Here is an 81,353-nt window from a genome sequence, read left to right as displayed (position 1 = left end):
TACGTCTTACTCACAAGCCAAGACCGGGCTTATGTCGTAAGTCTAGGTTATGCTTGAGGCTTTCCCGCTCCAGTTCGCGCTCTGGCTTTATATTGGTGCTTTGATTCGTTTTTCATATGCCGTTAACCATTCTTGTGTGATGGGTTCAATTTTTGTTGTTTTATCTGGGCCGGGATGGGCGATTAAGATTTTAGCGGCTTCGGTTTCGGTGGCGACGCTAAATGTAAATTCAACATTGGTGGCCACGCCCCATTGTCCTTGAGCGTTCATGGCTACGACTGAAATTTCACGCACTCGGCCGTAACGGCGTTTTAATTTTGCTTCAAAATCATAAACGGCTTGATCACAAGCGGCTTGCGGGCTGAGGCCAGTTCCCATTAATCGGACAATTTCATAGGATACACAGCCTTTCATAATATCTTCGCCTAGGCCAGTTGCGGCGGCACCACCAATCGGGCTATCCACATAAAAACCTGAACCGGATACTGGAGAATCACCCACACGACCGGCTTTTTTCATAAATAAGCCTGATGTCGAGGTGGCAGCCGCCATGGAACCACTGGTCGCTAACGTCACTGCGCCCACAGTATCGTGGCCATCATAAGGATTTAAGCTTTGGTTAGATAATTCTTTTAATCGTTTTTGCCAGCGTGCTTTTGCGCGATCCGTCAGCATGTTCGTCATTTCAAAGCCATTTAACGTTGCATATTTTGTTGCCCCGTCACCAACTCTAAAGTTGTTATAAGTTTCATGGCTCAACGCTCGCGCAACGGAAACGGCATGCATCACATTATGAATGCCACCCACAGCACCTTGGGCTAAAGTATCGCCATCCATAAAAGCTGCGTCCATTTCAACAACGCCTTCTTCATTCGGTAGACCGCCGTATCCTACTGATTTGTAGTAGGGATACGCTTCAACAACATTGATCAAACTTTCAACGGCATCTCCAGCAGTGCCGTTTTTTTGTAATGCCTCACTTGCTTTAAGTACGCCATCATGTGCCATACGCCATGTTGCTATTGTGCCCCACATATTTTCTCATCCCTTCATTTTCTAGTTTGCCATCGCTTCAATCGCTGCCATATAAATGGCCATCATCTGTTTTAAATCTGCTTTATTCAGCCACTCGTCTTGTTTATGTGCAATGCCTTTTTGACCAGGAAAAGAAGGTCCAAATGCGACAATATTCGGCATTACTCGTGCATAAGTGGCGCCAGTTGTTGTCACTGGTGTACCGTCAAGACCAGTTATTTCAGTATAAATTCTGGACAGCGTTTTAATAAACGGTGCCTCTGGTGATTTTCGGACACCTGGTATACTGCGAATGATCTCTAACGTACTACGCTCTGGTAAAACTTGTTGCAGTTGTTGGGTAATTTGCGTTTCTTGAATCGTTATTGGATACCGTATGGCCAATTCCAAAGCAAAACCTGTAGCCGTTTTTTGCCACAAATAAGGTGTCATAATAAGGCGTCCTGAGGCGTCATCTTCATAATTAAGCCCTAACCCTTCACCATAATGTTGATTTGCCAATCGGGTCTTTAACCATTGTGCATACATTAACAATTCAGATGGGCCTTGCTGATACGCTAGTAAGTCAGCTGCTAAAACAGTAATCGCATTAATACCCAATTGAGGCGCATTCGTAGGTGTCTGCCGGCCTTTAGCTTCAAAATACTGATCATCTACACTAACGGCTAAGCAATCAGGCACGTGATCTTTAGCTTGATCGCCTACAAAATCGCTAATCCGTGCTAATGTTGCCGGTGTGAGTTTCGTAGTGATTCGATAGTTCACGATACCCCGTTCACCATAAACTACCGGGAACTTACAATCCGGTGTAAAACCAAAAAGTGGTGGTCTTTCTTGCTGCAAATATAAAGCGACATCTTGACTGCCACTCTCTTCATTTGAACCAAAAATTAAGCGTACTGTTTGTTTTAAAGTAATGCCGGCCTCTTTTAAAAGTTTCATGCCGAATAAACAAGCCATGATAGCGCCTTTGTTATCCAAAATACCTCGGCCATAGTAGCGCTCCGCCTGTTCGCTTAAGCTAAATGGTGGAAAATGCCAGCCTTTTCCAGCGGCGACCACATCCAAATGGCCAACGATACCTATATAATTTTGATCATCTGGCCCCCATTGAACATAGGCCATGGCATCGTTAACAATCTCTGTTTTAAAGCCATAAGCTTGTCCCAATGCTGTAACTGCTGTCAACGCCCGCTTTGGTTCAACACCAAATGGTGCCCCAGGTTCAGCTGGGCCTTGAACACTGGCAATTTTTAACATTCGATCCAAATCTTTTAAAAATAATGGCCATTGTTGATCAATTAACGCTGTCATTTCAGTTTGGTTCATTGCAAAACATCCCCTTATTGTTTAAAACGCGTTAATGTGGATCTAAAGGTATATTTATCTGCTCGGTAATAAGATGTATCGTAAAAAATTGGTTTGGCGTCCGCTGTATAAGTAACCGAATTAACTTTCATCAACGGTTCTCCAACTTTCAAGTTTAACAATTCAGCCATTTTTTCATTCACCAAAGTGGCTTCAATAGCTTCATGAGAATAGGCAATTTCTACCTTTTTCTCCAACAGCGCAAATAAAGAGCCTTCAAAGTCAGCTTTTTCGTAGTCCTCCACATATTCATGACAAATCGTAATATATTCGATCGTCATAGGGTCTTCATTCCAAAAACGCCGCCGAATCAATAAATCAACTTCTGGTTTTAACCGCGTTTTTAAAGCTAAGGCATCGGAGATTTTATCAGAAACATCCGTTAATGGCTCAAATTGCAGTACTTCTGTTCGACTAGTTCGGCCATAAGCTTTTGCGGCTTCGGTGAATCCTTGTAAACCCATACGGCCACTTTCAACTTTACCGACACCAGACATCACATAGGTGCCCTTCCCCGGTGATTTGACTAATAATTGTTGTTTAATTAACAAATCAATCGCTTTACGAATAGTTAAACGACTGACTTCAAATTCTTTAGCTAAATCGTATTCAGAAGGCAATTTTTGTGCGGTGGAATAAACTTCCCGTCGAATTCGATCAGTTAGTTGTGCTGCGACTTCTTCAAATTTTGCAGTTGCCATTTTACATACTTCCTTTATGTCACTTACGTTTTAAAGTCCATTGCTGATAGAGCCCATCCATTAATGCAATCAGCCGATAGCCGATTTCTGGATATTGATCGGTTGCCAAGTTGGCCAAAGACACCCGAACACACCAAGTATCACTGCCAAAAGGGCTCGTTTTTAAAAGTAGTAAGCTTTTTTTCTGAGCTAATAATATTAAAAATTCGGTGATCGTCCATTGCTGCTGTAAATAATTCGCAAAATTCGCGCCATAGCGTTTTTTTGCCCAGGCATGCAAATCAATATCACAATAATAGGCTGTATCACGACTGGACAATGGCTGACTTAACCCTAAAACCGCGAATAACTGCTGTTCTCGCTCATGGCAAATCGCCATCACTTCATCTTGATAAGCCTGTCCTTCATCCATCATACCGTATAACGCAAATAATGCGATCATAACTTGTTGTACCGTGGATAAGCCCGCCGCATGATTTAAGACGATCGATCGTGAATCCGCTACCAACCGATCAATAAAACGAATTGTATCCGATGTCGTGGCAATGGATGCATAGCGCTTAGCCACATAATTTGCTGAGGATGTTGGCAGTGCTTGAATTAATTGGTCAAAAATATTCGTTTGGGCCACAGCAATAACCCCTACCCGCCAGCCAGTAGCGCCAAAATATTTCGAAAAAGAATACAGACAAATCGTATTTTTCGGCAATGCACTGAACAATGACTGAAATTTTGGAACGAACGTCCCATAAACATCATCTGTCAGCAGCATTAACGTAGGCCGTTTTGTCTGAACCAGCTTTTGAATTTGCGCAATATTTTCAGCACTCATGGCATTAGCCGTTGGATTACTAGGATTGACAATAAAGGCCGCTTTAATTGTAGGATCTTTTAATTTATCAATCTCAGTTTCTGGGTAAAGATAACTTGTCTGGTCATTCTGGATAATTTGCTTTGCCTGAATTTTGACAATTTCAAAATCATACTGCGGTAAATCCGGAATTTCTAAGTAAGGTGCAAAAGTTGGTAAAAACAAAGCAATTCGGTCCCCGGTCTGCAACAGCTGCGTCTGCAACAAGGTCTCAAACAAATAACAGATGCCTGCTGTCCCGCCTTCCACCGGAAAAACATCCATAGCAACCGCTTGCTGGTTGAATAAAAACTGCGTTAAATAAGCTTTGAGTGGGGCTTCACTTAATGTCAAACAACGAACTGGATTAGGATAATTGTCACCAATAATTGCATCACAAGCTTCATTTAGCCATTGATCCGCCGACATCCCCAATGGTGAAGCTGGGTCAGTCAACAGCCACCGTAAGCATTGCGCCCCACGGCACGGATGAGCTTCCAAAAAGGCTAAAAAACGAACCGTACGGTCATGAAGCGGTTTCAACTGTGTTCCCGTCAAAGTACCGCCTGCATAGAGTGTCTCTTGGACCGAAAATTGCCCCAATAAGAAAAAGGCCTCTCTAGGTGTTGGCGCAGTCCAATTTGGATTCCCTCGGCCAGCATTTAAAACCGGAATTCCCGGCTGCTGTGTCACAATGCGTTCTAAATATAAAACAAGTTCAAAAGGACTTAGCGCTTCAAACGATGATTCTGTCATTAAGCTCACCTTCTCAACAATATATATCACATGGTATATACTATATTGTCTTTAAATTAATTGCAACTGTTTTCATTTGATTATATCAGAATTTATTATTTTGAAAACTAAATTATAACGCTTTAAATAGCGGATATAAGAATTGAATAAATTTGAGAGAACTTTCTTAAAAGGACTTGCATAAGTTTCGAAGTGCGTATATCATAATATCTGTATTATACGGTATTGACTGATTAGTATATACTATATTAACAAAGCCTAATATTTAAAAATCAATGTTCTTTGATGTCCTGATTAATTGAGGTTTCAATTAAAATGAAAGCCCTACCGGAACAATTAGTCAGCGCAACACCCTAAGGCAGCGTGATGGTTGACAATCATCAACACCGAAATCATTATCTGTTTAGATTTTTTATTTTAGTAAGGGAGTGTAAATATGTCATCTACTGATTCAAACGTTAAGAATACTAGGTTACTAACGTTGGGGATTTTATCTATCTCATTCCTAATGTCTGTAAGTAATGCCGTCTCCGGTACTATTCCATTAATGGAGAAATTCTTCTCCAACGTCTCTCAAGCAAATATTGAACTATTAATTGTTATTCCCACTGGTGGGGTGCTTTTAGGTACCGTAATTAGTGGGGCCGTTTCTAACAAACTCGGTAAAAAATATACCGTTATGGCCGGGTTAGCGATTTCCTTGATTTTTGGTATTATTCCTGCTTTCTTTTACAACTACGCCTCTATCTTTGTCTCTCGGGCCATGTTTGGGGTAGGTATGGGGGTTTTTACACCACTTAGCGTTTCCTACATAACCGATTTGTTCCCTGAAGAAAAACGTAACCGTTTATTGGGTTGGCGGAACTCCATTGGGGCTATTGGGGATTCCATTATGCTTTTCATTGCTGGCTTCTTGATTAATGTCAGCTGGCATACAACTTATCTTGTGTTCTTATTCTTATTGGTACCAATCATTTTAGTAGGACTTTTCGTACCTAAACGGCTAGATAATATCGTTGCGGACGGCGATAACAAAGAGGCGGATATTTCTAATGAAGATATTAAACCAAGCACGAATATCCAAGTTATTAAATTGGCCGGTATTTTCTTATTCGTCTGCTTATTCTACTCCGCAATTTCACTAAAACTTGCCAGCTATATCGTGAACCATCATATTGGTTCTGCAGCTCAAGTAACGCGGATTTTTAGCTTTTTAGTATTATGTTCAATTTTCTCAGGGATCCTTTTTGAAAAATTGGCTAAAATTTTTGGTAAATATACCGTTGCGATTTTTGATATCGCTACAGCCATTGCCTTGATTATTATGCCATTTACAACCTCTATTCCGGTAATTTTAGTCTTAGTTCTTGTCTGCGGCTTTTGTAACGGGGTCATCAATCCGGCTTTAACCGCCCGAATGGTGGCTTATTCACCTAAAGGGTCGATGAACTTAACCACTTCAATCATTATTATCGGGATCAATATTGGGTTCTTAGTTGCCCCTTATTTCTTCCAAGCTTTTGGTGCTTTAGTACACACTTCTGATCCTGCCATGATGATCTTTTATTCTGGGCTCTTCTATGTGCTTTTAGCCTTGTTTGATGTCTTCACTGTTAAAAAAGACAAACTTTCAATTTAATTTTATGGAGGTAATGGTATTATGACTGATAATGTAACTTGGTTTAAACAGGCCAAATATGGCATGATGATTCATTGGGGCCTTTATTCCTTACTGGCCGGTGAATATGATGGTCGTTCTTCTAGTAATTATGCGGAGTGGATTCAATCTAAACTGCAAATTCCTAATAAGGATTATGAAAAACTAGCGACCATTTTTAATCCTATCTATTTTGATGCAACTAAAATTGTCGATTTAGCCAAGGCTTGCGGTATGCAATATTTAGTCGTTACAACGAAGCATCACGACGGCTTTGCCATGTACCATTCACATGTGGATCCTTATAATGTTTACGATGCAACCCCTTTCCACCGGGATGTGATCGGTGAACTAGCCCAAGCTTGTCATCAAGCTGGCTTAAAATTTGGTTTATATTATTCACAAGATTTGGACTGGCATGAACCAAATGGTGGCGGTTATTTATCTAATGATATTGAAACTGCCGGAACAACTTGGGATAACAGCTGGGACTTCACTGGCAAAAAAGATTTTGATGAATGCTTTGAAAATAAAATCATGCCTCAAATTGAAGAAATCATGACAAATTACGGTGACATCGCAACGGCTTGGTTTGATGTCCCAATGACTTTATCTGAAGCACAAAGTCAACGCATTTATGACACCGTAAAAAAACTACAACCAGACTGCTTAATTAACTCTCGGTTGGGCAATGGTAAATATGATTATGTTTCATTGGGCGATAATGAGATTCCTGAACAAAAAGATGATGGGACTAACGCTGATACGGTGGATTACAACGCTATTGAAGGTTTCAAGCCATCCCCATTAGGCTTATATGAAACAGCCGGGACGATTAATGACTCTTGGGGCTTTTCTTACCATGACCAAAACTGGAAAACACCAGAAATGATTTATAAATATAAAAAGCATTTAAACGATTTCGGTATCAACTATCTGTTAAATATTGGCTTAGACGGCTTAGGTCGAGTGCCAATGCAGGCAGAACAAAACTTAAAGGCGGCCCAAGCTCTAGAAAACAACTAGCTGACTTAGCTGAAGGTAGGTAAAAAATGACTTATTTAGCAATTGATATTGGTGGGACTACAATTAAATCTGGTTGCGTCACTGCTGACGGTACTGTTTTTGATACGCACGAATGCGCCACACCACGCCAAGATCGAGCTGTCTTCATCGCTACCTTAAAAAATCTAATTCAACCTTACCAAGCAACGATTCAAGGTGTGGGCCTTTCATTACCCGGCACGATTGATCCAAAAAAAGGCCTAGTTTTAGCTTGTGCGACCTTACCTTTTTTGGAAAACGTTGCTTTAGAAACACTGCTTCATGAAACATTGTCTATCGATTTACCAATTGTTTTGGATAATGATGGTAATGCGGCCGCCTTAGCTGAAAAATGGTGCGGTCATTTACAATCGATCCAAAATGGTGCGATGATTGTTTTAGGCACTGGTGTCGGCTGTTGTCTCTTTATCAATGATGCTTTGTATTATGGCAGTCATTTCATTGGCGGTGAGGCGAGTTTCATGGTCACCGATTTGTCTCAAAAAGATGCCCGCGCACAAACTGCTGCTGGGTTATCCGTGGTCACTATGGTAGAAACCATCGCGGATACTTTGCATTTAGCGGGTGACAACCTTGGCCAGCAAGTCTTTCAGGCTTTGGAAAACCAAGTACCTGAAGCTTGGCAGTACTTCAGGCCATTTACCAGGGGTGTTGGTGCGTTAATTTATAATTTACAAACCGCATTAGATTTGCAGCGGATTGTTATTGGCGGTGGCATTAGCGTGCAGCCACTTTTAATCCAACAGCTGCAACGTGAATTTGAGACCTTCCATCAAGTAACCAATCTGGCGCAACGCACCATTCATACACCGGAAATTATGGCAGCACACTTTCATAATCAAGCTAACTTAATTGGTGCAATCTATCCTTTGATTAATAACCACTCTAAATAATGACCATTCTATGTTCTATATAATGTATGCAGTCAGACCTGAGACTAATCTTTTGGCCTGGCTGTTTTTTGTTTGGCGTAAGTTTAGCTTTTAAGTAACCATCGTTTATGGTGTTAATCTAGGTGCATTGTAAAAATCGTAACTTTGTTGCTCTGGGCTAAACACGTTCCCAAAGACTAATTTCTGCGCCTAGTTACGTCTTACTCACAAGCCAAGACCGGGCTTATGTCGTAAGTCTAGGTTATGCTTGAGGCTTTCCCGCTCCAGTTCGCGCTCTGGCTCTTAAACGCGCTCACCAACACTGATTTCTACATATAACTACGCCTTGTTGACAGTCGCCAGCGACTGCCTGCCAAGTCTAGGTTATATTGCGAAATCACCCGTGTTGATTCGCGCTCTCATTTAATCGAACTTTTATTTCGTTAATTGATTATTAGTTCGTAATTTTTTCAATAAATGGCGTGGTAAGCGCATTCTAAATTGCGTTTGATCGGTATTTTTGGTATGCTAATTGCGTTCATTTATAACAACTTTATTCACTGAAAGTGAGGCAGTGCATTGAATGCAAAAGGAAAATTCTGAACCTACCTTAAACCGCTCTCTTGGTTTTTGGTCTGCATTATCGTTAGTTGTTGGGACTGTCATTGGTTCCGGTATCTTTTTTAAACAATCATCCGTGCTCGATAGTGCTGGTTCGACAGCTAACGCTTTGTTAGCTTGGTTCTTAGGCGGTTTGATCACGCTAACCGCTGGTTTAACTATCGCTGAAGTCGGCGCACAAATGCCACATACTGGCGGTTTGTATGTGTACATGGAAAAAATCTATGGTAAAATTTGGGGCTTTTTATCCGGCTGGATGCAAATTGCGGTTTATGGCCCAGCCATCATTGCTTCCATTGCCGCCTACTTAGGTATTTTACTTGTTGGCTTTTTTGATTTAAGCAGCCGCTGGCAAGCACCATTAGCGATCGGCGTTATTGCGCTGATTGGTCTTCTGAATGCTTTTGAAAACCGTTGGGGTGCGGCTTTTCAGATCATTACAACCTTAGGCAAACTTTTACCGATTATTGCTATTATCATTTTTGGATTATTCTTTGGTGACCAAAACGCCTTTGGTCAGACGTTGCATTCTGTTAGTCAGTCCACTGGCAACTTTGGTGTCGCTGTTTTAGCAACATTATTTGCCTACGATGGTTGGATTTTAGTAGCCAACTTAGGGGGCGAGATTAAAAATCCACAAAAATTATTACCACAAGCCATTATTTTTGGAATTTCCTTAGTCTTAATTGCCTATACGCTAGTCAGCTATGGTGTTTTACACTTTTTACCCGCAGAAAAAATTCATCAGCTAGGCCAACAAACGACGGTGTACTTCGCAAATGCAGCCTTTGGTAAAATCGGTGGCCGTTTGTTAAATATCGGGATTATCGTTTCAATGGTCGGTTGTTTGAATGGTAAGATTATGACTTTCCCCCGGATCATCTATGCGATGGCTGAACAAAAACAATTACCATTCTCTAAACAGTTTAGCTATTTGACCCGTAACTCCCACGAACCAGTTGTGGCTACTGTGGCAATTTTAGTTTATGCCAGCATCATGATTTTATTTTTTAATCCTGATCGGCTTTCAGATCTATGTATTTTCACAGTTTATTGCTTTTATGTGGCCGCTTTTATTGGCGTTTTTATTCTTCGCAAACGCAATAAAGATCAATTACGGCCATTTTCAACACCTGGTTTTCCAGTGACACCATTAGTTGCAATTTTAGGCGCCTTATTTGTGATTGTTAGTGAAATTGGTTCAGATTTACCTGGCGTTATTTTGTCCTTAGTCATTGTGGCCGTGGGTGTGCCACTTTACTTCTACAAATTACGGCAGAACCGCCAATAAATCTAGTGACTTAAAATTGTTAATCTACCTAAAAATTTAGGTCAGCCACCAATTGTATACGACACAACCTTCAGCTAAACTGTAGACAAAACACAACAGTTTTAGATTTGGAGGTTTTTTTGATGAAACAACTAATATTAGCTGGACGAGAAGTTCCGGCAATTGGCATTGGTACTTGGCATATGGGTAGTAATCCTCAAACCTATGCCCAAGAATTAGCAGCAATTCAAGCCGGAATTCATGCCGGCGCAAAAGTCATCGATACTGCTGAAATGTATGGTTCTGGCGATTCTGAAGCCCTTGTCGGCGCAGCAATTGCCCCTTTTGAACGCAAGGATCTTTTCTTGATTTCAAAGGTGCTCCCTAACAATGCGTCCAAAAAAAGAATGGCCCAAAGTTTAGATGCCAGCTTACAACGCTTAAAAACCGATTATTTGGATCTTTATCTTTACCATTGGCGCGGCGGAGTCCCATTAGCCGAAACAGTCGCTGAATTGCAACGGCTGCAGACCACTGGTAAAATCAAAAATTGGGGTGTTTCAAATTTTGATACCGCTGATATGAAAGAACTTTGGCAGTTATCCCAAGGTTCAAATGCCAGCGCCAATGAAGATTTATATAATTTAGGCAGTCGAGGAATCGAATATGACCTCTTACCTTGGCAAAAAGCCCATAATTGCCCATTAATTGCGTATAGTCCTGTGGGGGCCGGCGACAGTTATAATGGCACCCAAGTCAGCAACACCTCTGAAGTTTTGGAAGTGGCCAAACGCCATCATGTCACTGCACATCAGGTGATGTTGGCCTGGGTGATTAGAAATGAACAAGTTTTAGCCATTCCACAAACAAGTAATCCTGAACATATGCAAGCAAATATCGCTGCTGGTGAACTCGAACTAGACGAAGCTGATTTAGCCTTATTAGATCAAGCTTTCCCAGCACCAACACGTAAACAACCATTAGCAATTTTATAGAAAATTAAAAAGTATAAGATATACGTAAAATAATTACGGTATATCTTATACTTTTTAATTAGTTATAATACAATATCATATTTTTAATCTTACCCAATTTTTAGAGCAACCTCAATAGGTTGATTTTTTCTCTTTTTTCTCAAAAGATTGTAAAATCATTGCGACTCCGATAACTAAAATCGGTAAAAATAAATTATTGGAACGACTCCAAACAACATCAGCGATTAAAACAGCAATACCTAAAATAAACAGGACCCATGAATCAATTCTTGGTTTTATTCTCATTGTGATCGACACCTTTTTTTATAATTGCGACAAGGACAGCCTTTAATACATTTTAATAATACAGATTACACCTAAATTGTAATCTATAATTTTAACGTTATCAATCCTTTAATAATAATGATTTAAAATATTTATATAAATCTTGTTGAACTGGGGGTATGATAAATAACAGTTAATTATCTGGAGGAATTTTATATGGGCAGTCTACGCGCATTTCGTGACTTCAACCGGGACTTTTGGTTATACTTTTGGAAGTATGGCCAAGTTGTCATTTTAGTCCAATTGATTAGTAATTTAATTTTAGCACCTGCTTTAGGTTGGTTGACCAATACGGTTTTGGATCTAGGCAATGTGAATTATCTTTCCTACACCAATTTGCCAGAACTGATCTTACACAAGCCGTTAGTAATTTTAGCGTTATTGGTAATTTTAGTCTTAATTTTACTGTTAGTTTTTGGCCAATTTGCACTCTTATTAGTCAGTTTTCAAGCGATCAAATCTCGAGCGAATTTACGTTGGCGCGATTATTTCAAAACCGTGCTGCATAAGACTTATGCCCTACCGTTTAAAGCATTTGGCTTTTTCCTATTATATTTTCTGTTGATCATCCCTTTTGGCACCCTTGGGCTATCGTCTAATTTATTAGATAAGGTTAAAATCCCAGAATTTATTTTAGAATGGCTGGTTACAGATCATCTCCCATTGGCTATTTTAGTTTTTGCCCTTTATGCCTTGGCTTTTTATTACGGCTTGCGCTGGCTGTTTGTCATCCCTTTGATGATTTTTGAACATAAGTCTATCCGAGCCGCTATGAAACGCAGCTGGGCCATCACCAGACGGAAATTATTATATTATTTAGGTATCTTTTTAGCCGCCGCAATTGTAGCCGCTATTTTCTCTCAGCTGTCCTTTGGGGTAATTTTAGGCCTGCAGTGGCTTTTTGATCACGTCACCTTCTTAAAATTGCCGATGGCGATCTTAAATTTATCGTTAGTCCAATTATTTAATTATATTATCAGTATTTATATGACGGCAATCAGTGCTTTAATTATTTTGAGTCAAACCCGTGCCACTTACCAGTACAGCCGGCAAGTACATCGCACCCACAAATGGTTTTGGATTACCTTAGCAACCGTTACTATAGCCGGCTTTATCAGCTACAGCGTGGCCTATTTCCAAAATTGGTTGATTGAAAAACCCGCTACGATTTCGCATCGGGGCGTTGATAATGGTAACGGTGTTCAAAATTCAATTACCGCGTTAAAGAAAACGGCGAAACTAAAACCAACTTACATTGAGATGGATGTCCAAGAAACTAAAGATCATCAATTTGTGGTGTTACACGATAACACCCTCAATAAATTGGCTGGTATCAATAAAAAACCTAGCCAGATGACGTTAAAACAACTGACTGGTACAAAGATACATGAAAACGGTCAAACGGCATCTATCGCCAGTTTTGACGACTATTTAAAGACGGCGAATGCACTGGACCAAAAACTATTAGTCGAATTTAAAGATGTTCGTGGCAATCGTGCTAATTTTGTCAAACGCTTTGCTCAAAAATACAATCGACAACTAATTCAAAATAAAGCCATGATTCACTCCTTAAGTTATAACTACATTGAACAGAGCAAAAAATATATGCCCCATATCCCCGCCAGCTATATTCTGTCCTTTAATTTATCCGGTGTGCCTAAAAGCAATGCCGATGCATTTACGATGGAATATACAACGCTAAACGGTACTTTTGTTGACGCGGTGCACTTACAGCACAAGAAGGTTTACGCTTGGACCGTCAACGACACAACTGAGATGTCTCAGATGATCTTTTTAGATGTGGATGGCATTATCACCGATGACTTGACCGGTTTAAAACAAGAAATTCAAACCAATTTCCACAAAAATACGTATGCCGGTCGAATTTTAAATTACTATACACAAATGCAAGCACCCTTTTAATATAGAAAAGCGACCTGACTTTAAAGTACAAAAGTCAGATCGCTTTTTTAATGCCTTGGTTCTGATGTACATGCCTACAGCGCTTAAAAACGTGTAGGCAGCATTTTCACACGGTTGTCATTGCCAGCAGTATTACTGCTGTAACCTCATTGTCAGCGATTACAAAATCACCGATAAATTACATTCCATAAATATTATCCGTAAAGGCCAAAATTTCATCTTTACGATGGGATACAATAATGACTTGTGTTTGAGTTTGACTCAAAACTTCACGGGTTAATTGCATCGTTTTTTGCCTTAAATCATCATCTAGCCCGGTAAAGGGTTCATCTAGTAGTAATAATTTAGGCTGTTGCACCAATGCGCGGCAAAGGGCGACTCTTTGTCGCTGCCCGCCGGATAAACGCGTAACCATTTGATCCATTAAAGGGGTCAAACCTAAAGTAGTGACTAATTGTTGGGCCACTGCCTCAGACACACCGCCGTAAGTTTTGCCAACTTTTGTACGCCGGTAAAAGTCAATATTTTGTTTTGTTGTCATATTTGGGAACAAAGCTAAACTTTGAAACATAAAGCCAATATGCCGCTGTTCTGGGGGCAGCGAGATATTAGCTGCCGTGTCAAGCCAGACTTGTTCGTCAAATTCAATGATGCCTGCATCCGGTTGTGCTAAGCCAGCGATAATTCGCAAAATCGTGGTTTTACCACAACCGGATGAGCCCATTAGACCATAAAACTGTTGATCCATTGTCATTTTGAAATGTAGCGGTTCTTTGTTGATCATCTTTTGAATGTCAATTTTTAACATATTATTGCCTCACTTCTTTAGTGCGATAGTTCAAAAATTGAATGAACAATAAGGCAATGATGCCGATTAAAACATCTAAAAGACTTAACACAATAGCCGTGTGATTGTCACCGCCTTGAATGGCGAAATAAATGGCGGTGGCAATGGTATCTGTTTTGCCTTGGATGTAGCCAGCTACCATCAATGATGCACCGAATTCCCCTAACCCCCGGCAAAACGTTAGTAATAATCCGACAATAATGCCGCTGTAAGCGTTGGGCAAAATAATCCAACGTAAAATTTCGTAGGGTGTGGCACCCATGACTTTAGCAGCCTCGGATAAGGTGGGGTCAACGGATAAAATAGCAGCTTTAATTGACTGGTACATTATTGGTAACACTACAATAATGGTCGCAATAACTGCACCGGTCAAGGTAAAGATCACAGAATAATCTGCGAATAATGCTAGGAACCGTCCTATAATACCATATTTACCAAATAATTGCAGTAAAAATAGTCCTACAACTGTCGGTGGTAACACTAACGGCAGTAAAAATAGACTTTCTACAAACCAGTTTAATTTAATCGGATGCCGAATCAATAAATAGACAATTGGCAGACAAATTAAAAAGGTTAACGTCGTCGCAATAATGGCAATAATTAAAGAATGGACGATTGGTGTTATTAACATGGCTCACAGTCCTTACTTCACCATTGAGAAGCCAGCTGCTTTAAATTTCTTGACAGCTGGTTTTGTCTTCAAGTATTTATTGAAGTCTTTAACAGCTTTTAATTTTTTCTTATTTGTTGTTGTCGCACCGACATAATAACGAATTGGGGTATGAGATTTTTCAGAGACTTTTTTAATCACTCGAACATCATCACTGATTTTAGCATCGGTCATATAAACAAAACCAACTTGCGCATTCCCAGCGGCAACATAAGCCAGAACTTGGCGGACATCATTGGCATAAACATATTTGTCTTGCAATGTATCCGTTAACTTATAATAGTCTAGAGTTTCTGTAGCATAGCGACCAGCAGGTACTGCTTTTGGTTCGCCTAAAGCAATTTTTTCAGCGGCGTTCAATTGCGCTGCCAAATCCCCAGTTAACTTATCTTGTTGTTTACTTTGAACTAAAACTAAAGAATTCCCTAATAAGGCAAACGTACTCTTCGCTTTTTTGGCGTCTGTCAAAGCCGTCATATCTGCTTTACTAGCTGTTAACACGCCATCAATTGGTGCCCCACTCAAAACTTTTTGTTTGATTTGTCCGGAACCTGCAAAGTCTAATTCAATTTTAGTCTTTGGATGTTTCTTCTGATAATCCTTAGAAATACTGGTTAATACATCTTTCAAACTCGCTGCGGCCGAATAATGTACGGTTACTTTACTGGCTGCTTGTGCTGGCTGCGCCCCCAATAAAGTGGGTAAACTTAGTAGTAACCCAAAAATTATAGCAACGCTAAGCCAAAGTTTCTTTTTCATGTTTCATCCTCCTTTGTTGTGATTCCAATATACCATATAGTTTTTTATATGAAAACCCTTACAGTAAAAAAGCTAAAAAAAATTCTGTTTGCCTTCAATTTAATATTATGATGCCCTGATAAATAGATTAGAAAATCCCGTATAGACTGATATATCATCTGTCTAGTGGTTCATATTTATGAATGTGAATCTATGAGCTTAAGCCGACAACGACAATATTTTTCTGAAAACACCATTTTATTTGTGTGCTAGTTTCAAAAAAAACTTACGAAAAATATTTTTTTATGGTAGTGTAATCAATTGTCGAAATAAAAATTTGATGAAGGAGTGTTTTAATTTAAATATGGAAAGTACAATGGATAAAATGACAACTCAAAAGAAGGCTGTACCGGAAACGGCTGCTTTTCCCATAAAACGACCAATGTTAGCAATGATGGGGATGCTAATTGGCGGTTTCGTGGGAATGCTCAGCGAAACTTCTTTAAATATTGCTCTACCGAGTTTGATGACCCAATTAAATATCGGTGTGGGGACGGCACAATGGCTTGTTACCGGCTATATGTTAGTAATTGGTATTGTTTTGCCTCTCTCCAGTTTATTAAGTCGCTGGCTTTCAACGCGAACTTTAATTATCTTTGCCCTTATTGATTTTATGGTGGGTGCTGCAATTTCTGCCTTAGCTAGTACTTTTTCGATCTTATTAATTGGTCGAATGATTCAAGGTATTGCGACAGGTTTAATTTTGCCTTTAATGTTCACGGTAGCCACTTTAATTTTCCCACCGCATAAATTAGGTAGTGCCATGGGGATGATTTCATTAGTCATCATGTTTGCCCCAGCGATCGGGCCAACGCTTGCCGGAATTATCATCGGTGCGTTATCTTGGCAATGGTTATTCTGGGCTTTTATCCCTTTCTTATTATTAGGTCTGATTTTTGCAGTTAAATATTTACCGAATGTTGGTAAATTATCTAAACCAAAAGTTGATTTATTCTCTATTCTATTATCAACATTAGGCTTTGGCGGTTTAGTCACTGGGGTTAGCTTAGCAAGTGATCACGGTTGGACTTCCCCACTTGTCTTAAGTATTTTAGTTGTTGCTTTGATTATTTTAGCGGTTTATATCCGCCGACAATTAAATTACCAAACACCAATCTTGAATTTCAAGGTTTTTCAACGGCGGAATTTTGCTATGGGTTCTGTTTTAGTCATGTTAGATTTTGGTATTATTTTATCTTCAATGTATTTATTACCAATGTTTTGGCAAAAAGGTTTAGCCATTCCAGTTGCCTTAACAGGGATCGTTATGCTGCCCGGAGGCGTTGTCAATGCTGTCTTTTCAGCAATCGCTGGTCGTTTCTATGACCGTATTGGCGCTAAAAAATTAGCCGTTTCCGGTTTTACAATTGCTTTAATTGGGATTATCATGCTGCTATTTACAACAAAAAATACCGCAATGGGCTATGTCATTACAGCACATATCGTAATGATGATCGGAGTTCCACTAGCTATGTCCCCAGTTCAAACGTTTGGCCTAAATGCGTTAGATCCGATGACAGCTAGTGATGGCAGTACGATTATGAATACGTTCCAACAGATTATTGGTGCCGTTTCAACGGCCGTTGCTACCAGTCTTTTAGCGATTGGTCAAAGTACAAGTACAGCGGCGGCTAACTCCCAAACTGCCTTTACAAATGGTGTTCATCTAGGTTTAATTTTCCCATTAATTTTGACAATTGCTGCTTTAATTATTACGTTATTTATTAAAGAAGAGCGTCACAACGCTTAAAAAAATGCTGACTTATCACAATTTTGTGACTGGTCAGCATTTTTTAATTTCATTTTGAATTGAATTCTAACAAATAATTAGTATTTTCCATTATAATTAGCTTAATATGCAGAGAACCGGGGGTTTTTTTATGAAAGATACTATTTTAATCGTTGAAGATGAATTAAGCTTATCCAGCTATTTGACAAAAGAGCTGCAGTTTGAAGATTTCCAAGTGGTCGTGGCTCAAGACGGCTTAGCAGCGATGACTTTATATAACGAACACCAAAACGATTTATTATTAATTTTATTAGACTGGATGTTACCCAAATTAGATGGTATGGAAGTTTTACGGCGAATTCGTAAACACGATCAAGTCCCTGTAATCATTATGACGGCTCGAGATTATGTCGGTGACAAAGTAGCCGGCTTAGATAATGGCGCTGATGACTATATTACAAAGCCATTTGAAATCGAAGAATTATTAGCTCGAATCCGGGTCATTCAACGTCGTGCAGCCCAATTGGTAGATCCAGATCAGACGTATCAGATTGAAAATTTAATATTAAATACAAAATCTCATCAAGTAACTCGGAACGGTAACGTGGTGCAGCTTACCCGCCGAGAATACGATTTGTTATTATTCTTCCTCCAACATGTCGGCCAAGTTTTTACCCGGGATGAATTGTTAGATAACGTTTGGGGCGAAGACTTCCTCGGTCAGCAAAATGTGGTGGATGTCTATGTCGGTTACTTACGGGGCAAAATTGATTTAAAAAATGAACAGCCTTTAATTCAGACCATCCGAGGTGTGGGCTATGCCATTGAGGCGGTCGCTAATGGCTGAAACAAAACCGGCACCATCTTATGAAAAAGTAATTAATCAAGCGATCCGGCGGCTTGTTATTAGCATCACTTTAGCGATCAGTATCATTATTTTGATCTTTGTGGCCGCCCAGCAATCCGTCAACACTGCCCGAGAAGCACAAGGCTTGATGATGAGTTTGAATCGGGCTAATGTTAACAGCATCCCCAACTTCATTCAGTGGAATAACCAAGCCAATCGGCATACAAAACAAAATACGTTTATTCGGGTAAAAACAAAAGATAAGTCGGTCACCGCAGCTTCCTTCAAACGGGATCGGGTCATTATGACCACCCCTTCTTCAAAGAAATTTTTAGCTAGTAAGAACTATCATATTTATTTTTTAAAAAATGTTGTTTATATTCCGAACTACGGGTTATTTTTGTACTACACCCAAAAAAATAGTAAAACCGCCTATCAGCTCTGGGTCAGTTTGAATAATACGATTAAAAATTTATTGATTCTTTTAGTTCTAACTATTTTTGCAATTTTTATTACCGTTAGTTTTGGCAGTCTTTGGGCCAGACGCCTTGCGCAACGGCTCAGTGCACCGACTCTAAGTTTAGCCAATGAAGCTAAAAAATCTAGTCAGAATTTAGAACAACAACAGCCCAATTTATCAGTCCCGGATAGTCCGCTAGAAATTCATGAGTTGGGTACCGCCTTTAACGGCTTACTATCCGCTCAAAATCAGCGTTTGCTTCGAGAACGGCAATTTATCTCAGATGCCTCCCACGAATTACGGACACCGATTGCGGCAATTCGCGGCAATATTGGTTTGATCAAACGCCGTGGTGAAGCCCACCCAGAAGTTATCCCGGAATCGTTAGATTTTATTGACGCTGAATCATTGCGGATGCAAGAATTAATTGAAAATTTATTACACTTGTCCCGAGCAGATAAGGCTAAAATTGACTTTAAACCTCTAAATTTAACAGCTTTGATCCAACGGCTCAGTCAGCACTACCAACCTATGATCCCGCAGCCATTACAATTAGAATTAGCCGCAGATGTTATTGTTTCTGGTAATGATGACATTTTGCAGCAAATTCTAGTGGCCCTATTGGACAATGCCCGTAAGTACACACCAGAAGATCAGCCAATTACACTAGGTTTAACTCAGACTAAAACAGCCGTTGAAATAACCGTTGCCGACTTAGGGGATGGTATTCCAGATGACCAGAAGAGCGCTATTTTTCAGCGATTCTATCGGGTAGATCAATCTCATTCAGCCACTATTAAAGGCAGCGGTTTAGGCTTAGCCATTGTGGCTCAACTGGTGAAATTAAGTCAGGGCACGATTACTGTTTTAGATAACCAGCCCACTGGCAGTATTTTTAAAATAACGTTGCCAAAAACCGATTGACGCTTTAAATCTCTAGAAACTGAAATAAACGCTAACTTGGACGAGCACTAATATTAATGCCGATAAACAAAAAACCAGGTCAAAAATTTTGACTTGGTTTTTTTTGTTTATCTTTTTTGGAATGTACGCCCAAATTTCCTGTTGGTTTACCCTCTAATTCTTGTATTCTGGGCGCCACTTCATTGCTGCAACGGCCTGTTCAGCACTGGCGATAGGTTCTTTATTTAATTTTTGATCCAGAATACTCTGGGCAACGACTTGGGCTAGTGTTTGTGAGAATTCTGTAATCTTGGAGACCGGCGGCAAAACAGAAGCTCCAGGTTTTGAGGTATCCACGATCCCCCCTAAGGCATGGCACGCAGCGGATAAAGTCGCTTCATTTAAGACTTTTGCTGTGGCGGCGATCAAGCCAAAACCTAATCCCGGATACATTAAGGCATTGTTACCTTGGCCAATTTGATAGGTCACGCCTTTATAAGTTACATCGGCTGCCGGAATGCCGGTGGCTACTAAAGCTTTACCATCTGTCCATTTGATTAAATCTTCAGCTTTGGCCTCTGCCAATTTTGTTGGATTAGACAATGGAAAAATAATTGGCCGTGGGGTGTGGGCCGCCATTTCTTTTACAATACTTTCCGTAAATGCCCCTGGCTGTGTGGATGTGCCAATAAGAATTGTCGGTTGAATGGTCTTCACAATGGTGGCCAAATCCGTCAATGCATCCGCATTTTGAAATTCACTGCGTTTACGGACAAAAGGCTTTTGTGCTGGCGTTAAGCCGTCAGTATCTTCAAACAATAGGCCTTGTTTGTCCACGGCGTAAAATCGTTGTTTGGCTTGGGCTTCTGTGAGGCCTGCTTGCTTTAATTCATCCATAATTTGATTGGCAATCCCCATGCCAGCGGTGCCTGCCCCAAAAGATAAAATTCTTTGATCTGTAATTGATTCTTTAGAAATATTCAAAGCGCCTAAAATACCGGCTAAAACGACCATCCCCGTGCCTTGAATATCATCATTGAACGTCGCAATTTTTGTTTTATATTTGTCCAAAATCGCTTGGGCATTAGCACGGCCAAAGTCTTCCCAATGTAATAATGCCTCTGGAAATAGCTTTTGCTGAGCCGTCACAAACCGATCAATCACAGCCTCATATTGGGGCCCGTAGATTCGTTGATGTCGATTACCTAGATACAACGGATCTGCTAGTAATTTTTGATTATTTGTACCGGCATCAATACTTACAGGCAATACTTGCGCGGGATCAATCCCTGCGGCGGCTGTATAGACCATCAATTTTCCGATGGCAATATCCACACCGTTAACACCCCAATCACCCATGCCTAAAATACCCTCGGCATCTGTTACGACCACCAAGCGGATATCTCGACCGCCAGCAGCATTTTCCAAACTGGCTTCAATAGCTTCTGGGTCATCCACTGAAATAAAAGCTGCATTTTGCGGTGCTAAAAAGAGTTCATTATATTGCTCAATCGACTCTGCTACCACGGGATCGTAGACAATCGGCATAAATTCTACCACGTGGTCCGCCATCAAATGATAAAATAACGTGCGATTTTCATTAAACAAATTCATCAAAAAAATTCTTTTCTCTAAATCTGTCGTCTTACTTTGAAACTGCCCGTAGGCTTGCGTTGTCTGTTCAGTAATTGTCTGTACCTTACTAGGCAGCATCCCTACTAAGCCTAACGCCTGTCTTTCTTCATTTGTAAATGCGGTCCCTTTATTTAAAAAAGGATTATTTAAAATCGATTCTGATTGTGCCATCTCAATGCCTCCAGCTATTCTTTAATCTAAAACTTAAGTACCTCGCCTAAAATACGGCTGCCAATTTATATTATAACCTATCCTAAAAATGATTATTTATAAAGCTTGTATAATTAAAAACCATCAGTTATAATGTAATAGCGTACTAGTACACTGTTAAGGAGGTTCACTCATGGAATTTAACGACAAAATCCCCATCTATTATCAAATCAAACAATATATTTACACCGAAATCATTATTTCACATTTGAGCCCTGGCGATAAATTACCTGCTGTTCGGCAATTGGCACTGGATTTAACAGTTAACGTCAATACGATTCAACGTGCCCTAAGTGAATTAATTGACGAAGGCGTTTTGGAATCTAAACGGGGTAAAGGCAATTTTGTAACTGAAGATGAGACTATTTTAATGAAACTAAGGGAAAAAGTTATTGAAACCCAGCTTCAGCATGTCTATGATCGTCTGGCGGAATTACAGCTCTCACCGGAAGAAATGATCACCGCGTTACAAAACTATATTGCCAAAAGAAAGGACGATAATCATGACTAATTTAGTAACTTTGTCCAATGTGACTTATAAACGAAATCTCAAAATAATCATTGATCACTTGAATCTACAGCTGCCTCAAAATAATATCATTGGCCTGTTAGGTGCAAACGGCGCTGGTAAAACAACTTTAATGCGCTTAATTAGTGGCGTTGTTCCCAATTATAAAGGTACTATTCGGATAGGCACTGCAACAACGAATACAGCTAGAAAGCAAGTGGCCAGCTTCAGCCAAATATTAACCGGCGTTCAACCCAATGCCCGGTTAACGGAAATTGCTAATTATTGTGACACTTTATATTCAGATTTCTCCATTGATGTTTTTGAAAAAATTATCGCGAGTCTAGATCTAGACGGCACTGAGAAATTGAGCGCACTCTCCAAGGGGAACCGTATGAAATGTGTTCTCGCGGTTACACTTGCTCGGCGTGTATCACTTTATTTATTGGATGAACCTTTTGACGGCATTGATAGTATGACGCGTAAACGGCTCATCAAAAGTATGCTGACCTGGAAACCTGATAATGCCACCATTTTGATTTCTGACCATCATGTGGAAGATATCGCAAATATTTTAGATCAAGTTGTGATTTTAAAACATCAAATGGTAATTTCTCAAAAATCCGCTGAAGAAATTCGAGAAAAAGACGGGTTGAGTATTGAAACTTACTATGAAAACATCTACGAAGGGGGCGTTGATCATGACCAGTCTCATGACAACCTTTAAAACATTCTTACGGCCGCGCTTTAAGACAACTTCTGCTTTTTTAATCGCGACATTTGTGGCCACAATTATTTCTTTGATCATCATCGTTTGGAATACCCATAGCTTCAAAAATACAAATATCAGTAACTTTATATTGATGTACGCTGCAATCGGCGGTCTAGCACTATTTATAAAATTAGCTCAAAACATTGAAATCGTTTGGACCCATAACTATTATCGGCTCATCCCTATTTCCGAAACCAAACTTTACCTTAGCAATTTTTTAGCAACGCTTGTCTGTCTCATTTATTATTCCGGCGTCCAAGTAATTCTATTTCTCCTTTGGGAACTTATTTTACCAACGGCGCAACTACAAATTAGTTTATTCTCGTTACCTTGGCTGCGCCTACTGCCACCAGCAATTGTTTCTGTTCTATTATGTTTATTCTGGTGGGTTTTTATCAGCTTAATTCATATGGCAACTAATGCCACAGCTGCCTTTTTGCCCAACACACGCGTCCGCTTAGTACGCTGGTTGATTTATCTTGTTTTTATTATCATTTTCAGTATCCTTATCAGCCAATTCAATCGCTTAATCCAATTTTTCTTCGGCAATCCAGATAATGCCAGCTTTTTAATGTTATTCACCGGCCTGTCACTATTAATTGTCATTATTTCAGCAATTAATATTTATTTACTCAAGCGCTGGGTAGAAACAACCGCTTAAGCACTTAAGTCCCCCACCCTTTTAAGTAATTTATTTTACTTTGAAGGGTTTTTTTATGTCTGAAATAATTCTTAGCCACCAATGCTCTAAGAAATTCTTATATTTCCCTTATCAAAACCCGGTAGTTTGTCTTGACCTTTCCTTGTAGACTAACCATATTCAATTCGAAAGGACTTGGTAAGCAATGTCAAACTTAACCGAGCAATTACAACAGCAACTTATGACCGGTGCTACCCGGTCTTTGATGCAAGATGCTCAAGGCCATTGGTATAACGGCAACTCCTTGAATCTAGAAAAACAAACTTGGGTCAATTATTGGAAAACACAAGGTATTGGTCATAATGACATTGTCTTGATCGCTTTGAAAAATTCTGTTACTTATAGTCTTGTGACCCAAAGCCTTTGGGATATTGGTGCCATCGTCCAACCGGTGAATCCCGCAACAACTGAGATTCAACTAAGCCAACTTGAAGCAAAATATAATTATGCTGCTTTAATTTTAGAAACAGAAACTGAAATCTTAACAAATTTAAAAAATACGTTTGCGCCACGGCCAAAACTAACCACACTTCACGAACCTGAAGTTCAAATCTACTTACGACGCATTCATGAAACCCACCCGGCCAAACAGCCTCTTAATCAGCAAATCGCTTTGATTATGCATACTTCCGGAACGACCGGCCAACCTAAAAGAGTTGGTCTAACCCATCAGCAACTTTTAGCAAACGCTGAAAATATCGTGACAAGCCAATATTTAACGGCTCAAGATCACACTTTAGTGGTAATGCCGCTCTTTCATATTAATGCTCTAGTCATTTCTAATCTGGCCACGCGCCTTTCTAAGGGCCAATTGCTTTTTCGACCGAAGTTTAGTGCCCATACTTTTTGGCACGATGTGGTTGAAAATCAAATTACTTGGGTTTCTTTAACCCCGGCTATCATCGAAATTCTATTGGCCCGACCAGAACAGCCAGCACCGAATCAACTTCGGTTTTTACGGACAGCCTCTGCCCCCTTATTACCAAGCACGCATGCAGCCTTTACAAAACGCTTCGCCGTCCCGTTAGTTGAAAGTTATGGCATGACGGAAGCAGCCAGTCAAATTACCCAAAATCCACTGAAAGCCCAAAAATTAAACTCTGTTGGTCGCGTTTTTGGCCCAGAACTCAAAATTTTAGACCAGCATCATCAACCGGTTCCAGCCAATCACATCGGTGAGATTGCGGTCAAAGGCACAACTGTCATCAATCATTACCTAGATCCTCAGCCCGAAACATTTCAAGACGGCTGGCTGCTCACTGGCGATTTAGGTCAGTTAGACAAGGATGGTTACTTATTCATGGCTGGCCGCCGAAAAGAAATGATTATCCGTGGCGGTGAAAATATTAATCCATTAGCTGTTGAAGATTGTCTTACGATTTTGCCCTTCATTAAAGAAATGGCCGTCGTCGGCCTGCCCGATCCAATTTACGGTGAAGCTGTCACCGCTGTCATTGTCCCCAATGAGCCTACGGAGGATCATCGTTACCAGCTGACTTTATTGGAAAATTTGGCCGCTACGCAATTATTACCGGTAGAACGGCCGACAAATTATATTTTTAGTACCGACTTACCGCGAAACGCTACCGGTAAAATTCAACGTACTTTATTGGCACAAGAAATCCAACATCATCAACTAAAGGAGGCTTAACGGATGCAAAAAGCTGCTGTCCTAAGTCCAATTAAAACCAAACGAAGACCTATCCAAATTTCATGGCAAAAAGTACTCCCTTTTGTCATTCCCAGTCTGATTATTATCATCTGGCAAGTCAGTAGTAATCTAGGCTGGCTGTCCAGTTCGGTATTACCCTCACCTTGGGCCGTTTTACAAGATGGTATAACCTTAACGTTATCCGGCGAACTACCTAAGAACTTAAGTATTAGCCTTTATCGAGCCACTGTTGGCCTTTTGATCGGTGGTAGCATCGGTTTTATCTTAGGCTTCATCAATGGTCTGTCCCGAAAATGCCGTTTGTTATTTGATTCTTCAATTCAAATGTTTCGTAATATTCCCCACTTAGCCTTAATTCCGCTAATTATTATTTGGTTAGGGATTGGTGAGTCTGCCAAAATTTCATTGGTTGCTATTGGTACAATGTTTCCGGTTTATATCAATACTTTCCATGGTATTCGTTCTGTGGATAAGGAATTCATTGAAATGGGGCAATCGTATGAACTCAGTCGTACCCAGATGTTTCGTAAAATTATTTTTCCAGCAGCGCTACCGCAAATTTTAGTAGGTATTCGCTATGCATTAGGGGTTATGTGGACAACCTTAATCGTTGCCGAAACTATCTCTGCCAGTTCTGGTATTGGTTATATGGCCAATAATGCTGAGGATTTCGTTGATATGGAAACCGTTATTTTATGTATTGTTGTCTACGCTGTACTAGGTAAAATCTCAGATCTTGTCGCAAAAGGCTTTGAAAGTCTGCTGTTAGATTGGCAGACCACTGGAAGGAGTAAAGTACAATGACCGATCAAACAAATGTTATGATTAATATTCAAAATATCCATAAACAATACGCCCAACTTACCGCTCTAAATCAAGTCAATTTAACCGTAGAACAAGGTGAATTCTTAGCTTTAGTAGGTATGAGCGGCGGTGGTAAAAGTACTTTATTACGGTTAATTGCCGGGTTAGAGCAACCTACCAGCGGCAGTATTAAAATTAACCAAGTCCCTACTAACGACAGTGATTCCTTAGTCCGAGTCATGTTCCAAGAAGATCGGCTATTACCTTGGATGACTGTTTTAGAAAACTTATCGTTTAAATCTAAAAAATCAGCCGAACGGCAGCGGGCTTTAAACTTGTTAGAATTAGTTGAACTTAAAGACTATGCCGATCATTATCCCAACCAACTTTCCGGTGGCCAAAAACAGCGTGTCGCTTTAGCGAGAGCGTTAATGACGGCGCCTAAAATTCTACTCTTGGACGAACCTTTAGGGGCGTTAGATGCGCTAACACGACGAAAAATGCAAGATTTGATTTTAAATATTTGTGAGAAACAAAAACTCACCACAATTTTAGTGACCCATGATGTGGATGAAGCTGCTAGAATGGCCGATCGCATTGTTGTCATGAAACAGGCCACGAATTTTTATGAAACGATTGGTCCTAAAGACCGCCGTAATCCTGGTCAAGTCGGCTTAGTAGCCGATCGCGTTTTAAGTGCCATCTTAGATGAAGCACCCGTTCGCCAATTTCAAACAGCCTAACTTAAACCTTTGGCCAAACAGCTCAGTGATTAAGCTGTTTGGTCAAAGGTTTTTTGTCAAAAAAATAAGCCCGACGACAAGGCTGTTTATATATGCCATAATGTTATCAAAGACAAAATTGTAACTCTAAATAAAAGAAGTGATTGTAATGCTTGTACTAGGCTCTATCAAGTTGACAATTGAAATAATATAAAATTCTGTTTGCTTAAACGGCTTTATCCCATTATTTTTATTTGTCCAGCTTTTGAAGTATCTAAAAATAACTGTTATTTTATTCTCTATAATCATTGTATCCTCTCTGTAAGCGTGCTATGTTCTATAAATATAAATGTCTTTTATTGCATTCGCCAAGGAGGGATTTTTTTGCCAAATAACTGGAATACGATTCAGTCTAAAGTCGTTTATGATTTAAAACGTGCCCGACATCGACTATGGTTAAATGTTGCGGCTTATCTTGTTTTATTTATAATCGAGTATGTTTTAGCAAATATTGGTCATTCCAATGTTTTACGGGCGGATGCGTTTAATAATTTATCTGGTATTTTAGGCACTGGCTTATTGATTACTGGATTAATTATTGCCGCTAGAACCCATGATGAAGATTTATTTGGTGCCCCAATTTCTGAAGCAGAGCAGCGCTCTTTAGGCCCACGAATCCAGCAGTCTCGCTTTCGTTTCGAGACAGTTTACACATTGGTTTCTGGTCTAATCATGGCCGCTATCGCCATTGATATCATTTATAAAGGCATTATTTCTTTAAGTCATCAGGCGAGTGCCAAAACGCCAACGCCAATCACCGGTATTGGTGCGGCTATTTCGGGCATTATTTTGCTAGGTTTATATTTTTATAACAAATACAGCAGTGTTAAATTAAATAATGCTACCTTAAGCGCGGCCGCAAAGGATATTTTAGGAGATACTTTGACCAGTTTTGCAACAACTATTTCTATTTTTGGTAGTATTTTATTCCAACTCAAATGGCTAGATGGTGTGGCAAGTATGCTGATCGGCCTATATATTTTGAATTCTGGCATTACAATTTTTCGTGAAAGCAGTTTAAAATTAGTGGATTACTTTGATCCCAACTTAGAAGCCGCCTACCAACAAGCGCTGATTCAAGTAGCCGGTGTTAAAGATATTATTTTTCTAAAAGCACACTACGATGGTAGTTTGATCATGCTAGACGTGACCGTTGTTGTCGATTCCAACATGACTGCTCAAGAGATCTATCAATTAACCAACAATATTAATGATCTCATGCAAGCCAAGTTCGGTGTTACCCAAACAGATGTTATGATCCATCCAGATCAAATTGTATTTTCTAAATAAGGGCATAGTTCACCATAAAAAAGCTGCTTTTCCTTTCAATTGCAGCAAAGCTTCTACAAAGAAGTAATCAGAGTAAATCAAAGGCACTTCATAAGTAGCTGGACGATGATAAGCCTCGGTACCACCCCCGATAATACCATCTTCGTCAAAGCTCCAATCTGCATACTTCTTTTCTACAGCTACTAAGATATCTTTAGAAATTTTCTTAAAATACTGCCGTTTTCTTTCTGGACACCACTTAGCAATTTCTAGTAAACCACAGGCTGCAATTAAGCCAGCACTTGTATCATGTAATTCGGGTACAATGGGGGCCCGAAAATCAACAACGGGTATAAAATTAGTCTTACGAATCTCAGAAATGAAATAGTCAGCAATTAATTGAGCCATTTTTAAATAAGTCGGATTTTTAGTATGTCTATAAGCTAATGCAAAGCCATAAATACCCCAAGCATTGCCTCGGCTCCAAGCAGAATTGGGTTGTACCCCTTGACCCGCAAGTTGTTCAATGAATTCGCCAGTATTCTCATTAAAACTAGCAATATGTCCAACTGAACCATCTTCTCTAACTAAATACTTTGCCACGGTATTCGCATGTTGAGAGGCAATTTTTTCAAACCTAGGATCTTTTGTCTCAGCACTTGCCCAATAAAGCAGCTGAATATTCATCATGCTATCGATAATTACCCAACCGGGATGGTCATTCCACGCCACAAGAAAATGACCATCAATATTATAACGTCCTGCTAGTAAATTGGCTGCATGGATTCCGGTACGATAAGCTTGTGTATTCTTTGTTAATTTATAATGGGCAACTGATGTCAGAAGCCAGATGAATCCTACATCATGATGGATATCTTTAAATTCATACAAGGCACGATCTAATCTTTTCTCTTGTATGATAGCACTTTCTTTAAAATTTTTTTCTTTAGTATAATTAAAAAGCTGCCATAAAATGCCGCTCCAGAAACCGTTGGTCCACCAATCAATCCCTCTTTCAGTCATTACATCTGTGTACCGTCCATCGTATGGTATATAAGGTGTCCCTCCTTTTAAGTGTTCATTTTCAACTTTTATTTTTTGTATTGCTTTATCTAGATACATATCAACCCAATCTGTCATGGTTACACCCCCATTATGTTACCATCTTAAGCTAATTTAACACATATAAAAAGAATATCTGACAAACAACAAAAATCGAGTAGGAGGTAGCTAAGCTACCGACCTCTCACACCACCATACGTACGGATCCGTATGCGGTCTGGGATATGCCCCATTAGAATCTACACCTAAAGTGAAACCCAGAAATTTGAGTCTGAGTGGGGAACCCACTCGGCTCTTATCTTGGTTGACTGTGACCTTTAGGTCATGCTCTAGAAATTTTGTGATATTTTCTAGAACGCGATAGCCTGCTCGTTTACTTTTGACATAGATATTACAGTCATCTGCATATCTTACAAAGGCGTGTCCTCGTTGAGTGAGTAGGTTAATTCATTCAGGTATATATTGGCTAGAAGTGGAGAAAGGTTACCGCCTTGAGGCGTATCTTTCTCAGGCATTTCAAATAAGCTTCCATGCTGGGCGCTCCTAGAACTAAGGCTAGATCAAAAATTATCATTTGACCTAGCCTTAGTTAAATTATTAAGTTAACTCTATTTTACACTTCTAATAGCTGAAATTAAGAATCCCCCAACAACTTCCATAACAACGGAGAATATAAAGATTGACTGATAACCTAGCTCTGTCACAATTATAGATGCTATTAAGGCACCTAACATTTGTGCACCAGTTACACCTAAATTAATTAAACCCAAATCTTTGCCGGCTGTCTCTGCTGAAGGTAGCACATCTAAGTTTAAAGCACCATCGACAGAATTATAAATCCCCGTTCCCATAGCCGCTAAAACACCATAAACATACATCGTCCAAGGATTAGCATCAAATAAAGGGAACAACGCTGCAATCCCTAAAAGATACGTTGCAATTGAAACCGGTAGCTTTACACGTTTTAATTTATCAGCTAATATACCTGACACCAATGCAAAAATTAAACCAATAAATAACATAATAGATGAGAACACCGAAATTGCTGCACCGGCAGATTTATCATTCATCGACATATAATCTGTAAAAATATAAAGTAAATATGTAGTAATAATTGTATGCCCTAGAACCATGAAAAACTTGCCAAATAGTGCTAAATAGTAATCTCTAGCGCCTTTAGTTGGTAAAGAAAAATGCTCTATGGCGTTTTGTTTATTCATTGTCACTTTCGGTTCATCCAAATTAGATTTCTCTTGAGCTAGCAAAATATGAACGATCATCAAGACAACCGCAATTGCAGCCATGACATAAAGTCCAAAACGCACATCTCCTAAGAACTGAGCCGCCAAAATAGCAAATAACTGCGGTACGATGGTTCCCCCAACACCATAGAATGTCGATATCGTTCCACGCCACCTAGGTGCAATTCTATCCGAAATTTGAGCGTATATCGTAGCAGCAACCGCATTCTCCGCCCCTGCTGTAATTACCCAAATACCTATAATAACCACAACGGATTTGACATTTGCAATCGCAATTAAAGAAATTGCAGTTACAATAGTCCCCATAATAATGTACGGTTTACGCTTGCCTAACCGAGTTCGAGTAACATCTGATAATGCCCCGAATAATAAATTAGTTATTGCTGCTGTTAAAGAAGAGACCATAGCTAAGATCCCAACAGCCCAGACTTTATGGGCTGAATCAATTTGACTAAATAGTTGCGGAATCAGTGTACTTCTGGTAGATGCAACTGGTCCAATCCATACAGCTGGAGACATAAACATAGCAATTGCAAATGCCTTAGGTAACTTAGGTTGTTGTTCATCTTTAATCTTTGCATTAATCTTAGGTTGAATTTTTAAGTTTCTTCGTTCTGAATTATCTAAATTTTGACTTTCAGCCATTTTTCTAACTTCCTTTCAAAAGAACTTACTTAAGATTCAAATAAAGTTCCGCTTCATCTAATGATATTTTCACTTTATGTTCTTGCAAATCAACAACTGGCTTTTTCAACCACTTTTTACTGGCATATGCTATATCTTGATGTGCATAAATACCTGTAATTAAATAATGAGTCCCCGATGTAAAAGTCGTTAGTCGACCAGGCAATGAAACTACTTCTGGTGTTATCAAGTTTGTGTTAGGGAAACCTTGTATCGTAGCATCCACCTGCTGTTCCTTGGATGGTGTCAAATCTACAATTCCTGTAAATCCAGCGGATCCTTTAAAGTAACTTTCTTGTAAGTCACTAACTATTTCACCAGGATTATCTGGATTATTTTCCAAAGCAAAACCGGTTTCGTAGACAACCGATGTACACTTTAGAGTCAATCTATGCACTCGAATTTGCCATCCTTCGATCGAGGTTAACCATGTTCTGATATTCATTGCATCATTAATTAGCCATGTAGAACCAATAACATTATCACTTTGAGTTACATCGTAAACATTATTTCGAGTATAAAACATCCCTGGTTCTGTGATATTCTGCCCACCTCTACTGGCTACCATTGTAGTATCTTTAGTTTGAATGCCTAACATCGAGTCCATAACAGCCTCTTCTTTTAATTGATTATTCCGAGGTATAGAAAAACCAAATTGACTAGAATAAGCAAATTTAAAATACTTTTCATTTGTCAGAGCATGGTAATTAGGTCCAGGTTGCCCCGCGTTCAGAAAAAACGTATGTCCGTTATCATGTATTGCCAACAAGTTGGGCGCTGATAACAACTTAGTATGTGTTACTTCTGGATAGGGTATTTCTTCTACTTGCCAATACTTATGATCATCTGGCAAAGCCAACAACAGAAATATTTTATTAGCCCAATAAGGTGACACAGGACTATTGTAAGGCTCAGTCATTGATAACTGTGCATAGCCATAGCCTAGAGTTAATAAATTTGAACTATCAAAAATCGGTTTATCAAACCAGTATCGAATATTACGGTTGATAATTCCTTTCATTAAATTAATTTTTTCTGGCCAAATATCTCCGTAGACCATTGCAGCCCAGAAAGCCACTACAGCATAACGATAAGTTAAGCTACGCCCAAAAGGTACATTGGTACCATCTTCTGCAAAAAAATGAATATATTGTTTAGCAAATTGCTTTGCACGTTGTTTAAATACCGCACTCATAGGATCATCTGGAACTAAAATACTGTATAAAATACCGTAGTATTGAAATGCAAATGGCGTATAGTAATCCATTCGCCCTCTAGCACTATCTTGATACCAACCATCCTTACGGTAACAATGCTCAATTTTTTCCATAGCACTTTTAGCATCGTTAGTATTTACAGTTACACCTAACTTCTTCAAAACTTGATAAACTAATATTTTGAAAAATTGCCAGTTTCCGTCTGAACATTGATGTTCAAAAATTTGTTTCAGCCATGTTGTAATTTGATGCTGTTCTTTTGCCGTATACTGTTTCCATAAATAATGGTTATGGTGTAGTAACGTAAAAGCGATCGCTGGCATTTCAACCATTCGCTGATCTCGATCGTGTAAATCTCCCCAATAATCTGAGCTCTGGGGATCTGTACCAGCTAAAATCCCTCTTTTAATTTCCATTAACCAATCATTACCTAATTGTTCAATACATGGTCCGGCACCCCACAACATTCTGGAAAAGCCTTCCATACCTGCAATTCTATTTCCATAGCCAACACCAGTAGTACCAAAAAATATTCTTGAATAACCATTATAGTGTTGTCGCAATGGTGTATTTATCCGTTTAAATAAACTGAAATAATCTTCTTTAGTGCTTAATTGCAAGTTCTTCAAGTGTCTCATCCTCCTGCGAATAAATTTTTAAATCTAAGTTTAGAAATCTTAATAATGCTTCTAAATAAAAAGCATCCCCATAAATTATTGGTACTTCCCGATCACTCTCCCGATGATACTTAGCAGAACCACAAGTTAATAATTCATCATCTTTTAAACTGAAATCACAATATCTTTGCGTTAAAGCCTTAAACATTTTAAACGCAGCATTCTTATACAGTGCCTGCTGTCGTAATGGTAAATATCTAACTAATTCCAACAATCCACAAATTGCAATAGCTGTCGCAGTTGTATCGTAATATACCGGCGTACTGGGTGCTCGAAAATCTATGAGTGAAACATCATCAGTCGTAGATACATTTGCAATGAAGTAATTAGCCACTAGTTTTGCTTGATTCAAAAACTGAACATCTTTGACATTTTTATAGGCTAAGACCAGGCCATAAATTGCCCAGGCCTGTCCTCTAGCCCAAGAAGAGTCACTGCTGTATCCTTGTCCACCCAAATTCTGTTCAAATTGCCCTGTTTGTGGGTCAAAAACAGCAATATGATTAACGGAACCATCCGCGCGTAACAATGCTTTTGTCGCAGTATAGGCATGTGCTGTTGCAATCTTTTCAAATTTTGAATCTCCCGTTTGTGCACTTGCCCAATACAGCAGTGGTAAATTCATAAAACAATCTACAATAACTTGTCCTTTTTTCTCTATGCCGTTCCAAGCTAACAAATATTTTCCTATCGGATTATAACGTTTCGCTAAAATATCTGCAGCCGTCAAGGCTCTTTTTTTCGCTACCACATTTCCAGTTAGATGATAATCAGTCACTGCAGCATTTAACCAGATAAAGCCTACATCATGGTCCAATGTGCTGGGATTTTTGAAAGTAATCTCTAACTTCTCTTCAATACACCTTGCTGTTTTTAAATATGCTGATTTTTTAGTAGCTGCGTACATCTGCCAAAGAATGCCCGGCCAAAAACCATTGGTCCACCAATTTAACTTATTACTGCCCATATCGATATATTTATGATTTTTAGAAATATAGGGTAACGAACTACCTATCCGTTTTTGAGTTATAGCTAATTTTGATTGCACACGTTGCCAAGTTTCTTGTAGTAATATCTCTGCTTCCTCATTTAATTGATAATGCATCGATACACCTCCGTCATATACTTTAATCAAATTTGTAAACGTTTTCTTTGATTGCCATCATCGTACCATCGATATTCAATATTAATTGTTCGTAATAAACTAATTTATGGTACAATTTTAGATAAAATAATTCATCTGTACATAAAAAGATACAATTATTATCTATTAGCGTACATAATGATAGAGGAGCGCAGTACTTTGGCAAGTATATTTAATTTTTCATATTTGAAAATAGATGCTATCCTAACAGTCAATGAACAAACCTATACCATTGGTACCAGTCATGAATATCAAAAGCCTCAGACTTACTTGTTACTTTACGTGCAAACGGGCCAAATACTCTTAAATGCTAAAGTTAGTTATATTCTTAATCCTAATGAATTAATCATCCTTCCCACAGATGAACCAATCACTTTCACCTCAGCCGTCCCTGACACTTCAGCACTACATATTATTTTTCAATCCAATACAGTACCTCTAAATCGTTTATGTAATCGAACTTTTTTTATAGAAAATCAAGATGAGTTAGTAAATATTAAAAATGAATATAAAAAAATCACCATTCTCCGACGTCGAAAGCCTGAAATTACTTACGACAAAGAGATTGGTGAATTCTTCATGATTTCTTGTACTAAACTATACACAAGTATCACACAGTTACTACTGACACTTGGTGAACTAGAGCTTAAAACACGCTTACCTCGTACTGTAAATATAAAATCAGATAAACCAGATATAATACCAGATAAAGCAATAATTACACACCAGCTAGAATCTGCAAAAACAGCTTCAAATTCTATTTACAAAAACTTACTCGTTAATCAAATTATCGCCTATATGAAAATCAATCTGAATAAAAAATTAACTATTGAATCAATTTCAAAAGAATTTCTAATCGGTAGTTCTAATCTTAAAAAAATATTTAAGCAAGAAACTGGTGCAAGTATTATTAGCTACTTCAGAACTTTAAAAATGAAGACTGCACAGTCGTGGGTTCAAGAACACAAACTACCCTACACAGACATCTCTAATAAACTAGGCTTCAGTTCAGTCCATCACTTTTCTAGTGCGTTTAAAACCTATACCGGTTTATCGCCTACACAATACTACCATAGCGTTCATTTTGATAAGTAAACTTATCGAATACTATTTTGGCCATAAACTTCAATTTGGCTTAAGGCCGGAAAAACAGAAACATCGTTATTCTTTTGTAAATTACCTAATTTCAACCAGATGATATTCTTGACTGGAAAATCAAAAGTCTGAAAGTCCAAAGATTTAACTGTTGTTAACCGCAGCTTACTATTATCAGAAAAAGTTATGGTCACCGCTGTCCAAAAACTGTCATGGGGATAGTCACCTCTGAATAAAAGCTTAATCCGATCTATATGTACCAATCGGCCAAAATCTAAAGTTAATTCTGCATTTTTTTGCTGATTGATCCCCCAAGATTGAAAAGGATAAATACCATGTGCCAAATTGGCTAGTTTTCCATCAATCACGTTTCTAGCAAAAAATACAGCTTCTCCTCTAGTCTCCACATTTGCCGAAACGTGGGGATAAGCGCCGTTTACTTCAGACTGATCATGTGTATTTAACGCTAAGTTTTGATAACGATCAATATCCTCTGGCATTGCCTTTCGAGCAACCAAATAATGTCTTTTTGAACAAAAGGCTGTATCAACTTGACCCGAGCGTTCCTTATTTGAAAAAGGAATCTTATAAATCCATTCTGTAGTTTTCAGATAGATTAGACTTGGTGCTAAAGTTTCGTCTAATTGAACCCACAAGTACTGATTAGGTTTTTCTATTTTAATTGAAATAAAATCTCCGGCTTGCCAAACCATATTATCAATCCCCAATGTTACTAGATTATTTCCAGTTACTTTGTAATCAATAGTTGGTCGATTGGAAAAAAATGAGCCAGATTTTACTTGTCCTTGTCTATTTAATAGCTGTAATGTAATTAACATAATTATCTGCTCCCTCAATTCAAATTGTTTCAAACTATACACCAATCAACAATTAATGACCAGATAATTAATATAACTCAACTCGATATGACCCATATATTCTTATTTTTATAATTTTATAAATTCTAATTTCAATAAATATTCTTTTCTAAATGAATAATCGGCACCTCACCAGAATAGTGTATATCATAGTCGGGTACATAACCTAATTTTTGATAAAATCCCACTGCTGTATCTAAACTTGTGATAATAATTTTATGATAGCCTCTTTCTGAAATCCACGATTCTGCAGCTTGAATTAATGCCCGACCATAACCTTTGTTTTGAAATTTCTCTAAGGTAGAAACCCGTTCAATTTTGGCGAAATCTTCATTCTCAAAATTCACTCGCAATGTACTAACCGGATCTTCCCCTTCCTTTAACAAAATATAGTGATAGTGATGATTAAACTTTTCATCAAATTCGCCTGCTAGTGTTACAGGAATCCCATGAATTTTTGTTTGCCGGCGAATGAAATAAACATCGGCTAACTGCCAGACTTCGGCAACCCTATAAATTTCAGTCATTAAATCACGCCCCTTTCAGACTATGCTTAAATCGACTCAGAAATAGTGCTGTACGCTCTTTTTCAGGATAATTGAATAATTTATCTGGTGTTCCAGTTTCGACAATGCCCCCATTGTCAAAAAATACCACTCGGGTTGCGACATCTTTAATAAATGCCAATTCGTGTGAAACGATAATTACGGTTTGATTTTTATTATTTAGAATTACTTTCTTAATCGTATTTAATACTTCAGCGACCAATTCCGTATCTAGCGCTGATGTAGGTTCATCTAACAATAATACCCCGGATTCCATTGCCAATCCTCGTGCAATACCGACACGTTGTTGTTGTCCACCGGATAGTTGTTGCGGATAATAATTTAACCGGTTCTCCAAATCCACCGCTTGTAAATAATGCGTTGCTTTTTTCTCAGCTTCATTACGATCTAGCTTTTTTACAGTAATTAAACCTTCCATTACATTTTCCAGAACTGTTTTCTGCTGAAACAGATTAAACTGCTGAAAAACCATACTGGTTTGTTGCCGAAATAAATGTGCTTGCTTTTTAGAATCTTTTTTGACATCGTATACTGACTTATCAATCGTGATTAAGCCTTGATCAGGTTCTTCTAATAAGTTGAGGCAGCGCAGTAATGTTGATTTACCAGCGCCCGAAGGCCCAATAATACCAAGTACTTCTCCGGAATCTATTGATAAATTTAAATCTTCAAAAATTGTATTATGATTAAACCGTTTCGTGAGATGCTGAATGTCGATCATTTATTGGTTGCCCCCATTTCCCTTTTAACCAAAAATGCGTCTTTGCCATAGGTACCTGTGTCTGTAGCTTTGAGAACAGCGTCAGTCGATTTTCTAATATTCTCAAAATTTGCTCTGTAATAATTGTTAAAATCCAATAGATAATTGCTAAAGAAAGATAAACTTCAAAATATCGATAGTTACCACCCGCAAGAATTTGCCCTTGAGCCGTCATATCAACCACTGAAGCAACAAATGCTAACGAAGTGTTCTTCATTAACCCAATAAATGCATTACCTAATGTCGGCAAAGCTACTACAAAGGCTTCTGGTATGGTAATTCGTCGCAATACTTGCCAACGTGTCATTCCTAGAGACTTAGCAGCCTCAATTTCGCCTTTATTCACTGATAATAAAGCCGCTCTAATGTTTTCCGAATTATAAGCAGCTTCATTTAATGAGAATGCCAGCAGAACAAATACCATTGAGGGAATCGCATTAATATTGTAATTTGTATGATTCAAATAATTTATATACTTTAAGAAAATTGGAATTGCATAATAAGAAATATACAACTGTACAAGTAGCGGTGTGCCTCGGATAAAGGATACAAATACTGCCGTTATTTGCGCGAGTCCCGGTAATTTATTTACTTTAATAATCGCTAATAACAACCCGAGCACTAGACCAATAATCATCGCAAAAAATGTAATTTCCAGTGTGATTGGCAAAGCCCGTAATAACTTCGGGATATTCGTAAATATAAGTTTAAAATCAATCAAATTCGGCACATATTTTCCTCCTCAATTTTTTGGTACGTAATCTTCATTGAAGTACTTTTTGCTTATCTTCACAGCGGTTCCATTACTTTGAATTTTATCAATACCCTTGTTAATCGCTTTTAACAATTTTTTGCCTTCCGCTGTTTTTTCAATTAATAAATAACTGTATGGAATCGATGCAGAAATCTTTTTAGTATCTTTAGCACTCAAGGAAATCGCTTTGATGCCATTCAATTGATATGTTTTTTGGTAATTATCATAGAGCACGCGATCAATTAAAACATAGTCGTATTTGCCATCTTGTACATCTTGAAGTGTTTTAGCAGCATCTTCTTGCGAATAAGTAATTTTTGATTTTTCTTTTGAAACTTTATTAAATTTTTCAACTTCTGTTGTAAAGTTAATTCCAGGTGTCCCAATCGTTGTCTTCCCAGCAATATCTGAAAACTTCTGAATTGAATTATCTGTTTTTTTAACTGCGATAACGTACTGATCTTTAAAAATTGGCTTAGAATAATAATATTTCTTGCGACGTTGTGCATTACTGGCAAAGTTATTAGCAGCCACTTGAATTCGCCCAGCATCTATACTCGTCAAAATTGAAGTTATCTCCATTTTTTTAAATTCAAATTTATAGGCTGGCAAAACTTTGTCAATGGCGCGAACAGTATCAATGTCATAACCAACGATTTTATTTTGATCATTAACATAAGTAAATGGCTTCGGTGCACCAGACGTCCCAACTTGAACGGTAGTTGCGGCTTGCACAGGTGCTGTTGTTAGACTATTGCCTATAACGATGCCCAAAGCTAAACCGGTCAGAACCAACAATCCTTTAACTACTTTATGCATTTCGTTCACGCCCTTTTGGATAAATTACGGGTTCATCCCAAATTTTAGTATCCGGTCCTTTAGCAACAATGTTATAAGGATTCGTTGAATTACTACCTGCTTGATACCCTTTTTTAATCGATTCAAAATTGGTTGTATCTCTAAAAGCCGGCTGCTGGTACAGGTCTCTGGCGTAGCGCCACAAGTTCGGAAAATCAATCAAACGATTACGATTCACTTTAAAGACTGGATAATAAGCTGCATCAAATCTCGCAAGCGTAACATAAAGCCGCACATCAGAATCTGTCAGTTGTTCTCCAAATAAATAGCGTTGATTTTCCAATCGTTTTTCTAACCAATCCAATCGTTGAAATAACTTATCATAAGCTGTTTCATAGGCCCGTTGTGAGTGTGCAAAGCCCGCTTGATAAACAGCGTTATTAACCTCGTTAAACAAAATTACATTTAGCGCATCAATTTCTTTACGTAACTTCTCTGGATATAAGTCCGGCGCATCCTTTTTTTGAAATGGCTTAAAAGCAACTTCAAACTGATTCGTTAAAGTATGGTAATCATTATTAACCACTTTACCGGTTTGAATATCAATCAAAGCTGGAATTGTGGCCCGGCCGTCATAATTAGCATCTGCAGCAATATAGGCCTCTGCTAGATAATGAATCTTTAAGACCGGATCTTCTTCATCAATATCTAATTGAAAATGCCAACCTGATTCACTACGCACTGGAAAAACTTTGCCAATACTAATGGCTTCTTCCAGACCAAGTAAATGCCGCACGATCGCTGCACGATGAGACCAAGGGCAAATTTCACCCCAAATTAAGCGATAGCGGCCAGCTTCTGGCTTTAAATCATTTTTATCATTTCCAAAATTCTGTTTAAAGCGATTTTGTTGTCTAACAAAGGTGCCGTCTTTTGCGATTTCTTTTTGTGTTTCACTTGTTGAAATTTTACTAGCCGTAATTTTTTGTTGATAGTTATTAACGGCTTTCTTAACGCCTTGTTTACCTTGCAAATCGACTGCACAAAATGCTTCTTGTTTGTGATCAGTATATGTCCCTGCTTGTTTCTCTAAATCTGTCTTTGTCATAAAATGACCCCCTAAAAAATAAAAAAATAGGCATAAGCTGCAATGACTCAGCTTATGCCCTAGAACTTCAAATAAAATTGATTCAAAATTTGATTGATCGTTATCATCAGTCTATCCACTCATCTTGAACGCGCATTTATTATCTTGTTGACTACGACAAACTAAGCCCATGTTCTGACACATCGGCATACACATCATCATAGTTACAACTCGTTGCGTGTTCTTCATGAAAATTACCTCCTAAACTGTTATTAATTAATTTTTAATTAGATTATCAGTATATCATTTAAATGTCAATTTAATTTTATAGTATTATACAATAAGCGTTTATAAAATATAATTCAATTCTGAGAGACTATATAAGTAATAAAATAATTAAATATAGTTAAAAATAAATTAGTTTGATTATAAAAAAATAAAAAACACACCCAAAATTGAGTGTGTCCCTTGCTTAACTTCTAATCTGACCGTTGTAAGTCACATCAAAATTATTATTCACATTGGAATAACCTGTGCTGTAATTAAAGACGACATTAGGTTCCACATTAAATACATACGCATTAAAGTTCACCGTACCATCTGTTGACATCGCCTGAACCCAATAGCCCCGGCACATCAGCTCATCCCCGCGAAAAACAGTAGTCACTTGATAAATAATTTTCTTATCAGCTTGTAACCCGTCACGGACTTGTTCTTCATAATCTTGCATTGGGTTTTTGTTGGAAAAATCTGTTTGTGTCGCTAAGTTTTTAGGATTATCAATACTCCCCGATAGCCCTGACTGATAACGGCCCTCATCATCAAAGTTAAATGTGATCGTATAGGCCAGTAAATGGCCTCTATTTTGCGGATATAATCGTTTGCCATTTATATACTTCGGTTGATTATGCCATCCCGTCGGCTGCCAGCGCTGACCTTCTCTGCCCGCTGATCGACCTAGATTTTGTCGGCTCAAGTAAGCTGTATCCGTCGTTGTTCGGTTCAAATTATCTAAGTTGCCATAATCAATTTTTTCTTGCTGCCAAGTATTGGGATTTAAGGTGCTTTTATTTTGATTCACCTCTAAAATCACATTATCGCCAGAATTAAAATCAGTATTGGCCAATTGCTGGTACATATCTTGATTCACATCATTAGTGGTATTTGTGGCTGCACTACTACTAATCGCTTGACTAGACGTCTGGCTTGCTGATGTATCTTGGCTGGACGTTGCTACTTGTGTGGCTGTGCTGGCAGTATCTGTGCTGCTTGTTGATTGGCTCGACGTATTGCCTGCACTACATCCCGTCAATAGTGCCATTAAGCCGGCGACCCAGACCAGTTTTTTTAATTTCATTTCCTTGCCTCCAAAATTGAGATACTACTAGTATACCTTAGCGCTCATACGTTCGCATCTTTTTTTGAAGAATTTAAACTGATCTAATAAAAAGATTAAAAAAATATTGACATTTTCCCATTATTATTTAATAATAACCAACAATTACTTTATATTTCAGCAAACTCAGGATGAGTAATTTAAGTCGTTATTTTTAGAGAATCGTTGGCCGGTGTAAGACGATAATAACCCTTAAACGAAGATGGTCCTGGATTTAAGTTCTGTTACTAAGCTTAGGTGAAGCAGCAGCGGGTACGCCCGTTATCGCGTTCAGGTATGCGTTATGATAACAAGTACTTATCAAGGTATTGTCTGTGAAGGCAATACGAACTAAGGTGGTAACACGAAAAAGCATTTTCGTCCTTAAGCTAATTTTAAAATTGGCTTAGGCGAGAATGCTTTTCTTATTTTCACCTCAATACTAAAAAAGGAAGTCCGACAATGACTCAAACTAAGTTAACCGCACTAAACACCAAACTTATCAAAATTCGCCACTATCTTCATCAAAATCCCGAATTATCAGATGCTGAAACTAACACAACCGCTTATTTAACCAAACAACTAAGCGCCTTAGGTTATCGCATCGTAACCCCTGCCGCCTTAAAAACCGGTGTGATTGCAGAACTAGGCTCAGGTACCCCAATTATCGGCCTGCGCTCAGATATTGACGCTTTGCCCATTCAAGAAAAAACGAATTTAGACTACACTTCCAAAAATGCCGGTGTCATGCATGCCTGCGGTCATGATTTCCATATGGCCGCACTACTGGGGGCCGCTGAACTTTTGGCAACAGCCAAAAATCGGCCAGCTGGTACAATTCGTCTGATTTTTCAACCTGCTGAAGAAACCCATGTTGGGGCTCAAGAAGTCACTGAAGCTGGTGGAATCGACCACTTAGCCGCTATTATCGGTTTCCATAATAAACCCGATCTGAATGTGGGCGAAATCGGACTACGTTCTGGTGGCTTGATGGCTGCTGTAGATCAATTCAAAGTCACCTTTAAAGGTATCGGAACCCATGCCGCAGCACCCCATCTAGGCAAAGATCCGATTCTGACCGCTGCCAGTTCGATTACGGCCCTACAGTCTATTGTCAGCCGTAATGAAGATCCTCAGCAAGCCACGGTAGTTTCTGTGACGCATATTGAAGGTGGCGCGACTTGGAATGTTTTACCAGAAACGACTTGGTTTGAAGGGACGATCCGCACTTTTAACCAGGCAGCTAGAAGCTTAGCCAAACAGCGTTTTTTTGAAATCATCAACGGTCAAGCAGCGACCTTTGGCTTAAGTGCTCAAATTGATTGGCTGACTGGTCCGGATGTGGTGGACAACGATCCTAAATTAACCCAAATCGTCACTGCTGAAACCGCCAAACATCTCACCGTTGTTCAGCCAACACCCTCTAACGCTGGGGAAGACTTTGCTTACTTTAGTCAAAAAATCCCTAGTGTATTTGCCTTTATCGGCAGTCACGCCCAATCCGATTGGCACCATGCCGATTATATTGTGGATGATAAGGGTCTGATACCAGCGGCTCAGTGGTATTATTTTAACGCCTTGCGTCTGCTAACAGAACTTAGTTAAACACTTAAATATACTGTAAAATTAAAGCAATTGTGCACTAAAAAACGACCTCAACTGAGATCGTTTTTTTATTTATTTTATATAAGTCACAATGTCACTGACAGTAATCTTCTTTTTAATCAAATCAGCTTCATAAAAGGCATCAGCGATTTTTTGTTGCTCCGCGACAACTGAGGTGTTCATGGCCGAAATACTATACGTTCGACGTTCTACCATCTTTTTCACCACCGCTTTAGATACTTTCAAGGACTTGCTCATCATGGTGATCAATTCATCATGATTATTATTAGCCCAAGTCATATCTTCTTCTAAATATTCAATTAAATACTTAGAAATCGTTGTATTGGCCTTGGCATAACTTTCACTAGCTAAAATGTAATCACGGTTATTACTTAGACCTTCGCCGGTGGTTAAGACGGTGGCATCTTGATTCAGTTCAGCTTGGGCTGTATACGGATCCCAAGTCGCCCAAGCGTCTACTTTTCCTTGAGAAAAAGCAACGCTGGCTGAAGACTGATCCATGCTAACCCAAGTAATATCATCCGCACTTAAGCCCGCTTTTTTCAAAGCTTGCAATAATAAATACTGAGAGCTAGTACCTTTTGTATAGGCCACTTTTTTACCTTTTAAATCTTTTAATGAAGTGATGCCAGAATCGCTTTTAACGACAATACCAGAACCTTTTGCCTTAGAAGAACCCACCGCCACATAAGCTAATTTAGTGCCCGCAGCCTGAGCCGTTACTGGTGGTGTATCCCCAGTTCGACCATAATCAATACTGCCGGATTTTAAAGCTTGCAATAAAGAATTACCATCTTGGAATTCCTTCCAGACAATTTTATAGCCTTTCGCCTTCATTTTTTTAGCAAATTCGCCGCGCTGTTTGGCAATATCAAACGGATCACCCTTTTGATACCCAACGGTTACTGTCTCCAACCCGGAACTACTGCTACCCGCATCAGTTTGTTTAAAGCCATAAACGGCAACTACCGCCCAAAAAACTAAAACAATACTGATTAAGAGCTTTTTAACCCGTTTACTCATGCACTTTCACCCACCGATGCTGTTAAAATTTGTGTTTTTAATTGCTGCCGAATGACCTTACCCGTGGCATTTCTTGGATAATCTTTAACAAAAACAATCCGCGTTGGCCGTTCATAATTGGCTAAGGACAACCGGGCAAAAGCCTTGATCTGTTGGGCTAATTGCGCATCTGGTTGTTTACTGCGGCTGATAATCACCGCAGTCACTGCTTCGCCATACAATTCATCTGGGGTGCCAATTACCGCCACTTCTTTCACGAAGTCCAGTTGACTCAAAACATTCTCCACTTGAGCGGGCGCTACTTTTTCGCCGCCACGATTGATAATGTCTTTTTTGCGACCTTTGACAAACAAATAACCATCTTCATCAAAATAACCTAAGTCGCCCGTCAAGAACCAGTCCGCCATAAAGGATTCGGGATGGGGCTCCATGTAATCTGAAATTACATGGTCACCACGCACAATGATTTCACCGACTTCCCCAACAATTGGGCTAATATGGCCATCTACTAAAATTGCCACATCTGTCTTATAAGGCTTTCCTGCTGAACCAACTTTAGGTGCATCAAATGGGTTTAAAGTGCATTGACTAGCCGTTTCTGTCATTCCATAACCTTCCAAAATAATCGTGTGGAATAGTTTTTGAAATTTCGTCAATTTGTCTAACGGTAAGGCAAACGAAGAGCACCGGACAAACCGTAATCGAATGTCGGATTGATAAGCTTTACGCGCGGCTTTGTTCATCAACAAAATATTAATAATCGTTGGGACTACTGACACCCAAGTTACCTGATTTGCTTGAACTTGAGCCCAGAACTTCGATGCGCTGAACTTTTCAGCAATAACCAGTTTTCCACCAGATAGACGGGTGGCTAAAACACAAACGACTTGCGCATTAATATGGAACATTGGCATAACAATTAAAGTCGTATCTAATGCGGTCATTTGATGACTTTCAATGTCATGTTCCGCACCATTTTTAATTAGTTCATGGGTTAAACCGACGCGTTTTGGTTTGCCAGTCGTCCCGGATGTGTTCAAAATTAAAGCCAAATCTGTTTCTGCTGGCGCTTGGGCAAAGTGCCCCGCAGCTTCGGAATAACGAATGATGTTCATTTGGTAAGCTGTGTGCAAACGTAAAGTGCTAATCGTTGCTGGCCGTTGATGCACGGCCGCTGCTGTCAAAGTCGCTTGTACAACTGTTGCTGTATAATCATGGGCATCTAAAATTTGTTTTAATTCTGCTTCTGGTGTTGTTGCCGCGACGGGATGGGCAATGGCGCCTACTTCCCAGATGGCTTGCACCAAAATCGGATACGCCGCCATATTTGGCAAACAAACTAGAACCGTATCTTGATAGCCAACTTTTAGCTTAACTAAAGCGGCCTTGATCGCTTGAACATCCGCACCGAGCTGTGATCCGGTGTACCAGCTACCTTTCGTTTCATCTTTGATTAAATTGTTTTGCGGGTTGTCTTTCAATTGTTGTTTGAGTTTTGAAGTTATTTTTGACATGTTGTGTTACTCCTTTCGAAAGGTGCCATTGCGGCCGACCAATTAAGACGCCAAACGGTGGTATCTTGTAACAGAACCAAGAAATTAGATAAGCACCGCCTAAGACAAATACGTAACCTAGTGGGAAAAGTAATAGTAATACCCAAGCTGGTAATGTCACGAGATCTAAAATACCGTAAAGTAAAAATAACGGTAAACTTTGAACTAAATAAATTCCAAAAGAAACTTTAGAAATATTTTTAATCCCCCGATCTAACCAAGGGGCAAAACCATTTTCTCGAGCTTTCGCATATTGCCGACCGACCCAAAAGACCGTGGCAATCATAAATACGTCATAGAGTAAAATAAACGGTTGATGGACCGATTCTGTAGCACTAAAACTTAAATTCAAGACATTTAAGTTAAAGAAGAACAAGCCGACAGTCCCTAACGCTAAAATTCCAGTGATACCGATAATAACCCGGTGAAATTTTTCGATGAAAGCATTGACTTGATCGTAATGAATCGCCACATAAGCCCCTGCCACAAAGTAAAATTGATAAGTTAAAACATTGGTACCATAAGCTCTAAATAAATACCACCAGCTGCTGCGGTCCACATGGGGCAACCCATATTTAATACCAAAAACAATTAGGAATTGTAGCCCTAGACTTGTGAGCAGAATGGCAAGATGATGTTTAGATAATTTTTTAAATAAGTAAATAATTAGTGGAAAAATCAAATATAGTTCAAACGTGACCATGATGTAATACATATAATATTGATTGGCATATTTCAGATTACTGCCTAAGTTTGCCCAATAAGTAGGCCAATTAAGTGCCCCCATGGCCAAACTTGCAATGAATAAAATAATTGCATTCCAGGCAACATAAGGAATACCCACGTTAATATAGCGTTTCCGCCAAAATTGTAACCAATGATGTTCTTTATTGTAATAGTTTAAAACCAGCACTAAACCAGTCATGAACATAAAGCCCATTCGTGTGAAATGTAACGCCAAATGGGTCGCTTCTAGAAATAATTTACTGCCAGTACCACTTGCCATACTTGCTCTAAAAGCCGTTGTTGTATGATTTAATAAAACACCGCCGATAAAGATCACCCGCATTAAATCAACTTCATGTAAATAACGTCGTTTTTTTGTTTCAATCACAAACTCACCTCTGGACCCCTTTAATTTTGCTTTGATTTTTTAAAATTCGTCTCAGCACTTAAAAGCATATTAACGTTATAGCATGCAGCTTTAGGAATCGTCTTGTTGATTGTTTAAGGTTAAAATATGAAATTCTTAGAATAGCGCTTTCATTAATTTATTCAAAAAATAAAATGAACCTAAAAACAGCACCGTCACCAACAATATGTGAAGTCTAGCTTCAACAATTGTCAGTAACCATGCTGTTTTTTATTTGCTTATAAGTAAAACATTAATCTTCTTTGTAATACTGCGAATGATTTTTTAACTCAGCGTTTGCATCTAACGATAATGTGTAATTCCGGATTTAACGATTTTCTTTAACTGTGTAACCGCTTAGTGCACTAAACCAGCCGGACTGATACCCAATGCGATGCGGCCTAAGCGGCTGATCCGAGTCATTTTCCAAACCGGTGCCCAGACGACATCTACAGCCACGCTATTTATCCCCTCAATATCTACCAATGTCGCTTTGATTGCTGCGGGTACCTCTCCAATACAAGAGCAGCCCGCTTCCGAAAATGTCATAACCACTCGATAATGACCGGTTTCATCTAATGTAATTTCGTATAAAAAACCTAAGTTATAAATATCTAGGCCAATTTCAGGTTCAATTATTTTTTCAAATTTATCAACTAATTGTGTTTCAAGTGCTGCCGCACGTGGGTTTAATTTAATATCTGCTCGCATAGGATCACACCTTTTATCAATAATATAATTTATTTATTTTCTTCTGGTCGCCAGAAATCTGTAATAGCCCCTTTAGCGGAACTAGACACAAGATGTGCATATTTGCCAAGAACACCACGGCTGTAAAGCGGTGGAATCGTTGTTTCAGCCTTACGTCGCTTCAATTCTGCTTCAGATACAGCCATCGTAATTTCTCTAGTATCTTGATCAATTACCACACGATCTCCGGTCCGTAAATAAGCAATTGGGCCACCATCTTGGGCTTCAGGTGCAATATGCCCCACCACAAAACCATGGGAACCACCGGAGAAACGGCCATCTGTTAGCAATGCGACAGATTCATCTTGCCCTTTCCCAACTAAAATACCTGATAACGATAACATTTCGGGCATTCCCGGACCGCCTTTAGGCCCTACATAGCGAACAACTAAAACATCCCCATCTACAACTTCATCGGCCAAAACCGCTTCAATAGCAGATTCTTCATCATCATAAACTTTAGCTGGCCCTTCATGACGTCTTGTCTTCACACCGGATACTTTAGCAACAGCACCTTCTGGCGCCAAATTACCATGTAACACGATTAATGGTCCATCTTTGCGTTTTGGATGTTCCAAAGGCATGATTACTTTTTGTCCCGGCTTCAAATCCGGTGCGTCTGCTAAGTTTTCGGCCACGGTCTTACCCGTTACCGTTAAGCAATCCCCATGTAAATAGCCATGTTGATACAAATATTTCATGACTGCGCTCACGCCGCCAGCATTGTATAAATCTTGAAAAACATACTGACCACTAGGTTTTAAGTCTGCAATATGGGGTACCTTTTTTTGAAATTCATTAAAATCATCAATTGTTAACTCAACATTTGCAGCATGCGCCATTGCTAATAAATGTAAAACGGAATTTGTAGAACCACCTAGCGCCATGACAACCGTAATTGCATTTTCAAAGGCTGCACGGGTCATAATATCTTTTGGATAAATGCCTTGTTCCAATAATTTCAAAACAGCTTGTCCAGCGGCTTTAACATCTTGTAACTTCGCTTCTGTTGTTGCTGGATGAGATGCTGAACCAGGTAAGCTCATCCCCATGGCTTCAATAGCTGAAGCCATCGTATTAGCCGTATACATACCACCACACCCACCAGGGCCTGGACAGGCATTACATTCGATCGCCCGTACTTCTTCAGCGCTCATATCGCCGTGATTCCATTGACCAACCCCTTCAAAAACAGAGACTAAGTCAATATCTTTGCCATCTAAATTACCCGGTGAAATTGTACCGCCATAAACAAAAATTGAAGGTATCTCCGCATTGGCGATGGCAATCATACTACCCGGCATATTCTTGTCACAACCGCCAATCGCCACAAAGGCATCACAGTTATGGCCGCGAACTGCTGCTTCAACAGAGTCAGCAATGATATCTCGAGAAGGTAAAGAATAGCTCATCCCCGGTGTGCCCATGGCAATCCCATCTGAGACAGTAATCGTGCCAAATTGCACAGGCCAGCCACCTGCCGCACGAACGCTTTCCTTAGCCACATCGCCTAAGCCATCTAAATGTATATTACACGGTGTATTTTCAGCCCATGTGCTGATTACACCGACAATTGGTTTTTCAAAATCTGCATCCGTCATCCCGGTTGCCCGTAATAAGGCCCGATTTGGTGACTTTACCATGCCATCGTAAACATGACTTCTGATTCTTAAATCTTTTTTTGAGCCATCAGCTGTCATTAAATCACTCCTCTGAACGTTAGATTAAAATTACAATATGATTATTTATTATAATTTAATGATATTCTAACACAATATTCATTTAATTAAAGCTAAATATTCCAAAAAGTTATAAAAAAAGCCTTGAGCGTCTATTTCTCAAGGTCAGTGCATCGTCATGTTTGTATTCAGCTGATTTTAATAATTAGCGATACCCTTTTTATAAGCCAAGTGCCCGATTATGACGTAAATCTAACTGCCGCGCTTCAATAAACTTCTTGATATTACGCTTCGAATTTGCCGTAAAACTGTCAATAACTTTTGCCCCAGCTGCGGTCACTACTTTTTTAATCACCGGTAACCCTTCACTAACAGGGGTACTAGCGCTTGTACTAAACAAAATAATCGCCTTATGCTGTAAATCATAGGTTTCAAAGAAAGTATTAATAATCATTGGTTGTTGATACCACCAAGTTGGATAGCCGACAAAAATTAAAGTTTCGTCAGCTAAGTCAATGGTTGTATTAGCCAATGCCGGCCGGACATCTTGGCGCATTTCAGTTTTTGCGATATCAATTAACTGCTCGTAATCGGTGGGATAAGTGATTTTAGGCTGCAACCGAACTAGTTTTGCACCGGTTAGTTTTTGAACCTCCATCGCTGCTTTTTGAGTTCTCCCAGTTTGTGAAAAATAGACAATTAACAACTTCAGACAGCCCTTTCCTAATCCTTATTCATGTGTCATTCTGCAAATTTGCCACTAAGCTATTCTACACGTTTATTTTCATAATTAAAATGATAAAAAGTTAATTTTTTTTATTTTTATAAAATAACAGCCAAAAAAAACGGTTACAAATACCGTAACCGTTTTCTTAGTGTTCTTTTATTTTTTTATAACTTCCTGTCCCCGTAAATTCCAAGTTAAAGCAAATAAAGTGGCCGCAATTAAGCAAGAAATCATCACTGTAATAAAGCCTGCATTCCAACCCATATTGTCTACAATCACACCCATGATGGCATTGGCTGCCACTGAACCGAATAAATAGCCGAACAAGCCGGTTAAGCCTGCCGCAGTACCAGCTGCTTTTTTAGGCACTGAATCTAAGGCTTGAAGTCCGATCAACATCACTGGCCCATAGATCAAAAAGCCAATCATAAACAACGCGAAATTGATCATTGCGACATTCGTTGCCTGCCAATAAAGTAATACAAAAACAGTTACCAACAACATGAAACAAAAACCAGCTGGCCCACGACGGCCCTTAAAGAGTTTATCAGAAACCCAACCGGCAAAAATAGTGCCCGGAATGCCCGCAATTTCATACAAAAAATAAGAACCTGAACTAGAGGCTAGTGAAATATGCCGCATTTCAGTTAAATACGCCGGTGCCCAATTTTCAATGCCATAACGGACGAAATAAACAAAAATATTGGCACAGGCAATTAGCCATACCCACTTATTGTTCAAAACATACTTAAATAAAATCTCCCGGGCAGTTAATTCTTGCTCATACATCTTGTGTGCTTCATTGGGATAATCATTTTTGTAAACTTCAATAGGCGGCAATCCTTGGGACTCCGGCGTGTCTCGAATTAATAAATAAGCAACAATCGCAATAATAATCCCTAAAACCGCTGGTACAATGAACGCCCCAGTATAGCTTTTCATGCCGGTGATATGTAATGCAAAAAAGGCAATCCCAGCTACAGCTAATGGCGCCATTGCGGCACCCCCCACGTTATGGGCCACATTCCAAACAGAGGTCCAAGAGCCCCGCTCAGAAACAGAGTACCAATGGGTGATTACCCGACCTGATGGCGGCCAGCCCATCCCTTCAAACCAACCGATTAAGAATAATAAAATAAACATCGTTGTAATCGACTGGGTCAAAGCTGGAATAAACCCAAATGCCAAATTAATCAAAGCCGTTAAAATCAGCCCTAACGGCAAAAAAATACGTGCATTACTGCGATCCGAAATAATACCCGAAAAAAACTTACTGAAGCCATAAGCAATAGAAACTGCTGAGAAAGCAAAACCTAATTGCGTCTTTGAGAAGCCTTCAGCAATCAGCTTTGGCATCACAATCGAAAAATTATTGCGTAATAAATAATAACCGGCATAACCGATAAAAATCCCAATAAATACTTGCCAACGTAACCGTTTATAAGTCCTGTCCACTTTTTCGGCAGGTACTTGTGTCTTCGCTGTTGGCGGTGTTAAAAACTGCATCTTCCATTTGCCCCATTTCCTTAGTTTGCGCTTTCATTTTTTAATTTTAGCGCTATCACTAATAAATGGGTAGTTCTTTAAGTAAAAAATAAACACTAACTTTTAAAGCAACTGCTTTTGCTCATTATAATAAGATTTGTAAGCTAAGTAACAAGCAATTAGCGAACCAATACTTGTGGCTGAAAGCAACATAAACGTCACCATAATCTGATACTTAATTGCCCGCACCGGATCAATACCCGCAAAAATCAATCCGGACATCATCCCCGGTAAACTTACAATCCCCACCGTTTTGGCGGAATCAATTGTCGGCGACATCCCAGTCTTAATACTTTCACGAATGATGCTAATAGAAGCATCGTGCAAATCCGCGCCCAAAGCCAATTTTTCTAAAACTTGCTGCCGCTGGTTTTGAAAATTAGTATTCATATTTCGATAACACAGCCCAATGGCTACCATAGAATTACTGGCAATCATCCCCGAGATCGGAATAATTTGTGACGGAATAAACTTGATCGAGCCGGTTAACACCAAAGTGCCTAACGTTACCGAGGTGCTGGCCAAAATAGCCACTAAGGAAATAGGAAACGCATTTCGAATATTGCCCGCCCGTTTCTTAGCATTCCAAGAGGCATTAAACAAAATAATTAAAACTAACGCTATCGTCAAAAAGACGTTGTCTACTCGGAAAATATATTTTAAAACATAACCGACAACAACTAATTGAATCACCGCTCGAATAACACTATAAATAATATCTTTTTCTAAACCTAATTTCTCTCGATGCACAATCAAAATAGCAATGATCACCAAGATCAATGCAAACATTAACGATGTATTATTTACTGCTAAATTCATTTTTACGCCTCCAACTGGCCATCTTTTAAAGTTAATAGTCGATTGGCCAACTTAAATTCACTCGTATCATGGGTAATCGAAATAATCGTCAGGCCCTCTGTTTGATTCAACTGCCCAATAAGTCGATTGATAATCGCTTTATTGTCCACATCTAGCCCTGTCGTAATTTCATCCAGCAATAAAACTTCCGGCATAAACAAAATATTGCGTAAAAGTGCTACCCGCTGACGTTCCCCACCAGATAATTCTGTAATTGGCTGATTCAGGCTGTCTGGCTCTAAATTAACTTTCCCCAAAAATTCAACGGCTTTTTCATTATCAAACGGTTCATTACGAATTGTGAACGGAAATTCTAAGTTATCTGCCACGGTCTGACCGAATAGCTGCGGCTGTTGAAACGCATAAGATACTTGGCGTCGATAAGCGGTCGGTTCATAAGTCTCAATTTCTTCTGCTTTAAACGTTAAGCTGCCACTCGTTTTAGAAATTAAAGAGGCCAATAAACGTAACAATGTACTCTTCCCACCGCCAGAAGGACCAGTAAGTGTCACAAATTCCTGTGGTGCAATTTCAAAATCTAGATGCTGCAAGATTGTTTTATCACTTGCATAATACCCTAAGTCTGTCCCTTTTAAGATTGGTTTTCCCATTACACTTCCACCTCATTTTTACAATTATATTAACAATAGCTAAAAAATTCACAAATAACAACTAAAGTCTTTTTTGTACCTGAATTAACGTTCAAAATCAGCTTCAGATTGATAATGAGTGCCGATATCTTGGCGGCAAGCTTCAATACTTTGTAAACCGCGCTTTTTAGCATCTTCTTGGCGTCTTTCATTAATTGCCACACAAAGGTAGTCAAAATCGGCAATTAATTTATCAATTTGCCCCAGCCGAATATAAACTTGTCCGATGGAAGTATAAACTTGCTCAAAAGAATGAAAGATCAGCGGTAAAATTAAATTTCCACTGGCAATTGCCGCCGTGTGATAAAACTTAAATACTAAAACTGCTGCACTTGTTTCAGTTGCGGTTGCCTTTAATTCAGCCACAATCTCAATTAAAGCTTGCGCCGCTTCTGGTGTTGCATTTTGTGCTGCCAGACTGAGCATGTAAGGCTCAATGCCAGTTCTAAACTGTAGTAACGGCTCTAAAAATTCCGGTGAAAAGCGCCAATTATGATACCCCATAACCGCTGTCAAAACATCAATATTCCCACTGGCGATGTAATCATTTACAAAAACACCTTTACGCGGCGCAATTTTTAAAAAACCCATCGCTGCCAACTTATTTAAGCCGCCATTAATTACGGCCCGGCTGACTTTCATTTCTTTACTGAGTTCACGTTCAGTTGGTAATTTATCCCCCACTTTTAATTCCCCTGATAAAATCATCCGTTCCATTTCTTGAATAAATAATTCATTAACGGAGGGGGTGACAATTTCTTTAAATGCCATTTTTTTGAACACACCTTTTATTTTTAATTTAATGTTTATAAAAAAGATTTGCTTTCTAAATTTTCAAGTTATATAATCTGTGGTATACCACAAACCAGAAAGCGAATAATGATTACTTTGTCAATTATATCAGCATTTAATCAATTATAAAAATATATAATTATAAATAATAATTTTTGTGGCTTGTGGTTCATAAATAGACTTAAAGGATCGGTGACGTTGATGAAAAAAGCGGTTTTCCTAGATTATACAGGTACAGTGATGCAGCAAAAGGGGCCTGATGTAGAGACTTTAATCAAGCGCTGTTGGCAAGGCAGCGATAGCCCCACACCCCAAGCGGCTTTAAAGTATTGGTGGACAAAGGTTAAAACCTTTGAAGCTCAAAGTTATGGGCCTGATTTTTTAACCGAAGATCAGATTATTGATCAAGTTATTGCCTGTTTTAAGCAAGATTTAAATTTAAAGGAAAATGACGCGGAACTTCATGAACTGTGTCAGCGCTTTTGGGTAAATGCCCCCATCTATGAAGATGTGCGGCCGTTTTTTGAAGCCTGTCCGGTACCGATTTATATGATTACGAATAATGGCGTCACTTATGTCGCTCAATTTATGAAGAAACATCACTTAGAACCAGCGGGGATTATCAGCGGTGAAATGGTGCAAGCTTATAAACCGCACCAAGAACTTTTTGCCAAAGCTCTTGAGATTAGTGGCTGTCAAAGTACCGATGTTTTCCATATCGGTGATTCTGTGACTTCTGATGTAGAAGGTGCATTAAACGCCGGCATCACACCAATCCTAGTCGATCGTAAAGCAAGCCAGTCCGCAACGGCAGCATACCCTATCGTCCAAAGTCTGCTAGAAGTATTGCCTTATTTGACGGATTAAACGCTCTAAAAAAAATTAAGTACAAGACAATGTCAACCGGTTGACATTGTCTTGTACTTATTTTATACTTTTGGAAAGCGCTTTTCTAAATCGAAATATGTCAACCGGACGTCATATTTCTAAAAAATTATTTTATCGAGGCGGAAAAATATGGTCAAGCAAAACAAATTTTTAAAAATGCTAAAGAATCCATCGTATCTCCAAAGTTCTTTAACGATGCTATTATTCTTCGCATCTTGGGGCGTTTGGTGGTCCTTCTTTCAACTGTGGTTAACCAATGATTTAAAACTTTCTGGAAGCGCTGTCGGCACGATCTATTCAGCAAACTCCTTAGTCACTTTAGTACTGATGTTTATCTTTGGTACTTTACAAGATAAATTAGTCATTAAACGCTATCTCTTGATCTTTAGTGGTGTCATGGCCACTTTAGTCGGACCTTTCTTCATTTGGATCTATGCACCTTTGATTCAGAGTCAGTTTACTTTAGGCGTTATCATTGGCTCAATTGTTTTATCTGCTGGTTTCTTAGCAATGGCGGGCATTTTTGAAGCTGTCACTGAACGCTTCAGCCGTTTATTCGATTTTGAATACGGTCAAGCTCGGGCTTGGGGTTCTTTTGGCTATGCTTTGGTAGCGCTTTTAGCCGGCTTTTTATTCGTCATCAGCCCTAATTTGAATTTCTGGTTTGGTTCTATCTTTGGCTTCTTATTACTTTTAAACTTATTATTCTGGAAACCAAAAGCTGAAAAATTGGCTAACGAACGCGCAGCTTCCCCTCAAAATTCGGAAACAAAACCTTCTGTTAAAGACATGGCTGGTTTATTAAAAATGAAAGAACTCTGGGCGGTTATCATCTTTATCATGTTCAGTTGGACCTTTTATACTGTTTTTGATCAGCAGATGTTCCCCGACTTTTATACAAAACTATTTGCCACACCTGCTTTAGGTCAGCAAATGTACGGCACTTTAAATTCTGTTCAAGTCTTTTTTGAAGCAATTATGATGGGGATTGTCCCAATCATCATGAAAAAAATTGGTGTCCGCAAAACATTGATGCTCGGCGTCACGATCATGTTTATTCGGATCGGTGGTTGTGGTTTTGCCACAAGTCCAGTGGCGGTTTCTCTAATCAAAATGCTCCATGCCTTAGAAGTTCCGCTATTTATTTTACCGATGTTTCGTTATTTCACTTTGCACTTTGATACAAAACTATCGGCCACTTTATACATGATTGGCTTTCAAGTGGCCGCCCAAGTTGGTCAAGTCATCTTATCCACACCATTAGGGGCTTTACGGGATCAAATTGGCTACAGCAGTACTTTTCGAATTATCGCTTTAATTGTTTTATGTTCTGGTATCTATGCCTTCTTCGCATTAAAGAAAGACGATCAAGATATTAATGGCGATCCGTTAGTTGCCCCTGTTGAGCAGGCTTAATTTTATTTCCTGAAAATGTCAACCGATTAACATTAACTAATCTTAAAGAAAAGAGGATTTTAAAGATATGAACACTTTGACACCGATTCAATTAACCAACGACCGTTATCGCTTAGGCTATCACGTTGCAGCCCCCGCTGGCTGGATTAACGATCCTAATGGCTTTTGCTTTTTCAAAGGCTACTATCATATTTTTTATCAGCATTATCCTTATGGCGCACAATGGGGTCCAATGCATTGGGGCCATGCCCGTAGTCAAGATCTAATTCATTGGGAAACTTTACCGATTGCGTTAACGCCAGGAGATCCCGAAGATAAAGACGGCTGTTTTTCCGGCAGCGCTATCGTTAAGGATGACAAACTTTATTTAATTTATACCGGGCATCATTATTATCCTGGAGAAGATGATCCTGATCATTTCTGGCAAAATCAAAATATGGCTTACAGCGAAGATGGTATTCACTTTACAAAATATGCTAACAATCCCATCATCGCAGCCCCACCGGCAGATAATACCCATCATTTCCGGGATCCAAAAGTGTGGCAAGTTAAGGATACCTACTACATGGTGCTGGGCAGTCAGGCACAAACTGGCTTAGGCCGGGTTATTTTGTATCAATCCATGGATCTTAAAACTTGGACCTATTTAGGCCCTCTGGCACAGGCTAAGGATTTGACTCAAGAAGGTTTTATGTGGGAATGTCCTGATTTCTTTAACTTAGCCGGTCAAGATATTTTGTTAACGTCTCCGCAAGGTATTCAAGCCCAAGGTAAGCACTATTTAAATCTTTACCAAACTGGTTATTTTGTAGGGCAATGGTCCCCACAAACGCACCAATTTAATCATACTCATTTTAAAGAACTGGATGCTGGGCATGATTTTTATGCTACTCAAACCACTTTAGCCCCTGATGGCCGCCGCTTAGTTTTCGGTTGGTTAGATATGTGGGAAAGCAACTTACCAGAACAAGCAGACGGCTGGGCCGGGGCTTTGACATTACCTCGAGAATTAACTTTAAAAGATGATCACTTATATATGAAACCTGTTGCTGAAGCTGTGAATTTACGCGAAAGTACGCTTCAAGAAGGTCAACTAACAACTAGTACCACCCCAACAACCCTCAGTGCCGATCTGTCCCAAGCGGAATTGAAATTAGATTTAGATTTAACTGTCTTTCAAGATCAAAATTTTGATTTAACTTTTGAAAACCAGCAGCACCAGTCTGTTTTAAACTTGCATTTTGAAGGTGCTACGAATGAAATTACGCTCACTAATAAAAACCATGCCACACCAAGATATGCGACCCTCCAAAAAAATGATCAACTCCATTTGCGTTTATTCATTGATACTAGTTCTGCTGAATTTTTCTTTAATCAAGGTGAAGTTGTCTTTTCAGAGCGTTTTTATACTGAAACAGCACCTAAAATCTCATTAACGAGTAGTAAAACGGCTACTTTTGATAGTGTATTATATAAGTTAATGGCACAGACCATTACATTTTCGTAAATCATTGGGGGAATCTATCATGCGCATTGGCAGTATTGAAGCTGGCGGTACAAAATTCGTTTGTGCTGTTGGTGATGAAAATTATCGTGTCCAAGATCAAATTAAAATACCAACGACCACACCCGAAGCTACTTTAGCCGCTACGATCGCTTACTTTAAACAGTTTTCATTAGACGCTCTAGGTGTCGCTTCTTTTGGCCCAATTGAAGTACGCAAAAGTGCTAAAAATTATGGCTATATCACTAATACGCCTAAACCCGGCTGGCAAAATACTGATTTTGTCGGCGCATTGCAGCAAAACTTTGATGGGCCTATTACTTGGACCACCGATGTGAACGGGTCCGCTTATGGCGAATATGTCATGTCTACCTTAACGAACGCCCAAATTAACAGTCTTGTTTATTACACAATTGGAACCGGTGTCGGTGGTGGTGCTGTCATTAATGGTGAATTCCTTGGCGGTGTTGGTCATCCCGAAATGGGTCATGTCCTCTTAAAACGGCATCCGGATGATTTAGATTTTCAAGGTATCTGTCCTTTTCATGGCGATTGTTTAGAAGGTCTCGTTGCTGGGCCAACCTTTGAAGCCCGCTTAGGTGTTAAAGGTGCTACTGTTCCTTTAGAACATCCTGTTTGGGATATTTTGGCTTACTATTTAGCCCAAGCGGCTGTGCAAAGTACACTCATAATTCGGCCGGATAAAATTGTTTTCGGTGGTGGTGTCATTAGTGAACCGCTGCTGGTTAAAGTACGCCAAGCTTTTAAAAAACTGCTCAATGACTACGTGACTGTACCGCCATTAACCGAGTACATTACCATGCCGGTGATTCAAAACAACGGTTCTGCAACTTTAGGCAATTTTGCTTTAGGTTTAAAAGCTTTGAAATAACCTGGTAACGACAAAACAAAAAAGTCAGATCAAAAATTAATTGATCTGACTTTTTTGATGATTTTAAGCGATAAGTAAAACGGCTTTTCATTTTAATTCGTGTACTTTTCTAGAGCAATACTTTTTCTGCCAGCTGTACCATTACATGATGGCAGCGCGTAATATCTTCAAGGTTCACGTATTCGTCGGGTTTGTGTGCTAATTCCAAATCTCCAGGACCATATGACATGCAATTAGGATTGTGTAATTTTCCAGCGATTACAGCAGTATCGGTATAGCCGGTGAATACGCCAACAACTGCGGGTTTGCCGGTTACTTCCGCAACCGTTTCAGTTATCGCTGCTAATAATGGACTGTTAGGATCTTCTTCAATTGGTGGCCGATCGCCGTCAATAACCATGTCCACTTTTAATCCTGGAAAATCTGTTTTAGTTTGCGCAATGATCGTTTTAAAAATATCCAGTACTTCAGCCGTATTTAATGGTGGCACTAGACGCATGTCAATCCAAACTTTGGCTTTGTCAGGTACGACGTAGGGCCGATAACCGCCTTGAATCATCCCAAATGTAATTGTAGATTTACCTAATTTTGGATGGGCTGGAAATTTTTGGATGGCCGCTTTTGTTTTGGTAATGAGCTGGGCGATGGCCGCAATGGCATCAATCCCTTTTTCTGGCGTGCTTGCGTGGGCCGTTACCCCTTGAACGTCCAGTGTGATCCAAGTCCGACCTTTATGGGCGACTCGAATTTCGCCATTTGTCGGCTCGCCATCTAATACTAGATCTTGTGCATTCACCCATTGGGCATCAATCGCTTTTTCCACACCGCGCATGTAATCTTCTTCATCCGCTGAAGTAATTAAAACAAAATCATGCTTTAACGTTTCACCAGCAGCAACACGCTGCGCCATAGCCGCAAATGCACTCATGGCACAGGCTAACCCACTTTTCATATCACAAGCGCCTCGGCCATATAACCGTTGACCAATAATTTCACCGGCTAATGGGGTACTTCTTTGCCAGTCATCGCCTAAGACAACTGTATCCATGTGACAAATATAAACTAAAGCGGGATGCGGTGTTTCACCCTTTAAAACCGCCCGAACGTTGTAACGATTTGGTAAAACTTCTTGCTTCTCTACCATCGCTGCCGGTGCGTTGTCTTGTAACCAATGACTGATAAAATCCGCAATTTCACCCTCATAAGCGCCAGGGTCCGAACTATCAATTTTTACCAATTGACTGGTTAACTGTGTTACTTCATCCATAAGATGCCTCACTCTTTCTTATCAAATTATATGTAAAAAAAGCTGAAACAAAATACTTTTTTTGAATTCCAGCCTCTTTATTACCAAATTTATAAATCCTTATGTTTAAACTACGTTAAGCCGAAATATCGGTAATATCGGCCATTAATCGTTTTATTTTTGGTACAAATAAAACAAGAATAAATCCAGCTACAACACTGACTAAACCAATGCTAAAGAAGTAACGAACTTCGGTAGCTGGCGTGTAATATTTAACAAGTTGTGAATTAAATGCCTGTCCCACCGCATCTGCTAAAAACCACATACTCATCATTTGTGATCGATAAGCTTCTGGCGCTAACTTAGTCGTGGTGGAGAGACCGATTGGTGAAATAAAACACTCGGCGATTTCTACAATTAAAGCAGAACCGATCAGCCAAAATGGACTAACTCGACCAGCAGTGCCGTGTAATAAGCCTGGTAAAGTCATCAATAAATAAGAACAGCCGGCTACAATTAAGCCTACTGCAAACTTACCTGCTGAAGATGGCTGGCGTTTCCAATGTTGAATCAACCAAGTAAATCCAGGCATCAAAACGGTGATAAAGAAAGGATTTAACGCTTGGAAGTTGGAAGAATGGACTTGCATTGCACCAATGTGCAGGATTGTCCGATCTTCTGCAAATAAAGTTAAAACGACGGAACCAGATTCTTGAATGCCCCAGAAAATGACAATTGCAAGAAATAATGGAATATACGCTAAAACATGCTTCCGTTCCTTTTTAGTTACTTTTTTACTCGTCAGCATCACCGTGAAATAATAAAACGGTAATGCTACGGCAATAATCGTAATTAATAAAATAATGGCATGAATATCTAAGCGGCCTGCAAAATGCAGTCCCAATAAGACAGCGCCCAAAATAATTAAGCCAATCAGTAACATTCGTAAAATCTTTCGGCGTTCTGATTCCGAAATTGGATTGCTGGGATGTTTGGCCGCTTCACTCAAATGATTACGGCCTCGGTAATACTGAATCAAACCAAAGAACATCCCAATAGCCGCCAAAGAGAAACCTAAATGGAAACTATACCCTTGACCTAAACTACCGACAATAATCGGTGCGATAAAGGAACCAAAATTAATACCGAACACAAAAATCGTAAAACCAACATCCCGGCGCTTATCTTCTTCGCTATACAACAAGCCGACCATATTGGAAATATTTGGCTTTAAAAACCCAGTCCCAACGACAATTAAGGCAATCGATACGAATAACGCTGGTACCCCACTAGGGAAAGTTAATACGATATGCCCTAGCATAATTAGGATACCACCACTTAGGACAGTTTTAAAACTACCTAAAATTCGATCACCAACCCAGCCGCCAAGAACCGCTGCTAAATAAACTAAAGAACCGTAAATCGCCATCACCGAAGAAGCGGTTGCTTTGTCAATTCCCAACCCGCCTTCGGTTACTTTGTAAAACATATAAAACAGTAAAATTGCCCGCATGCCATGATAACTGAACCGCTCCCACATTTCGGTGAAGAACAGCGTTGATAGGCCCCAAGGTTGTCCTAAAAATTGCTTTTCTTTTTTGATTGTAAAGACCCCATTCCGGTAGAAATAGCTTCATAGCTTTGCATTCAAAAAAGTTAACCGCAGCCGTGCTTCAAGAAAATTGATCACATTTTCACAAATACATTTAAACTATTCCTACCATTCATTAAAAGTAGTTCATTCTGGGCAAGCGCTTCCCGGTCCCTATGTTACAACACTTAATTGCAATAATCAATATTTATTTTAGGTAACCTAAAATTTATTTATTATCAAAAATAAAATTATTTATCTATATTTTTGAAAATAAACAATCCTTTGGCACACTTTTTTGTCCTGAGGTATAATTTATTTAATTAAACTTAACGAAAGGGTTTTATAAACTATGACGCCTAAACTTGAAGATGTCGCTAAACGCGCTAATGTTTCCAAAACCACGGTTTCCCGGGTCTTGAATAATCGGGGCTATTTAAGTCAAAAAACGATTGATAAAGTTTATGCGGCGATGAAAGAACTAAATTACCACCCTAATGCAGTAGCCCGTCAGCTTTACAAAAACCAGACTAATTTAATTGGTATTTTACTACCAACTGTTGCAAATCCTTTCTTTGGGGAATTGACAGATACTTTAGAGCGCCTTTTGTACCAGCAAGGGTTTAAAGTTTTGATTGGCAATTCGATGAATGACCCTAAAAAAGAAACGGCCTATTTAAATCAATTACTGAGTAAACAAGTAGATGGTTTAATTGTTGGGACCCATAATCAAGGGATCAAACAATATGACTATCAAGATTTACCAGTGGTGGCTATTGACCGGATCATGAATGAAGATATTCCAATTATTGCTTCTGATAATTATCACGGTGGCGTTTTGGCCACGACCCACTTAATTGATCGCGGTGCCGAAAAAATTATCCATACCAACGGTCCTCTGACATTGGAAACGCCTTCCCAGCGGCGGCGAGTAGCTTATGAAGAAACGATGATGGCCCATAACCTAACACCGCTGACTTATACCGTAGACTTTAATATTAGCTCGGAAGCCAAAAAAGTTGTTTTTCAAAAATTACTTGAAGAACATCCCGATGTCGATGGTATTTTTGCAGCAAATGACACTGACGCGGCCTTAATTATGCAAGTCGCTGCCGAATTTGGTCGCCATATTCCCGATGATCTGCTATTGGTCGGCTATGATGGCACAAAATTGATTCGTGACTTAATCCCGTCACTGACGACGATTATTCAGCCAATTGAAGCGATTTCAACAACAGCGATCAACGTTTTAAAACAGCGTCTGGCCCATGAAGATACTGAAAAGGAATATATTTTACCCGTTGAACTCTGGCCTGGAACCACTGGCTAATCAAAAAAGCCCTGCTTTAAAGCAAGGCTTTTTTGATTGGGTCCCAAATACTTAGAATAGTGTGAATTCATTTTTATGGTAATCCAACAGCCGTTCTTTTTTCATTTCTCCTAAAGCAGTTGATAAAGCAGAGCGCTCAACACCTAAAAAATCGGCCATTTCTTGGCGGTTATACGGAATGACCAAATGATTTCGGTGCTGCTTAGCTTGTTCCAGCTGTAAAAATGTCAATACTTTATCGGTAATTTTACGTTGGGATAAAACTTCAATTTTTTGATTCAGCATGAGACTTTTGGTTGCTAGAATCTGCATCATATTTTGAATCAGCTGTGGGCCTTGGGGCAGATGGGCTTGCGCAATTAATTTGACGGGTCTAAAAAATAAAACCGTCGCATCTTCAACAACATCTACTGAAACCGGCAACGTTCCAGCTGCCGCGTAAGCATAAGCTTCGCCGAAAATACCCGCCGGTTCAATCAGCGCTAGAATCATCCGATTACCCCGCTGATTTTCTTTAACAATTTGTACTTTTCCGGCACAAACTAGGCCGAATTCTTTAGCAGAATCGCCGGCCTGCCAAATTCGATTACCCGCTGAAAAATAGCGGATACTAGGTTCTACTTTATCTAAAAGCATTGGCATATCCGCCAATGAAATATGTTTAAAAAGATTTGATTTTAAAAGTACTGGATAAAATTTTTCCATAAAATTTTCCTTTCCGTTGTAAAACCAACCGATATCATAATGAAAGCGCGTTATTCTTATAAACAGAAGACAAACCCTTACTAGGAAGGATGATAAATTTGACAGATAAAAATGAAATGTTTTGTTTCCAATGTGAACAAACTCGAAACGGTGAAGCCTGCACAACTGGTGGTGTCTGTGGTAAGAAAGTCGATACTGCCAACTTACAAGATGAATTAATTGGTTCTTTAATTGGTTTAGCTAAAATTGTCCCTGAAGGCAATGTAAACGGTACACTGGCCCAACTAGTATTAGATGGCCTCTTTACAACCGTAACCAATGTTAGTTTTGACGATCCTGCCATTCAAAGCACAATTAATGATGTACAAGCTGCTGCTAAAGATGTTGCTGTTTACGACATGGATAATATCTGGGAAGCAGACGATGATATCCGTTCCTTAAAAGCGTTAACATTATTAGGCATGAAAGGGATGGCAGCTTATGCCCATCACGCTGCAGCTTTAGGCTATACAGATGACAAGATCAATGCTTTCTTCCTAAAAGCATTGCGGACATTGGGTGATGACAATGCCACAATGGACGACTTATTGCCATTGGTTATGGAAACCGGCAGTGTTAACTTTGATACAATGAAACTTTTGGATCAAGCAAATACCGAATCTTATGGTAACCCAGTGCCAACAGAAGTGCCATTGACAATTGAACCTGGCCCATTCGTTATTATTTCTGGCCATGATTTACATGACTTGAAACTATTATTAGACCAAACAACTGGCACAGGGGTTAACGTTTACACCCACGGTGAAATGCTACCAGCTCATGGCTACCCTGAATTGAAGAAATACCCACAATTAAAAGGTAACTTTGGGACAGCATGGCAGAACCAACAAAAAGAATTTAAGAATATGCCAGCACCTGTTTTATTCACAACAAACTGCATCATGCCTGTCGGTAAATCTTACCGTGATCGGGTTTATACAACATCTGTTGTGGCTTATCCTGGTATGGTACATATCGGCGCTGACAGAGATTTCAGTCAAATCATCGCCCAAGCCAAAGAACTTGGCGGCTATGATACACCACAAGAAATGACTGGGATCAACGGCGGCCACACCGTTACAACTGGTTTTGGTCATAACTTTGTCTTATCTCAAGCTGACAAAGTTGTTGACGCCGTTAATAAAGGCGACTTAAAACACATTATCTTAGTCGGTGGCTGTGATGGTGCTAGAGTCGGTCGTAACTATTATACCGAATTTGTCAAAGAATCGCCTGAAAATACTTTAATTTTGACATTAGCTTGTGGTAAATATCGGTTTAACGATATGAACCTTGGGACAATTAATGGCCTACCACGGATGATGGATATGGGGCAATGTAATGATACTTACTCTGCAATTGCCGTTGCTTTGGCCTTGGCAGAAGCCTTTGACTGTGACGTCAACGACTTACCATTAACTTTAGTTTTATCTTGGTACGAACAAAAAGCCGTTGCTGTCTTATTGACTTTATTATCTCTAGGTATCAAGAATATTCACTTAGGCCCAACTTTACCAGCCTTTGTTTCACCAAACATTTTGAAATATTTAGTTGATAATTTTGAATTAACACCAACAAATACGGCTAAAGAAGATTTAGCAAGAATCTTAGCACCACAAATGTAATTTTCATTTAACGATAACGAACGCTGAACTCAAAAATCACTTTGAGTTCGGCGTTTTTATTTGCAAGAATATCGTTTAAGAAAATAGCTACTAGCTGTCAAACTGGTTTTTTCAGAAATTTTTAGCACTCTCTTGACTAGAGTGCTAAAAGGCGTTATTATATAGTCGTTGAAAGGGCAAAGCTCAAATTAAGTAAACAAAATCCTAATTTTACTACCCTTTAGCCAACTAAATTTTTGAAAGGAAGTTTTGTATCATGGCTAATGAAGTCACACGTCGTAATAATTATGGTTGGGGAATTGATCCTTTCTTTGACAATTTGGAAGATCGTTTCTTTGGTTCACTCATGCCAGACTCAGTTCAAAAAAATCTAAAAACAGATATTGAAGAAACTGACAAGGCTTATATTGCAAAAGTTGATCTCCCCGGTGTTGATAAAAAAGATATCCATTTGAATTACAGTAATGGTGTTTTAAATATTAATTGCAATAAACAAGAATTTAATGACCACGAAGATAAAAATGGCAATGTCTTAATGTCTGAACGTAATTATGGCACTATGAGCCGTAGTTACCGCCTGCCTAACGTAGATCAGAGTAAAATCAACGCCGAGTATCAAGCCGGTGTTTTGAAAGTTACTTTACCAAAGACAACCGAGACACAAAATACAAATAATATTGAAATTCAGTAACTAGATTATGCGCTGACGAATACCGAAGCAGAAGCCACGTTAAATTAATTTTTAACGTGGCTTCTGCTTTTATGATACTTTCAGCTTATTTTGCCATTTATTCCCGTCAAATTACGATAAGCAATTTATGGAACTAACTGTTTATTTTTATGACCTAAAAATTTTTTTGCATTACTGTTCTAAGAAGCTTAAAATCAGAAGTGTAAGGGTTTACAAAAAAACTTACAATTACATTATTGAGGAGGTAGTTTACATGGCAATAACGATTGCAACGCTCAAGGAAGCTGATGGTGAAAATCGTGTCGCGCTAAGTCCTGATGTTGTCGCCAGACTAACTAAAAAAGACTTTGAAGTGCTGATTGAAAAAGGCAGTGGTGTCGCCGCTTTTTTCCCTGATCAAGCTTACATTGATGCCGGCGCAAAAATCGTTGATCGCGATACCGCGATTAAGGATGCCAAAATTGTCGCAGTAGTCAATCGACCTGATGAGGCCGTCTTAACTAAATTAACTTCGGGTCAGTTAATTATTGGACTGCTCAGTGCACTTGTTCAGCCGGATAAGATTCAACTTCTAGCTGAAAACAAGGTCACGGCACTTTCCTTAGAACTCTTGCCACGGACCGTTTCACGGGCCCAAAGTATGGATGCTTTGAGTTCACAAGCTTCTGTCGCTGGCTACAAAGCAGCTCTTGTGGGTGCAGATAATTTCAAACGTTATTTACCAATGATGATTACGGCTGCAGGTACGGCTAAGCCCGCCAAAGTTTTAGTTCTAGGGACTGGGGTTGCTGGATTACAAGCCATTGGGACGTCAAAACGTTTAGGGGCAATTGTTTCAGGTTACGATGTACGACCAGATTCACGGGGTGAAGTAGAATCATTAGGGGCCAATTTCTTAACAAGTTCCGTAAGCGCTGCTGGCGAAGGTGGTTATGCCCGCCAGCTCTCCGCAGAAGAACAACAGCAGCAACAAGATGAATTAACAGAATTTATTCGACAAAGCGATATTATTATTACAACTGCCCAAGTCCCTGGCCGTAAACCACCACTATTAGTTACTGAAACGGCGGTTAATGCGGTTAAGCCAGGTACTATTTTTGTAGATCTCGCTGCCAGTGCTTTAGGTGGCAACGTTTTTGGTTCTGAACCTAGTCAAACTATCATTACAGAGGGTAATGCCCAAATCATTGGTGCTCAAGATATGCCAAGTCAACTGGCTACGGCTGCATCTGAAATGTATGCCAAAAATATTCAAGCTATTATTACAGATATCGTTCATGAAGATGGTATCACCATTGATCCTGATGATGATGTTTTAGGGGAACTCACAGCTACTTTTGAGGGTGAGATTATTTCTAATCGTTTACGGCAAACTCTTGAATTACCTGCCCGACCAAAGCCTGCAGCTGAAGAAGCCGCTGAAAATAAGGAGGCCTAACTGATGACGCAACAATTATATACCAACCTTGCCATTTTTATTTTGAGTTTATTAGTCGGTTTTGAAGTCATGAGTAAGATCCCAGCAACATTGCAAACACCAATGATGTCTGGGGCTAATGCCATCCACGGGGTGGTTGTTGTAGGGGCCTTTGTTGTCGCTGCTGAAGCAAATAACGTTGGCTTTTATGTTTTAGCCTTTGTTTGTGCTTTTTTTGCCGCCATCAACGTCGCTGGTGGTTATACCGTTACAGATCGGATGCTGGGCATGTTTGATCGGCCCAAAAACGATACTCATAAAAAAGACGATGGAGGTGAGCAATAGTGAGTACTTTACAAACATTTGCCTCTTTGATTTATTTGATTTCAGCTGTTTGCTACGTCATTGGGGTGCACTTAATGCGTTCTCCAAAGACTGCACGTAAAGGGAATCTATTATCTGGTTTAGGGATGATTATGGCGGTTATCATGATCACCATTGAACTTATTGTTGAAGGTAAGATCATGATCGGCGGCTGGATCGCCCTATTAGCCGGTTTAGCCTTAGGGATTATTTATGGGGTAGTCAAAGCGCGCAAAGTGCCAATGACAGATGTACCTCAATTAGTCTCCCTATTCAATGCCGTCGGTGGTGGCGCCGCCGCTGCGATTGGGGTTTTTGATTATTTGTACGCTGACCCCGGCAGTTCTTTAAGCCTTGTCTTTTCTATTCCAGTCTTCTTAGATATTATTATCGGGGGCGTTACTTTCTCTGGTTCCTTAATTGCCACGGGTAAATTAGCGGGGCATGTCTCCGGTAAACCGATTAAATTCCCTGGTGATCGTCTCTTGAATCTAATCGCCATTATTGCCATTATTTTTTCTGGTGTACTGATTATTGGTTTCCCTGCAACTTGGTGGTATTTAGTCCTAGCCTTAGTCGCTAGCTTAGTCTTTGGTTTACTGATGACCTTACCAATTGGTGGGGCCGATATGCCCGTTGTCGTTTCCTTGTTAAACGCCTTCACTGGTTTAGCCGTTGCCTTTGCCGGTTTTGTCATTGATAATCAAGTCTTGATTATTGCTGGGGCACTGGTTGGGGCCGCTGGGACTATTTTGACCTTGCAGATGGCTGAAGCTATGAACCGTTCGGTTGCCAATATTTTGGCTGGTGGTTTTGGCGGTGGTGACAGTGATACTGGCGCCATGGCTGATGTTCCAACCAATGTTAAAGAAACTTCCGCAGACGATATCGGTTTGCAGTTGGCTTATGCCCATAACGTTATGGTTGTTCCTGGTTACGGTTTAGCAGCTGCTCAAGCACAGCATGAAGTTGCCGAATTGGCGAAATTATTAACTGATGCGGGTATCAATGTCAATTATGCCATTCACCCCGTTGCCGGCCGGATGCCAGGACATATGAATGTCTTGTTAGCTGATGTTAATGTCCCTTATGATCAGATGAAACAATTAGAAGAAGCGAACTCCATGTTTGAAAGCACTGACATTTCCTTAGTCATTGGGGCCAATGACGTTACCAATCCTTTAGCTCGGGAAAAAGGTAATGCGGTGTCCGGGATGCCAATTTTGGATGTGGATAAATCCAAATCCGTTGTTGTCATCAAACGCTCCATGAGTACTGGTTATGCCGGCATTCCAAATCCATTATTTAGCGGAGATAATACAAGCATGTTCTTTGCCGATGCAAAATCTGGCTTACAAGATATTGTCGCAGCTACAAAACAGTACTTAGAGTAATCTAAGCACCCAAATAATTTAACGCTGATGCGCTAATAAGTATAAACTAAAAGCCCCTTAAGGTTGACCGACATGTTCAATCTTAAGGGGCTTTTGTATTTTAATTTTGGTGCTGCTTTTATTAACTTGGTGGTGCATTACGTAACTGCAATAGTACCGGTTCACTCATCGTTTGCCTAATATCTTTTTTACAGCTAAGCTGGCTGGTCGAATGCGACTTGCTAAAGGTGTCATCGTATTAATTTTTTGATTAAATAGCGATGTTTGTCCCAAAAAATCACCTCTTAAAGCGCAACTACGATCTTACCGCTATAACGTCCAGATTCTAAGCTACGTTGGGCCGCACCAACATTTTCTAAGCCATTATAAACTTTAGCGATTGGTACTGAAATTTCATGATGTTCAATTTTATTAAAAATATTATTAAAAACGCTAGCTGGTAAATCGGTAGCTTCTCCGGCATAATTCGTCATAAAAATACTTTATCTAGATAGTACTATATAAAAGTAAATTAAGCAAACAAAATACGAACAAAAAAACGAGTGCTTAAAATCTCAATAGCAGCTCGTTTTTTAATGACGCTAAGAATTCTTCTTACGGACACTGAAAAATTTAATAAACTTTGTATCCACATATTCCTCAGCATAAATAACCGGATCATCATTTTGATCATAGTTAATACACGCCAGTTCCAGAAAAGCCATATCCTGACTTTTATTTTTTAGAAAATATTTTGTTAGCTCTGGATGTTCACTGGCTAACTTTGTTCCAATCTGCGTATAATCGCGGACAATGCGATGGGGGCTAACCGCACCTAAAAACTCAAAAATCGATTTTGGAAATTCTGGAATACGCTGTAAAAGCGCTGGCTCCGCCAATAAATCTAACGCAAAATAATCGACACAATACACACAAGGGGTTTGATCAGCATAAAATATTTTATTTGTTCGAATCACTTTTTGATCCTTTGCTAATTTTAATTTTTCCCCCACCGCTTTAGGCGCTTTGGTTAAAGTGACGGTGTCTAATATTTGGGATGATTCTTGATAGCCCCAATCTGCAATCATCTTGTCATAAGAAGTTACTGGATTAAACTGAACATCCAAATGCTTAACTGTATTGCTGATATACGTACCATAGCCTTGCTTACGCGCGACAATACCTTCACTTTCCAATTCACTGAGGACAGCACGAATGGTAATGCGACTGACATTAAATAGTGTCGCTAAATTCTCTTCGGAAGGCATTTTTTTAGTATCTTGCTGGCTCAAATCCTTAATATAATCTAGCATCTTTTCCTTAATAATGTCCCTTAATTTGGGTCTTGCATTTTGCAAAGTCGTCACCTCGATCAATTTTTATCTAGTTCTATCATAATTCATTCTCATCAATTTTGCTGATTAAAATATTGATTTTAATCGTCGATAGCAAATAAGCAGATAAAAAATCCGATTAAATTAGTATTTCTTGTAGATCAAAAAAATTATAGTGGCAATTTCAAATATAAATTTAATTTTTTGTTGTTTTTATTATATTTAGATGTTAATGTTTATTTATAATATAAGTAATACGTATTACCTATATTTCTAAAATTTATTTTTAAAGGAGATTTTAAAGATGATTGACCACAATACAGATGAAAAATTATTACAACGGTGTATCGAAATTTCTGAAGCGGCCCGTGCTGGCGGTAATACCCCTTTTGGTGCGTTATTAGCTGATAAAGACGGTAATATTTTGATGGAACAAGGCAATATCGAATTAACCGAAAAGAAATGTACCGGCCATGCGGAATGTTCCTTAGCAGATCGTGCTTCCCATGAATATACAAAAGATTTCTTATGGACTTGCAGCTTATATACCACTGCTGAACCTTGTGTTATGTGTTCTGGGGCCATTTATTGGGCTAATATCGGCCGCGTTGTTTATGCCATGGAAGAAACTCGATTATTAGAACTCACTGGCAGTAATGAAGTGAATCCAACTTTTGACTTACCAAGCCGCGAAATTTATAAACATGGTCAAAAAAACATTACAGTTGTCGGCCCCTTTAAAGATTTAGAAGTCAAAGCCGCTGAAGTTCATCAAGGTTACTGGGATTAAATTAACTGTACATAACAGGAGGTAAGTCATGGCTGATAAACGTGCCGTTAAGTTAGAACCTATCGATATTAACGAAAAATTACCCTTTAGCGAAATACTAATTATGGGGTTGCAACATGTTTTAACCCTCTTTCCTGGAACCATCGCTGTGCCCCTAATTTTAGCAAGCGCTTTAAACTTAGATGCTCGTTTAACCACAGTGATGATCACCTCAACTTTATTTGCCACTGCCATTACGACGTTTATCCAAGTTCAAGGTATTGGTAAAAATATTGGTTCCCGGTTACCTTTAGTTTTAGGATCCGCCTTTGCACCATTATCACCGATGATTGCAATCGGTTTAAAATATGACATCCCGTCTATTTTTGGTGCAATTATCGGTTCCGGTTTGATTTTATTTCTACTCTCATTTTTTATGGAAAAAGTCGTTAAATTCTTTCCACCTGTTGTTGTCGGTGCTTTCGTCACCATTATCGGGGTTACTTTAGCGCCTACTGCGTTTAAAGATTTGGCTGGTGGCAACCCGGCAGCTAAAAACTTTGGTGATCCAAAGAACTTATTATTAGGTTTAGGCGTCTTACTGATTATTATTCTGTTGAGTATTTTTGCTCGGGGAATGGTTCGTAACTTAGCAATTTTGATCGGTTTGGTGGTGGGTATCTTAGCCGCCATTCCGATGGGCCTTTTAGATTTAGGACCCGTAACCCATGAAGCCTTCTTTATGCCGATTACCCCGTTTAAATTCGGTCTACCCAAGTTTGGTATCGGTTCTATTTTAATCATGACCCTTTTTTGCATGATTAATACCATTCAATGTTTTGGCGCTTTCGCCTTTTTAGATGAAGTTACCGGCCGTACTACCGGACCCAAGCAGCAAATTAATGGGATTCGCGGCCAAGCATTAGGCCAAATGATTGCGGGCTGCTTTAATGCATCCCCTTCTTCCACATTTAACGAAAATATTGGGATCATCAAGCTTTCTCGAATCGGTTCTCGTTCTACAGTGACCTGTGCCAGCATTATTTTATTAATTATCAGTTTTTCACCTAAATTTTGCGCACTGATTACGGCCATTCCTAAACCCGTTATCGGTGGTGCCACATTAGCGCTATTTGGTACTATTACCGCTGCGGGGATTTCCATTTTATCCTCAGTAGATTACAGCAATAACAATAATTCGATTGTTCTAGGCACTAGTATGGCTTTAGGCATTGGCGCCAATTTTACCGGTGATGCTTTTAATCACTTGCCCACCGTCGCTTCAATGCTGTTGAGTAACGGGCTGTTTGTAGTTTCTTTTGCGGCCGTTATTTTGAATATTGTTGTGAACTTTAGAACTTATTTTCCTAAAAAGGCGTTAACTTCAGATTCTAAAGTTGTTGAAAATTCTTGAATTTATAATAAAAAACCGATCAAAAATTCGATCGGTTTTTTTGTTGGTTTTAGTAAATTTAAATGAAGACACTCAAGATCAAGACACAGATTAAGCCCACCACAGAGATTAAGGTTTCCAACACGGTCCACGTTGCTAAAGTTTCTTTGATGGATAAGTCAAAGTACTCTCTAAACATCCAGAAACCGGCATCATTTACGTGTGAAGCGGCTAGTGAACCCGCCCCAATGGCTAATACCATCAACGCAGGATTAACGCCAGCGGCTTGCATTAACGGTAAGACCAAACCAGCAGCTGTCAAGGAAGCAACGGTTGCTGAGCCTAAGGCAATCCGTAAAACCACGGCAATAACCCAACCTAATAGTAATGGCGAAATATTGACACCTTTGAATAAATTCATAACGGCATCCCCGACGCCCCCATCAATCAGAACTTGCTTGAAGGCACCGCCGCCCCCGATAACTAAGAGCAGCATGGCGATGGATTTAACGGCTTCTTCCAACGTTTTCATAATTTGGCTGGTCTTAAACCGTCTTGCCCAGCCCATAGTATACATTGCGACCAATAATGAAATCGTCATTGTAATACTTGGTGTCCCAATGAAGGCGACAATTGAATCCAGCATACTTGGATTTTTTGGTGTTTGCCCACCATTCACTGTCAAATCATAGATCGTCGTAATTGCCATCAAAATAACTGGGAATAAAGAAGTCAGAACACTAATCCCAAAACTTGGTGTTTCTTCTAATTTAAATTTCTTTTGTGGCCCTAAAGCAGATAAATTCCCCTTCCGATTAAAGGCATCGGGTACTAATTTCTGGGCAACTTTTACAAATAAAGGGCCGGCCACTAGTACAGCTGGAATAGCCACAATCACCCCATAAAGTAAGACGTGACCCACATTCGCCCCTAAAACCGCACTAATCGCTGTAGGTGCTGGATGGGGTGGTAAAAAGCCGTGGGTAACAGATAACGCTGCTGCCATTGGAATCCCTAGATACAAAATTGAAACGCCGGCTTCCATAGCAATCGCAAAAACAATCGGTACTAATAATACAATCCCAACTTCAAAGAACAAAGCCAGCCCGATGATAAAAGAAGCCAGTACAATCGCAATCTGCAGCCGTTTTTTACCGAATTTATCAATTAATGTATGGGCAATTCGATACGCCCCACCGGCATCGGCCACTAACCGACCTAACATTGCCCCGAAGCCAAAGACGATCGACAAGACACCTAACTGACTGCCAATCCCGTTTTGAACACTGGTGGCAATTTTAGTTAACGGAATCCCTAAACCGATCCCCACTGCAATTGACGTAATTACTAAAGATAAAAAGGTATTTAGTTTTAATTTGATAATTAGAAATAGTAATAAAATAATACCAAGAACTAAAACAATAAGTGCCATTTTTGTTTCCTCCCTTAAGCAAACGCTTTTATGATTTAGCTAATGAAAGGCTGGTTGTCATTTTTTGCCCACAATCAGCCTTTTAATTTATTTATTTGGGTTCGTATGTTTCTTTTGGAATTCTGCAATTGCCTTATATTCCGGTTCCAAAGTTCTAGATAACCGCAGCCAGATTGGTAGCAATTCTCGATAAACCTCAAAATTTTCAGCGTTGGGATGGTGAACTTCGGTGACCCCAATCATATTTTTGACTTCTGAAAGTTCGTCAATATAGCCCAAAGCATATAATCCTAAAGTTGCTGCCCCTAAACAAGAACTTTCAAAACTTTCTGGAATCGTGACATCCTGTTCAAAAATATCCGCCAACATTTGCCGCCAAAGTGCTGAACGTGCAAAACCCCCGGTGGCTTGAATCCGTTTTGGCTTACCGGCAATGCCTTCAATCATCAGCATCACCACATAAAGATTATAAACGATCCCTTCTAATGCAGATCGAACCATATGAGCTCTAGTGTGCTGCCGCGTTAAACCAAAGAAGCTCCCCCGCGCATAAGCATTCCAGATAGGTGCCCGCTCGCCACCTAAGTAGGGTTGGAACAATAAGCCATCTGAACCAGCAGGAATTTTCTCAGCAATTTGCGTTAAAATATCATAGGAAGAAACTTGCATTTGCTCTGCCGTGATTTTTTCTGGCGCAAATAATTGATCCCGGACCCAACGGAAGACAATACCCCCGTTATTGACAGGTCCACCAACGACCCACTTATCTTTCGTCAAGGCATAACAGAACAAGCGGCCATTAGGATCTACCATTGGTTTGTCCACAACAACCCGCACTGCACCGCTCGTACCAATCGTTACTGCAACAACCCCAGGATCAATGGCGTTAACCCCTAGATTGGATAAGACCCCATCACTGGCGCCAAAAACAAATGGTGTCGTCTGTGCAATACCCAGTAATTTGCCATAACTGTCATTAATATGGTCAATCGTATCTGTCGGTGCCACCAATTCTGGCAGGCGATCCGTCGTAATGTCCAGCAAATCCAAAACTTGAGGTTCCCACTTTAATTCAAAAATATTAAACATCCCAGTGGCCGAAGCGATGGAGTATTCCATTTGATAGACACCAAATAGTTTGAAGAAGACATATGTTTTTAAATCAATGAATTTCTTAGCTTTCTTAAATAAATCCGGCTGTTCATTTTTTAACCATAACATTTTAGAAAGCGGTGCCATTGGATGAATAGGCGTGCCGGTCTTAGCATAAATTTCAGCCCCTAAACCATTAGCTTTCAATTCTTCACTATATTTAGCCGCCCGATTATCCGCCCAAGTGATGGCCCGAGTCAGCGGTTCGTCGTTTTCATCCATCAAAATCAAACTGTGCATCGCCGATGAAAAGGAAACCCCTTTAATTTCTTCAGGTTTTACTTTAACTTTTCGAATCACCTGACCCAAAACATCAATGACGGCATTAAAAATATCTTCAGGATCTTCTTCTGCCATATCTGGCACATCTTGGTAAAGCGGATAACCCTTATCCGCATGGGCAATGACGTGGCCTTTCAAATCATAAAGTACACACTTTGTGCTGGTAGTCCCAATATCTGTCCCGATCATATATGCTGCCATTATTTATGCCTCCTGTTGTTTATCAACGGCGTGACCACCAAATTCATTTCTTAAAGCAGCCACAACTTTACCTGTAAATGTATCCGTTTCTAAAGATCGATACCGCATCATTAAAGCCAAGGCAATGACTGGTGTTGGCACTTCTAAACGTAAGCCTTCTCCAATTGTCCATTTCCCTTCACCAGAAGAGTGCATGACCCCTTTTAATGCGTCTAATTTTGGATCTTTTGAAAAAGCGGATTCGGCTAATTCCATGAGCCAGCCCCGAATAACGGAACCATTTGCCCAAACTTTAGCGACCGCCTCATTATCATAATCAAATTCACTATGGGCCAAAACATCAAAGCCTTCCGCAATAGACTGCATCATGCCATATTCAATACCATTGTGAACCATTTTTAAATAGTGACCGCTGCCGGCTGCACCGGTATAAAGATAGCCATCTTTAGTGGCAATATCTTGAAAAATCGGTTCGATTGTCGCAAATGTTGCTTCAGAATCGCCACCGATCATAAAATTCCCATCACGATTCGCACCACTCATCCCGCCAGACGTCCCAACATCAAAAAAGTGAATGCCTTGGGCCTGTAATGTCTGATTATCTTCAATAGAATCTTTATAATCTGAATTACCCCCATCGATAACAATATCTGCTGGTGCTAATAATTGACTTAACTGTTGAATTGTATTTTTAGTCGCTGGCCCTGCTGGCAACATCAACCAAATCAATCGTGGTTTCGGTAATGCCAAAACATCTTCTAATGCCGTAAGTACCGTTGCGCCTAAAACCGTGGCTTGTGCTTTTGCCGATTCATCTAAGTCGTAAGCCCACACTTCATGGTCGTTACGAATTAAATTTTCTGTAAGGTTAATACCCATCTTGCCTAACCCAATCATTGCTATTTTCATCATCAACATCTCCTGAAGCGTTTTCAATTTAACCACAGTATACGGAAAAGTTTTTCATATTTCAAGTAAAAATTAGAAAAAGATTTCCAAACAGGATTTATTATGCTATTTTATAAGTACGAGGTAAACATTATGACAAAAGATATTAAATTTTTAATTCAAAGCTATTATCCCCATCTAAGCGGCACTTCTAAGCATATTGCAGACTATTTATTACAGCATCCGCAAATTGATTCTAGCTTAACCATCAGTGCCTTAGCACAACAAACCGGAACATCTATCGCTTCAATTTCTAGATTTGCCAAAATGCTGGGCTTTAAAAATTTTCAAGATTTCAAACTTAGTCTATTAACCTGGGTTAAAAATCAAGAACGGCCCTTGTCCGATACGCCTTTTCAAGAAATCAATACCCAAGATTCCTTAATGACCATGACGCAAAAAATATTTACTGGCAATACGGCTACTTTAGATGCCACACTGAAAGTTTTGACTGAAGCACAGCTCAAAAAAGCGATCCGCATTATTCAACAGCATTGTGGGATTGCCTTATTTGGCTTAGGCGCTTCTTCCGTTGTCGCCCAAGACGGCTACCATAAATTCTTGCGCTCTAACAAAGTGCCTTTATTTACAAATGATTTTCACATGCAATTGATGATGGCCACTAAGCTCACCCCTGAACATGATTGCGCCATCATCATTTCCCATTCTGGTGAAAATCGAGATATTTTGACTTTAGCAAAAAAACTGCGAGAAAATAAAATTCCAACAATTTGCATCACCAGTTATGGCAACGCTTCCTTAACTAAGTTAGCCGATGTGACTTTGTTATCTATCGCTGATGAAACTAACTATCAAGATGAAGCCCTACATGCCGTGATTTCCCAAATTTCTTTGATTGACACTTTGTTTATTTTGAGTGCCGTCCAAGATAGTATTCATACAACCACCGTCTTTAAAGAAATTCGTGCAACAATTGATCAGACCCGAAACAAATAAAGCGGCTTAAAAAAGGCTATTTAAGCGTGTTACCTGCTTAAATTGCCTTTTTAATTCACTTTAAATCTAACTGTAGCCGTACCATGTCCTTTAACACCAGGCCGTTTTCAATAATCGGCTCTGAATAGTGCTTCACAAAATAATCTGGTTCGATATTTATTGCCCGAAAACCGCATTTTTGATAAAGATACAATGGTACAAAACTGGTAGTCCCTGTGCCTACTACCAATGTCGCATATTGATGATCTTTAGCCCAGTTAATTCCAAATTTTACGAGTTGTGTACCAATGCCTTGTTGCTTTAATTCAGGGGTTACCGCTAAATTGACTAATTCCAAAGTTTGCGGCCGTGTTTCCAACAATAATAAAACCCCGCCTAACTCTCCGGCAATCCGCGCCTCAAAACCATAGGCCCGCTTAAGACTGGCTTCGACAATTGCCTTTGACGGTTCTGCACTTAATAACAGCTGATAATGCTTAGCTGTTGGTTGCTTAAAAGCTCGAATTTCTATATTCATGAAATTTCTCCTGTCTTATAATTCTAAATATTAGTTTCTTCATATATCATTAATAATTTATTCGTAAGTTCGCTCTATAATTTTTTTAGAGATTAGGTCAAAAAGGTGATTTAATCTTTATGTCCTATCTATCACATTCCTTAACGCACGTTTATAATAGACTCTATAAATCACGCGTCACAAAGGAATGTGTTTAAATGAACAAACAGACGACAAAATGGCAACTCGCGACAGCACTCAAAGATTTGATGCAAACGACCGCTCTAGATCATATCACGATTGATATGCTGACTAAAAAAGCCAAGCTGACTCGCAACACCTTTTATTATCATTTCGAAGATATCTATGCTTTATTGGCTTGGATTTATCAACAAGAAATTGTTCAGCAAGCGCAGGCTTATACAAATATTAACACCTGGCAGACGGTGTACCGGCTCATTTTAGATTATATTGAAACCAATCAAAAATTTTGTCTAGAAAGCTTCCATTCTATTGGTCGAGATCTTTTAGAAAACTTATTATATGAAGTTTCCAGCGATATGGTCCAGCGGGTCATCATCGATGTTGAGCCAAACACCCCTGCAGAACTGCAAAAAGCAATTTCAAATTTTTACGGTTGGGCGTTAACGATGCAAGTCATTCAATGGTTGCGCAATAATTTAACAGAATCTAAAGATGCCTTAATAAGACGGGCAGAGATCATGTTAAATGGGACGATTGAAAACGCTATAAAAAATGGCCGGCAATCGTATTTTTTTGGGCAAAGTCACTAGATTGTCCATGTTATCTGTAGCTGAATTTATTACAATAAAACTAGAGATCAAGCCCCGCTAGTTTACCAATTAGTGCCGATGATCTGAAATGGTTTTTAATAGATTTGGCTAAGTTTAAAACAATAATTTCTCCTTAGAAAGGTGGCAATTTCAATGAAACATAATCTCATTAAAATTGGTATTGGTGTAACGTTATTAGCTCTAGGTACTTGCTTAATTAAGAAAAAAGGCTTAATGTCCGATGACTATTCGGCTTATGACGAATTTGAAGCAGATTATCAAGATTAATTAATGCGTTTAGAATGGAGGCATTTCTATGACAAAAAGTAAAGCAATTATGATTGGTGCTGGGCTTGCCAACATGGCCGCAGCCGTTTATTTCATTCAAGAAGCCCACTGGACAGGGGATAAGATCACTTTTTATGGTTTGGATGATCACGGTTCAAATGACGGTTCCACCGCTTCAGAAGCTAAAGATGAATATTGGAATAAGAACCACCCCGTCGCAAATCATAAAGGCTTTGTGGCTAGAGGTGGTCGGATGTTAAATTATCGGACTTACGTTGATTTAATGGATCTGTTAGACCGAATCCCATCCACTACCGAACCAGGCATGACCGCAGCTGAAGATACATTAAGTTTTGATGAACAACATCGGACTTTTGACAAAGCGCGCTTACTACAAGGCGGTAAAGGCATCATCAACGGCGGCCATATGGGCTTAAATGCCACAGATCGGGCATTACTTACAAAATTAGTCTTAATGCCGGATGAGGCTGAAGAACAGTTGGATAATGTATCCATTGCTGACTACTTCAAGCATGATCCGCATATGTTCCAAACAAACTTTTGGTATATGTGGGAAACAACTTTTGCCTTTCGGACAAAGAGTTCTGCTCAAGAACTGCGGCGTTACATGCACCAGATGATTTATGAATTTACGCAAATTGAACATTTAGTCGGTGTTAACCGGACCCGCTATAACCAGTACGAAAGTATTATGCTGCCATTGATTAACTACTTAAAAGCCCAAGGCTGCCATTTTATTATGGATCGTCGGGTAACCGATTGGCAGTTTAAAGAAAGCGCTATGCAAGATGAAATTACCGTAACTGGTCTAGTGATGACAGACACGGTTAATGATAAAGAAATTACGGTGCCCGTAGATGAAGATACTGCTGTTTTCTTCACAAATGGTTCAATTACCGATTCTGCAACTTTAGGCGATTACAATACGCCAGCACCTGAAAATATGGATTATGGTGCTGCCGCAAGTCTTTGGAAAAAAGCCACTGACCGTTTTTACAACTTAGGTAATCCTGATAAGTTCTTTGCGGATCGGGATGCCAGTGAGTGGGTCAGCTTTACATTGACCACTGATAATCACTTATTGCTCAATGAAATCACCCGGATCACTACTCAAGTGCCTGGGAATGCTTTAAATTCATTTATTTCTACCAAACCGATTACCCCACTGGGGCATGAAGATGTAAATATGTCCATTGTTGTCCACCACCAACCTCATTTTACAACACAAAAGCCAAATGAATCTGTCATTTGGGGCTATTTCTTATACCCTAGAAGACAGGGAGAATTTGTGCCAAAACAATACATCAAAATGACTGGTAAGGAAATGGTCCTCGAATTAATCGGCCAACTTTCTAAAGTAGACCCTGGTCCTGTGAATATTAAAACTAAGGAAAAAGAAATTCTGGATAGTATTATTAATAATATTCCTGTTTACATGCCATATGCTTCTGCCCTCTTTAATAACCGCGCCAAAGCAGACCGGCCAAAGGTTATCCCACGGCATACTACCAACTTAGCCTTCACCGGTGAGTTTGCGGAACAACCTTTCCAGATGATCTTTACAGAACAAAGTGCCGTCCGTTCTGGTGAAATTGGCGCTTATCACTTTGCTGGAATTCCAATGTCTCATCTTGTAGACACACCACGTTATGATAAAGATCCAAAAACCCTATTACGGGCTACTAAGAAAATGTTTGAATAATTTTTCGTGACCCCCTTTTGTTTATAATTATAAAAAAGTTGTTCTAACTTTTAGTGCTGGCAGCCATTTGGCTATTAGCACTTTTTTATTTTCCACCATTTAGCACCACTCGTTGGCCAATTAAAATTAGAATTTTCTAATTTTTAACCGTATATTTGAACAAAAAATTGGGGAATATCCGGCTAAATTGACTTAATTGATCGCTGTTGCGCAATAAGCTTTTTTAATTTTTTTAGTCCTAGCTTAAAATTAATCTTAACGGTTGCATAGCGAAGTCAAAAATCTAAATAATAATTACAATTAGTGAAATATTTATCAATTGTGAAGCGTTGCTATTTTCTACAAAATAACAATTCTCTATTGCTTAAATTAGAGAATAATGGCAGCCATTAATGAATGTTATCAGTTTAAAAAGACGGTTATTCCAGTCTTTTTCACCTTTTTATTTCTAAAAAATCGAGGTTGTTTCATTTGACTTTTTTTATAAAATGACATAGTTTAAGAGTATGAATTATTTTAGACGCTTTACATAATGAATTTTTTCACATATCATTCGCCAAATAAAGTTACACCAATCTGACTCAAAAGCCGAATCAATCCTTTAAGGAGAACCGCTAATGGAAAAGATGGAATTTGCTCTAGCAGGCAACCCCAATTGTGGGAAAACAACCGTTTTTAATGCTTTAACCGGCGCCAAACAGTATGTTGGTAATTGGCCTGGCGTCACCGTTGAAAGAAAAGCGGGCTACGTTAAAAAAAATAAAACC

At 39.3% G+C, this 81,353-nt stretch carries 74 protein-coding genes, 1 pseudogene and 1 other annotated feature (1 of these 76 only partly in view); of the genes and pseudogenes, 35 read left to right on the top strand and 40 right to left on the bottom strand.

All coding sequences use genetic code 11. The features are described from left to right. Nucleotides 1–87: 87 nt before the first annotated feature. Genes EKM93_RS02845 through aspD form a run of 4 tightly spaced genes read right to left on the bottom strand, consistent with a single transcriptional unit; the run spans nucleotide 88 to nucleotide 4,710 of the window. Nucleotides 88–1,035, bottom strand: coding sequence for a N(4)-(beta-N-acetylglucosaminyl)-L-asparaginase (locus tag EKM93_RS02845; RefSeq protein ID WP_125712855.1), 948 nt, complete (start codon nucleotides 1,033–1,035; stop codon nucleotides 88–90). Nucleotides 1,036–1,056: 21 nt separating this feature from the next. Next, nucleotides 1,057–2,364: a Sapep family Mn(2+)-dependent dipeptidase gene (locus tag EKM93_RS02840; RefSeq protein WP_125712853.1), complete on the bottom strand. Its 1,308-nt coding sequence runs from the start codon at nucleotides 2,362–2,364 to the stop codon at nucleotides 1,057–1,059. Between the two features lie 14 nt (nucleotides 2,365–2,378). Continuing rightward, nucleotides 2,379–3,104, bottom strand: coding sequence for a GntR family transcriptional regulator, LSA1692 subfamily (locus EKM93_RS02835; RefSeq protein WP_125712851.1), 726 nt, complete (start codon nucleotides 3,102–3,104; stop codon nucleotides 2,379–2,381). A gap of 19 nt (nucleotides 3,105–3,123) precedes the next feature. Further along, complete coding sequence (gene aspD, locus EKM93_RS02830) at nucleotides 3,124–4,710, bottom strand: aspartate 4-decarboxylase (protein ID WP_125712849.1); 1,587 nt, start codon at nucleotides 4,708–4,710, stop codon at nucleotides 3,124–3,126. Between the two features lie 436 nt (nucleotides 4,711–5,146). On the opposite strand from aspD, the gene EKM93_RS02825 reads away from it, so the two are divergent. The 5 genes from EKM93_RS02825 to EKM93_RS02805 all read left to right on the top strand — a co-directional run bounded on the left by EKM93_RS02825 (nucleotide 5,147) and on the right by EKM93_RS02805 (nucleotide 11,190). Beyond that, nucleotides 5,147–6,349 carry an MFS transporter gene (locus EKM93_RS02825; protein ID WP_125712847.1) on the top strand — a complete coding sequence of 401 codons (1,203 nt, stop codon included), beginning with the start codon at nucleotides 5,147–5,149 and terminating at the stop codon, nucleotides 6,347–6,349. Nucleotides 6,350–6,370: 21 nt separating this feature from the next. Next, on the top strand, nucleotides 6,371–7,393 hold the full coding sequence (locus EKM93_RS02820) for an alpha-L-fucosidase (RefSeq protein ID WP_125712845.1): 1,023 nt from the start codon (nucleotides 6,371–6,373) through the stop codon (nucleotides 7,391–7,393). A gap of 26 nt (nucleotides 7,394–7,419) precedes the next feature. Then, nucleotides 7,420–8,325, top strand: coding sequence for an ROK family protein (locus tag EKM93_RS02815; protein ID WP_125712843.1), 906 nt, complete (start codon nucleotides 7,420–7,422; stop codon nucleotides 8,323–8,325). A 562-nt stretch (nucleotides 8,326–8,887) separates the two neighbouring features. Beyond that, complete coding sequence (locus EKM93_RS02810) at nucleotides 8,888–10,216, top strand: APC family permease (protein ID WP_125712841.1); 1,329 nt, start codon at nucleotides 8,888–8,890, stop codon at nucleotides 10,214–10,216. Between the two features lie 122 nt (nucleotides 10,217–10,338). Beyond that, the gene (locus tag EKM93_RS02805; protein ID WP_125712839.1) at nucleotides 10,339–11,190 is read left to right on the top strand and encodes an aldo/keto reductase; all 852 of its coding nucleotides are present in this window, start codon (nucleotides 10,339–10,341) and stop codon (nucleotides 11,188–11,190) included. A gap of 111 nt (nucleotides 11,191–11,301) precedes the next feature. On the opposite strand, the gene EKM93_RS13475 is transcribed toward EKM93_RS02805, so the two are convergent. Then, nucleotides 11,302–11,475, bottom strand: a complete 174-nt coding sequence (locus EKM93_RS13475; RefSeq protein ID WP_164506968.1) for a hypothetical protein — start codon at nucleotides 11,473–11,475, stop codon at nucleotides 11,302–11,304. A gap of 195 nt (nucleotides 11,476–11,670) precedes the next feature. Between EKM93_RS13475 and EKM93_RS02800 the strand changes: the two genes are divergently transcribed. After that, entirely contained in the window at nucleotides 11,671–13,437 is a 1,767-nt protein-coding gene (locus EKM93_RS02800) for a glycerophosphoryl diester phosphodiesterase membrane domain-containing protein (protein ID WP_125712837.1), read from the top strand. Nucleotides 13,438–13,615: 178 nt separating this feature from the next. On the opposite strand, the gene EKM93_RS02795 is transcribed toward EKM93_RS02800, so the two are convergent. From EKM93_RS02795 to modA, 3 genes are read right to left on the bottom strand one after another with little or no spacing between them, the layout of a single operon-like run. Next, on the bottom strand, nucleotides 13,616–14,245 hold the full coding sequence (locus EKM93_RS02795; RefSeq protein WP_125712836.1) for an ATP-binding cassette domain-containing protein: 630 nt from the start codon (nucleotides 14,243–14,245) through the stop codon (nucleotides 13,616–13,618). Nucleotide 14,246: 1 nt separating this feature from the next. Beyond that, complete coding sequence (gene modB, locus EKM93_RS02790; protein WP_125712834.1) at nucleotides 14,247–14,915, bottom strand: molybdate ABC transporter permease subunit; 669 nt, start codon at nucleotides 14,913–14,915, stop codon at nucleotides 14,247–14,249. 12 nt (nucleotides 14,916–14,927) lie between these two features. Beyond that, nucleotides 14,928–15,713 carry a molybdate ABC transporter substrate-binding protein gene (gene modA / locus EKM93_RS02785; RefSeq protein WP_125712832.1) on the bottom strand — a complete coding sequence of 262 codons (786 nt, stop codon included), beginning with the start codon at nucleotides 15,711–15,713 and terminating at the stop codon, nucleotides 14,928–14,930. A gap of 343 nt (nucleotides 15,714–16,056) precedes the next feature. Between modA and EKM93_RS02780 the strand changes: the two genes are divergently transcribed. The 3 genes from EKM93_RS02780 (at nucleotide 16,057) to EKM93_RS02770 (ending at nucleotide 19,712) form a co-directional block, all read left to right on the top strand. After that, the gene (locus EKM93_RS02780) at nucleotides 16,057–17,502 is read left to right on the top strand and encodes a DHA2 family efflux MFS transporter permease subunit (RefSeq protein WP_376923055.1); all 1,446 of its coding nucleotides are present in this window, start codon (nucleotides 16,057–16,059) and stop codon (nucleotides 17,500–17,502) included. Between the two features lie 130 nt (nucleotides 17,503–17,632). Continuing rightward, complete coding sequence (locus EKM93_RS02775; RefSeq protein WP_125712830.1) at nucleotides 17,633–18,328, top strand: response regulator transcription factor; 696 nt, start codon at nucleotides 17,633–17,635, stop codon at nucleotides 18,326–18,328. Beyond that, complete coding sequence (locus EKM93_RS02770; protein WP_125712828.1) at nucleotides 18,321–19,712, top strand: sensor histidine kinase; 1,392 nt, start codon at nucleotides 18,321–18,323, stop codon at nucleotides 19,710–19,712. Before EKM93_RS02775 ends, EKM93_RS02770 begins: the two co-directional genes overlap by 8 nt. A gap of 153 nt (nucleotides 19,713–19,865) precedes the next feature. Here the strand turns inward: EKM93_RS02770 and EKM93_RS02765 are convergent, their stop codons facing one another. Then, the gene (locus tag EKM93_RS02765) at nucleotides 19,866–21,497 is read right to left on the bottom strand and encodes a malolactic enzyme (protein ID WP_125712826.1); all 1,632 of its coding nucleotides are present in this window, start codon (nucleotides 21,495–21,497) and stop codon (nucleotides 19,866–19,868) included. A 172-nt stretch (nucleotides 21,498–21,669) separates the two neighbouring features. On the opposite strand from EKM93_RS02765, the gene EKM93_RS02760 reads away from it, so the two are divergent. The 7 genes from EKM93_RS02760 to EKM93_RS02730 all read left to right on the top strand — a co-directional run bounded on the left by EKM93_RS02760 (nucleotide 21,670) and on the right by EKM93_RS02730 (nucleotide 28,064). Then, entirely contained in the window at nucleotides 21,670–22,047 is a 378-nt protein-coding gene (locus tag EKM93_RS02760; protein WP_125712824.1) for a GntR family transcriptional regulator, read from the top strand. Further along, nucleotides 22,037–22,771, top strand: a complete 735-nt coding sequence (locus EKM93_RS02755) for an ATP-binding cassette domain-containing protein (protein WP_125712885.1) — start codon at nucleotides 22,037–22,039, stop codon at nucleotides 22,769–22,771. The genes EKM93_RS02760 and EKM93_RS02755 overlap by 11 nt, the downstream gene beginning before the upstream one ends. Continuing rightward, entirely contained in the window at nucleotides 22,746–23,477 is a 732-nt protein-coding gene (locus EKM93_RS02750; RefSeq protein WP_125712822.1) for a hypothetical protein, read from the top strand. Before EKM93_RS02755 ends, EKM93_RS02750 begins: the two co-directional genes overlap by 26 nt. A gap of 184 nt (nucleotides 23,478–23,661) precedes the next feature. Beyond that, nucleotides 23,662–25,167, top strand: a complete 1,506-nt coding sequence (locus tag EKM93_RS02745; protein WP_125712820.1) for an AMP-binding protein — start codon at nucleotides 23,662–23,664, stop codon at nucleotides 25,165–25,167. A 3-nt stretch (nucleotides 25,168–25,170) separates the two neighbouring features. Beyond that, the gene (locus EKM93_RS02740; RefSeq protein ID WP_125712818.1) at nucleotides 25,171–25,992 is read left to right on the top strand and encodes an ABC transporter permease subunit; all 822 of its coding nucleotides are present in this window, start codon (nucleotides 25,171–25,173) and stop codon (nucleotides 25,990–25,992) included. After that, complete coding sequence (locus tag EKM93_RS02735) at nucleotides 25,989–26,735, top strand: ABC transporter ATP-binding protein (RefSeq protein ID WP_125712816.1); 747 nt, start codon at nucleotides 25,989–25,991, stop codon at nucleotides 26,733–26,735. The genes EKM93_RS02740 and EKM93_RS02735 overlap by 4 nt, the downstream gene beginning before the upstream one ends. Before the next feature lie 363 nt (nucleotides 26,736–27,098). After that, nucleotides 27,099–28,064, top strand: coding sequence for a cation diffusion facilitator family transporter (locus EKM93_RS02730; RefSeq protein ID WP_225423611.1), 966 nt, complete (start codon nucleotides 27,099–27,101; stop codon nucleotides 28,062–28,064). Nucleotides 28,065–28,073: 9 nt separating this feature from the next. Here EKM93_RS02730 and EKM93_RS02725 read toward each other — a convergent pair whose 3' ends face one another. From EKM93_RS02725 to EKM93_RS02705, 5 genes and pseudogenes are all read right to left on the bottom strand, one after another. Beyond that, the gene (locus EKM93_RS02725; RefSeq protein WP_125712814.1) at nucleotides 28,074–29,183 is read right to left on the bottom strand and encodes a glycoside hydrolase family 88 protein; all 1,110 of its coding nucleotides are present in this window, start codon (nucleotides 29,181–29,183) and stop codon (nucleotides 28,074–28,076) included. A gap of 135 nt (nucleotides 29,184–29,318) precedes the next feature. Then, a pseudogene (locus EKM93_RS02720) lies at nucleotides 29,319–29,629 on the bottom strand (reverse transcriptase domain-containing protein); the annotation flags it as partial. A gap of 84 nt (nucleotides 29,630–29,713) precedes the next feature. Beyond that, on the bottom strand, nucleotides 29,714–30,892 hold the full coding sequence (locus tag EKM93_RS02715; RefSeq protein ID WP_376923058.1) for an MFS transporter: 1,179 nt from the start codon (nucleotides 30,890–30,892) through the stop codon (nucleotides 29,714–29,716). Nucleotides 30,893–31,037: 145 nt separating this feature from the next. Continuing rightward, the gene (locus EKM93_RS02710; protein ID WP_125712810.1) at nucleotides 31,038–32,897 is read right to left on the bottom strand and encodes a DUF2264 domain-containing protein; all 1,860 of its coding nucleotides are present in this window, start codon (nucleotides 32,895–32,897) and stop codon (nucleotides 31,038–31,040) included. Continuing rightward, nucleotides 32,872–34,050 carry a glycoside hydrolase family 88 protein gene (locus EKM93_RS02705; RefSeq protein WP_125712808.1) on the bottom strand — a complete coding sequence of 393 codons (1,179 nt, stop codon included), beginning with the start codon at nucleotides 34,048–34,050 and terminating at the stop codon, nucleotides 32,872–32,874. Before EKM93_RS02705 ends, EKM93_RS02710 begins: the two co-directional genes overlap by 26 nt. Before the next feature lie 198 nt (nucleotides 34,051–34,248). Between EKM93_RS02705 and EKM93_RS02700 the strand changes: the two genes are divergently transcribed. Next, entirely contained in the window at nucleotides 34,249–35,184 is a 936-nt protein-coding gene (locus EKM93_RS02700) for a helix-turn-helix transcriptional regulator (protein ID WP_164506966.1), read from the top strand. Between the two features lie 2 nt (nucleotides 35,185–35,186). On the opposite strand, the gene EKM93_RS02695 is transcribed toward EKM93_RS02700, so the two are convergent. From EKM93_RS02695 to EKM93_RS02665, 7 genes are all read right to left on the bottom strand, one after another. Beyond that, nucleotides 35,187–36,023 (bottom strand): hypothetical protein, encoded by an 837-nt coding sequence (locus EKM93_RS02695; protein WP_125712804.1) that lies wholly within the window; start codon nucleotides 36,021–36,023, stop codon nucleotides 35,187–35,189. Between the two features lie 131 nt (nucleotides 36,024–36,154). Beyond that, the gene (locus EKM93_RS02690) at nucleotides 36,155–36,589 is read right to left on the bottom strand and encodes a GNAT family N-acetyltransferase (protein ID WP_125712802.1); all 435 of its coding nucleotides are present in this window, start codon (nucleotides 36,587–36,589) and stop codon (nucleotides 36,155–36,157) included. 4 nt (nucleotides 36,590–36,593) lie between these two features. Then, nucleotides 36,594–37,349 (bottom strand): amino acid ABC transporter ATP-binding protein, encoded by a 756-nt coding sequence (locus EKM93_RS02685; protein WP_125712800.1) that lies wholly within the window; start codon nucleotides 37,347–37,349, stop codon nucleotides 36,594–36,596. Then, nucleotides 37,315–38,118 (bottom strand): amino acid ABC transporter permease, encoded by an 804-nt coding sequence (locus EKM93_RS02680; RefSeq protein WP_125712798.1) that lies wholly within the window; start codon nucleotides 38,116–38,118, stop codon nucleotides 37,315–37,317. The genes EKM93_RS02685 and EKM93_RS02680 overlap by 35 nt, the downstream gene beginning before the upstream one ends. Nucleotides 38,119–38,130: 12 nt before the next feature. Further along, nucleotides 38,131–38,961 (bottom strand): transporter substrate-binding domain-containing protein, encoded by an 831-nt coding sequence (locus EKM93_RS02675; RefSeq protein ID WP_125712796.1) that lies wholly within the window; start codon nucleotides 38,959–38,961, stop codon nucleotides 38,131–38,133. After that, nucleotides 38,954–39,907 carry a glutathione S-transferase family protein gene (locus EKM93_RS02670; RefSeq protein ID WP_376923059.1) on the bottom strand — a complete coding sequence of 318 codons (954 nt, stop codon included), beginning with the start codon at nucleotides 39,905–39,907 and terminating at the stop codon, nucleotides 38,954–38,956. The genes EKM93_RS02675 and EKM93_RS02670 overlap by 8 nt, the downstream gene beginning before the upstream one ends. A 592-nt stretch (nucleotides 39,908–40,499) precedes the next feature. After that, the gene (locus EKM93_RS02665; protein ID WP_125712785.1) at nucleotides 40,500–41,384 is read right to left on the bottom strand and encodes a DNA/RNA non-specific endonuclease; all 885 of its coding nucleotides are present in this window, start codon (nucleotides 41,382–41,384) and stop codon (nucleotides 40,500–40,502) included. 159 nt (nucleotides 41,385–41,543) lie between these two features. Further along, nucleotides 41,544–41,791: a binding site (T-box leader), on the top strand. 73 nt (nucleotides 41,792–41,864) lie between these two features. On the opposite strand from EKM93_RS02665, the gene EKM93_RS02660 reads away from it, so the two are divergent. After that, nucleotides 41,865–43,007, top strand: coding sequence for an amidohydrolase (locus EKM93_RS02660; protein ID WP_125712783.1), 1,143 nt, complete (start codon nucleotides 41,865–41,867; stop codon nucleotides 43,005–43,007). A 72-nt stretch (nucleotides 43,008–43,079) separates the two neighbouring features. Here EKM93_RS02660 and EKM93_RS02655 read toward each other — a convergent pair whose 3' ends face one another. The 10 genes from EKM93_RS02655 to EKM93_RS02610 all read right to left on the bottom strand — a co-directional run bounded on the left by EKM93_RS02655 (nucleotide 43,080) and on the right by EKM93_RS02610 (nucleotide 53,716). Further along, nucleotides 43,080–44,051: an aliphatic sulfonate ABC transporter substrate-binding protein gene (locus tag EKM93_RS02655; RefSeq protein ID WP_125712781.1), complete on the bottom strand. Its 972-nt coding sequence runs from the start codon at nucleotides 44,049–44,051 to the stop codon at nucleotides 43,080–43,082. Next, nucleotides 44,048–45,565 carry an AMP-binding protein gene (locus EKM93_RS02650; RefSeq protein ID WP_125712779.1) on the bottom strand — a complete coding sequence of 506 codons (1,518 nt, stop codon included), beginning with the start codon at nucleotides 45,563–45,565 and terminating at the stop codon, nucleotides 44,048–44,050. Before EKM93_RS02650 ends, EKM93_RS02655 begins: the two co-directional genes overlap by 4 nt. Further along, a complete protein-coding gene (locus tag EKM93_RS02645) occupies nucleotides 45,495–46,718 on the bottom strand; it encodes an acyltransferase (RefSeq protein ID WP_125712777.1) in 1,224 nt (407 codons plus the stop codon). The genes EKM93_RS02650 and EKM93_RS02645 overlap by 71 nt, the downstream gene beginning before the upstream one ends. A gap of 375 nt (nucleotides 46,719–47,093) precedes the next feature. After that, entirely contained in the window at nucleotides 47,094–47,447 is a 354-nt protein-coding gene (locus EKM93_RS02640) for a metal-sulfur cluster assembly factor (RefSeq protein WP_125712775.1), read from the bottom strand. Nucleotides 47,448–47,476: 29 nt separating this feature from the next. Continuing rightward, entirely contained in the window at nucleotides 47,477–49,186 is a 1,710-nt protein-coding gene (gene ilvD, locus EKM93_RS02635) for a dihydroxy-acid dehydratase (RefSeq protein WP_125712773.1), read from the bottom strand. 199 nt (nucleotides 49,187–49,385) lie between these two features. Then, a complete protein-coding gene (locus EKM93_RS02630; protein ID WP_164506965.1) occupies nucleotides 49,386–49,871 on the bottom strand; it encodes a flavodoxin in 486 nt (161 codons plus the stop codon). Nucleotides 49,872–50,048: 177 nt separating this feature from the next. Beyond that, entirely contained in the window at nucleotides 50,049–51,398 is a 1,350-nt protein-coding gene (gene pgtP / locus EKM93_RS02625) for a phosphoglycerate transporter protein PgtP (RefSeq protein ID WP_125712769.1), read from the bottom strand. Between the two features lie 102 nt (nucleotides 51,399–51,500). Beyond that, the gene (locus EKM93_RS02620; RefSeq protein WP_125712767.1) at nucleotides 51,501–52,256 is read right to left on the bottom strand and encodes an ABC transporter permease; all 756 of its coding nucleotides are present in this window, start codon (nucleotides 52,254–52,256) and stop codon (nucleotides 51,501–51,503) included. A 2-nt stretch (nucleotides 52,257–52,258) separates the two neighbouring features. Next, nucleotides 52,259–52,906: an ABC transporter ATP-binding protein gene (locus EKM93_RS02615; protein WP_125712765.1), complete on the bottom strand. Its 648-nt coding sequence runs from the start codon at nucleotides 52,904–52,906 to the stop codon at nucleotides 52,259–52,261. Nucleotides 52,907–52,990: 84 nt separating this feature from the next. Next, nucleotides 52,991–53,716: a FadR/GntR family transcriptional regulator gene (locus EKM93_RS02610; RefSeq protein ID WP_125712763.1), complete on the bottom strand. Its 726-nt coding sequence runs from the start codon at nucleotides 53,714–53,716 to the stop codon at nucleotides 52,991–52,993. A gap of 222 nt (nucleotides 53,717–53,938) precedes the next feature. Here EKM93_RS02610 and EKM93_RS02605 point away from each other — a divergent pair, with 222 nt between their 5' ends. The 4 genes from EKM93_RS02605 (at nucleotide 53,939) to scrK (ending at nucleotide 58,437) form a co-directional block, all read left to right on the top strand. Beyond that, nucleotides 53,939–54,604: an HAD family hydrolase gene (locus EKM93_RS02605; protein WP_125712761.1), complete on the top strand. Its 666-nt coding sequence runs from the start codon at nucleotides 53,939–53,941 to the stop codon at nucleotides 54,602–54,604. Between the two features lie 150 nt (nucleotides 54,605–54,754). Then, a complete protein-coding gene (locus EKM93_RS02600) occupies nucleotides 54,755–56,041 on the top strand; it encodes an MFS transporter (RefSeq protein WP_125712759.1) in 1,287 nt (428 codons plus the stop codon). A 67-nt stretch (nucleotides 56,042–56,108) separates the two neighbouring features. Continuing rightward, nucleotides 56,109–57,548 carry a glycoside hydrolase family 32 protein gene (locus EKM93_RS02595; RefSeq protein WP_125712757.1) on the top strand — a complete coding sequence of 480 codons (1,440 nt, stop codon included), beginning with the start codon at nucleotides 56,109–56,111 and terminating at the stop codon, nucleotides 57,546–57,548. A 19-nt stretch (nucleotides 57,549–57,567) separates the two neighbouring features. Continuing rightward, complete coding sequence (scrK, locus tag EKM93_RS02590; protein ID WP_125712755.1) at nucleotides 57,568–58,437, top strand: fructokinase ScrK; 870 nt, start codon at nucleotides 57,568–57,570, stop codon at nucleotides 58,435–58,437. Between the two features lie 109 nt (nucleotides 58,438–58,546). On the opposite strand, the gene EKM93_RS02585 is transcribed toward scrK, so the two are convergent. Together EKM93_RS02585 and EKM93_RS02580 are read right to left on the bottom strand one after the other, a co-directional pair. Continuing rightward, nucleotides 58,547–59,704 carry a M20 family metallopeptidase gene (locus EKM93_RS02585; protein WP_125712753.1) on the bottom strand — a complete coding sequence of 386 codons (1,158 nt, stop codon included), beginning with the start codon at nucleotides 59,702–59,704 and terminating at the stop codon, nucleotides 58,547–58,549. A 115-nt stretch (nucleotides 59,705–59,819) separates the two neighbouring features. Continuing rightward, nucleotides 59,820–61,286, bottom strand: a complete 1,467-nt coding sequence (locus EKM93_RS02580) for a peptide MFS transporter (RefSeq protein WP_125712751.1) — start codon at nucleotides 61,284–61,286, stop codon at nucleotides 59,820–59,822. A 340-nt stretch (nucleotides 61,287–61,626) separates the two neighbouring features. Between EKM93_RS02580 and EKM93_RS02575 the strand changes: the two genes are divergently transcribed. Further along, nucleotides 61,627–62,604 (top strand): LacI family DNA-binding transcriptional regulator, encoded by a 978-nt coding sequence (locus EKM93_RS02575; protein ID WP_125712749.1) that lies wholly within the window; start codon nucleotides 61,627–61,629, stop codon nucleotides 62,602–62,604. A gap of 51 nt (nucleotides 62,605–62,655) precedes the next feature. Here the strand turns inward: EKM93_RS02575 and EKM93_RS02570 are convergent, their stop codons facing one another. Then, entirely contained in the window at nucleotides 62,656–63,309 is a 654-nt protein-coding gene (locus EKM93_RS02570) for a Crp/Fnr family transcriptional regulator (protein ID WP_125712747.1), read from the bottom strand. Nucleotides 63,310–63,407: 98 nt separating this feature from the next. Between EKM93_RS02570 and hcp the strand changes: the two genes are divergently transcribed. The 5 genes from hcp (at nucleotide 63,408) to EKM93_RS02545 (ending at nucleotide 68,838) form a co-directional block, all read left to right on the top strand. Further along, nucleotides 63,408–64,973 (top strand): hydroxylamine reductase, encoded by a 1,566-nt coding sequence (hcp, locus tag EKM93_RS02565; protein WP_125712745.1) that lies wholly within the window; start codon nucleotides 63,408–63,410, stop codon nucleotides 64,971–64,973. Between the two features lie 256 nt (nucleotides 64,974–65,229). Then, entirely contained in the window at nucleotides 65,230–65,664 is a 435-nt protein-coding gene (locus EKM93_RS02560; RefSeq protein WP_125712743.1) for an Hsp20/alpha crystallin family protein, read from the top strand. A 253-nt stretch (nucleotides 65,665–65,917) separates the two neighbouring features. Beyond that, the gene (locus tag EKM93_RS02555; protein WP_125712741.1) at nucleotides 65,918–67,102 is read left to right on the top strand and encodes an NAD(P) transhydrogenase subunit alpha; all 1,185 of its coding nucleotides are present in this window, start codon (nucleotides 65,918–65,920) and stop codon (nucleotides 67,100–67,102) included. A 3-nt stretch (nucleotides 67,103–67,105) separates the two neighbouring features. Then, nucleotides 67,106–67,426, top strand: a complete 321-nt coding sequence (locus EKM93_RS02550; protein ID WP_125712739.1) for an NAD(P) transhydrogenase subunit alpha — start codon at nucleotides 67,106–67,108, stop codon at nucleotides 67,424–67,426. Continuing rightward, nucleotides 67,426–68,838: an NAD(P)(+) transhydrogenase (Re/Si-specific) subunit beta gene (locus EKM93_RS02545; RefSeq protein WP_125712737.1), complete on the top strand. Its 1,413-nt coding sequence runs from the start codon at nucleotides 67,426–67,428 to the stop codon at nucleotides 68,836–68,838. Before EKM93_RS02550 ends, EKM93_RS02545 begins: the two co-directional genes overlap by 1 nt. Before the next feature lie 284 nt (nucleotides 68,839–69,122). On the opposite strand, the gene EKM93_RS02540 is transcribed toward EKM93_RS02545, so the two are convergent. Together EKM93_RS02540 and EKM93_RS02535 are read right to left on the bottom strand one after the other, a co-directional pair. After that, complete coding sequence (locus EKM93_RS02540) at nucleotides 69,123–69,311, bottom strand: zinc-binding dehydrogenase (protein WP_125712736.1); 189 nt, start codon at nucleotides 69,309–69,311, stop codon at nucleotides 69,123–69,125. Between the two features lie 108 nt (nucleotides 69,312–69,419). Continuing rightward, nucleotides 69,420–70,175 (bottom strand): GntR family transcriptional regulator, encoded by a 756-nt coding sequence (locus tag EKM93_RS02535; protein ID WP_125712734.1) that lies wholly within the window; start codon nucleotides 70,173–70,175, stop codon nucleotides 69,420–69,422. Nucleotides 70,176–70,455: 280 nt separating this feature from the next. Between EKM93_RS02535 and EKM93_RS02530 the strand changes: the two genes are divergently transcribed. Continuing rightward, nucleotides 70,456–70,941 carry a nucleoside deaminase gene (locus tag EKM93_RS02530; protein ID WP_125712732.1) on the top strand — a complete coding sequence of 162 codons (486 nt, stop codon included), beginning with the start codon at nucleotides 70,456–70,458 and terminating at the stop codon, nucleotides 70,939–70,941. A 28-nt stretch (nucleotides 70,942–70,969) separates the two neighbouring features. Then, nucleotides 70,970–72,334: a uracil-xanthine permease family protein gene (locus EKM93_RS02525; RefSeq protein WP_125712730.1), complete on the top strand. Its 1,365-nt coding sequence runs from the start codon at nucleotides 70,970–70,972 to the stop codon at nucleotides 72,332–72,334. Between the two features lie 58 nt (nucleotides 72,335–72,392). On the opposite strand, the gene EKM93_RS02520 is transcribed toward EKM93_RS02525, so the two are convergent. The 3 genes from EKM93_RS02520 to gnd all read right to left on the bottom strand — a co-directional run bounded on the left by EKM93_RS02520 (nucleotide 72,393) and on the right by gnd (nucleotide 76,289). Then, nucleotides 72,393–73,745: a gluconate:H+ symporter gene (locus tag EKM93_RS02520; protein ID WP_125712728.1), complete on the bottom strand. Its 1,353-nt coding sequence runs from the start codon at nucleotides 73,743–73,745 to the stop codon at nucleotides 72,393–72,395. An 87-nt stretch (nucleotides 73,746–73,832) separates the two neighbouring features. Continuing rightward, nucleotides 73,833–75,380 carry a gluconokinase gene (gene gntK / locus EKM93_RS02515; protein ID WP_125712726.1) on the bottom strand — a complete coding sequence of 516 codons (1,548 nt, stop codon included), beginning with the start codon at nucleotides 75,378–75,380 and terminating at the stop codon, nucleotides 73,833–73,835. A 3-nt stretch (nucleotides 75,381–75,383) separates the two neighbouring features. Continuing rightward, complete coding sequence (gene gnd / locus EKM93_RS02510) at nucleotides 75,384–76,289, bottom strand: phosphogluconate dehydrogenase (NAD(+)-dependent, decarboxylating) (RefSeq protein ID WP_125712881.1); 906 nt, start codon at nucleotides 76,287–76,289, stop codon at nucleotides 75,384–75,386. Nucleotides 76,290–76,421: 132 nt separating this feature from the next. Between gnd and EKM93_RS02505 the strand changes: the two genes are divergently transcribed. After that, nucleotides 76,422–77,285 (top strand): MurR/RpiR family transcriptional regulator, encoded by an 864-nt coding sequence (locus tag EKM93_RS02505; RefSeq protein ID WP_125712724.1) that lies wholly within the window; start codon nucleotides 76,422–76,424, stop codon nucleotides 77,283–77,285. 55 nt (nucleotides 77,286–77,340) lie between these two features. Here the strand turns inward: EKM93_RS02505 and EKM93_RS02500 are convergent, their stop codons facing one another. Next, nucleotides 77,341–77,802, bottom strand: coding sequence for a GNAT family N-acetyltransferase (locus EKM93_RS02500; protein ID WP_125712722.1), 462 nt, complete (start codon nucleotides 77,800–77,802; stop codon nucleotides 77,341–77,343). Between the two features lie 197 nt (nucleotides 77,803–77,999). Between EKM93_RS02500 and EKM93_RS02495 the strand changes: the two genes are divergently transcribed. The 4 genes from EKM93_RS02495 to feoB form a co-directional block, all read left to right on the top strand. Beyond that, nucleotides 78,000–78,575, top strand: coding sequence for a TetR/AcrR family transcriptional regulator C-terminal domain-containing protein (locus tag EKM93_RS02495; RefSeq protein ID WP_125712720.1), 576 nt, complete (start codon nucleotides 78,000–78,002; stop codon nucleotides 78,573–78,575). A gap of 153 nt (nucleotides 78,576–78,728) precedes the next feature. Continuing rightward, nucleotides 78,729–78,863, top strand: a complete 135-nt coding sequence (locus EKM93_RS02490; RefSeq protein ID WP_125712718.1) for a methanol dehydrogenase — start codon at nucleotides 78,729–78,731, stop codon at nucleotides 78,861–78,863. Nucleotides 78,864–78,891: 28 nt separating this feature from the next. Continuing rightward, a complete protein-coding gene (locus tag EKM93_RS02485; protein ID WP_125712716.1) occupies nucleotides 78,892–80,586 on the top strand; it encodes an oleate hydratase in 1,695 nt (564 codons plus the stop codon). Between the two features lie 617 nt (nucleotides 80,587–81,203). Next, nucleotides 81,204–81,353: the start of a ferrous iron transport protein B gene (gene feoB, locus EKM93_RS02480; RefSeq protein ID WP_125712714.1), read on the top strand. 1,998 nt of this gene lie beyond the right edge of the window; only the first 150 of its 2,148 coding nucleotides appear in the window; the start codon lies at nucleotides 81,204–81,206; its stop codon lies off the right edge, out of view.

The organism is Agrilactobacillus yilanensis, from assembly GCF_003946725.1.
Lineage (GTDB): Bacteria > Bacillota > Bacilli > Lactobacillales > Lactobacillaceae > Agrilactobacillus > Agrilactobacillus yilanensis.
Note: the sequence above shows the minus strand (reverse complement) of the source record. Positions and strands in the feature narration are given on the sequence as shown.

Excerpts from the sequence above, each read along its gene's own strand:
- EKM93_RS13475 (WP_164506968.1), bottom strand. The coding sequence starts at position 11,475 with ATGAGAATAAAACCAAGAATTGATTCATGGGTCCTGTTTATTTTAGGT.
- EKM93_RS02765 (WP_125712826.1), bottom strand. The coding sequence starts at position 21,497 with ATGGCACAATCAGAATCGATTTTAAATAATCCTTTTTTAAATAAAGGG.
- EKM93_RS02500 (WP_125712722.1), bottom strand. The coding sequence starts at position 77,802 with ATGAATATAGAAATTCGAGCTTTTAAGCAACCAACAGCTAAGCATTAT.
- EKM93_RS02800 (WP_125712837.1), top strand. The coding sequence starts at position 11,671 with ATGGGCAGTCTACGCGCATTTCGTGACTTCAACCGGGACTTTTGGTTA.
- EKM93_RS02810 (WP_125712841.1), top strand. The coding sequence starts at position 8,888 with ATGCAAAAGGAAAATTCTGAACCTACCTTAAACCGCTCTCTTGGTTTT.
- EKM93_RS02740 (WP_125712818.1), top strand. The coding sequence starts at position 25,171 with ATGCAAAAAGCTGCTGTCCTAAGTCCAATTAAAACCAAACGAAGACCT.
- EKM93_RS02780 (WP_376923055.1), top strand. The coding sequence starts at position 16,057 with ATGGAAAGTACAATGGATAAAATGACAACTCAAAAGAAGGCTGTACCG.
- EKM93_RS02610 (WP_125712763.1), bottom strand. The coding sequence starts at position 53,716 with ATGGCATTTAAAGAAATTGTCACCCCCTCCGTTAATGAATTATTTATT.
- EKM93_RS02690 (WP_125712802.1), bottom strand. The coding sequence starts at position 36,589 with ATGACTGAAATTTATAGGGTTGCCGAAGTCTGGCAGTTAGCCGATGTT.
- gntK (WP_125712726.1), bottom strand. The coding sequence starts at position 75,380 with ATGGCAGCATATATGATCGGGACAGATATTGGGACTACCAGCACAAAG.
- modB (WP_125712834.1), bottom strand. The coding sequence starts at position 14,915 with ATGTTAATAACACCAATCGTCCATTCTTTAATTATTGCCATTATTGCG.
- EKM93_RS02825 (WP_125712847.1), top strand. The coding sequence starts at position 5,147 with ATGTCATCTACTGATTCAAACGTTAAGAATACTAGGTTACTAACGTTG.
- EKM93_RS02600 (WP_125712759.1), top strand. The coding sequence starts at position 54,755 with ATGGTCAAGCAAAACAAATTTTTAAAAATGCTAAAGAATCCATCGTAT.
- EKM93_RS02615 (WP_125712765.1), bottom strand. The coding sequence starts at position 52,906 with ATGGGAAAACCAATCTTAAAAGGGACAGACTTAGGGTATTATGCAAGT.
- EKM93_RS02490 (WP_125712718.1), top strand. The coding sequence starts at position 78,729 with ATGAAACATAATCTCATTAAAATTGGTATTGGTGTAACGTTATTAGCT.
- EKM93_RS02725 (WP_125712814.1), bottom strand. The coding sequence starts at position 29,183 with ATGACAGATTGGGTTGATATGTATCTAGATAAAGCAATACAAAAAATA.
- EKM93_RS02525 (WP_125712730.1), top strand. The coding sequence starts at position 70,970 with ATGGCTGATAAACGTGCCGTTAAGTTAGAACCTATCGATATTAACGAA.
- EKM93_RS02750 (WP_125712822.1), top strand. The coding sequence starts at position 22,746 with ATGACCAGTCTCATGACAACCTTTAAAACATTCTTACGGCCGCGCTTT.
- EKM93_RS02520 (WP_125712728.1), bottom strand. The coding sequence starts at position 73,745 with ATGGCACTTATTGTTTTAGTTCTTGGTATTATTTTATTACTATTTCTA.
- EKM93_RS02540 (WP_125712736.1), bottom strand. The coding sequence starts at position 69,311 with ATGACGAATTATGCCGGAGAAGCTACCGATTTACCAGCTAGCGTTTTT.
- gnd (WP_125712881.1), bottom strand. The coding sequence starts at position 76,289 with ATGAAAATAGCAATGATTGGGTTAGGCAAGATGGGTATTAACCTTACA.
- EKM93_RS02770 (WP_125712828.1), top strand. The coding sequence starts at position 18,321 with ATGGCTGAAACAAAACCGGCACCATCTTATGAAAAAGTAATTAATCAA.
- EKM93_RS02705 (WP_125712808.1), bottom strand. The coding sequence starts at position 34,050 with ATGCATTATCAATTAAATGAGGAAGCAGAGATATTACTACAAGAAACT.
- EKM93_RS02840 (WP_125712853.1), bottom strand. The coding sequence starts at position 2,364 with ATGAACCAAACTGAAATGACAGCGTTAATTGATCAACAATGGCCATTA.
- EKM93_RS02550 (WP_125712739.1), top strand. The coding sequence starts at position 67,106 with ATGACGCAACAATTATATACCAACCTTGCCATTTTTATTTTGAGTTTA.
- EKM93_RS02805 (WP_125712839.1), top strand. The coding sequence starts at position 10,339 with ATGAAACAACTAATATTAGCTGGACGAGAAGTTCCGGCAATTGGCATT.
- ilvD (WP_125712773.1), bottom strand. The coding sequence starts at position 49,186 with ATGACAGCTGATGGCTCAAAAAAAGATTTAAGAATCAGAAGTCATGTT.
- EKM93_RS02620 (WP_125712767.1), bottom strand. The coding sequence starts at position 52,256 with ATGAATTTAGCAGTAAATAATACATCGTTAATGTTTGCATTGATCTTG.
- EKM93_RS02530 (WP_125712732.1), top strand. The coding sequence starts at position 70,456 with ATGATTGACCACAATACAGATGAAAAATTATTACAACGGTGTATCGAA.
- EKM93_RS02640 (WP_125712775.1), bottom strand. The coding sequence starts at position 47,447 with ATGCGAGCAGATATTAAATTAAACCCACGTGCGGCAGCACTTGAAACA.
- EKM93_RS02675 (WP_125712796.1), bottom strand. The coding sequence starts at position 38,961 with ATGCATAAAGTAGTTAAAGGATTGTTGGTTCTGACCGGTTTAGCTTTG.
- EKM93_RS02650 (WP_125712779.1), bottom strand. The coding sequence starts at position 45,565 with ATGTCAAAAATAACTTCAAAACTCAAACAACAATTGAAAGACAACCCG.
- EKM93_RS02695 (WP_125712804.1), bottom strand. The coding sequence starts at position 36,023 with ATGTTAATTACATTACAGCTATTAAATAGACAAGGACAAGTAAAATCT.
- EKM93_RS02495 (WP_125712720.1), top strand. The coding sequence starts at position 78,000 with ATGAACAAACAGACGACAAAATGGCAACTCGCGACAGCACTCAAAGAT.
- EKM93_RS02505 (WP_125712724.1), top strand. The coding sequence starts at position 76,422 with ATGACAAAAGATATTAAATTTTTAATTCAAAGCTATTATCCCCATCTA.
- EKM93_RS02660 (WP_125712783.1), top strand. The coding sequence starts at position 41,865 with ATGACTCAAACTAAGTTAACCGCACTAAACACCAAACTTATCAAAATT.
- scrK (WP_125712755.1), top strand. The coding sequence starts at position 57,568 with ATGCGCATTGGCAGTATTGAAGCTGGCGGTACAAAATTCGTTTGTGCT.
- EKM93_RS02760 (WP_125712824.1), top strand. The coding sequence starts at position 21,670 with ATGGAATTTAACGACAAAATCCCCATCTATTATCAAATCAAACAATAT.
- EKM93_RS02735 (WP_125712816.1), top strand. The coding sequence starts at position 25,989 with ATGACCGATCAAACAAATGTTATGATTAATATTCAAAATATCCATAAA.
- EKM93_RS02835 (WP_125712851.1), bottom strand. The coding sequence starts at position 3,104 with ATGGCAACTGCAAAATTTGAAGAAGTCGCAGCACAACTAACTGATCGA.
- EKM93_RS02845 (WP_125712855.1), bottom strand. The coding sequence starts at position 1,035 with ATGTGGGGCACAATAGCAACATGGCGTATGGCACATGATGGCGTACTT.
- EKM93_RS02815 (WP_125712843.1), top strand. The coding sequence starts at position 7,420 with ATGACTTATTTAGCAATTGATATTGGTGGGACTACAATTAAATCTGGT.
- EKM93_RS02560 (WP_125712743.1), top strand. The coding sequence starts at position 65,230 with ATGGCTAATGAAGTCACACGTCGTAATAATTATGGTTGGGGAATTGAT.
- EKM93_RS02585 (WP_125712753.1), bottom strand. The coding sequence starts at position 59,704 with ATGGATGAAGTAACACAGTTAACCAGTCAATTGGTAAAAATTGATAGT.
- EKM93_RS02745 (WP_125712820.1), top strand. The coding sequence starts at position 23,662 with ATGTCAAACTTAACCGAGCAATTACAACAGCAACTTATGACCGGTGCT.
- EKM93_RS02715 (WP_376923058.1), bottom strand. The coding sequence starts at position 30,892 with ATGTTTATGTCTCCAGCTGTATGGATTGGACCAGTTGCATCTACCAGA.
- EKM93_RS02655 (WP_125712781.1), bottom strand. The coding sequence starts at position 44,051 with ATGAGTAAACGGGTTAAAAAGCTCTTAATCAGTATTGTTTTAGTTTTT.
- modA (WP_125712832.1), bottom strand. The coding sequence starts at position 15,713 with ATGAAAAAGAAACTTTGGCTTAGCGTTGCTATAATTTTTGGGTTACTA.
- EKM93_RS02795 (WP_125712836.1), bottom strand. The coding sequence starts at position 14,245 with ATGTTAAAAATTGACATTCAAAAGATGATCAACAAAGAACCGCTACAT.
- EKM93_RS02820 (WP_125712845.1), top strand. The coding sequence starts at position 6,371 with ATGACTGATAATGTAACTTGGTTTAAACAGGCCAAATATGGCATGATG.
- EKM93_RS02555 (WP_125712741.1), top strand. The coding sequence starts at position 65,918 with ATGGCAATAACGATTGCAACGCTCAAGGAAGCTGATGGTGAAAATCGT.
- EKM93_RS02665 (WP_125712785.1), bottom strand. The coding sequence starts at position 41,384 with ATGAAATTAAAAAAACTGGTCTGGGTCGCCGGCTTAATGGCACTATTG.
- EKM93_RS02605 (WP_125712761.1), top strand. The coding sequence starts at position 53,939 with ATGAAAAAAGCGGTTTTCCTAGATTATACAGGTACAGTGATGCAGCAA.
- EKM93_RS02575 (WP_125712749.1), top strand. The coding sequence starts at position 61,627 with ATGACGCCTAAACTTGAAGATGTCGCTAAACGCGCTAATGTTTCCAAA.
- EKM93_RS02570 (WP_125712747.1), bottom strand. The coding sequence starts at position 63,309 with ATGGAAAAATTTTATCCAGTACTTTTAAAATCAAATCTTTTTAAACAT.
- pgtP (WP_125712769.1), bottom strand. The coding sequence starts at position 51,398 with ATGCAGTTTTTAACACCGCCAACAGCGAAGACACAAGTACCTGCCGAA.
- EKM93_RS02775 (WP_125712830.1), top strand. The coding sequence starts at position 17,633 with ATGAAAGATACTATTTTAATCGTTGAAGATGAATTAAGCTTATCCAGC.
- EKM93_RS02685 (WP_125712800.1), bottom strand. The coding sequence starts at position 37,349 with ATGATCGACATTCAGCATCTCACGAAACGGTTTAATCATAATACAATT.
- EKM93_RS02595 (WP_125712757.1), top strand. The coding sequence starts at position 56,109 with ATGAACACTTTGACACCGATTCAATTAACCAACGACCGTTATCGCTTA.
- EKM93_RS02485 (WP_125712716.1), top strand. The coding sequence starts at position 78,892 with ATGACAAAAAGTAAAGCAATTATGATTGGTGCTGGGCTTGCCAACATG.
- aspD (WP_125712849.1), bottom strand. The coding sequence starts at position 4,710 with ATGACAGAATCATCGTTTGAAGCGCTAAGTCCTTTTGAACTTGTTTTA.